This window comes from Microcoleus sp. S13_C5 (assembly GCF_036700845.1).
Classification (GTDB): Bacteria; Cyanobacteriota; Cyanobacteriia; order Cyanobacteriales; family Microcoleaceae; genus Microcoleus.
Window position 1 is genome coordinate 1 of sequence record NZ_JAUBPR010000020.1, and the last position, 84310, is coordinate 84310.

At 45.1% G+C, this 84310-nt stretch carries 69 protein-coding genes and 1 tRNA gene; 34 read left to right on the forward strand and 36 right to left on the reverse strand.

The genetic code is table 11. The features are described 5' to 3' along the window. Window positions 1-280: 280 nt before the first annotated feature. The 4 genes from nth to QUA04_RS08125 form a co-directional block, all read right to left on the reverse strand. Window positions 281-958 carry an endonuclease III gene (gene nth, locus QUA04_RS08110; RefSeq protein ID WP_333255528.1) on the reverse strand — a complete coding sequence of 226 codons (678 nt, stop codon included), beginning with the start codon at window positions 956-958 and terminating at the stop codon, window positions 281-283. Window positions 959-1007: 49 nt separating this feature from the next. Next, window positions 1008-1745 carry a Uma2 family endonuclease gene (locus QUA04_RS08115; protein ID WP_333255530.1) on the reverse strand — a complete coding sequence of 246 codons (738 nt, stop codon included), beginning with the start codon at window positions 1743-1745 and terminating at the stop codon, window positions 1008-1010. Window positions 1746-1947: 202 nt separating this feature from the next. Then, on the reverse strand, window positions 1948-3048 hold the full coding sequence (rseP, locus tag QUA04_RS08120) for an RIP metalloprotease RseP (protein ID WP_333255532.1): 1101 nt from the start codon (window positions 3046-3048) through the stop codon (window positions 1948-1950). Between the two features lie 35 nt (window positions 3049-3083). Then, window positions 3084-3245, reverse strand: a complete 162-nt coding sequence (locus QUA04_RS08125) for a hypothetical protein (RefSeq protein WP_333096380.1) — start codon at window positions 3243-3245, stop codon at window positions 3084-3086. Window positions 3246-3302: 57 nt separating this feature from the next. On the opposite strand from QUA04_RS08125, the gene QUA04_RS08130 reads away from it, so the two are divergent. The 6 genes from QUA04_RS08130 to QUA04_RS08155 all read left to right on the forward strand — a co-directional run bounded on the left by QUA04_RS08130 (window position 3303) and on the right by QUA04_RS08155 (window position 10313). After that, entirely contained in the window at window positions 3303-3980 is a 678-nt protein-coding gene (locus QUA04_RS08130) for an ATP-dependent Zn protease (RefSeq protein ID WP_333255534.1), read from the forward strand. A gap of 118 nt (window positions 3981-4098) precedes the next feature. Further along, on the forward strand, window positions 4099-4653 hold the full coding sequence (locus QUA04_RS08135) for a hypothetical protein (protein WP_333255536.1): 555 nt from the start codon (window positions 4099-4101) through the stop codon (window positions 4651-4653). Window positions 4654-4712: 59 nt separating this feature from the next. Further along, entirely contained in the window at window positions 4713-5270 is a 558-nt protein-coding gene (locus tag QUA04_RS08140) for a Uma2 family endonuclease (protein ID WP_333255538.1), read from the forward strand. 212 nt (window positions 5271-5482) lie between these two features. Continuing rightward, window positions 5483-6913 carry an MFS transporter gene (locus tag QUA04_RS08145; RefSeq protein WP_333255540.1) on the forward strand — a complete coding sequence of 477 codons (1431 nt, stop codon included), beginning with the start codon at window positions 5483-5485 and terminating at the stop codon, window positions 6911-6913. Window positions 6914-7453: 540 nt separating this feature from the next. Continuing rightward, the gene (locus tag QUA04_RS08150; protein WP_333255542.1) at window positions 7454-7627 is read left to right on the forward strand and encodes a hypothetical protein; all 174 of its coding nucleotides are present in this window, start codon (window positions 7454-7456) and stop codon (window positions 7625-7627) included. A gap of 328 nt (window positions 7628-7955) precedes the next feature. Further along, window positions 7956-10313 carry a polysaccharide biosynthesis tyrosine autokinase gene (locus QUA04_RS08155; protein WP_333255544.1) on the forward strand — a complete coding sequence of 786 codons (2358 nt, stop codon included), beginning with the start codon at window positions 7956-7958 and terminating at the stop codon, window positions 10311-10313. A 230-nt stretch (window positions 10314-10543) separates the two neighbouring features. Here the strand turns inward: QUA04_RS08155 and QUA04_RS08160 are convergent, their stop codons facing one another. Next, entirely contained in the window at window positions 10544-13003 is a 2460-nt protein-coding gene (locus tag QUA04_RS08160) for a CBS domain-containing protein (RefSeq protein ID WP_333255546.1), read from the reverse strand. A 269-nt stretch (window positions 13004-13272) separates the two neighbouring features. Here QUA04_RS08160 and QUA04_RS08165 point away from each other — a divergent pair, with 269 nt between their 5' ends. From QUA04_RS08165 to urtE, 19 genes are all read left to right on the forward strand, one after another. After that, window positions 13273-13947 carry a HEAT repeat domain-containing protein gene (locus QUA04_RS08165; RefSeq protein ID WP_333062888.1) on the forward strand — a complete coding sequence of 225 codons (675 nt, stop codon included), beginning with the start codon at window positions 13273-13275 and terminating at the stop codon, window positions 13945-13947. A gap of 177 nt (window positions 13948-14124) precedes the next feature. Then, complete coding sequence (locus QUA04_RS08170) at window positions 14125-14379, forward strand: hypothetical protein (protein WP_333255548.1); 255 nt, start codon at window positions 14125-14127, stop codon at window positions 14377-14379. Window positions 14380-14613: 234 nt separating this feature from the next. Beyond that, window positions 14614-15729, forward strand: a complete 1116-nt coding sequence (locus QUA04_RS08175) for an inorganic phosphate transporter (RefSeq protein ID WP_333255550.1) — start codon at window positions 14614-14616, stop codon at window positions 15727-15729. Between the two features lie 139 nt (window positions 15730-15868). After that, a complete protein-coding gene (locus QUA04_RS08180) occupies window positions 15869-16210 on the forward strand; it encodes a metalloregulator ArsR/SmtB family transcription factor (protein WP_333255552.1) in 342 nt (113 codons plus the stop codon). Between the two features lie 104 nt (window positions 16211-16314). Next, on the forward strand, window positions 16315-17019 hold the full coding sequence (locus QUA04_RS08185) for an MIP/aquaporin family protein (RefSeq protein ID WP_333255554.1): 705 nt from the start codon (window positions 16315-16317) through the stop codon (window positions 17017-17019). Window positions 17020-17026: 7 nt separating this feature from the next. Then, window positions 17027-17686, forward strand: a complete 660-nt coding sequence (gene arsH / locus QUA04_RS08190; protein ID WP_333255556.1) for an arsenical resistance protein ArsH — start codon at window positions 17027-17029, stop codon at window positions 17684-17686. Window positions 17687-17736: 50 nt separating this feature from the next. Then, complete coding sequence (arsC, locus tag QUA04_RS08195; protein ID WP_333255558.1) at window positions 17737-18132, forward strand: arsenate reductase, glutathione/glutaredoxin type; 396 nt, start codon at window positions 17737-17739, stop codon at window positions 18130-18132. A 297-nt stretch (window positions 18133-18429) separates the two neighbouring features. Next, the gene (gene arsS / locus QUA04_RS08200) at window positions 18430-19416 is read left to right on the forward strand and encodes an arsenosugar biosynthesis radical SAM (seleno)protein ArsS (RefSeq protein ID WP_333255560.1); all 987 of its coding nucleotides are present in this window, start codon (window positions 18430-18432) and stop codon (window positions 19414-19416) included. A gap of 99 nt (window positions 19417-19515) precedes the next feature. Next, entirely contained in the window at window positions 19516-20241 is a 726-nt protein-coding gene (locus QUA04_RS08205; protein WP_333255562.1) for a TVP38/TMEM64 family protein, read from the forward strand. 295 nt (window positions 20242-20536) lie between these two features. Then, window positions 20537-23098 (forward strand): ATP-binding protein, encoded by a 2562-nt coding sequence (locus QUA04_RS08210; RefSeq protein WP_333255564.1) that lies wholly within the window; start codon window positions 20537-20539, stop codon window positions 23096-23098. 248 nt (window positions 23099-23346) lie between these two features. Next, the gene (locus tag QUA04_RS08215; protein ID WP_333255566.1) at window positions 23347-24246 is read left to right on the forward strand and encodes a methyltransferase domain-containing protein; all 900 of its coding nucleotides are present in this window, start codon (window positions 23347-23349) and stop codon (window positions 24244-24246) included. A 266-nt stretch (window positions 24247-24512) separates the two neighbouring features. Next, on the forward strand, window positions 24513-25238 hold the full coding sequence (locus QUA04_RS08220) for an HAD family phosphatase (RefSeq protein WP_333255569.1): 726 nt from the start codon (window positions 24513-24515) through the stop codon (window positions 25236-25238). A gap of 120 nt (window positions 25239-25358) precedes the next feature. Beyond that, window positions 25359-25431 (forward strand) — tRNA-Ala (locus QUA04_RS08225). A 526-nt stretch (window positions 25432-25957) separates the two neighbouring features. Then, complete coding sequence (urtA, locus tag QUA04_RS08230; protein WP_333255571.1) at window positions 25958-27280, forward strand: urea ABC transporter substrate-binding protein; 1323 nt, start codon at window positions 25958-25960, stop codon at window positions 27278-27280. A gap of 284 nt (window positions 27281-27564) precedes the next feature. Continuing rightward, a complete protein-coding gene (locus QUA04_RS08235; protein ID WP_333255573.1) occupies window positions 27565-28719 on the forward strand; it encodes an ABC transporter permease subunit in 1155 nt (384 codons plus the stop codon). Between the two features lie 27 nt (window positions 28720-28746). After that, window positions 28747-29889 (forward strand): urea ABC transporter permease subunit UrtC, encoded by a 1143-nt coding sequence (urtC, locus tag QUA04_RS08240; RefSeq protein ID WP_333255575.1) that lies wholly within the window; start codon window positions 28747-28749, stop codon window positions 29887-29889. Window positions 29890-30079: 190 nt separating this feature from the next. Beyond that, complete coding sequence (locus QUA04_RS08245) at window positions 30080-30802, forward strand: TIGR00266 family protein (protein WP_333255577.1); 723 nt, start codon at window positions 30080-30082, stop codon at window positions 30800-30802. 185 nt (window positions 30803-30987) lie between these two features. Further along, a complete protein-coding gene (gene urtD / locus QUA04_RS08250) occupies window positions 30988-31734 on the forward strand; it encodes an urea ABC transporter ATP-binding protein UrtD (protein ID WP_333101927.1) in 747 nt (248 codons plus the stop codon). Between the two features lie 139 nt (window positions 31735-31873). Next, complete coding sequence (gene urtE / locus QUA04_RS08255; protein ID WP_333255580.1) at window positions 31874-32572, forward strand: urea ABC transporter ATP-binding subunit UrtE; 699 nt, start codon at window positions 31874-31876, stop codon at window positions 32570-32572. On the opposite strand, the gene QUA04_RS08260 is transcribed toward urtE, so the two are convergent. Both QUA04_RS08260 and QUA04_RS08265 read right to left on the reverse strand, forming a co-directional pair. Then, entirely contained in the window at window positions 32534-32953 is a 420-nt protein-coding gene (locus QUA04_RS08260) for a hypothetical protein (RefSeq protein WP_333255652.1), read from the reverse strand. The two genes, urtE and QUA04_RS08260, sit on opposite strands and share 39 nt — an antisense overlap. Next, window positions 32886-33611 carry a pentapeptide repeat-containing protein gene (locus tag QUA04_RS08265; RefSeq protein WP_333255582.1) on the reverse strand — a complete coding sequence of 242 codons (726 nt, stop codon included), beginning with the start codon at window positions 33609-33611 and terminating at the stop codon, window positions 32886-32888. Before QUA04_RS08265 ends, QUA04_RS08260 begins: the two co-directional genes overlap by 68 nt. Before the next feature lie 184 nt (window positions 33612-33795). Between QUA04_RS08265 and QUA04_RS08270 the strand changes: the two genes are divergently transcribed. Then, a complete protein-coding gene (locus tag QUA04_RS08270) occupies window positions 33796-34350 on the forward strand; it encodes a hypothetical protein (RefSeq protein WP_333255584.1) in 555 nt (184 codons plus the stop codon). A gap of 60 nt (window positions 34351-34410) precedes the next feature. Here QUA04_RS08270 and QUA04_RS08275 read toward each other — a convergent pair whose 3' ends face one another. The 6 genes from QUA04_RS08275 to QUA04_RS08300 form a co-directional block, all read right to left on the reverse strand. After that, the gene (locus QUA04_RS08275) at window positions 34411-34887 is read right to left on the reverse strand and encodes a chemotaxis protein CheW (RefSeq protein WP_333255586.1); all 477 of its coding nucleotides are present in this window, start codon (window positions 34885-34887) and stop codon (window positions 34411-34413) included. 215 nt (window positions 34888-35102) lie between these two features. Then, window positions 35103-37940 carry a hybrid sensor histidine kinase/response regulator gene (locus QUA04_RS08280; RefSeq protein WP_333255588.1) on the reverse strand — a complete coding sequence of 946 codons (2838 nt, stop codon included), beginning with the start codon at window positions 37938-37940 and terminating at the stop codon, window positions 35103-35105. A gap of 231 nt (window positions 37941-38171) precedes the next feature. Then, window positions 38172-43964, reverse strand: coding sequence for a PAS domain S-box protein (locus tag QUA04_RS08285; protein WP_333255590.1), 5793 nt, complete (start codon window positions 43962-43964; stop codon window positions 38172-38174). A 90-nt stretch (window positions 43965-44054) separates the two neighbouring features. Continuing rightward, the gene (locus tag QUA04_RS08290) at window positions 44055-44558 is read right to left on the reverse strand and encodes a chemotaxis protein CheW (RefSeq protein WP_333048276.1); all 504 of its coding nucleotides are present in this window, start codon (window positions 44556-44558) and stop codon (window positions 44055-44057) included. 256 nt (window positions 44559-44814) lie between these two features. Next, entirely contained in the window at window positions 44815-45180 is a 366-nt protein-coding gene (locus tag QUA04_RS08295) for a response regulator (protein WP_333048274.1), read from the reverse strand. A gap of 547 nt (window positions 45181-45727) precedes the next feature. Then, window positions 45728-45889 (reverse strand): hypothetical protein, encoded by a 162-nt coding sequence (locus tag QUA04_RS08300; RefSeq protein WP_333255592.1) that lies wholly within the window; start codon window positions 45887-45889, stop codon window positions 45728-45730. Window positions 45890-46103: 214 nt separating this feature from the next. On the opposite strand from QUA04_RS08300, the gene QUA04_RS08305 reads away from it, so the two are divergent. Then, window positions 46104-46838: a phosphoadenylyl-sulfate reductase gene (locus tag QUA04_RS08305; protein ID WP_333048272.1), complete on the forward strand. Its 735-nt coding sequence runs from the start codon at window positions 46104-46106 to the stop codon at window positions 46836-46838. A gap of 300 nt (window positions 46839-47138) precedes the next feature. Further along, the gene (locus tag QUA04_RS08310; RefSeq protein WP_333255594.1) at window positions 47139-48116 is read left to right on the forward strand and encodes a class II fructose-bisphosphate aldolase; all 978 of its coding nucleotides are present in this window, start codon (window positions 47139-47141) and stop codon (window positions 48114-48116) included. A 54-nt stretch (window positions 48117-48170) separates the two neighbouring features. Here QUA04_RS08310 and QUA04_RS08315 read toward each other — a convergent pair whose 3' ends face one another. Then, window positions 48171-49031: a Uma2 family endonuclease gene (locus tag QUA04_RS08315; RefSeq protein WP_333255596.1), complete on the reverse strand. Its 861-nt coding sequence runs from the start codon at window positions 49029-49031 to the stop codon at window positions 48171-48173. Between the two features lie 243 nt (window positions 49032-49274). Between QUA04_RS08315 and QUA04_RS08320 the strand changes: the two genes are divergently transcribed. Next, window positions 49275-51485: a Tex family protein gene (locus QUA04_RS08320; RefSeq protein ID WP_333255598.1), complete on the forward strand. Its 2211-nt coding sequence runs from the start codon at window positions 49275-49277 to the stop codon at window positions 51483-51485. A 278-nt stretch (window positions 51486-51763) separates the two neighbouring features. Here the strand turns inward: QUA04_RS08320 and QUA04_RS08325 are convergent, their stop codons facing one another. After that, window positions 51764-52843 carry a PIN/TRAM domain-containing protein gene (locus QUA04_RS08325; RefSeq protein WP_333177929.1) on the reverse strand — a complete coding sequence of 360 codons (1080 nt, stop codon included), beginning with the start codon at window positions 52841-52843 and terminating at the stop codon, window positions 51764-51766. Between the two features lie 375 nt (window positions 52844-53218). Between QUA04_RS08325 and hemW the strand changes: the two genes are divergently transcribed. The 4 genes from hemW (at window position 53219) to QUA04_RS08345 (ending at window position 57287) form a co-directional block, all read left to right on the forward strand. Beyond that, window positions 53219-54586, forward strand: coding sequence for a radical SAM family heme chaperone HemW (hemW, locus tag QUA04_RS08330; RefSeq protein ID WP_333255601.1), 1368 nt, complete (start codon window positions 53219-53221; stop codon window positions 54584-54586). A 226-nt stretch (window positions 54587-54812) separates the two neighbouring features. Continuing rightward, the gene (locus QUA04_RS08335) at window positions 54813-55073 is read left to right on the forward strand and encodes a hypothetical protein (RefSeq protein ID WP_333255603.1); all 261 of its coding nucleotides are present in this window, start codon (window positions 54813-54815) and stop codon (window positions 55071-55073) included. Between the two features lie 113 nt (window positions 55074-55186). Then, complete coding sequence (locus QUA04_RS08340) at window positions 55187-55459, forward strand: DUF1830 domain-containing protein (RefSeq protein WP_333057596.1); 273 nt, start codon at window positions 55187-55189, stop codon at window positions 55457-55459. 262 nt (window positions 55460-55721) lie between these two features. Beyond that, complete coding sequence (locus QUA04_RS08345) at window positions 55722-57287, forward strand: FAD-dependent oxidoreductase (protein ID WP_333255605.1); 1566 nt, start codon at window positions 55722-55724, stop codon at window positions 57285-57287. 358 nt (window positions 57288-57645) lie between these two features. On the opposite strand, the gene QUA04_RS08350 is transcribed toward QUA04_RS08345, so the two are convergent. After that, window positions 57646-58515, reverse strand: a complete 870-nt coding sequence (locus QUA04_RS08350) for a lipid kinase (RefSeq protein WP_333255607.1) — start codon at window positions 58513-58515, stop codon at window positions 57646-57648. 223 nt (window positions 58516-58738) lie between these two features. Between QUA04_RS08350 and QUA04_RS08355 the strand changes: the two genes are divergently transcribed. Then, window positions 58739-60037, forward strand: a complete 1299-nt coding sequence (locus QUA04_RS08355; RefSeq protein WP_333255609.1) for a HEAT repeat domain-containing protein — start codon at window positions 58739-58741, stop codon at window positions 60035-60037. A 129-nt stretch (window positions 60038-60166) separates the two neighbouring features. Here the strand turns inward: QUA04_RS08355 and QUA04_RS08360 are convergent, their stop codons facing one another. From QUA04_RS08360 to QUA04_RS08455, 20 genes are all read right to left on the reverse strand, one after another. Further along, a complete protein-coding gene (locus tag QUA04_RS08360) occupies window positions 60167-61303 on the reverse strand; it encodes a DegT/DnrJ/EryC1/StrS family aminotransferase (RefSeq protein ID WP_333255611.1) in 1137 nt (378 codons plus the stop codon). A gap of 309 nt (window positions 61304-61612) precedes the next feature. Beyond that, on the reverse strand, window positions 61613-62365 hold the full coding sequence (locus QUA04_RS08365) for a class I SAM-dependent methyltransferase (protein WP_333255613.1): 753 nt from the start codon (window positions 62363-62365) through the stop codon (window positions 61613-61615). 48 nt (window positions 62366-62413) lie between these two features. Next, a complete protein-coding gene (locus QUA04_RS08370) occupies window positions 62414-63274 on the reverse strand; it encodes a hypothetical protein (protein ID WP_333255615.1) in 861 nt (286 codons plus the stop codon). Between the two features lie 52 nt (window positions 63275-63326). After that, window positions 63327-64397, reverse strand: coding sequence for a GNAT family N-acetyltransferase (locus QUA04_RS08375; protein WP_333255617.1), 1071 nt, complete (start codon window positions 64395-64397; stop codon window positions 63327-63329). Between the two features lie 7 nt (window positions 64398-64404). Next, on the reverse strand, window positions 64405-65217 hold the full coding sequence (locus QUA04_RS08380; protein ID WP_333255618.1) for a glycosyltransferase family A protein: 813 nt from the start codon (window positions 65215-65217) through the stop codon (window positions 64405-64407). Between the two features lie 351 nt (window positions 65218-65568). Continuing rightward, the gene (locus tag QUA04_RS08385) at window positions 65569-66645 is read right to left on the reverse strand and encodes a GNAT family N-acetyltransferase (protein WP_333255620.1); all 1077 of its coding nucleotides are present in this window, start codon (window positions 66643-66645) and stop codon (window positions 65569-65571) included. Between the two features lie 5 nt (window positions 66646-66650). After that, complete coding sequence (locus tag QUA04_RS08390) at window positions 66651-67523, reverse strand: phytanoyl-CoA dioxygenase family protein (RefSeq protein WP_333255623.1); 873 nt, start codon at window positions 67521-67523, stop codon at window positions 66651-66653. A gap of 17 nt (window positions 67524-67540) precedes the next feature. Continuing rightward, a complete protein-coding gene (locus QUA04_RS08395) occupies window positions 67541-68638 on the reverse strand; it encodes a DegT/DnrJ/EryC1/StrS aminotransferase family protein (RefSeq protein WP_333255625.1) in 1098 nt (365 codons plus the stop codon). Window positions 68639-68651: 13 nt separating this feature from the next. After that, window positions 68652-69305 carry a sugar transferase gene (locus QUA04_RS08400; RefSeq protein ID WP_333255627.1) on the reverse strand — a complete coding sequence of 218 codons (654 nt, stop codon included), beginning with the start codon at window positions 69303-69305 and terminating at the stop codon, window positions 68652-68654. A 260-nt stretch (window positions 69306-69565) separates the two neighbouring features. Further along, entirely contained in the window at window positions 69566-70168 is a 603-nt protein-coding gene (locus QUA04_RS08405; RefSeq protein ID WP_333255629.1) for a hypothetical protein, read from the reverse strand. A 10-nt stretch (window positions 70169-70178) separates the two neighbouring features. After that, window positions 70179-71318, reverse strand: a complete 1140-nt coding sequence (locus QUA04_RS08410; protein ID WP_333255631.1) for a glycosyltransferase family 4 protein — start codon at window positions 71316-71318, stop codon at window positions 70179-70181. After that, window positions 71311-71649 (reverse strand): hypothetical protein, encoded by a 339-nt coding sequence (locus QUA04_RS08415; RefSeq protein ID WP_333255633.1) that lies wholly within the window; start codon window positions 71647-71649, stop codon window positions 71311-71313. The genes QUA04_RS08410 and QUA04_RS08415 overlap by 8 nt, the downstream gene beginning before the upstream one ends. A gap of 42 nt (window positions 71650-71691) precedes the next feature. After that, on the reverse strand, window positions 71692-72879 hold the full coding sequence (locus tag QUA04_RS08420; protein ID WP_333255635.1) for a glycosyltransferase family 4 protein: 1188 nt from the start codon (window positions 72877-72879) through the stop codon (window positions 71692-71694). 21 nt (window positions 72880-72900) lie between these two features. Then, the gene (locus tag QUA04_RS08425) at window positions 72901-74040 is read right to left on the reverse strand and encodes a glycosyltransferase family 4 protein (RefSeq protein ID WP_333255637.1); all 1140 of its coding nucleotides are present in this window, start codon (window positions 74038-74040) and stop codon (window positions 72901-72903) included. A 63-nt stretch (window positions 74041-74103) separates the two neighbouring features. Continuing rightward, entirely contained in the window at window positions 74104-75663 is a 1560-nt protein-coding gene (locus QUA04_RS08430; RefSeq protein WP_333255639.1) for an O-antigen polymerase, read from the reverse strand. Continuing rightward, entirely contained in the window at window positions 75660-76856 is a 1197-nt protein-coding gene (locus QUA04_RS08435; protein ID WP_333255642.1) for a glycosyltransferase family 1 protein, read from the reverse strand. Before QUA04_RS08435 ends, QUA04_RS08430 begins: the two co-directional genes overlap by 4 nt. Before the next feature lie 9 nt (window positions 76857-76865). Continuing rightward, on the reverse strand, window positions 76866-78788 hold the full coding sequence (locus tag QUA04_RS08440; RefSeq protein WP_333255644.1) for a glycosyl hydrolase family 28 protein: 1923 nt from the start codon (window positions 78786-78788) through the stop codon (window positions 76866-76868). After that, on the reverse strand, window positions 78778-79557 hold the full coding sequence (locus tag QUA04_RS08445) for a class I SAM-dependent methyltransferase (protein WP_333255646.1): 780 nt from the start codon (window positions 79555-79557) through the stop codon (window positions 78778-78780). Before QUA04_RS08445 ends, QUA04_RS08440 begins: the two co-directional genes overlap by 11 nt. Before the next feature lie 44 nt (window positions 79558-79601). Beyond that, on the reverse strand, window positions 79602-80918 hold the full coding sequence (locus tag QUA04_RS08450; RefSeq protein ID WP_333255648.1) for an oligosaccharide flippase family protein: 1317 nt from the start codon (window positions 80916-80918) through the stop codon (window positions 79602-79604). 79 nt (window positions 80919-80997) lie between these two features. Continuing rightward, the gene (locus QUA04_RS08455) at window positions 80998-83775 is read right to left on the reverse strand and encodes a polysaccharide biosynthesis protein (protein ID WP_333255650.1); all 2778 of its coding nucleotides are present in this window, start codon (window positions 83773-83775) and stop codon (window positions 80998-81000) included. Window positions 83776-84310: the final 535 nt, after the last annotated feature.

Here is an 84310-nt window from a genome sequence, read left to right on the forward strand (position 1 = left end):
TGGTTATTAAATGGGATCGAAAAATCAAAAATAAAGGCAATGCTATTTTATCCGGTTTAGCTGCGTAGCAGCTTATCTTGTCCTTCCCTATCTGCTTTTTCACGAATTAGTGCCTCTATTTCTGGACTGAGGGAAATCGCAATACTCATATACTTACTTCCTTAGCATTAAGCTGTTGACAATAATTATAGCAAACTCAAAAAACGATCTACCGGTCGAGTTCATTTATAAACTCTTCATTTCAGCAATTGTAATGTGCGTCAGATTCTACACCTTAATGCTAGTTGCTAGCCTCGGCACTGATGCACCCGTGCGTAATATTAGCAGAAGGACACAAATCTGCAAGTTCGCAAATATTGCAAACCGGATTTCTCGCATTACAAACTGCCCTGCCGTGATAAACCAACCGAATCGACCAATTTTCCCAATCCGGCTGCGGCAACAATATCATCAAATCCCGCTCGATCCTTGTAGGATCGGTATGTTCGGTCAATCCCAACCGCTGAGTCAAACGTTTGACGTGAGTGTCTACGGTCACGCCCATATTAATACCAAAAGCGTGGGCGAGAACGACATTAGCCGTTTTGCGGGCAACTCCGGGCAATTCTAGCAGCAGTTCCATCCGCTGCGGCACTTGATTGTTAAATTTATTGACGATCGCCTGACAAGCACCTTTAATATTTTTAGACTTATTGCGGTAGAAACCAGTCGATCGCACAAGACTTTCGAGTTCTTCTATATCAGCATTTGCCAAAGCCACCGCATCGGGAAAACGCTCAAACAAAGCCGGCGTTACCAAATTTACTCGATCGTCCGTACACTGAGCCGAGAGAATCGTCGCCACCAGCAACTGCACGGGAGTTTCGTAGTTGAGAGTGCAAGGAGCTTCTGGATAGAGGCGTTTGAGGCGAATCAGAATTTCGAGCGATCGTTGTTTTAAACTTAACTTTTTAGTCATTAGTCATTAGTCATTAGTCATTAGCCATTAGTCATTAGCCATTAGTGATTTAAAAAATATTGGGGTCGATTCCCATTTCGCGGAGTCGAGCTTCTAAAGCTTCCGAGCGCGCTCTTTCTTGTTCCAGCAAAGTTTCTGCTTGTTCGGCTCTTTGGCGTTCTTGTTCTGCCCTTTGCTGTTCTTGTTGGGCTCTTAATTCTGCTTGCTCTCGCAGTTGAGCGAGTTCCACAAAACTTACAAATGGCGCTCCGTTAGGTCCGAATATTTCTAGTGCGGTTTCTGATAGTTGAAAGCGCACTCCTAGTCGGGGACTTACCCAACAGTCCGCCGATTCTACAGCTTCTAATTCTTGGTCTCGACGCTGCCATATAGTTAAATCCACTTGTTCAGGGTTGTACAAGTAATATTCTTCCACGCCGTAGCGTTCGTAAAATTTGAATTTTTGAATCATCGGAGTTAGACGGTTGCCAGGGGACAAAATTTCAAACACGACTTGCGGCGGAATGTTATCTTCGTTCCACTGTTGGTAAGAACCTCGATATCTTTTCGGTCTGCCAAAGGCTACCATCACATCTGGTGCTTGAGCAAGTTTATTATTTCCTTCTACTGGATACCACAGTAAGTTACCCGCCACAAAAACATCAGCAACACTCGCAAATAAAAGTTCTAAATTTTCTTTAATCCAGACGATTAATCGAAACTGTTCGGTATTATCTGACATGGGTTCTCCGTTGTCATCTGGGTAGACTATTTTTGATTTCTCGGGAGATTGCATTTGTGTTATCATTGCTTTTTTTTCTAAATTTAATTACCGAATATTAGTCATTAGTCAAAAGTATTCTAATGACTAATAACTGTTAATTTTTAACTGTTGACTAATCTTCTTGGTTATTAGTGGCAACCAACAAATAATCAATAATCAATAATCAATAACCAATAACAACCAACTACTGACTACTGACTACTGACTACTGACTACTGACTACTGACTATTGTTGCCGAAGATTGCCCATGAAATCGAACCCAGCCAAATTAGCTGTATCCCGAATAATCAAGAAAATTCCCAAACCCAGCAACAACACCAAACCAGTCTGCATGACATTTTCCTGAATGCGGTTCGGCAGAGGCTTGCCCCGCAGTCCTTCTATTAACAGAAAAGCTAGCTGACCGCCGTCCAAAGCAGGTAAAGGCAAGATATTAATCACAGCCAAATTGACGCTAATTAACACCGCATACTGAAACAAACTCGCAGCATCCGATTTGGCAATCCCTGCACCAATCGCCACAATCGCCACAGGCCCGGACAACTTGTCGGCAGTCTGGCTGAAATTGCTAAGTAACTGCCCGAAACCTTGAACCGTCAGCACCACAATCCGCTCAAATTCTTTGGCGGCCTTGCTAAACGCCTCTACAAATCCGGCCCTCTGCCGCACCACAGTGCCGTTAGAAGTTAGCTGTACGCCAATGCGACCTTTGCCGTCGGGCGACTCTTCAGGAGTTACTGTCACCACAAATTTTTGTTCTTGGCGCTGAATTTCCAACGCTAGGGGTTGGTTGGGATGATTTTGGATTTCTGTGACCAATAATTTGATTGCTTCGCGGGAAGCGCCCAATTCCTTGCCGTCAACAGACAGAACAACGTCGCCCGATCGAATTCCCGCTTGTTTCGCGGCAGAACTGACTTCTGCGGCGACTTCCGGGACTTTAACTCCCGGTAGGTAGTTCATTTCTGCCGCGCCGACAGTACCCAGTTGCACCACCAACAGGAAGTAAGCAAAAATTAAGTTGGCAATTACCCCTGCGCTAATGACGATCGCCCGATCGATCACGGGGCGATTTTTGAGCAAATTCGGGTCATTTGGGGGAATTGTACTGTCGGGATCGTCGTCCGGGAAACCCACAAAACCTCCCAGGGGAAAGGCGCGGAGGGCGTATTCTGTTTCCGGGCCTTGGTACTTCCAGAGGATGGGCCCGAAACCGATGGAGAAGCGGTTGACGTGGATGTGCTGAAGTCTCGCCGCCAGGAAGTGGCCGAGTTCGTGAACGACAATCAAGATACCTAAAACTGCGATCGCTGCCAAAACTGACATGAAGGATTCCACTAACACTTTTACTGGACTTTGATTTATTTTAATATCTTTTTAATATCGGTGGCTTCGGAGGGGCAATTTTCAGTCAAACTGGAAGGTGGTGTTTTTGTCGGAAGTCCCGGCTGCTGCGATCGACCCGACGCTGCCAAACCGATCGCGCGATCGTACCTGAGTTTACCTCTAAAACCCATTCCCATTACCAATTCCCTATTACAAATTACCCATTACCAATTCCCAGTTACCCATTCGCCATTATGAAAGACACTTCTTTGAATATTATCGCTATTTCTATCTTTGCCATCACCGTTTCAATATTGTTGGGGCCTCTATTCAACTTGCCAGAAGCCGTACCTGCGATCGCCACTTTTTGCCTGTTGGGGCTAGCCACCCTAGACAGTTTCCAGTGGCAAGGTCAAGGCGGTACCATTTTATTAGATTGGCTGGGAGGAACTTCCAAACAAAAGCGCGATCGAATCCTTCACCACGAAGCCGGACACTTCCTAGTTGCCCACCTTTTAGGAATTCCAGTAACCAGCTACGCCCTCAACGCTTGGGAAGCATTTAAACAAGGTCAAACAGCCCAAGGCGGCGTCCGATTTGAAGACGAACAATTAGCATCTCAACTCCAAAGTGGCACTCTTTCTGCCCAACTTTTAGACCAATATTGTACCGTGTGGATGGCCGGAATAGTCGCCGAAAAATTTGTTTACGGCAGCGCACAAGGAGGAGCAGAAGACCGTACAAAAATTAGCGCAATTTTAACACAACTGCGCCGTCCCAGTTCCGAGATTCAACTTAAACAAAACTGGGGTTTGCTGCGAGCAAAAAACCTGCTCGAAAGCCACCAATCAGCTTACGAAGCCCTAGTAGCAGCAATGGAAGAAAGAGCAACTGTTGCCGAATGCTGCGACATAATCCAGCAAAATTTATAGGAAAAAGATTACGCACTCTTGCCTTATAAACCCGGTTGCTATGTAGATTTATTATTACTAAAACCCAGATTTTGCGTAGAAACGGGGTTTAAGAGCGTATTATAGGGATTAAAAATTCATGTCAGAACCAAAAAATTTTGCAACAACACTGCAAACAGCGAACCCAAATACAGAAAAATTGTTGTGGCTGTTCGGTTTCCGCATCGACCCCAGCACCGAAACACCAAATCTATATACTCTAATTGTCTATGGAGAACAAGAGCCGCCCTTAGTAGCCGGCGGTCAACTTGTATTTTTTACCCGTCCAGAACTAGCGATTAACGCTCTCCAATTGTGCAATATCGATGTCAGTGAACTGGGAAAGCCACCCACACAAATAGACGCTATTTGCGACATTGCAGAAACGCTGTACTTGCTCGATGCCGAAGATTTTGATGAGTCAGCTACTATCCTCAACTGTTTGAACACGCTTTTCGATTTAGTGAAAGCTACTTTAATACCGATGCCAACTGAATACAAGCGCATACTTTATGATTTTGCAGACCATTTGAATATTGAGGAAGAGTTTGCAAGTTTTTTAGACGCCGAAGATATTCAGCGATCGGAGATTGTCAATGCCATTTTGTGGTGTGTGGGAGCAATTACAACAAAATCTAGATTGTTGACCGAGTAATTTAAGAAAAACTAGAATGTGAATCGATAATAGATAATATCGCCCAAGGAAATTGTGCCATGACTGTAACAGATTTACGCTTGTGGACTGTAGAGGAATATCGCCGCATGACCGAAACAGGCATTCTCAATCCCGATGAACGAGTCGAATTAATTGACGGGCAAATTATTTCAATGAGTGCAAAAAATCCTCCCCACGCAGCAACTAATCTCTGTGCAGCCGACTATCTCAGAAATCTGCTGGCAGGACGTGCTTTAATTCGCATCCAAGACCCGATCGCTCTAAGTTATAATTCAGAACCAGAACCGGATATTGCTGTAGTGCAAATCGACCCTCGGCTGTACCAAGATTTTCATCCCGCACCCGCCAACATTTTCTTATTAGTAGAAATAGCTGATACCACCTTAGAAACAGACCGCAAGCGAAAAGCACCGGCTTACGCTAAGGCGGGAATTACTGATTATTGGATACTTGATGTTAACACGCGGCAAGTTTATGTTTTTCGCGAACCGGGCGAGGCAAATTACCGACAAGAAACAGTATTTAATGAAGATGATATTTTGTCAATGCTGGCATTTCCAGAAATAGAAGTTCAGATTTCGCAACTATTTCCTTAAGTACGGCAGGTTTTACCAAGAATAATTGCCTAAGACCAATCATCTCGTAAACCTGCCCCCACCAACCTATCAATTACCAATTACCCAATTATCAATTACCAAATCTTCAGGGTTGTCCCGATCGCTACAAAAAACTTAGTATTAGGGCGTAGCGTGAGTTATACTCCTACTGGAAAGACTGTGACTACAAAAACATCCCGAAATCAAAGTTTATGAGCAACACTTCCCCGCCTCAACCAGCAGCCAACAATCCCGCAACAAAAAAACTCAGTTTCTCAACAAAATTAGCTTACGGTGCCGGCGACCTCGGCCCGGCAATTACCGCTAATGTTTTGGCATTTTACCTGCTAGTTTTCTTTACCAATGTCGCTGGTTTACCTGCCGGCTTAGCCAGCAATATTTTGGTGATAAGCAAGGTTTGGGATGCGATAAACGACCCGATTGTGGGGGTTTTGAGCGATCGCACTTCTCACCCTTGGGGCCGCCGATATCCTTGGATAATATATGGTGGCATTCCCTTCGGCATATTCTTCTTATTGCAGTGGATTGTACCTAGCACGGATCACACAGTGTTATTTTGGTACTATGTTGGAATCAGCATTTTGTTCAACACCGCCTACACGGCTGTCAATCTTCCCTACACTGCCCTGACTCCAGAACTTACTCAAGACTACAACGAACGCACTAGCCTTAATAGTTTTCGGTTTGCTTTCTCAATTGGCGGCAGCATCTTTTCATTAATCTTAGCTCTAATTATCTTTGCTGTCTTTGAAAAGAACCCGAATCAACAATATTTAGTATTAGGTGCAGTCTGTGCAGTTATCTCTGTCTTGCCTTTGTACTGGTGCGTTTTGGGAACTCGCAAGCACGTCGCAGCCCAACTATTAGAAAACGCCGAACTAGATAATTCTACATCCTTGCCACTGAAAGAACAGTTGCAGATTGCATTTAGCAATCGCCCTTTTTTGTACGTAATTGGAATTTATCTTTTTTCTTGGCTGGGAGTGCAGTTGACTGCTACTATTATTCCCTACTTTGTTGTTAACTGGATGCAACAGCCACAGTACGTTTTTAGCTTGGTTGCGATCGCAGTTCAAGGCACTGCATTAATCATGCTATTTGTTTGGAGTAAAGTCAGCGAGAGATACGGCAAAAAAGCCGTATATTTTATGGGCATGAGTTTGTGGATTATTGCCCAAGCTGGACTGTTTTTCCTCCAACCAGGACAAGTATTGCAAATGTACGTATTAGCAGTCATGGCTGGTGTCGGAGTTTCCACGGCTTATCTAATACCTTGGTCGATGATACCGGATGTGATCGAACTCGATGAACTGCAAACAGGAGAAAGACGCGAAGGCGTTTTCTATTCGTTTATGGTACTGCTGCAAAAAATCGGATTAGCAGTGGGTTTGTGGTTGGTAGGCCAAGCGTTAGAAAGAGCTGGATTTCTATCTACAGTTCCGGGACAGCCGGCACCCGTACAGCCAGATTCTGCACTGTTTGCGATTCGAGTTGCGATCGGGCCGCTGCCCACAATTGCTTTAATTGCTGGCATGATTCTTACATATTTTTATCCTATAACCCGCGAAGTTCATGCAGAAATATTGTTGAAACTTCGAGAAAAAAAAGCACAAAATCAGTAACCCCTAATAACGAGTTGTTGGTAATTAGTAAAATCGAAAAATAACAACTCCCAAGAGAGAATCCGAGCGAGATCAATAGCAATCCTCCCATCCTGTGCGAACTCTTTTTTTTGTTGGACAATGTGTCATCTTCTTATTGCATCGGTTAGTTTCCATAAAAGCCAGTTGCGCGTTTATTGAAAGGATTGCTATAGCTTGCTCGGAGGGCCAATAAAAGCGATCGTTGTAGTAAGAGTCCTGGAACGCAGAAACCTAGTTTTTTTACGAAGATACATAAATCGCGCAGCGCCATCCGCCCCGGTAGAAAAACCCACAAGGCTTGAGTTGTTCGAGATGTCGATCGAGCTTGAGAACACAAATTATTAAATTTTATGTCTGTAGCGCACTATAGAGATGAGTTTGTGATATAATTGCCACGGTTAGTTAATTATATACACTTAATCAGTCATCCAGCTCCTCAAAAAGTTTATAATTATAAAGAAGAAACAGATTTTTCTCGGAAATTGATTTGATTAGTTGCCGTTCCAAAAAATCTGCTGAATGTGGCTAATTATCTCTACATGGGAAATGCAAAACTTTTTAGCCCGTCAGTTAGCGCGTAAGTTAACAAGTGCTTCTGCCGTGGACTCCGAACCGAAAAATGGCATAGAGGACAAACCAATACCAGCGCAAGCGGCGGCTGAGGTGTTACGGTCAATTGTAAAAGTTTGGTAAAGTTATTGAACCCCCTGTCGCGAAGCTGAGCAACACCTGAAAAAGTTGGCTTCGTCGCCCGGAAACCCTAAATACAAGCACAACGTAGCCGACCCAAATGCAGTCTGATATAAATCTCCAGCAGTCGTAAAAGAACTTTTGCCGCCGGCATAGCATAGGGATTTAGTTATTTTTGTATACTATGTGAAAGTAGTGAGAACTATTAGAAGGAAGTGGGCTCGACCAACCAATAATTTCGTGTGATATCCTTAAGCCAATGCTCAAAGTATCAACCCGAAGGCTCGCAGAAGAAAGCTGATTTTACCAACAAAATATCCAAGAGGTCAACATGGAAAGAGAACAGGACGCTCATATCGTACCCATTAGCAGCCAGAGCAGACAGGTGCAGCAATTTTCCGTTGACGAGGGAGAAGAGTTAAGCGCGCAGCCTCAGAAAGGATTGAATCTAAAGCCGTTGTTGAGGACTTTTCAGCGACAAGCCCTAATCATTATTGGGATTATAGGTATAGTAAGCGGTGGAGTTGCTTATCAGCTCAAGGGAGGCAAGAAAACATATCAAGGCGATTTTCGGATGCTAGTGGAACCCGTGACAACGGAGGCAAGAATTGCTGATCCCTCTGCCCTAGCCAATCGCAGCGAGGGGGGGGGAGTGCCTAATCGAGATTTTTTTAGTTTGGATTACGCCACTCAACTTCAAATTCTCCAGAGTCCTCAGATGCTGTCGGCTATTGTTAAACAAGTCCAAAAACGATATCCAGAAGTTACCGAGGAAATTCTTCAAAAAAAATTAGTCGTTTTGCGGGTGGGAGAAAATGAGATGACGATGACTAAAATTTTGGAAGTTCGCTTCATGGGGAGTGATCCTAAATTAGTTGAGTTCGTTTTACAAGAAACTAAAAAGAAATATTTAAAGTACAGTCTTGAGGAACGCAAGACTCGCATTGGTGAAGGTGTTATTTTTATTGAAGACCAGCTTCCGGGACTCAATGAGCGCGTAAACAAGCTGAAATCGCAGTTACAGGTGATACAGGAGCAGCAAAAGATTACCAATCCTCAAGAACAAGGCGTGCAATTAATGGGGCAAGTTCGTACCGTAGAAACTTTAGAGTTAGAAACTCAAAGGCTACTGCAAGAACAAAAAACGCTGTACGCTAACTTGCAAAAACAATTAGATTTTACACCAAATGAAGCTATTGCCGCTTCCGCTTTAAGCGAAGAACCTCAATATAAAGAGTTGCTGACCAAGGTTAAGGAAGTAGAAGGTCAGATTGCTGTAGAAACAGCTCGTTTTAAATCTGCTAACCCTATAGTGGAAGCTTTAGAGCGCAAGCGGGCAAATTTAGTAGCTTTGCTCAACCAGCAAACTGATAGAATTTTGGGGCAAAATTTAGTAGGCCCCCAAGCCAATTCTAAAGTTCAGAATTTTCAAAATTCTATTCGCATAGGCTTGATTAAACAATTGGTTGATACTGCTAACCAAGTTGAAGTCTTAGAAGCTCGCCTTCAGGCAATCAGCCAAACTAAAAAGAATTTAAACAGGCAAGCAACAGAATTCCCCACCATAGCCCGCCGCTACAACGAACTGCAACAGCAATTAGAAGTAGCCGCCCGCACCCGCGATCAACTTTTAAGCCAGCGGGAAACTCTGCGCGTCCAAGCAGCTCAAAGCCAAGTACCTTGGGAAATAATTTCTGAGCCCCGGATACCGCGAGATGCTAAGGGCAACCTGCTTCCAGTTGCATCGAAAGCTAAAAATACATTGATGATGGCAGTTGTTGGGGCGCTAGTTTTGGGTCTGGGATCTGCTATCCTAATTGAAAAGTTCCGCAATATTTTCTACTGTGCTGATGACGTTAAAGATGGGGTTGAAGCCCCTTTATTGGGAGCAATTCCTTTTGACAAAAATGCTAGAAAATTGCAGCCTTCTATTGCTAATGCCTATGCTTATCTTGAAGGAAAAGAGGGTAATAAGAAAAATGCTGCGGAATTTATAGAAGCTTTTGACTCTCTTTATACTAATATCCGCTTTCTTTCTTCACATCGAACGATTAGCTCTTTGGCAATTGGTTCGGCTACAGTTGGCGAAGGCAAATCTACCGTTGCTTTAAACTTAGCTCACGTGGCAGCTCTGGCGGGTCAGCGAGTGCTGTTAGTAGACGCGAATTTGCATTCGCCCAGCCTGCACTTGCTGTTGGAACTGCCTAATGTCAAGGGATTGAGCAACTTGCTCGACAATAAAAACGAACCCAATGAAATTATCCAACGATCGCATCTAGCAGATAATCTTTTTGTATTAACTGCCGGTCTCCCAGGTCCTGGTACTGCCAGACGGCTGGCATCATCTCAGATGCAGTATTTAATGGAAGAACTTCAGGCAAAATTTGACTTAGTTATCTACGATACGCCGCCGCTGGCGGACAGTAAAGATACGAACTTTTTAGCTGCGCGCACCGATGGCATACTGATGGTTGTAGCAATTCAGCAGGTTCCCTTTTCAGTGGTCCAAAAAGTTTTCAGTCAATTAGAAAATTTTGGCATACCATGCTTGGGCACAGTTGCGAATCATGCCCCTAAACGCAAGAAGTATCCAGCATCCAAATCCTCAGTTGTTGAAGATAAAAATGAATATTTGAATTTGGCACCAGCACCGTCTGATATCCGCAAACTAGCTCCTAAAAAAGAGTGACACCCAAAAAAGCTGACACCCAAAAAAAGGACACAAGCCCCCGACAGGAATCATGAAACTCCCAAAATTTTAGACTCTTGTTCAATCTCCCAGATGCGTCTGTGGAGTAAATCGAAAATCTAAAATCGTTCGACTGAGCGCGACTCGACGCTCGCGCTCGGCGAACCTCTTAGGTCGAAGTCTAAAATCTAAAATCTAAAATCTAAAATCTAAAATTGACTGATGGCGGACTAATTTCCATCCGGGTTGGTAGGAAATGTGACGGTAAAATTAGTCCAGCCATTCCGGCTTTCAACCTCAATTTTTCCCTGCAACTGTTCGACAAGTTTTTGAACCAAAGCTAAACCCAAACCTGTGCCTCCTTGTTTCCAAGGATCGGCGTTGGGAACTCGATAAAATTTCTCAAAAATTCGAGGCAATTCCTCTATAGAAATAGACGATTGATTGCTGAGTGTAAATTGGATTTCTGAAGCCACAGCACTTGCTTGTCGCGAATTTGTCCTTTGTCCTCCCTGTTCCCCGTCTCGGTTTTTGCACTCAACTTTCAGAAAAATTTCGCCGTCATTGGCAGTATATTTGCAGGCATTGTTGAGGAGCTCGGCTAAAATTCGTCCCAAACTAGCGCGGTTGGAACTGATCGTGGGGAGGTGGCGATCGCACTCTACTCGCAAATCTTGGTGGCGGTCGTGGGCTCGGGTGTAAAACGGGTCGATAATAGTAGGCAGCCAGACTTCTAAGTTTACTGGTTCGAGGTCGATCGGACAAGTTGCGGCTTCGAGTCGCTGCAAATCTAGCAAAGCATTAATCAAATCTGTTTCTCTAGTACATTCTGTTTCTAAAATTTCTAGATAAATCTGGCGTCGATCTAGTGTGGGAGAAATTCTCAACATATGAATAGCCATTTTTATATTAGCTAAAGGCGTCCGCAGTTCGTGAGAAACGGTGCTGAGAAATTCATCTTTGAGGACGTTTAAATGCTGGAGTTCGTGAACTTTTTGCTGCAATTCGGCGGTGCGTTCTTGGACTTGGCGTTCGAGGTCGGTGTTGAGATTTTGGACTTGCTGATAGAGTTGGGCTTGCTGAATGGCGATCGCGATTTGAGTTGCCAGTTGCAGCAGCAAATCCACTTCCGAAGGTTGCCACTGACGGGATTGGGAACACTGATGAACACACATCATCCCCCACAAATTGCCGTCTTGCAAAATTGGTACAATCAAATAAGCTTTGATTTGCGCTTGCTGGAAGCGGGCATATTTTTCGGCGCTCAAACAGGCTTGGTCGATATCCGGAACCGCATAAATTTCCTGTTCGATCACGGAAGCAGATTCTTGCCAAATATTATCCGGCATGATTTCTCCCAAGATTGAAGGCCAATTTTCGGCAACGGATTCTGCCACTACAATACCGTAATTGCTCGACTCTAAATGCAGGATTGCTACTCGGTCAGCTTGCAAAACTTGGCGGACTTCATCGACGCTGGCGTTGAGAATTTCTTCGAGGTTTAAGGATTGGTGAATCCGCAAGGAAATGTGAGTTAACAGCCGATCGCGCTGCAATTGTTCGTGGAGTTTTGCAGTCCGTTCCCGCACCTGCTGTTCCAGTTTGGCGTTGCGGCTTTGCAACAGTTCCACTTTTTCGGCTTGCAGTTGATAAACCGACTGCTGCAACTGTTTGACAACTCGGTACATTTCGGTGGGGTCGAGGACTCTGAGCAAGCTGGTCTGAGTAATAATTCCCAACAGTTCTCCGCGCCCCCCGCACACGACCAACCGCTGCACTTGTTGCTGCTGCATTTCTTTGTGGGCCGTCCAGAGGGAATCGGAAGGCTGAAGAAATTGCAGGGGAGTTCTCATGACTTTTTGAGCTGGGGTTTGCTCGAAATTTAGTTCGAGAAACTGCGCCTGCACGATGTCGTATTCGGTAATAATTCCCAGGGGTTGGTGAAAGGAATAGTGAAAAATGGAGGTATAGTCATCTTTGGGCTTCTCCATTGTTAATTCTTTGTTTTTTGTGATGACTACGCAACTGACTTGATGCTCAGACATCAGTTCGGTTATACTCTGCAGCGAGGCGGTGTGGGGTGCTGTAATTGGCGTAGTCATCAATTCTGCTACCCGCCGCAATTTGAGAATGTTTGAAGGCTGCAATACTTGGCGAATTCTTTCCCGCGTCAGCACTCCTACCAAGTGGCGAAATTGATTGACGATCGGCAAATAGCGAATCTTGTGCTGGCGAAATAAGGATAAAGCGGTAAACACGTCTTGGTCATCGGATTCTGTGAGGGAGACCGACACCGGGGACATCACTTCGGAAATTGGTATTTTGTGCAGGGGTACTTTGTGCTGGTTGTCTATTGTGCCAGAAGCTATCAGCCTCACTAGGTCGGCGGGAGTTAATATGCCGATTAACAGTCCGCGGCTGGGGTTGTCGGATAAGTTGCCTGTGGTAATAGTCTGCTGGTTCTGCACGACGAACACGCAGCGGGCCCGCACCTTTTCCGGCGCGGATGTTTCGGTTATCGCCCCCCGGTCTGAGGGTACAGGTGTTTTGACTAGGGGACAACTGTTTTGCAACTGACTCATCAGGGCGATCGCCACTGCTAAGGAAGTTTCTGGCCCGGCAGTGAGGGGGTAGCGATCGATCGCTTGTTCTAAGGCTGAGGAGTAAAAAGGCGGGTTGTAAAACGGCATAGTGGATGGCAGGTTGTCAGAGGGCGGCTAACTATCGGGCAAAGCCTTAGGGAACGGCAGAAACACCTCGCCTGTGCTTGGGATTTAAATAATAAACTTTCTCATTGATTATTTCCACGCAATCTGAACTTTAGATTAATCGTCTCACTAATCCGCAATCTTACTCATCTCAAATACGCAGGGCGGTTTTTACTGCCTGCTTTTCCCCTGAGACTCCCCTATAATCAAAATAACCCGAATGTAAAGTTTTACTACAAGATTTACCCATAATGACAACTTTAAGCTTAGAGCAAATTGCAGCCAAGTTAGAAAGTCAAAATTCAGCCGATCGAATGGTGGCTTTGGCCAACTTGCGGAATGTGCCTGCTGCAGAGGCGGTGCCTTTGATTAAAAAGGTGTTAAACGACGAAAGTTTGCAGGTGCGATCGATGGCTGTGTTTGCTCTCGGGGTCAAACCGACAGCAGAGTGCTATCCCATTCTAGTCAAATTGCTAGAAACTGACCCGGATTACGGCATTCGCGCTGACGCTGCGGGTGCTTTGGGCTATCTCGAAGATATCAGAGCTTTTGATGCTTTGGTGCGGGCTTTTTACGAAGATACTCAATGGCTGGTGCGCTTCAGTGCTGCTGTTTCTCTGGGAAATCTCAAAGATCCCCGGGCTCGCGATGTGCTGCTGAAAGCTCTCGACAGCGAGCAAGTGGTGATCCAGCAGGCGGCAATTTCGGCTTTGGGGGAAATTAAAGATATTGGGGCGATCGATCGCATCCTCAATTTTGCTCAGTCGGAAGATTGGCTGATTCGCCAGAGGCTGGCTGAAGCTTTGGGCAATTTGCCGAGTGTTAAGAGCGTTTCGGCTTTGAAATACTTAGAAAAAGATAGTAATTCTCAAGTATCTAAGGCGGCAACAATTTCTCTTGATCGTTTGTCAAAAGCAGAAGCGTGACATAAAACTTTTAGTATGTTGAAAAACCCGGTTTATTCAATAAACCGGGTTAATCCGTATTTTAGCAATCTTAATAAAATTTATAGAGTATTCAGTAAAACCAGAATGTATTATTTAAGCTGCGAGGCTAAATCGCAAGTTAAAATAGTTGTCGATCTCCTTTAACCCACACTAACTATGAATCAAGCGCCCAATCCCTTTAACTCAAATCCCTCCAATCCGCTAGACCCCTTGGATCAAGAAGTTGACGAGCAAGGTGAAGCATTGCCGAGACAGTACCACCCCGCCACTAAAAAAACTCTGCAAAAAGTCTTTCTCATTCTGGTAGTTGTTGGGGTAATCATTGGGGGAATTCTATCTATAGGGGTGATTTCGCTGATGCAGAAGGCGGGACTGACAGATGTGCCGGCAAGGGTACAGAATCCTAAGTGAATGGGTGCGTTGAGCGTACCGGAAGCGATCGCCGAGCCTTAATTTATAATATCGTTCAATATCGTGTCCATGTTGCTGGCGCGAAATTAAGATGCGATCGCTGGCCTTCCAAAGAAATCTTAATATTTTCATTATTTTATTTGATGCAACTGTGTCTATACAATCAAATTCGGTGCTGTCGCGGTCGGGGCCAAAAACAGTTTTAAATAAACCACACTTGTTCTGAGTAAGAGAATGTTACTTATTGCACTATTTCTCGCCACGTTTTTTTTAGCATACTGCAATGGTGCTAATGATAATTTCAAAGGCGTGGCGACACTGTTTGGCAGTCAGACGACGAACTATAAAACAGCAATTGGTTGGGCAACAATCACAACTTTTGCAGGTTCAGTATTTTCTATTTTTTTAGCAGAAACGCTAGTAAAAAGCTTTTCTGGAAAAGGGCTAGTTCCAGACGAGATCGCCAATGCCCCAGATTTTCATTTGGCAGTCGCGATCGCTGCGGGTTTAACCGTTATTCTTGCTACCTTAACTGGATTCCCTATTTCCACAACTCACGGTCTTACAGGTGCGCTTGTCGGTGCAGGTTTAGTAGCAATTGCTACTGAAGTTAATTTTACAGCATTGCAGAAAACTTTTCTAATGCCTTTGTTGCTGAGTCCCATGATTGCGATTCCATTAGCAGCTTTAATTTATGGGCTGTCTCGCTACCTGCGAGTTTATTTGGGAATCCAGAAAGAATGGTGTATTTGCGCTGGTCAAATTCAACAGATTATTCCCATTCCCCAGCCGGATGCAACTAACATACTGAGGTGCATCACGACCGCTGATGTCGCGGTCGATTCTCTCGATAAATGCACGCAAAGGTACCAGGGAAATTTTTTACAAATTCCCAGCCAAAAGTTAGTGGATGTTTGCCATTTTATGAGTGCGGGAATCGTCAGTTTTGCCAGAGGATTGAACGATACTCCGAAAATTGTTTCGCTCATGTTAGTCGGTCAATCCATATCAGTTCAGTGGGGAAGTTTAGCAGTAGCTTTGGGAATGGCGCTCGGCGGTTTATTGAATGCTAAAAAAGTTGCCGAAACAATGAGCAAAAAGCTTACAGTAATGAATACGGGTCAAGGACTTGTGGCAAACTTAGTGACGGGATTTTTAGTTATTGCTGCCAGTCGCTATGGACTTCCAGTTTCTACTACCCATGTTTCGGTAGGTTCAATCTTTGGTGTAGGATTGATTTCAAAAAAAGCTAATGTGCGCGTTTTCTATCAGATTCTACTATCATGGATTTTGACCTTGCCAATTGCTGCTGCAATCAGCGGCTGCGCTTACTGGGCGTTGCATCGGTAAGAGAATTAATCGTTAGTCCTAGAAGAGAAAGAGTTCGCTGTTGATTTGGGATTGTCATCAAAGGATAACCCGATCGAATCTAACGGTAAAAACAAGAAATCGCGCCGGGAGTTTTTGAATAAAATTTTAAGGGTAATTTATGGTTAAAAATTCTCCGATCGCGCCTCCTGTTGCAGATAAATCGATCGCTGCTGGCTTTCACGCTCTTTCCGATCCTTTGCGGCTTCAGATTTTGGAGTTGCTGCGGGAACAGGAGTTGTGCGTGTGCGATTTGTGCGATCGGCTCAACGTCCCCCAGTCTAAACTCTCTTTTCACCTCAAAGCCTTGAAGGATGCAGCTTTAGTCCGCAGTCGCCAAGAAGGTCGCTGGATTTACTACAGCCTCAATTTAGCTCAGTTTGTCGCCCTCGAACAGTACCTCGCCGAATACCGCCGCTTCAGCCAGATCCTGCCGGCGCGCCCTTGTTCTGACGCAGATTAACCCATCAACATTTCTTAATCACTCAAATACTGATATGGCTTGTTTGAGGATTGACATATCAATTTTTATTGATATGATGGGATGGAACAAATTAGTTTAGAGCGATGGATGCGACAGGTCATAGGTTAGCTTGTGCTCAGCCCGATTGCAGGCGAGAAGCGATCGCCGAATTTCTAGGTACATTTATTTTGGTTTTTGCAGGCACCGGTGCGGTGATGGTTAACAAAACTAGCACTGGTTCCGTAACTCATTTAGGCATCAGTTTTGTATTTGGTGCAGTAGTAACTGCGATGATTTACGCCCTAGGACACATCAGCGGCGCACACTTTAATCCAGCCGTAACTTTAGGGTTTTGGGCGAGCGGTTTTTTCCCAAAATACAAAGTTTTGCCTTACGTTTTAGCGCAGTGTGGGGGTGCGATTGCAGCTTCTCAAGTGCTGCTAATTACCCTAGGAAAAGTAGCAAATCTAGGTGCAACTATCCCTCTCAACGGTAACTGGTTGCAGTCTCTAATTTTAGAAGCTGTTTTGACTTTTATCTTAATGTTTGTTATCCTCGGTTCGGGATTAGATAGACGCGCTCACATCGGCTTTGCTGGGATAGCAATTGGGTTAACTGTAGGGTTAGAAGCTGCATTTATGGGGCCGATTACCGGAGCCAGCATGAACCCGGCACGATCGCTCGGCCCGGCTTTAGTTGGCGGCATTTGGGAACACCACTGGGTTTACTGGGTTGCTCCTATTTGGGGGGCACAAATAGCAGTCGCAGTTTATCGGGAAATATCTAACGGATTTCGGGATTTTAAGTGAAAGCATTATGGCAAATTTTACGCACAAACCGAGAATTTTGTTTTTATACGGCTCTTTAAGAGAGCGTTCTTACAGCCGCTTGTTGGCGGAAGAATCTGCTAGAGTTATCGAGGATTTCGGTGCAGAAGTTCAATTTTTTAATCCTCTTGAATTGCCGATTTACGGCAGCGTTCCCGATACTCATCCGAAGGTTCAAGAATTACGGGAATTGAGCCTATGGTCGGAGGGCCAAGTGTGGTCGAGTCCAGAAATGCACGGCAATATTACCGGCATTATGAAAAATCAAATTGACTGGATTCCTTTAAGCATTGGGGCTGTCAGACCGACTCAAGGCCGAACTTTGGCGGTGATGCAAGTTAGTGGCGGTTCGCAATCTTTTAATGCGGTCAATACTTTGAGAATTTTGGGCCGCTGGATGCGGATGTTTACGATTCCGAATCAGTCTTCGGTGGCGAAGGCTTATCAGGAATTTAATGAAGATGGGACGATGAAGGATTCGCCTTATCGCGATCGCGCGATCGACGTGATGGAGGAACTGTACAAGTTTACCTTGCTGTTGCGGGAGCAAGCCGACTATTTGACCGATCGCTACAGCGAACGCAAGGAACAAGCCGCTAAAGAGGCGATCGCCCTAGCAAATCGGGCTCTTGAATTACCGGGCGCTTAGAAACCGCCGAAACCCCCACAACAACCAATAACCAACAATTAACAAACACCATGAAAAAAGTAATGTTTGTTTGCAAAAGAAACTCCTGCCGATCGCAAATGGCAGAAGGATTCGCTAAAACCATCGGAGCCGGCAAGATTGGAGTCACCAGTTCCGGGTTAGAATCAAGCAGAGTTCATCCGACAGCAATTCAAGTCATGTCAGAAATCGGCATTGACATCACCGATCAAACATCCAACCCATTAAACGAATTCAATGCAGAAGACTACGATGCAGTAATTTCTCTGTGTGGCTGCGGCGTCAATTTACCCGAAGCGTGGGTATTGCGAGAAGTGTTTGAAGATTGGCAACTCGACGATCCCGACGGACAACCCATCGAAACTTTTCACCGCGTTCGAGATGAAATTAAAGCACGAGTTGAGAAATTAGTGCACTCTCTAAAGTAATATGAGTGTCAAAATTAGAATTCTTGCCTTGTCGGTTTTAACTCAGCTCTTGCAGTATTGTCAATAAGTCTTTTATGAACAGGCTTTCCGGCCTGTTCCACAACAAAATTCCTCTCCTGTGGAACAGGCCGGAAAGCCTGTTTTCAATAAGGGTGCAAGATGTGAGTTTCAATTAACTTTGTAGCGACGCGTTAAAATTTGGATCGGTCGCATCCAAAAAATTAGTGCTAAATTATGAGAGGCGTTCCCCCGGAACGCCTCTACATTCGTTGCGAGCAGAGACCAAAAGGTTAGCACATGATTCAGACAGCAGTCACGCCTTTCAAAAACAAAATTAACTCAGCTTTAACTAAAAAGCAGATTACAGTTTTACAAATAAATCTCGGCAAACGCTGCAACCTCGCTTGCACTCACTGCCACGTAGAAGCGAGCCCGAAACGAACAGAAGAACTTTCCCCGGAAATTTGCGACCAATTAATTGAAATCATTCGCCGCTTTCCTCAAATTCAAACTGTTGACCTCACCGGCGGTGCTCCCGAAATGCTTGACGGTTTTAAACCGCTAGCGGAAGCTGCCAGGGCGGCAGGTAAAGAGGTAATTGTTCGTTCTAATTTGACGATTTACTTTGAAAAAGGTTTTGAAGATATTCCCGAATATTGCGCGCAGCACCAACTCAGAATTGTGGCGTCGCTTCCCTGCTACCAAGCTGACAATGTGGACAAAATGCGCGGCAACGGTGTTTTTGACAGTTCGATTCGGGCGCTGCAAAAGCTAAATCAGTTGGGATACGGGAAAAACCCAAATTTAACTCTGGATTTGGTGTACAATCCACAAGTGCCGACAACAGACAAGTTTTCGCTAACACCGGAACAAGGCAAGTTAGAGCAAGATTACAAGGTTTATTTAGCAGAACATTTTGGGATTTGTTTTAATCAATTGTTCGCGATTACTAATTTGCCGGTGGGACGGACTAAGTTTCATTTGGAACATAAGAAACTTCACAAGCCTTATCTGGGGTTTTTGGAGGATAATTTTAATCCCGGTACTCTGGAACATTTAATGTGCCGTAACGAATTGTCGATCGACTATTTGGGCAATGTCTACGACTGCGATTTTAACCAGATGGAAAATCTGCCGGCGAAAACTGGCAGCGGCGAAAAGATAACTGCTGCTAAATTGATCGAATCTGGCAGTTTAGATTTGATTCAAGAGGTGCAAACTGCTGCTTATTGTTATGGATGTACGGCAGGTTGCGGTTCTAGCTGCGGCGGTACCTTGATTTAATTGAAGGGAAAAGTTGCGCTTTATTACAGAGTTTTGCAGTGCTAAAGCGCAACTACAAACCTTACGGTGTATGCAATGAATGAGTAGGGAGTTTAGGTAATGAATGATTCGCGATCGCCCGATGAAAATCCGCCAACATCAAACCGGTGGAAGCTGATTTTAGGGATTGGTTTAGCTGTGGCTTTGATTGTGGCGGCAAAGTTTTTTAACTTCCAAGGAATTCTGAAAAATGCCTTGGAGTCGATCGCGAGTCTCGGCCCTTGGGGCCCGGCAGCTTTTATTTTAATTTATATTGTCGCAACGGTTCTATTTATCCCCGGTTCTTTGCTGACTCTCGGTTCTGGCGTTTTGTTCGGAGTCGTTGGCGGTTCGGTTTGTGTTTCCATCGGCTCAGTTTTAGGCGCAACTTGCGCTTTTTTGGTAGGGCGGTATTTAACTCGCGACTGGGTTTCCAAACAGATAGAGGGCAATCAAAAATTTAAGGCGATCGACTCCGCAGTTGCCTCTGAAGGATGGAAAATTGTGCTTTTAACGCGGCTTTCTCCCATTTTTCCGTTTAATTTGCTTAACTATGCTTTTGGAGTCACGCAGGTATCTCTCAAAGACTATTTTTTCGCATCTTGGATCGGCATGATTCCCGGAACAGTCATGTATGTTTATATCGGTTCCCTGGCTGGGAGTTTGGCTGCCCTCGGATCGCAAGGGCGATCGCGCACTGCTGCTGAGTGGGCTCTCTACGGCATTGGTTTGCTAGCAACGATCGCCCTCACCGTTTATGCAACCCGCTTGGCTAAAAAAGCTTTAGACGAAAAAATTTCCCCTTGACACCCCAGCGCACATTAGTAAAATTGTCAAGAGGGTTTTGCCCATACATTAGAATACATTGCTAATTTAAAAAACTCCGTGTTTTCTCTGTGTTATTTACAATTATTTTGTTATACAAACGAGATAGATATTAAAGATATCGTAAACCAGTAACCTCAATTAGGTAAACCGAAGGTCAAAATATAAAGCTGATGCCAAAATAGAAGGCGAGCGTGCGATCGGAATAAGAATTGTTTGCAGTCAGGAATGCAAGTCATACCATTTTAAATTTTAGATTTTAGATTTTAGATTGGGAATGACTGATGACTACCAGGGTTGGGAGCATCGACCTACAGTTGCATTATTTTCTGAAACTGGTCTCACGACTTGGCTGATATTAATTCTGCCGAATGACGACTACCGTTTGATGAATTTGATTCGGAGAGAACATTTGATGATGCAAAACCCAGCAAATCAAGCCGGATCTGTGTCTGCGCCGCCGCCACCAACAAAAAAGCTGCGTTGCTTTTGGGACAACATCAGCAATTCGGCTCAATCGCGGTGGCAGCAAGCGCACAGTCTTTGGCAGCACAGACGGCAGCGCCGCCATTTGCTGACCCTGCTAATTCTGGGTACCACGGCATTAACCATTAGCACAACAGCTTGCATCAGCTATTTTTTTGTGCGCGGGCTAATCCTCGACAATTTAAAGGAAATAGCACTATTAAAACTAGAAAAAGGCACTGACGAAATCGACCGCTGGCTCAGCACTCGCAAAGCAGAAATAGAAACCCTTGCTTACGATCCTACGGTTAGCACTCTCAATTGGAAATTAGTCGAACCCCGGTTACAAGGAGAAATATACAGATTAAAAGAGTATTTCATCCTGTCATTAACTCAACCCGACGGCTCATTAATCAATACTTTAGGCAACCGCGCGAACATCAAAGACCGCCAACACTTTCAAAAAGCAATGGCCGGGCAGCTCAACGTTTCCGACCCGCTGATAGGCCGCAGTACAAAAGTTCCAACGATCATCATTACAGCTCCTATTTGGGCCTTGCCTCCTGCTCCCAATAAAGTAATTGGAGTCCTCGCGGGCGCCATTAAATTAGACCGAGTAGCATCTGTGGCTAACAGCTTGCAGTACGGTTCTGACAGTTATGCTTTTGCGATCAATTCACAAGGAGTGCCAATTGTTCATCCCAACAATAACTTAATCGGAAATATCGACCAGGATGCCCCAAGCTTTTTACATTCAAAAGACCCCGCACTCTCCACAATTGCGCGGCAGATGATCGACCGCCAGACGAACATCGAACTGGTAAAAATAGATAACAAATGGGTGTATGTGGCTTATGCTCCCCTCAATGAAGTTAACTGGTCGATGGCTTTAGTAATTCCCCGCGAAAATATTGAATCCCAACTGCAAGCATTAAATTTACTGACATCGGTCGTCGCCGGACTGCTCGGCCCAGCAATGCTAGCAGCAATATGGCTAATTTATTCCTCCGAAAACAATCGCGCTCAAGCGGAGCGAGAAGCCATGCTCAACCGGATTGCTGGACGCATTCGCGCTTCCCTGGAATTAGACCAAATCGTGCAAAGCACAGTCGAAGAAATAGTAAGTTTGCTGCACCTAGAACGGGCGGCTTTTGGGTGGTACAAACCACAAGAAAAAATGTTACAAATCATATGGGAATGTTGCCCATCAGATTGTTCGACCCCCGCTCAAAAGTTTGAGTCTTACTTTGTCGGAAATTTGTCCATACCGAGTGGCCAATGCGAGCCAATTATTCTTTCGAGGGACACTTGGGCGGAGGGTGCAGATCGAGCGAGCGAAATTAAAGCTAATAGCTATTTAGCCGTTCCTGTCCACACTCAAAACCAGCCGCAGGGTTATTTAATTTGCAGCCACGTTAGTCATTGGCTTTGGAGCAAGGAGGAAATCCAACTCTTAAAAGCTGTAGCAGACCAATTGGCGATCGCAATTACTCAAGCTCACCTTTACAGTCAAACCCAAGACCAAGTAAAACTCCTTAATAGCGCCTTAAATGAACTGAAAAAAACTCAAACTCATTTAGTGCAGAGCGAAAAAATGTCATCTCTCGGTCAAATGGTGGCTGGAATAGCGCACGAAATTAACAACCCCGTTAACTTCATTTCGGCTAATTTGCCTCACACCAGCAAATATACTAAAGATTTATTAGAATTGGTGAGTTTATACAAAGAAGCCTTCCCAGAGGTTCCCCAGAAAATCGCAGATTTTACCGAAGAAATAGAGTTAGAATTTATCGAGGAAGATTTGCCGCATATATTGGATTCTATGAAAATAGGAACCGAACGCATTCGCAGCATAGTTCTTTCTTTGCGTAACTTTTCTCGCCTCGATGAATCTGACAAAAAGCAGGCGGATATTCACGAAGGTATAGAAAATACCTTGCTGTTGCTCTCCAACCGCATTAAAAATAGAATTTATATAGTCAAGAAATACGGAAAAGTGCCTTCAGTCGAGTGCTATCCCTCTCAGCTCAATCAGGTGTTTATGAACTTGCTGAGTAATGCGATCGATGCCTTGAACGAGATCGATCGCCTGGATAAAATTATTACTATTTCCACAGGAGTAGTTCGCGAAAATGGCTGTAAATTTCTGAAAGTGGCGATCGCCGACAACGGCCCCGGCATTCCCGACAGCGTTAAAGACCAAATTTTTAACCCATTTTTTACTACTAAACCGGTGGGTCAAGGTACTGGTTTGGGGTTAGCAATTAGCTACAAAATTGTAGTGGATGGACACGGCGGCAGCATCAAAATTTCTCAGCCTCCGGGCGGAGGCACGGAATTTTTGGTAAAAATTCCTATTAGTAACGGGAAGTAATACGATTTTAGATTTTAGATTTTAGATTTTGAAATACCTGATAAAACCAGCTTTTGAAGCTGGTATATAGTTGCATTTTTTTGAAAAAATGGTATAAGAAGGAAGTGGAAAGGAAGTCCACGGATTTTGTAACGTTGTAACGGAAGTAAGGGATAGAGGGAAGAGAGAAGATGGGATCAACAGTTTTAATTAATGCTAAATTTACGGCCGTTGGCTAAAATTAGAAGAGTTTTTGTTAAAGGTGTTTTATGGCTGTTGGCAAGGATACAATTTTCGAGCGCTTTTTGTCGCCCCTGATTCGACTGGCGATCGACGAAGAAGCACTGAAACGACTCTACGAAGGTATCGATTGGGAAACAGCGGGCGATCGCTACCGACAACCCGACTTAGTTTATCCTGAATATTACACCAGCCAAAACTTTCACGGCATTAAACGCGGCTACCTCAACCCCAGTGCCGCCGTTTCCTACGATCCAATCACGCAATATGTTTTGCCTCCCCACGAAACAGTCGTCAGGCAAGGCTTAATTGACGCTGTGCGGGTGAAACCGCGCCGAATTATCGATTTGGGATGCGGCACCGGTTCGACAACGCTCATGCTCAAGCAGGCTTTTCCCGAAGCGGAAGTTGTCGGGCTGGACTTGTCGCCTTATATGCTGGTAGTTGCCGACATGAAAGCGCAAAAAGCCGGCTTAAATATCCAGTGGTTGCACGGAAATGCCGAAAGCGTTGCTTTTCCCGATGCCAGCTTCGATTTAGTCGCAGCTTCCTTGCTGTTTCACGAGACGCCACCTGCTGTATCGCGGGCAATTTTGCGAGAAAGCTTCCGACTGCTAAAGGTTGGGGGACAAGTGGCAATTTTGGACGGAAACCAAAAAACTTTGCGGCAAACAGAGTGGCTGACTGATATCTTTGAGGAGCCTTATATTAAGTCTTACGCTGCTGGCAGCCTCGATGCTTGGGCGGGGGCGGCTGGATTCGCTGCGGTGCAAACTCACGAACACTGGTGGACGAATCAGGTGACGCAGGGCGTGAAACCTTTGCCGGGGGAAGATTTGGAACAGGCCAAGGTGGCGAGGGGGTGGAATAGGGGCGATCGAACTCCTGATTTTGATGGCGATTTACCAGGCATTCCAGCTCCCGCTTGATTTATTGTTACTAATACCAATTTAAAAAAGTCTTGCTACCATCCTCAATCTTATACCAATTATTAAAAGTCGAAGCGGACGGTAAGGACACGGCAATGCCGTGTCCCTACAGATGCTCGCGTACAATTTATGTGTCACGTTACTTTTAATAATTAGTATAAATTCTTTTTTCCTTCCTCCTTCTTCCCTCTTCCCTCTTCCCTCTTCCTGACATCCGTTACATCCGTTACATAATCCGTTGCCTAACTTCCTTCTTCCCTCTTCTAATGACTCTAAAAGCAGTTTTATTTGATTTTAATGGTGTGATTGTTAATGACGAGCCGATTCACGAGAAAATAATCGATCAATTGATGCTGGATGAAAATCTCCAGCTCAAACGTGGGGAGGTTCGAGAAGTTTGTTTGGGAAGGAGCAATCGCGCTTGCATTACCTCACTGCTCGAGCGCCGGGGACGATTTCTGACAGAAACATACCTCGATCGGCTGCTGCGGCGCAAGGCCGAAGCTTACAAAGCTCAAATAGATACTTTGGAGAAACTGCCGATTTATCCTGGTTTGGCAGAATTTATTGACAAAATTCGGGTTGCCGGACTGAAAATGGCCGTAGTTAGCGGGGCCATGCGATCGGATATAGAATTGGTGTTAGATCGGGCCGGTTTGGCAGCAAACTTTGAGTTAATTGTCGCAGGCGACGACTTGAGGGCGAGCAAACCAGCACCCGACGGCTATCTATTGGCAGTGGAACTTCTCAACCAGAAATATCCCGACTTTAACCTGCAACCGATCGAGTGTTTGGCGATAGAAGATACTTTTGCGGGGATTGAAGCAGCGAAAAAAGCGGGGATTCAGGTTGCGGGTGTGACTCACACTTACCCGTTTCACATGATCCAGCGCCAAGCTAATTGGACGGTGGACTATTTTGCTGATTTAGAGTTGGACAGAGTGGCGGCACTTTGCTCGATCGCCCCCACTGAGCCGGCGGAAAAAACTTGACCTTTTTAGCAGTTACGTGCTAGTGTAAGTGACGGTCTGCGAACGTGAGAGCCAGCAAGACCTGTAAGCCTTTTAGATTCGGCAATCCCGCATCTAAAATGCTAAATTAAAACTCAATCAGGGGAATTAGCTCAGTTGGTAGAGCGCTGCGATCGCACCGCAGAGGCCAGCGGTTCGAGTCCGCTATTCTCCATAAATCAGGGCCATTTCTACAGGTGACGATTGTACTCAAAGCGAAGTGCGATCGTCACCTGTTCTGATACTCGCCTATTTTATGCGATCGACCCGGTTGCTGCCTAAGTTTTAACATCAATAACCTGTGGAGAGCGAGAAACCCGCTTTCTATTTTGTGCGATCGACCCGGTTTATGCCTAACTGGTAGCATTAATAAGATAATTTATGTAAAGAAACCGGGTTTCTAATTACACACTGATTGCTGAAAAGACGTATTTTGGTGTCTAAACACGGTTTCAGAAAAGAATGCAACGGTAGGTAAACTCCAAAGCCTTATGTCATCAGTCAATCTTAAATCTAAAATGGTATCCGCCCAGTTTTTGCAGCAGTAGCCATCAATCCCCAGAAAAGTTTCATTTTGTCAACATATCATAAATTTTGTATCTAAAAATACAACAGTATTCTGAAGCGAGTCTTAATATCAAGTCGCTATGTGTTATTATTCTCAATCATCTGACTCATCTATTCAAGAGTAACAAGAAAAAATGACAAAGCGATTCGATCGGCGGAAATTTCTTTTGTACGGTTCTGCTACCCTCACATCAAGTTTATTTCTAAAAGCTTGTAGAACTCCAACTCCAACAGCAACTCCCGCCGCTTCTCCCACATCAACAGGAACTACACCAGCAGCAGCCGGGGGCGGAAACACGATAAAAGTAGGAATTTTGCATTCCTTGAGCGGCACGATGTCAATCAGCGAAAAAAGCGTTGTCGATGCCGAACAATTAGCGATCGAAGAAATTAATAAAGCTGGTGGCGTCCTCGGAAAACAAATCGAAGCAGTCGTAGAAGATGGCAACTCAGACTGGCCGACTTTTGCCGAAAAAGCCAAAAAATTGATCGACCAAGATAAAGTTGTCACCGTCTTCGGCTGCTGGACTTCCGCCAGTCGCAAAGCAGTATTGCCGGTATTTGAAGAAAAAAATCATATGCTCTGGTATCCCGTACAATACGAGGGTCAAGAGTGTTCCAAAAATATCTTTTACACCGGCGCGGCACCAAACCAACAAATCGAACCAGCAGTTGACTGGCTGCTAGAAAATAAAGGGAAAAAATTCTTCTTAGTCGGGTCTGACTACGTTTTCCCCCGCACGGCAAATACCATTATCAAGGCACAGCTAGCAGCCAAAGGCGGCGAATTAGTTGGGGAAGATTACATTCCTTTGGGCGGGACAGAAGTCACGCCAATTATTACTAAAATTAAGGCAGCTTTGCCAGACGGCGGCGTCATTTTCAATTCCCTCAACGGCGACAGCAACGTAGCATTTTTCAAACAGTTGCAGGGTGCAGGTTTGGGCCCGGACAAATATCCGTCAATGTCGGTCAGTATTGCAGAAGAAGAAGTAAAGGCGATCGGTGTAGAATATCTTAAAGGTCATTACGCCGCCTGGAATTACTTCATGACTGTAGAATCTCCGGCCAATACAAAATTTGTGGAAGCTTTCAAGGCAAAATACGGCAAAGATAGAGTAACAAATGACCCGATGGAAGCAGCTTACATCATGGTTTACCTGTGGAAGCAAGCCGTCGAAAAAGCAGGGACAGCCGACGATTTAGAAAAAGTGCGGGCTGCCGCTTTGGGTCAAACCTTTGACGCGCCGGAGGGCAAAGTTACGATGGAAAACAACCACCACATCTCTAAATTTGTGCGCTTGGGCGAAGTGAGAGAAGACGGTTTGTTTAACATCGCTTATGCTACACCAGAAGCAGTGAAGCCGGTGCCTTGGAATCAATTTGTCGCTGAAACAAAAGGCTTTGCTTGCGATTGGTCAGACCCCGCAAAAGGTGGAAAATTCAAAGCTGGATAAGTAGGTAATACCAATTTCAATACGCTTGGGTTAAGCCCGATCCCCCCTAACCCCCCTTAAGAAGGGGGGGACAAGAGCGTTCTTGCGTCACCCCCTACTCCCCTTAATAAGGGGGAACTGGACTCTTCAAAGTCCCCCTTATTAAGGGGGATTTAGGGGGATCGAGACTCGGCTACAAGCGAAATATACAGAGGGTTTTAGTTCTAAGTTGACACTAATGGGGTAAAACCAGCCCCTAATTATCCGCGAACAAAGTTAACCGACTTGATGCAGGAGTAACAAAAGTGGCGATATTAGATGGTTTATTTAACGGCATTAGCATCGGCGCAGTTTTACTAATTGCCGCCCTGGGATTAGCGATTATTTTCGGGCTGATGGGCGTGATTAATATGGCTCATGGCGAGTTGATGATGCTGGGGGCTTATACAACTTTCGTGGTACAAAATGTCTTCAAAGGTATGGGAGGATTTGCTTTTGAAACCTATATTTTATTTGCAATTCCCCTAGCTTTTTTAGTAGCTGCCTTGGTAGGATTAATTCTTGAACGCGGAGTGATTCGCTATCTTTACGGGCGACCGCTAGAAACTCTGCTGGCAACTTGGGGCGTAAGTTTAATTTTGCAGCAGTTTGTCCGCAGCGTTAGTTGGGTGCTGGTAATTGGGATTGCGGTGTTTTGTTTGCTGTTTTTTGGCGGTTTGCGGGTGCTGAAATCGCGCCTGGATTTCGATCGCATTCGCAACAAAATTATCGCTATAATTTTGCCTTTATCTTTGGGTATTTCCTGGGCGGTGAGCGCCTTTTTAGGGCAAACTTACAAACTGGCCGTAACTCAACCTTGGTTTGGCGCTCAAAATGTGGACGTAACTGCACCGAAATGGTTGCGGGGCGGCATACCGCTGGGCAATTTTCAGTTGCCCTACGCCCGAATTTTTATTATTGTGCTGACAGGAATTTGTTTGGCGGGAATTTACCTATTTTTGCAAAAGTCTGTGTGGGGATTACGGATTAGATCCGTGACGCAAAATCGCAGCATGAGCGCGTGTTTGGGAATTCCTACCGAACAAGTAGACGCCCTGACTTTTGCTTTGGGTTCGGGGCTGGCAGGTGTGGCTGGGTGCGCGATTAGTTTGATTGGTTCGGTAGGGTCAAATACCGGACAAAATTATATAGTCGATACGTTTATGGTGGTGGTTGTGGGCGGTGTCGGCAAGATTGTGGGGAGTGTAGTGGCTGCGATCGCGATCGGCACTGCCAATTACCTGATCGGTTCGGGAACATTAGCATTAATGTTCGCTCCTATCAAGCCTTTAGCTGACTTCTTCACATTTTTCGCCACAAGCAGCATGGCAAAAGTAATGGTATTCGCCTTAATTATGGCTTTTCTGCAAGTGAAGCCGGGAGGGATTTTCCCGCAAAAAGGGCGGACGGTAGAAAATTAAAACTTACAACTGCGAGTGTAGCGAAAAATGCAGAAAACACATCAAAAACCCTGGCTAAAAGAAGCGATAATTGTCAGCGCGATCGCCCTCACATTCATATTGCTGATCCCAGGAATACTCCCCGACGTTCGCCTCAATCAATTAGGGCGATTTTTAGCACTAGCAATTGCCGCCCTCGGCATAGACTTGATTTGGGGATACACAGGTTTGCTTAGTTTAGGGCATGGGGTGTTTTTTGCGATCGGCGGCTACGCTTTCGCCATGCACCTAAAACTGCAAATTCCCCCAACCGCCAGCAGTCAATTGCCAGAATTTATGAACCTCTACGGTGTTACCGAACTTCCCTGGTTTTGGCAACCATTTTATTCATTTCCTTTCTCAGCATTAGCAGTAGTTCTCATCCCCGCCATCTTGGGTGCACTTTTAGGTTATTTAGTATTCCGCAATCGGATTCGAGGGGTTTACTTTTCAATTCTCACCCAAGCAGCAACCATTGTATTTTTCAACTTCTTTAACGGTCAGCAAAAACTGATTAACGGAACCAACGGACTCACCGACTTTAAAACCTTGTTCGGAGCCACAGTTAATGACCGAGATACTCAATATATTTTCTACATTCTCACCATACTATTTCTAGTAGCAACTTACGCCCTCTGCCGATGGCTGACCAGCGGGCGGTTCGGCCGCCTGTTAGTAGCAATTCGCGACGACGAAGTGCGGCTGCGTTTCTCAGGTTACAATCCCACAGGATATAAAGTTTTAGTCTTTGCAATTTCCGCCGGTTTAGCCGGGATTGCAGGCGCATTATTTACCGTACAAACCGGAATCATTTCGCCAAAAGCAATGGATATTGCCTTTTCAATTGAAATGGTAATCTGGGTCGCAGTGGGAGGTCGCGCCACATTATCAGGAGCAATATTGGGAACACTGCTAGTCAACTTTGGCAAAAGTTTCTTGAGCGAACAATTCCCCGAAGTTTGGCTGTTTTTCCAAGGTGCGCTATTCCTCATAGTAGTCACAGTGCTGCCCGACGGCTTAGTCGGATGGCTGCAACATCAAGGTTTCGACCAAATCCGCAGCTTGTTCAGAAGACCGAAGTACGCATCTACTTACCCCAGCCTGGAACAAGACCCCCAAGTACAGCTCGAAAAAGAAGAACTTGAACATTGAGTGCAAAAATATCGTGTAATTTATAAGTAGGCTGACATAAATAAATGTCACCTACAACAGACAAACAAAGCAATCGTAATAGACTTGGCAAACGTTGCGTTTATCCCTGTCTGAGGAAACGTAATATATATGTCCACCTACTTAGATATCCGTAGCAAGTAGCTTCGTTCTTTAACTTAAGAGGCAACATATGGCAGATATTATTGACTACAAAATCTACGGCGACGATTTGCAACTCATCGAGATTGAACTCGACCCCAAAGAAGGCGTCAGGGCTGAAGCTGGAACCATGACATACATGGAAGGCGACATCCAAATGCAAACATCCACAGGCGGCGGCTTATTTCAAGGTTTCAAACGAATGCTGACAGGAGCGGGTTTTTTCATTACCACCTTTGTCAACGCCGGAAATCGTAAGGCCCGCGTCGCTTTTGCCGCCCCCTATCCGGGTAAAGTAATTCCCCTAGATTTAGGCCAACTTGGTGGTAAATTTTTGTGCCAAAAAGACTCATTTCTCTGTGCGGCCAACGGCATTGAAATTGAGGTAGCATTCACCAAACGGCTCGGTGCCGGTTTCTTTGGCGGAGAAGGTTTTATTCTGCAAAAATTGCAGGGTGACGGGCTAGCTTTTGTTCATGCGGGAGGAACAATAGTTGAGAAAAATTTGGGAGTGGGCGAAGTGTTGCGAGTAGACACCGGCTGTTTAGTAGCTTTTGCAGCGAGTGTAGATTACGATATTCAGTTTGTTGGCGGCTTTAGAAATGCTTTATTTGGAGGTGAAGGCTTGTTTTTGGCAAAGATGACTGGGCCTGGTAAAGTATACGTGCAAAGTTTGCCACTCTCGAAGTTAGCTGAACGGATTTTAGCTGCTGCTCCACCTTCTATTTCGAGCAGTTCTAGCAGTTTTACTTGAGAGTAAAATAACCATTTATGTGCTTTTGTAGGGTGCGTCAGCCAGTCGATTTTCCGGCTTACCCAGAGACTGTTAACTGACGCACCTTCTCAGAGAAAATCAGCGCTGTCAGGTGCGTCAGCCAGCAGATTTTTCGGCTTACTCAGAGACTGTTAACTGACGCACCCTACCCGGAGAAATTACCTATGAATGGCAAAGTATTAGAAATAGAAAACTTGACTGTTAGTTTTGATGGTTTTAAAGCCATAAACGGTTTAAATTTCAGCATGGATGCGGGCGAACTGCGAGTTATTATTGGCCCCAATGGTGCGGGGAAAACAACTTTTCTCGATTCAATTACCGGGAAGGTGCAGCCGACAGAGGGCCGGGTGTTATTTAAGGGACAAAATTTACGCAAGTTGTCGGAAGATAGGATTTCGCGCTTGGGAATTGGTCGCAAGTTTCAGACGCCACGAGTTTACTTGAATTTAACGCCACGCGAAAATTTGGAATTGTCTTGCAGTCGCCATAAAAATGTTTTTTCGACTTTGTTCAAGCCTGCTTCGGCTGCTGAAAAACGCACGGTTGCCGGTTTATTAGAAACAATTGGTTTAGTTGCTAAGGCTGATATTTCGGCTGGTTTGCTTTCTCACGGGGAAAAGCAATGGTTGGAAATTGGAATGTTGGTGGCTCAATCTCCTGATTTGTTGTTGGTAGATGAACCTGTGGCGGGTTTGACGGATGAGGAAACGATGTTAACTGGAGAGTTGCTGATTTCGTTGGCGGAAAGTCATTCGGTGTTGGTAATTGAACACGATATGGAGTTTGTGCGGCAAATTGCGCGGCAGGTGACGGTGTTGCATCAGGGTGCGGTTTTGTGTGAGGGGACTATGGATGAGGTGCAAAATGACGATCGGGTAATTGAGGTATATTTGGGCAAACCGGAAGAGTAAGAAGAAGGAAGTTCGGCAACGGATTGTGTAACGGATGTAACGGATGTAACGGATGTAACGGATATCAGGAAGAAGGAAGAAGGCAGAACTTATTTGTTAGTTGCTACTAATTCCCAGGCCCAATTACCAATTAAAAACTATGCTGCAAGTCTCTAATTTGAATGTTTATTACGGCGAAAGTCACATTTTGCGCGATGTCGATTTAAGCGTCATGGCGGGGCAAATGGTTTGCTTGATCGGCCGCAATGGTGTGGGCAAAACTACTATGCTAAAAACGATTATGGGGTTGCTGCAACCGCGCAGTGGCACTATTGCTTTTGGCGGAAAATCTATTGCTTCTAAGTTGACTCACCAGCGGGCTAGATTAGGCATTGGTTATGTGCCTCAAGGGCGTGAAATTATTCCACGTTTGACGGTTAAAGAAAATTTATTGTTAGGTTTGGAAGCGAAACCAACCAAAACCAAAAATCCTGAAGTTCCTGATGAAATTTTTGATTTATTTCCTGTTTTGAAAACTATGCTCGATCGCCTGGGAGGTGATTTGAGCGGGGGACAGCAGCAGCAGTTAGCTATTGCTAGGGCTTTGATGGGTGAGCCGCAGTTGCTGGTTTTGGATGAACCTACGGAAGGGATTCAACCCTCGATTATTTTAGATATTGAAGCTGCTGTGCGCCGTGTGGTTGCGACTAGGGGAATTTCTGTTTTGTTGGTGGAGCAACATTTGCATTTTGTGCGGCAAGCTGACTGGTATTATGCTATGCAGAAAGGCGGAATTGTGGCTTCGGGAAGCACTAGCGAGTTAAGTGATGAGGTGATTCAGAGGTTTTTGGCTGTTTGAGTCAGAAGGAAGTTCGGCAACGGATTCTGTAACGGATGTAACGGATGGAAGGAAGAAGGAAGAGGGAAGAAGGAAGCAGGAAACGAGGCAACGAGCCAGAGCCTCTAGATATTTATTCCCAGGCTCTGCCTGGGAACAAGGAATCAAAAAACTTGTATTCAGTCCCCGTAGGCGGACAAAAGTTTGACAATAAGCGATTTCAATCGCCCAGGAAACGAGGCATTTTCCTTCTTCTTTCTTCCTGATATCCGTTACATCCGTTACATCCGTTACATCCGTTACAGAATCCGTTGCCGAACTTCCTTCTGCTATATTATTGATTTTTCCTGCCGTCGGGCATTGTGGTGCCGGCCATACTTGCTCGATCGATACTAGCGCCATCTATATTAGCATTGCGGAGGTTGGCATCGGAAAGATTGGCATCTCTCAAGTCGGAAAATCGCAGATCTGCACCGTCTAGATTTGTCTTTGTCAAGTTAGCTTTTCTGAGGTTAGCGTTGCTGATTCTCGCTCCTACTAATTCGGCTCCGCTTAAGTTTGTGCGAACTAGATTGGTGTTGACAAAATCTGAGATCTCGAAGCGACTACCGCTGAGGTTGGCATCTGATAAATCTGCTCCTGTAAGGATGGGATTTTTTAAGTTAAGGTTAACTAATTTTACGGCTCGGAGGTCGCAGCGGGAGCAGCTTTGAGTGAGCAGCAACGTTTCGACGTTGGCGTTGATTAGGTCGATTTGTTGCTGGGAGAAATTTTCGGCAAATTCTGGAGAGACGTAGCCGAGCTTTTTGGGGTCGTTTGCTTTTGGTTGGGGTGTTTGGATTTGTTGGGGTGTTTGGATTTGTTGGGGTGTTTGGATTTGTTGGGGTGTTTGTGGTTGGGGTGTTGGGATTGGTTGCGGTGTTGGGATTGGTTGGGGTGTTTGGATTGGTTGGGGTGTTTCGATTTGCCCGATCGCACTTTGTTGCAGCCCCACCTTCGGCAGTTCGAGAGTTGCTGCAAAAATTAGTAGCGCGATCGATAATATTGTGATTTTTTTCATAAATAAATAACAAGAGTGCAAAAATACTATTTACAGTTTATGGGAAGGTGCCCACTGCATCGTCATTCTTCGATAAGTTCCCTGAACTTTATCAACCAGGTACAATTCAGCAAGACTCGCCTCAATTTTACCGACACCATGTACGAAGAACGAATCACGAATCTAAACAGGAGAAAATTATCCTATGTATCGGCGCAAAATCAGCCACAATTGGAAATATCTACTCACGTCTGTCATCAGTTTTATCATCGTTGCAGTCATCCTTTTATCGACAGGGAGGGCATTGGCGCAGGATTCGCCCGAAGCAGTGGTGAATCAGTTTTACCAGTGGTATCTAAAAACTGAATCGGTGACTCGGCAATTCTCGCAGCAAAAAGCCGCGTTCGATCCAGAACTATATACGCAACTGGTGCAAGCTTGGGCCAAGCAACCGGGGCAGGATGCGGAGTTTGTGGATTTTGATGTGTTTTCAGGGACGCAGGTGGGGATGGTTAAAGCGGTGGTGAGATCCGTGAAGCAACCGTGGCAGGATCACACCGCAGAAGTGGATATGGATCTGTATGCAGGGCGCTTGCGAAATGGCCAGATGGTGCAGGTGGGGGACAAGCCGGTGACAGTGAAAGTGCTGATGGAGAAAAAGGAAAATACCGCGTGGCGCATTCGCAATTTGGTCTATGCCCAGGGCAATTGGGATAATCTGCTGTGCATTTTGCGGGGAATTAACCGCGCGGCCCGCTGATGAGGGCGATCGCCGCCATAGGCTAACATACTAAACACTGACTCCGCAGGATTTATATTGCTACATTTCGCTAAATAGATCAAAATTCAGATAAAAAACTTCGGAACCATCAGGTGCGCGAATTAACTTTTCTATTACCGGAGGCAGTTGCTGTTGACGGTACAATTTGGGAATCTCGCAGAAGCTTTCTTCGGTAATTTCCAAAATTTTTGGCATATTAGGAAGGGGAATTCCCAACCTATCGCTTTTATTTAAGGTACAAATAATCAGGTATTTGCATTCAGCAAGGCTCGGACTGCTGGGAAATATTTTGGATAAATTAATTATAGTAATCAGTTCTTCTTGATGTCGCAATAAACTATTACCGTTAGGTAAAATACCGTAGGTATTAAAGTTTTTAACAATGCGCTCCACTCGTTCAATAGGAACAGCATAGTAAATATTTCCTAGTTCAAAGGAAACAAATTTTTTAGGGGAAACTCTAACAGTGGCTTGTTTCTTGGTCCGAAATCTGCGATTGTAATTGGCGTGAGTCATTCGATTTTAGATTTTAGATTTTAGATTTTAGATTTTAGATTTTAGAATTATTTGATTTAAGATAGAAGATTATGTAATTGAAAGTTGAAAATTATTGAATTTTAGTAGGTGAGTCGCTTGCATAGGTTCCCACTATAATTAGCGGGGGCAATTACTTTTTGCCTAAGTTTTGTTTGAGATTAGGAAGTATTTTATGGCAAACTTTAGATTGTGGATTAAATTATCGAGTGGTGGATTAATTTGGGGATAGCTTGTAAAAGTTGGACTTCGCTGTAAGGTTTGGTGAAGTATTGATTTGCGCCTAATTCCATTGCCATTTGCCGATGTTTTGCCCCGCTACGGGATGTCAGCATGGCTACGGGAATCTTAGCAAACCGCTCGGTCGATCTGATCGATCGCAACAATTCAAATCCATCCATCCGGGGCATTTCAATATCCACGATCGCCAAACTGCAATCAAGACCATTTTGCAACTTTTCCAGGGCATCCACACCGTCTTTAGCCTGTACCACCCGGTAGCGAGCACGAGTCAGCGTCAGAGACAGCAACTGGCGAATTGTATAGGAATCATCCACTACCAAAATCTGCGGTGACTGACTCGAACTCGGCGGTATCTCCTGCACTTTACCGGAGACAGCGGCGATCGAACTATTTACCACAGGTTGGCGGACCAAATCATCCACATCCAGAATATTCACCACGCGCCCGTCCCCCAAAATCGTAGTCCCCAAAACGCCACGAGGCTTGGATAGAGGCGGTGGCAAAGGTTTAACCACAATTTCCTGCTGACCGATCAGCCGTTCCACGGCCACCGCCAGCATTCCTTCAGTAGAAGCCAAAACCAGGACAGGAATTTCGTCTTGGGTCAAAGGGTCAGGAGAGGGGGCATCCGGCCCGACGACGCTGTATTCTAGCAAATCTTGCATCCTCACCAAACGAATAAATTCCTCCCGCCACCACAGCATCGGCTGATTGCCAGCAAGGTGAACTTCCGAGGCTTTAATGTGCAGAATTTCCTCGACTGCATCCAGCGGCACCGCTATTTTATTGTGATCGGTCTTCACCATCAAAGCATCAGTAATCGACAGCAGCAGTGGCAGTTTAATGATAAAACTCGTACCTTTTCCCAGGCGAGAGTCTACCTTCACACTTCCCCGCACAGTCCGCAAATTTGTTCGCACCACGTCGAGCCCGACTCCCCGCCCCGAAAGGTCGCTGACCCCTTCTGTAGTGCTGAAACCCGGCCAAAACAGAAAATCGTAGAGTTCGGCAATGGAAAATTCTTGAGCTTGTTCCTCCGTCGCCAAACCCTTTGTGACAACTTTACGGCGAATCATTTCCGGGTCAATGCCTCTGCCGTCATCGGCGACAGTAATAATAGTTTGGCCACCTTGGTGGCGGGCTTCTATTTCTATTTGACCGCTGGCCGGCTTGCCGCTTGCTTTCCGAACTTCGGGCATTTCTATGCCGTGGTCGAAAGCGTTTCTCACTAAGTGTATTAAGGGGTCGCGCAAAGCCTCCAGTAAACTTTCGTCAATTTTGGTATCTCTTCCCACTAGCAGCAGATTGACCTCTTTATCGTATGTGAGGCACATCTCCCGGAGCGCTCTGGGCAAGTGATCGACGGCGCGACTGAAACTCACGACTCGCAACTGCATGACGCGGCTGCGTAGTTGTTCGGTAATCCGGCGCAGTTGGTCGGTACTGCGCTCGAATTTCATGGCTAAGGTGTCTAATTTAGTGGCGGAGTGAGAAATTGCTTGGGCAGTTTCGATGACTTCTGCGGCTGTCGAGTGGAACTCTGTATAACGATCCATCTCTAAGATATCGAAGTGAGCATGGGCCGGAGAGGATTTGCCGTTAGCCATCATTGGGAATTCTGTTTCTGGTGCTGCAAGTTTTCCCAATCCAGAGTTCCCGTTTCCCCCTCTCCACTCTGCAAAGCTCAGTCTGTCGTATTCTTCTCGCAACTGACCGCCGAATTGGTTCAAATCTACGATATTGCGGCGGATGCGCTTGACTTCGCCGCGCAGTTCGGATTCTTGAAGTTCTAAATTTGTACGGTTGATGACTAATTCCCCGACTAGATTCACCAATTCAGTTAAGCGTTCTAAGTCTACCCGGATTGTCGGTCTTTGCGGGTTGGGGACTGGGAGAGTCGAGGAGGGGGAGATTTCGGGGGAAGTGGGAGAGGGGGAGAGTGGGAGAGTGGGAGTGGGGGAGATTTCGGGGGGAGTGGGAGAGGGGGAGAGTGGGAGAGTGGGGGAGATTTCGGGGATGTCGATCGCCCTTCCTTCTAATATTTGTTGGCGTGCGGTTTGCAAGTTTTGGGCGATCGCCCAACCGTCAGATTGCAACCGCTGTAGAGTCAAGTCGGGAGAGTCGATCAAATCTCTGAGGGCTGCGGCGACTTTCCCAAAATCCGGCAATTGCAGCATTCCAGCCAAACCGGAGAGTTGGTAGTAAACCTGATTGAGGGCGGTGACGCTTTTTGCCAAATCTGCCTCGGAAGCTTGGGAAAGCTCGGTTTCTAGGCGATTGAAGAGTGGCGGCACTTGCTGTTCAAAAATCAGTTTCAGGGTTTCCGGGGCGGACGATTGGCTGGCTGCGGGGACTGGTGGCTGTTCTGAGTTGCCGTACTTGGCCTGGAACTGGGCGAAAATTTGGGCGATCGCCTCCAAGTTTTCGGTTTGATCCGGAGTCGTGACATCGGAGTGTTGAACCGATTCGATCGTAATCTTTTTGAGAGCATCCACCCCCTGCAGCAAAACACTCACAGTAGTCGGTTCCAGAGCCGACAAGTCTGTGCGATCGCGCAAAATGACAAAACAGTCCTCCAGCGTGTGAGCCGCCGCCGATACGTTTTGAAAGCCCAACATCGAACCCGCACCTTTAATCGAGTGAGCCGCCCGAAACATTTCTTTAACTGCCGCTTGTCGCTCTTTCAAACCAGCAGCTTCCATCGCCAGCAGATTCGTCTCCATTGACTGGAGAAACTCTTCGCATTCTGCGGTAAAAGCATCTATTAATTCGTTTAAATCGTCATCATTCATATTAGTCTGTTGTCTGTGGTCTGTTGACAGTTAACTGTTAACTGTTGTCTGTTGGCACTTTTTTCTTATATGATGTCCCGTTATTTAACTGTAATTGTTGCCAGTGTGGGTTCACGATAATCTATAAATTCGCATTCAGGATATTTGTCAACCCGCCCCGACAACAACGATAGTTATTAGTGATTCGTATAACCGTCCACAGTCCACAGTCAACAGTCAACAGTCAACTGACTAACTGCGGAAATTCGCCACCGACTTTTGCAATTGGCCCAGAGAACCAGACAGCTCATCCAAAGATGCTTTGACATCCGCACCTTTTTGTGCGGTCGTATTAGCAATCTCGTTGACTTGCTGCATACTGTTAGCAATTCCCTCAGCCGAAACAGTTTGCTTGGCAGATGCGCTAGTAATATTCTGCACCAAAGCATTCATTTCTCGACTAACTTCGATGATGGCATTGAGGTGAGTTTTAGCTTCGCTTGCCAGCTTAGTGCCTTCCACTACCTCCAGCGTCCCGGATTCCATTGCCTTCATCACGCGGCTGATTTCTTCTTGAATTGTACCGACAATTTCGGAGATTTCCTCCGTAGCGCCGGCGGATCTTTCTGCTAATTTCCGCACTTCTTCGGCAACAACAGCAAAGCCTAAACCTTGTTCGCCGGCTCGCGCCGCCTCAATAGTAGCATTCAGAGCTAATAAATTAGTTTGCGAAGCAAGTTGAGAAATCGAAGTTACAATTTTGCCAATTTGCTGCGAAGATTCGCCCAAACGCTTCATCATTTTAGAGGTAGAGGCGATCGTCAACCGGAGCCCGTTAATGCCTTCGACAGCGCGATCGACCGCCATACCGCCGACTTCAGCCGTTTGAGAAGACTGCTGAGCCACTGTTTCCGCCCGCACCGAAACATCTCGCACGTCGCGGATCGAATTCACAATCCGCTCAATTTCGCGCATGATGGCAGATATTTTTGCTGCTTGAATTTCTGCCTGTTGGGTGAGTTGACTGGTATTGTTAATTGACTCGTCGGTGGCACACGTTACCTGTTCGGCTAAAGTTTGAATTCCCGTTACCACTTTCCGCAGAGAACCGATTAAGAAGTTGAAAGAGTCGGCGACAGCACCTAAAACGTCGTTAGTCACTTCCGCCCTGACTGTCAAGTCGCCTTGAGCCGCGCCTTTAATTTCTCCCAACAATTTAAGGACTTGCTGCGTCAGAGAATCAGCTTCAGCTTTACGTTCTGCTGCCAATTTTCCTAGTCGTTCTTCTGCCTCTTTGCGCTCGGTGATGTCAAAGCGAATGGCGATATATTTGACTATTGTGCCGCTGGTATCAAAAATTGGAGAGATCGTCGAATTTACCCAGTAAAACGACCCATCTTTGCGTCGGTTTTTGATTTCCCCTTTCCACACCAAACCGCGAGAAAGTGTCATCCACATTTCTTCAAAAAATGATTTGGGATGGTAGCCGGAATTGACGAGGCGGTGGTTGCGGTGCAGCAGTTCTCCCATGCTATAACCGGAGATTTCAATGAATCCGTCGTTGACGTAGGTAATCATGCCTTGGAGATCAGTTTCGCTGACGATCGCCGATTCGTCGAGAGCATTCTGCCGAGTTTTGAGTTCTTGCAGCAAGCGTTCCTGTGCCTCTGCCAACTGCTGCATTTGCTGCTGGGATGCTCTTTGTTCGGTGACGTTGCGGCAAACGACTACGCCGCCTTTGAGCGCCCCGGTTTCGTCTTTGAGTGGTCGACCGTTAATTTTTACCCACAGGCCCTCTGGCTTGCCTGCGTGGCGGGTAAAAAGGTCTACCTCGTCAACGGCTTCTCCTCGAACCGTGCGCGCTAAAGGTATTTCGGCTGGGGGAAAGGGAGTTACGGTATCGGGCAAGAATAAACCGTATCTTGTTGACCATTCATTGAGAATAGCATCGGTCGCACCCATGCCAAACATATCTTCGGCGGCGGGGTTAAACAAAACAAAATTGCCTTTTTCGTCGGCAGCAATTATGCCGTCGCCAATGCTGTTTATTAGCAGTTGCAAGAGATTGCTTTGCTGGCGAAATTGGTCTTCGGAACTGGCTAATTGGGCTGTTGTTTTTTCCAGTTGCACCATCGCCTGTTTGGTTTCGGTAACGTCGCGAGCAACTGCATACATGAGCTGTTGTTCGGTTACAGGTCGCACTTTCCACGACAGCCATCTGTAGGAACCGTCTTTGCAGCGATACCGATTTTCATAAGACTTTATTTCGGAGCCGCTGGCTACTTTTTCCGCTTGTTCTATGGTTGATTCGCGATCGTCTGGATGGACTAAATCGATATAATAGTTGTCTTCGAGTTCATGCGCCTTGTAGCCGAGTGTCTTTTCCCAAGCGGGATTGATGCGAATGAATTTGCCTTCAAAACCTATAATACAAACCAAGTCTAGGGAAAGGGTAAAAAATCGATCGCGCTCTACTTCTGCTTTTTTGCGATCGGTAATTTCGATCGCCACACCGCCGACACCGATGGGTTTGCCGTCAGATCCGGGCAAAGGAAAGTATGAAGCCAGCCAATCTCGCATGACACCTGGTTGGTTGACGGTTGTGCCCGACACCTCAATGTTTAAAAACGGTTGGTTGGTGGCGAGAATCTGCTCCAACATCGGCTGTAGGGTATCGAGCCTTTCTGGTACAACTTCCCTCACCGTCTTGCCGAGGTGTTCGGCAACTGAGACGCCGGTGGTTGCCGCTAATTGCTCGTTGACTTGCACGAAGCGCAACTGCTCGTCAAAAATACACATTGAGGCCGGGGCGGCTGCGAAAAATGCGTCAAAGCGACTTTGACGCAAAACTAATTCTCGTTCTAGGGCTTTGCGATCGCTGATGTCACGGCCTTCTGGAATTAGCATCAAGACTTTGCCACTGTCGTCTGTGATGGGTTTGATGGAGAAGTCAACGGTAGCCACTGCACCGTTGGCAACTAGCACATCCACTTCGTAACGGACTACCTCGCCGGCTGCGGCGAGGGCGATCGCTTCTTGTATCTGTTGCTGGGTTTGTGGGGAAATCTGCCACCACAGGGTTTCGGCAAACGGAGTGCCTATTATTTCTTCGCTCCGCAGGCCTGCGGCGGCGAGGGCTGTTTGGTTGGCTTCCAAAACGGTGCCGTCCGGTTTGAGCAGACCTATGAATTGGAACGATTGGTCAAAAATGGCTCGGAATAGTCTTTCGCGATCGCGAATCATCTCTTCTGCACGTTTGCGATCGCTGATGTCGCGAGTAACTGTTGCCAACCCGATAGGCTCGCCGGTTTCTGGGTTTTTGACGGTAAATATGGTGAAGTCAACCGGAATGTTTTCGCCGGTTTGAAAGTTCCTCAAGCGGAATTCACCCTGCCAAAAACCGTCTCGCACAGTAGGCGGCAGGATTTCTTGTTGGAAAAACTTAACATCTTCTGCACAGAAGAACTCATAAACACTTTTATTTTTGACTTCTTCAATATTTGGCAATCCTACTAGGTTCATTCCAGCGGGATTCAGGTATGTTGCCTCTCCCTCCAGGGTGGCTGTGCCGATAAAATCTGAGCTGCTTTCTACGATCGAAATCAATCTTTTTTTTTCGATTTCCGCTTGCTTTCGCTCCGTGATATCGTTGTTAGTTTCTAAAATTGCTTTGGGTTTTCCCTGTTCGTCTCGCTGCAAATTCCAGCGGCTGAATACAGTGATTTTGGTATCATAATTGGTGGTGTGAATTAATTCACCTTCCCAATAATCCTGCTCTTCTAACTGTGCCGAGATAGCTGCTAAAGGCTGGGGAAAAATGGTGTGCAATAGAGTATGGGTGAGTTTCCCTAATGCTTCTTTTTTTGTCCAGCCGTACATCCGTTCGGCTCCCTGACTCCAATAATTAATCGTGCCGTCCATATCGCGAACGATCAAGGCGTCGCTGGCGAGGTCGAGCATTTGCAAGTTCTGCTGCAAAGCTTGTTCTACGCGCTTACGTTCTGTAATGTTGCGGGCGATTGTTGACAGAAAGTCAATTTCTCCCTTCTCGGATTTGTGAGCAATAATTACTTGAGAAACTGGTATTTCTTTGCCGTCTAAAGTTTGCCAAATTGTTTCACCGCTCCACGCCCCGTCCCGGCAAGCTGCGGGGATGCCGACGTTCATAATAGTGTCGATACTTTTGGGCGATGTCAGGTCGGAAATGCTGACTCCGGCTAAATCTGCGTCCTCGCTAACTCTCAGCATTTCTCTGGCGGCACGGTTGAGATAAATGGTGCGCTGTTGGGTGTCGGCTATGCCTACCCAGTCTGTTGTGGTTTCTAAAATTGCTTTGAACCGCAATAGTTCTTGTTCAGATTTGCGACGCTGTGTGATGTCGCGCGCGAAGCCGACCATTCCTAAAATATTGCCTTCTGCATCTTTGAGGGGCAATTTCAGCGTGTCAAAGGTGTGTACTTTGCCGTCGGCTAAGGTGTCTAAGTCGTTGGAGTTCGGGGCCAGATGGTCGTCTGCCTGGAAGTTTTGGATTTGGTTCTGGGAATCGGTTTGGGCGTGGAAGCTGCCAAAGATTTGATCGACCGATATGCCGATTTCTGCGTCGTCTTTGCCGATAATTTCTGCTTGAGTTTTGCCGAAGGTGGCTGCAAAACCTGCATTGACTAGGGTGTAGCACGAGTTTCGATCTTTGACGAAGATGCAGTCTGGGGTAGCGTCAATGACAGTCCGCAGCAAGTTTTGGGAACTTTCTGCTTCTGCCAGTGTCTGCCGCAGTTGTTCTTCCATCTGCACGCGCTTGGTGATTTCTGTCATGGCGCAGACAAGGATTTTGCTGCCACAGGCATCTACAAAGGTAGATTTTTTGGCGGAGAAAAGGCGGGTGTTTCCTGCTGTGTCTGTGAGTTTTTTTTGGACTTCGATGCTGGTATTTGTCAATAAAACTAATTCATCTTTTTCTCGATATTTCTCTGCTTCCTCTTTGGGCAAAAAATTGTCGTAGCATTTGCCAATTAGTTCTTCTCTGCTGTAACCCATGTATTGACAAAAGGCATCATTTAATGTTAGCCAGCGGCGCTGTTGGTCTTTGACGTAAATCGGGTCGGGGATGCTGTTGAGGATGTTGTTTAAGAATTGTTCTGAGGCTTTTAATTGCTCTTGGACTGCGGTGCGCTCGCGAATTTGCTGTTCCAATTGTGCGTTAGTTTGCAGGAGCTGCTCGGTTCTTTTATTCACTCGCTGCTCTAGTTCTGCACTTAGCTGCTGCAAGGCGAATTCGGCCTGTTTACGCTTGGTAATCTCCCGACCTTCTGCGAGGATTTGAAATACTTCTCCTGTTGCATTTAACAGCGGCTTCAACGACAAGTCAATTACTGTTACCTGGTTGTTAGCTCCGGTGATTTCGTATTCTTCCCGGACAAAATTACCGACCGAAACTTGTTGAATGTTCGTTTTTAGGCGCTGCTGGTTTGTTGGGGATGATGCCCACCCTGGTGTCAGCCAAAATTTCAGCCCCTGCACTTCTGATACTGGGAAATTGCCCAATTTTAGGGCTGTCTGATTGGCTTCGATCAGAGTACCGTCTGCCTCCAATAATGCGATCGCTTGAAAAGCTTGGTCGAAGATTGCGTGAAATCGCTGGGTAGTTTCGCTCAGCGCTTGTTCGGTTTCTTTTTTAGCGTTAAGGATGCGGGTGGCACCTACTAAGAAGCCGTAGCGGTTGGAAAAACTTAAAAAAGCGATCGCCGCAATTACAGTGATCCAATCGAACACAGTTTGCACCACCGGAGAGTGCGGCAGTCCTATGTATTCGGCGGCGTGACCGCTGTGGCCGAAAGCGCAAGTCCAAAATATGCCTGCTGTGACTGTGGCGAAGATGTCGAACCCGAATTGACGGTTTCGCCACATAGCTAAGCTGATTAGCCAAGCAATGGCAAAGTAACATCCAGAAATGATGACATTAGCAGCCCCAGCTACCAGCGATGGGGACAAGTCAGGCAATGTCAGGGTGAAAGTTGTTGCGATCCAGGTAAAGAGAAGTTTGATCATAAAATTAAGGATTGGCAAATCGGATGCGGGCGATCGTTAGTTAAATTTATAGATGCAAAGCCGTTGCAGACTTATGTGTATGCTGGATTTTTACCAGCGTTCGGAATGGGCGATCGCTTCTACATCGACAATCATTAGCAAGCGTCCTTGGGAATTGTACAGACCTTTTAAAAAAGGAGCTAGGTCGGGACTGACATCTAGGGCTGAGACAATGCGATCGGGATTGAGAGGTAAAACTCCTTCGACGCGGGAGACGGCTAATCCCAGGCTGATTCTCGACAACAATCTCACGTCTCGTGGATCGGGCGCTTCTACAACTAAGATGCGACTGTTTGGGTGGTAGATGTCAACCGACTCAATACCGACGAACAGTCCGAAGTCTGCTGCTGCTAAGATTTCGCCCCGCAAGTTGGTTAATCCCAGCAAAAATGGCAGGGTGTTAGGAACCAGGGAAATCGGTTGTTCCTTGAGGGAAAGGACTTCCCGCACTGCCTCTAAGTCTATGGCGAACAGACTGTCTCCTTGACCGAACAGGAGAAATTGCTTTGTTATACTTGTCTGATTCTCCCCAGCCGGGGGAGCCGTTATTTTCATGGCTTATTTTTAGTTTATAGTGTAGCTTACAAATTATAATTTTGCTTTGACCCTAAAGCCGATCGCCGATCTAGTTTTTCTGCATCAGTTTGGGTGCGTCAAATCTTTCTGTTAAATAAATCGCCCGTTGGCAAATAAGCAGGTTGCTATCATTAAACATAAACTTTTATGGAAGTCAAAAACCCAGTTTATTAAAAAAAACGGGGTTTATCGGTATAATATTTTTTGGAAAGCTACCGATCACTTTATTTTCGGATTACGCGGAAAGTAGACGCTGCACTATGTGCACGAGTTGCTGAGGTTCAAAGGGTTTGCTAACGTAAGCGTCCGCGCCTAAATCCGTTCCCCAAGCTTTATCGATCTCGGTGTTTTTATGAGTACAAAATACTACGGGCAATTTGGCAGTTGCGCGATCGCCCCGCAATTCTCTGATCACTTCAAACCCGTTCATTCGTGGCATCACTACATCTAAAACGACCAAAGCCGGAGGGGTTTTGCGGATCATGGCGATCGCTTCTTCGCCGTCGCCTGCCCGGATCACGTCCAGTCCGGCATCTTGAAGAATGCGACAGATGATTTCTAGTTCGCTCTTAACGTCGTCCACTACTAAAATTTTTGACATAATTCCACACTTCCTTGCTCTTATTGACGAGGGACTACGTTTATTCAGAAGCGGCCGCGACTGGTGACGGTGAGACTAGACCGCTTTGCTAACAAATTAATGTACTTCCAGATACAATATAGCCGATCCTATGGCTGAAGGTTAGCTGTCAGAGATAAAAAGCGATAAAAATTTACTTGGCTAACGGAATCACCCTGAATAAATTAATCGGCAATTAGTAATTAATCATTGGTAATTCGCGGTTTGGAAACCAACAGGTCTTAGTAGAAGGAGCGAGGGGAAGACCAAAGCCGGATTTTCTATGATATTGTTTTAGCTTTATTCCCACTCACCTAGTTTAAAGCAGTGCCTAAAGAAGTCGCTATTTTTTAAATTAGCGCTAGTGATAGCATTTTAAAAGTAGTTATAGCAGTCTTATTACGGGTGTTAAGGTGATTCATTTAGAAAAAAAAAACAGCAGAAGTTCGCTTAGTAAGCGCTATTATTTTATTAATGAGACAAGTCAAAATTGAGGATAGTAACAAGGACATTTAAATAATTTTATGGTCTAGGATTTATAATTGGGGGGCAAATTCAATGGATCGCCCGGCAGTCCCATTTTACCCAGTAGAGGAGTGTTGGGTTCATCAAAACTAATACCAGCAGGCGATCGCCATCCTTGAACTTGATTGGGAACCCAGCAGCAAAGACTGCTGCAAGAAGCGGTCAATCGATTTTAGATTTTAGATTTTAGAATAGAAGAAAGCGCTCTCACTGATAAATCCGGGGACGGGTGATAAGCAGTCCGAGCTTTTTTCTCGCTTCACGGATGAATCCGGGGGCCTCGGACGACATTGCTTGAGTGTCAAATTAGTCGGTGAGGGAGAGACGGCGATCGGCTATAATAAAGGGCTAGAGGAAAAGAACACCGAAAACCCGAAAATATGGTTGCCATCCAAAGAAATCTCAACATTGCCGCGCTCGAAGCAGAATACAGTCAAAAAACACCGCGAGACATTCTCAAATTTGCCCTAGAAAATTTTGACAATATCTCCATTTCTTTCAGCGGGGCTGAAGATGTAGTTCTGATCGATATGGCGTCAAAAATTACTAAAAACTTCCGCGTTTTCACCCTAGACACCGGACGATTGCACTCAGAAACCTATCAGTTTTTGGATGAAGTCAGAAAACATTACGGCATTAAATTAGAAGTAATGTTTCCCGATGCAGCAGAAGTACAAGCCCTAGTAGAAGAAAAGGGATTGTTTAGTTTTTATCAAGACGGTCACAAAGAATGCTGTGGCGTGCGGAAAGTCAAGCCGCTGCGCCGCAAACTGAATACTCTCGATGCTTGGATTACCGGTCAGCGGAAAGACCAAAGTCCCAGTACCCGCAACGGTATTCCGGTCATTGAATTTGACAGTGCATTCTCAACTCCCGACCATGAATTAATTAAATTTAACCCCTTAGCAAACTGGTCTTCGGCAGAGGTTTGGGAATACATTCGCGCTTTGGAGGTGCCTTATAACAAGTTGCACGAACGCGGTTTTGTAAGCATTGGTTGCGAACCTTGTACGAAGCCGGTATTGCCGAACCAACACGAACGCGAAGGTCGCTGGTGGTGGGAAGAAGCGACCGTAAAAGAGTGCGGTTTGCACGCTGGTAACGCCCAAAAATAGTAAATCACTTAAGGAGTTTGGTGCGCTAGGCGCACCAAACAAATAGTAGGGTGCGCTAGGCGCACCTTACCCAACCCAAGAATAAATGCACTTCACATAAATCGTAGCCGAAGAATTCGCAATTAAAATAAACACAAATTAAGCTGAGTTTCTCGTTGAACTTTGAGATAATGATCGACATTCAGAATAAATTCTAGTCGAAGAATTCGCAATTAAAATAAACACCAATTACGCTGAGCTTGCCCTTGAACTTTGATAGAATGATCAACATTCAGAAAAGTTTTTAAAGCAGGTACTATTATGCTCGTCTCCACTCGCGAATTGCTGAACACTGCCCGGAGGAAGGCTTATGCGATCGGCGCTTTTAACGTCTACAACCTAGAAGGAGTAAAAGCCGTCATCAATGCGGCCGAAGCGCTGGACAGTCCTGCGATACTGCAACTTCATCCCAGCGCCCTCCTATACGGAAAATCGCCTTTAGTCGCGCTGTGCATCAAAGCAGCCCGCACATCTTTAGTGCCGATCGCAGTACACTTAGATCACGGCACCTCAGAAAAAGACATTCACATCGGTCTAGCCGCCGGCATTAAATCAGTTATGGCAGACGGTTCTCCTTTGCCCTACGAACAAAACTTAATATTTACCCGGGAAATGACTAAATTATCCCACGCTAACGGTGCGGCAGTTGAAGCCGAAATCGGCAGAATTAGTGGCAGGGAAGAAGGTTTGACAATCGATGAGAAAGCCGCAAGGATGACCGATCCAGTAGCAGCAGTAGAGTTTATTAAAGAAACTAAGGTAGATTTTTTAGCCGTAACGATTGGTAACGTTCACGGCAAATATTTAAGCCAACCAAAACTCGATTTTCCGCGTCTGGCAAAAATCCGGGCTGCTGTTTCAGTGCCGTTAGTGATGCACGGTTCTAGCGGTTTGCCGGACTCAATGATTCATCAATGTATTGAATTCGGAGTATCTAAATTTAATGTGAATACGGAAGTTCGCGAAGCTTATATGGACGTGTTAAAAAGTAACATTTCTGAGCCCCATCCGGATTTGTTGGAAATAATGGAAAAAGCTATCGAGGCCATGCAATCGGTCATTGCTGACAAACTGCAACTTTTCGGTTCTTTCGGTAAAGCTTATTTGCATCAATCTCCCTACGCGGATGACTTAACCGCAAAGAGTACCAGCAACAAACAAACAAGCCGCAACCAATCAAGTTTTGATCAAATGTTAAAGCCTGTACGTAGTGAGGCTTTCAGTCTTATGGTGAAGTAAAAAAAACTAAAGTCCTGACTGCGAACCATTTTTTAGTCAGGACTTCAGTCCTCTCTAACCGTTTAAAAATCGATCGGGATCTATGCCAGATTCCCGCAGTCGCCGAATTAAAGACTGCAATTGAGCTTCCGCTTGTTGAGCCCTAGATTCCGCTGACTCGGCCCGCTGCCGTTGCTGTTCCGCTTCAGTCAGAATCCAATTGCCATCAACATCATACCAGCGCAACCACAGTCGATCGATTCCCTGAAACTCTCCTTGCCACAAACCCAAGCCCAAACTTAGGTCAGGAATCCACACTCGCGACTCGGGCAATTCTAATTCTTGATAGTGTCCGCCCTTCAATTCAAACACTCGCAATTTGTTAGTATAGCGGCTGAAAACGGCATAAACAGGAACCCGCAAAATTTGCTCGTAAACCTCCCATTTTCTCGGCGGTTCCTCCTTCGTCTCGACCTCCAAAACTTGCCCGTTACCCGCAGTGTTTCCCGACTGAGGTGGCAACTTTTCCTCATCGGTATTGTCGCCTAAATCTTCTTTTTCTGTTCCCGGCGAAAGCAGTTCTACAATTACAAAAGGATTCACGCCTTCCTGCCAAGTAACGTAACTCATCCGCAGTTCGGATCGATCGTAAAGTCGGGGAACTCCCACAACTCCAAACCAATCCGGCCGCTTGTGCCACAGAGTGTGATGCACGTCATAATAAAGGTTCATGTCGGTGCCGCTAAATACCTCAGAAGCCGGGTAATTCCGAGGTCGAAACGTCAGGCTCAACAACTGCGGCTGTAAATCGTGAAATTCGTCAGGCAAACCAGGTTCCTCCGGGTCTTCGCTGGGTAAATCGTACATCGTCGGCAGCGTTTCTCTGGGCGATCGCGGCGGATCGGTTTGCGGCACAGGATATTTAAAAGGCAACATATAATATTGAGAAATGACTGCATTTATGCTAACATCACGGGAACATCCCAATGATGCTTTGACAGGAGTGCAAGCCGAAGAGCTAGAAGCGAGATATATCGGCTTTGCTGTGCGGGACGATCGCACTCCTAGAAAGCGATTTTAATAAAAATGGGATGATTCCCTTTTCTTCGTCTCTTCTGTGAAGTTAATCTAAAATCTAAAATCTAAAATCTAAAATCGACTGATCCGAACTTCTGCACTATGATCGACATTCCTCAACTGATTGCTCAAGAACTTTCCATTAATCTGTCTCAAGTCAATAATGCTCTGGAACTTTTCGCCGAGGGAGCAACTATTCCGTTTATTGCCCGCTACCGAAAAGAACGCACGGATTTGCTGAATGAAATTCAGTTGCGGGATATCTCCGATCGCTTCACCTATTTGACGGAAATTGAAGAGCGCAAAAAGTCGATTTTAGAGACGATTAGCTCTCAGGGAAAACTCACAGAAGAACTGCAAGCGAAAATCGGATCGTGTTTGCAAAAAAATGAACTAGAAGACCTTTATTTGCCTTACAAACCAAAGCGGCGGACGCGAGCGACAATTGCGAGGGAAAAAGGTTTGGAACCGCTGGCAAATTTTATCAAAAGTCTGAACTTACCGACGGCTAAACCAGCAGAATTGGAGGCGGAAGCAGCTAAATACATTTCGGAAGAAAAGGGAGTTAAAACAGCAGAAGAAGCTCTCAAAGGTGCTGCGGATATTTTGGCGGAAGCGGTTTCGGAAAAAGCCGAATTGCGGGCTTATTTGCGAGATTTTTTAATGAAAACAGGAGTCTTTGTCTCGAAAATTAAAGATGATTTCCCGGAAGGAAGCACTAAATTTGAAATGTACCGCAATTATCAAGTTGCAGCGAGAAACGTTCAATCCCACAATATGTTAGCGCTGTTTCGCGGGGAAACGGAAGGAGTCTTGGATTTGGAACTGGCGTTTGATGAATCTGCGGTGATGGCTTATTTGGAAGCTCAGGAAATTAGAACTAGGATACCGGAAGTTAAAGAGTTTTATCGATCGACTTTGAAGGATGCCTTCAACCGACTGATGAAGGCTTCGTTAATTACAGAAGTGCGATCGCACAACAAAGCCATCGCTGATATCGAGTCGATCGCCACTTTTGAAACCAACCTCCGCGAGTTGCTGCTGTCAGCGCCGGCGGGAATGAAACCCACATTGGCGATCGATCCGGGATTTCGCACGGGGTGCAAAGTTTCCGCCCTCGATGAAACCGGGCAATTTTTAGAATATCAAGCAATTTTCCCCCACCAAGCGGCCGCTCAGCGACAGCAAGCTGGTAAAATTGTCAAGCATTTAATTGAAAAATATAAAATTGAATTAATCGCGATCGGCAACGGTACAGCTTCCCGCGAAACAGACGAATTTGTTTCGGAAGTTTTGGCAGAAATGGACAGGAAACCGATTAAAGTCATGGTGAATGAATCCGGTGCATCGATTTATTCAGCAAGCGAGGTGGCGATCGCCGAATTTCCCGACCTCGACATCACCGTCCGCGGCGCAGTCAGCATCGGACGGCGCCTGCAAGACCCCCTCGCCGAACTCGTGAAAATCGACCCGAAATCAATAGGAGTGGGTCAATACCAGCACGATGTTGACCAAAAACTGCTCAAAAAGAAACTCGACGAAACAGTCGAAAGCTGCGTTAATTATGTCGGAGTTGACTTAAACACAGCCTCCAAAGAACTGCTGACATTTGTGTCAGGAATGACGGCAACAGTTGCCAAAAATATCGTTAATTACCGCAACGAAAACGGCGCATTTAAAAATCGCCGCCAACTCCTGAAAGTTCCCAAACTCGGGCCAAAAGCTTTTGAACAAGCAGCCGGGTTTCTCCGCATTCGCGGCGGCGAAAACCCCCTGGACAATACCGCAGTTCATCCCGAAAGTTATCCTGTAGTAGAGGCGATCGCCAAGGATTTAGACTTGCCGCTGACTCAAATAACACAAATATCGGAAAAAATCAAGACTGTAAACATCAAGAAATATGTCACAGAAAAAGTCGGTGAACCCACACTCCGAGACATTATTTCCGAACTAGAAAAACCGGGAAGAGACCCGCGCGCCGAGTTTAAATATGCCACTTTCCAAGCAGGAATCAAAGAAATCTCCGATTTGCAAGTTGGGATGGAACTAGAAGGTATAATCACGAATGTAGCTAACTTTGGAGCCTTTGTTGATGTGGGAGTGCACCAAGATGGTTTGGTTCACGTTTCTCAATTAGCCGATCGCTTCGTAGATGACCCCAAACAGATTGTTAAAGTCGGACAAGTTGTGAAAGTGCGGGTTTTGGAGGTGAATGAGAAGTTAAAGCGGGTTAGTTTGACAATGAAGCTGCAAGAAAAACCGCAACCGCAAAATGGCAATAGCGCCAGGCTTCCGGCCCCGCGCCGACGTTAAAACTGTGGGGGAAAGCTGAAAAAGGGCGATCGAACCGCGAAGACCCGAAGGAAGAGAAAAGAAGAACAAGCTGGTAATTGCTATTTTTTCTTGCTAGCTTTCCAAGTGCCGCCGTAGAAGTAAAAAGGATTGTTTTTACTTACCGATTCCCAACATTTAAGACACAAAAAAAACCACTGCCCAGACTCGTCATACCGTGCGCGGTAGAGAGTCGGGGCAGATTGGGAACAGCGATCGCAATATTTGATTCTGATTGCCCTGGCCATTGTTACTCTGTTTCAAACAATAACAGACTCTTGAGGGCGGGCGAATATCATGCGGCCGGCGCTGGTTTGCAGGGCGCTGGTGACTACGACTCGGGCTTCGCCGCCGACATAGCTGCTTCCTGCTTCTACGACAACCATTGTGCCGTCATCTAAGTAACCGATTCCTTGAGAGGGTTCTTTGCCTTCTTTGCGGATTTTTAGTTCGATCGTATCTCCCGGCAAATAAGTCGGCCGCACCGCATGAGTCAAATCGTTGATATTCAAAACCGGTAGTTTTTGGACGGTAGCTACTTTCGATAAGTTGTAATCGTTGGTGAGCAAAATGCCGTCGATATCCAAAGCGAACCGGACTAATTTAGCATCGACTGTGGCAATATCTTCGTAGTCAGCCGAGTGAATTTGAATGCGTTCTGGATATGTTTCTTTGATGCGGTTGAGTACATCTAAGCCGCGGCGCCCGCGCACTCGCTTTTGATCGTTGGCGGAATCAGCTATCAGTTGCAGTTCTTGGAGTATGAATTGCGGGATAATAATTTGACCTTCGAGGAAACCTGTTTCTAGCAGGTTTTCAATCCGGCCGTCAATAATGCAGCTAGTATCGACAACTTTGGCAGAGGCTGGTTTGAAAGTACCTTCGGCTACCAACACCGTGTCAAAGCTTTTGGGGTTGATCAGCCGCAAGAAAGCGCGGCCGTGGGTGTCGGTCAAACTGACGCCTGTGAAGCCAAACATGACGCTTCCCAAGACGGCGACTAGAGGTTTGATGAAGCCGAACTCGCGGGGAATTGGCAGCAGGAATAGCGGAGCCAGCATTAAGTTTGCTACTAGCAGTCCGATGATTAAGCCGATCGCCCGCGTCAGCAGCATCTCCACTGGCATATCGCGGACTTGTTTTTCCAAGCGTCGATAGGTTGTTTGAGCCACTAAGCCCATCACGAAGCCGATTAATGCTCCAAACGAGCCTAGTACAGAACTTAAACCTTGTATATTTGTAACTTGCTCCAGCAGCTCGGTCGGCAGGAGTTCGACTCCGTAATAGCCGATGCCTCCGCCTGCGATTATGAATGAGATTATTATGATTGCGTCTAGCATTAGTTCTAGGTTAATGAATTTATTCACATTATATCTTTGCAGTGCTGATACTTGTTTTCATGCTGTGGTCGGATATCGCTATATTTACTCAGGGATTTTCATAAACTTATATTTCGCGGTTGTACCCTTTGGGGGATGTGCCAGGGAGTCGCTCGGAATTTACCATACCCCGCAGAAAGCAAGCACGAAGTGCGAATAGACCGCCGTGTGGGCTGTTCGGGAATTTTGGCAGCTCACAATCTGTACGACGTTAAATTAAAAGAGCCGAGCGTTCGCAGCGCTTTTTTGGTAAGAAAATGTCATAATATACATAATTATTCATGATTGTTTAATTAAAACTTTAGATTTGAAGTGGCGCTTTCGGCTTGAAATGTAATGAACCCTACCACAGATTATTTAACATTTGAATTAAAAAAAAGTGTGCAAGGGACAAATTCCGGCATTCCCAGTTCGGCTTACCTGCACATACCTTTTTGTCGCCGCCGCTGTTACTACTGCGATTTTCCGGTTTTTGTGGTGGGCGATCGCAAAAATGGTGATAATTCCGGCACAATAGTCCAATACGTTGCCGTACTGTGTCAAGAAATTCAAGCAACTAAAAATTTAGGCGCATCTCTGAAAACAGTTTTTTTTGGTGGTGGCACGCCTTCGCTGCTTTCTGTGAGTCAGTTGAGCAATATTTTAGAGACTCTCGACAGCAAATTTGGGATTGCTGCTGAGGCGGAAATTTCTATCGAAATAGACCCGGGTACGTTTACTTTAGAACAGTTGCGGGGATATGCAGCGGCGGGAGTAAATCGAGTGAGTTTGGGAGTGCAAGCTTTTCAGGATGAATTGCTGCAAGCTTGCGGGCGATCGCACTCTGTCGCTGATATTTTTGAAGCAGTAGAAATAGTGCGCTCGGCTGGTATTGTCAATTTCAGTTTAGACCTAATTTCGGGACTGCCGCACCAAACTTTAGAAAACTGGGAAGCTTCCCTGAAATCGGCGGTGGAAATTTCCCCGACTCACCTGTCGAGTTACGACTTAATTGTTGAGCAGGGAACTGCTTTCGGGCGATACTTTGAAGCAGGCGCGCAGCCGCTACCAGCAGATGAAACCGCTGCTCAAATGTACCGTTTAGCGCAGGAAATTCTGACCGGCGCTGGATACGAACATTACGAAATTTCTAATTACGCTCGATCTGGCTATCAGTGCCGCCACAACCGCGTTTATTGGGAAAACCGCCCTTATTACGGCTTGGGAATGGGGGCGGCGAGTTACGTGGAAGGCCGGAGGTTGACTAGACCTCGCAAAACTCAAGAATATTATCAGTGGGTGCGATCGATGTCTGGCCTCAATTCCCCAGCTACTCCTCAAATTGGGGGGGAAACCCAGCCTGATATTTACCCAGCAATTGAGCAAAATTTTCAAGTTTCAGAAAATGACATTTTGTTAGAAACGCTGATGCTAGGTTTGCGTTTAGCAGAAGGAGTTAGCCTGTCGGCGCTGACTCAAAAGTTTACTCAGCAAACGGTTGATAAAATTTGGCATTGTTTGCAGCCCTACTGGCGACAAGGATGGGTGGAAATTATGACGGAGGATAGGGCGATTCCCTACGGGATAGCTCCGCTTCACGCAACTTTAGGGGAGGGCGCGAAACTGCCACTGTCGGGAAATTTGAGGTTAAGCGATCCCGAAGGTTTTTTATTTTCTAATACAATTTTAGCCGATTTGTTCAGCAAGTTAGGCGAAAATAATTAGCTCTGTCTGAGGAAGTATACCCCCAGGCAAGCGCGAGCTTTGCTAAAGCCGGGGCCGCCAATGGGATGGCAGAAAATTAAATTGCTCCCTAGCTTGATCATCTCAAAATTAATATATTTTCTATTGATCCCTAAACAAAACTTAAAGGCGAACTAAGCCTTGAGATAGAGGCCACGACTGCACTCCAGCCGTCATACTTAAAACTGAACATTTAAAAAGTAATTTAATGAACACTTTAACTATCGATCGCAACCAAACCCAAAAGCAGCCCTGCCTTGTAATTACCGAGCGCGGTTGCAATCCGGCTTCCAAGTGTAATTTTTGCGGTCACTACCAACAGGCAAGAGGTTCAGTTGGTCACTGTCAATTGTTGAACGCACCTGTTAAGGGAGGATGGAAATCTTGCACTTTAGCAATGCCGGCTTTTGCACCTTCTTGGGAATACGTGGAAGGCGCTGATGTTTCCCCGGCGAAATTTATTAATTAACCCAAAAAATGTAAAAAAAATGTATAAAAATATGTGTTTTAACTGGTACTATGCTATAGTAAGTCTAGGGCCGTCGCAGATCGCTCGCACAATTGCACAAACCAGTTAAAAAGATGAATTTGACACTAAATCAGGTAATTTCCGAAGGTCATACGCGCATTTTGTGTTGGTACCTTAATAATACTAGCAAAGTGCAAATCGCTCGAATTACAAATATTCCTAATTGGTATTTTGAGCGGACAGTGTTTCCGGGGGAACGTTTTTTGTTTGAAGCGCTGCCGGAAGCTCAGTTAGAAGTTTGCAGGAGTGCGGATACGGGTGGTATAGTGTGCGAGCGAATTTTGTGCGATCGGCTGCGAGTTGAAGAGTTAAGCACGGCTGATTGAAGATAATTCCCCAGACTTACCAACGAGAGGTAGAAACCCGGTTTTTTTTCAGAAACCGGGTTTCTCTGTATGATGATAAAAACTTAGTTGCCTTACGCAATCGCGACATCAAAAACCCGGTTTCTTCGTATACTTCTGGTTCCTAGTCGCAAAATTTGTAGAAACCTGGTTTATAACCCTAATGCGTCAGCCATAAAACTGTCGGAAATTTTAATCTAAGCTAAATTATAAAAAATCCACCACTCTTCAATCCTAAAACCCGATGCCCCTCACCGAACAAATCCTCTCCCAACTGCCAGGAGACGCCCTCGGAGGCCTGAGAAAAGTCGATCGACTCTGGGAAAACCTCAAACAAAACACCGCACCAACACCCCAAGCAGTCAAACACAGCCAACAACCCCTCGAAACCCTCGACTTCGACATAGTTATCGGCGGCGGAACCCTAGGAATATTAATCGGTACAGCCTTAGCCGTGCGGGGTTGGCGAGTAGCCCTGCTTGAACGCGGCACCCTGCGCGGACGCGAGCAAGAATGGAACATTTCTCGCAAAGAATTAGACGCATTCTTAGAACTAAATCTGCTATCTGCTCAAGAGATAGAAAAGGCCATAGCTACCGAATACAACCCAGCCCGCATCAGCTTTGCCAACACCCCAGACATTTGGGTGCGCGACGTACTCAACATCGGCATAGACCCAGTTTACCTCCTAGAAACCCTCAAGCAGCGATTCATCCAAGCTGGAGGAAAGCTATTTGAAAATACACCATTTAAAACAGCAACAATTCACCCAAATGGAGTCTTGGTAGAATCGGCAAATACCGATACACAACCTGCTACAAATTTATTTAAAACCCGATTATTATTAGACGCCATGGGACATTTTTCGCCCATTGTCCGCCAAGCAAGACAAGGCAAAAAACCCGACGCCGTATGTTTAGTAGTCGGCAGTTGCGCTCAAGGATACCCCAAAAACGACACTGGCGACATATTTGCATCCTTCACCCCAATGCAAAATCAGTGCCAATATTTTTGGGAAGCATTTCCAGCCAGAGACGGCCGCACCACCTACTTATTTACCTACATAGACGCCGACACAGAAAGATTCAGTTTAGAAACATTATTTGAAGAGTATTTGCGCTTGCTTCCCCAATATCAAAACGTCGAACTCGAACAGTTAAAATTCCAAAGAGCACTTTACGGATTCTTCCCCTGCTATCGTCAAAGTCCTCTAAAAACGCCTTGGGATCGCATACTCCCAGTCGGAGACAGCAGCGGTAGCCAATCTCCCCTCAGCTTCGGCGGTTTCGGCGCAATGGTGCGCCACCTCAAACGCTTGACTCTAGGAATTGACGAAGCTTTGACAAGCGACAGTCTCAGCAAAAAGGCCCTCGCACTTTTGCAACCCTACCAGCCGAGTCTATCAGTTACCTGGTTGTTTCAGCGTTCGATGAGTGCTGCGATTAATCAAAAAATAGACCCCAATCAAATCAATCAACTTTTGGCTGCCGTATTTCAGGTAATGGAAGAGTTGGGAGAACCGGTACTGAAACCGTTTCTTCAAGATATCGTGCTGTTTCCGGCTTTGTCCCAAACCCTGTTTAAAACAGCAATTAGCCATCCCGGATTAGTTATGAAAATCATCCCGCAGGTTGGAATAGCTAATTTGCTCGATTGGATGGTTCATTATGTGAATTTAGGAATTTATACCGGATTGCAGCCTTTGGGTAAAGCCGTAGAACCGCAGGTGAAAAAATTAGCGCCAGACCAGCAATACTATTTTCACCGATTAGTTGAAGCGTGGCAATATGGCGCTGGAGGCGATTATTAAGTGATTAGCCCTCTTCTGTCACTTTCGGCAGAAAATAATCCGGGATGCTTAAAGCATAAAACTTTTATCAAAAATCTTGATGTCCGCCATTCTGTTAGAAAATAAACGCTCAAATCCCCGCTCTATCTACAGTTAAAATTTGGCTCTCACTTTTATTTTCCCAGAGTGACAGAAGAGGGTTAGTTGTGGCACGGGCATCTTGCCCGTGGCTAATATATGAACAGGCTTTCTGGCCGGTTCCACAACACAATATAATTTATTCATTTATTAATTAATTGTGGCACGGGCATCTTGCCCGTGGCTAATATATGAACAGGCTTTCTGGCTGGTTCCACAACATAATTATATTAGTTGTGAGTCATAAAGGAGCTATAACTGCTAAAGCTTGCGGAATCACTCGGAATTTGGCAGGTGTGTAAGTGGTTATTTCACCGTCGGTATTAATCGGACGGCGTTTGCTAGTATTAACCTCAAATTCTTGAGCGTACAACGCGCGAACGTTAGGCCAACTTGTATGATTCCCTTGCCTCATAGCCGGCAGCAAAGCAATGATTTCCCACCAGTCTTTTGTTTCCAAACTATACAAATCCAGTCGCCTGTCGTCGATTGTGGCATCCTCGGCAACTGTCATACCGCCACCGTAATAGCGGCCGTTGCCAATGGCAATTTGAATAGTTTTTACATTAAAAGATTGGTTGTTTATCTTAATTTCTGCTCTGAAGGGTCGCGCTGACAAAATTGTCTGCAAAGCAGTAAAAGCATAAGCTAAAACTCCCCAGCGCTGCTTTACGTCTTTAGTCAGCCGCTGGGTAATTTCCACGCTTAGTCCCAAACTCGCAACATTAAAAAAATGTTGGCCGTTAACCCAACCTAAGTCTATTAGCCGAACTTTACCGCTGGCAATTACTTGACAAGCTGCTGATAAATCTGTAGGAATTCCCATAGTGCGGGCTAGGTCGTTAGCCGTTCCCATCGGCAAAATACCCAAGGGTAACTTGGTGTCTATCAAACCTTCTATGGCAGCGTTGAGAGTGCCGTCGCCACCGCCGATTATTACTAATTCAACTCGATTTTGGTAGCGGCGAATTGTGTGGGGAAGTTCGTGGCCGTGATCCGTAGATTCTACAATTAACTCAAAACCCAGCGCTTCTAATTCTACAGTGGCTTGAGATAATAGCTTTTGCCCTTTTCGGGAGTGCTGGTTTACTAAAAGTAGAGCTTTCTTCATTTGTTGATTTTTAATGGGCAATATTGAGTGTTTTTAATTACCAAAAGTATACCTTGATGGCTTAACTGGATCAAATGAATGCTTGATTTCGATTTTACCAATTATGCTGGATTGACAAAAATGTCAAAAAATGGATAATTTTAACAAAAGATTGCTAAAAAGTATCTTGCGTTCTCCGCTAGCTGCCCTCTACCTAGCTCCTTAAAGAAGTAAAACTAAAATTATGTCTAATTTTTTAGAAGAAGCGCAAGTCGCTGCCGATCGCCAAAACTGGTCGGGGCTAGTCGAATGCTTGCAGCAAGTGACAGCCAAGGCCGGCAAGCCGCAGGAACAAGACATTTTAGAGCAAGCTGTCAGTTTAGCAATAGAAGCCTTAGAATGGGGCGATTTTCAAGACCGCTGGGAAATTGCTAAAGTATTCCCCAATCTGGGAAATGGCGCGATCGCACCTTTAATTGCCGTGCTCGAAGACGAAGACGCAGACACGGAACCCCGGTGGTTCGCCGCCCGCATTCTCGGAAAGTTCGATCGTCCAGAAGTGATTCAAGCTTTAGTAAAATTAGTCAAAAATTCCGACGAAGAATTGAGCCAAATCGCTGCCGAAACCCTAGGGAATTTGGGTCAAACAGCCATAGAATCCCTAGCAAATCTCTTGCAGCAAAAAGACTCGCGACAGTTTGCAACAACAGCACTCGCCCAAATTCGGCGCACCGAAACCATCGCACCGCTGTTGAGCGTAGTCGGAGACTCCCAAGTTGCGGTTCGGGCAGCCGCAATCGAGGCCCTGAGCAGCTTTCACGACTCCCGAATCCCGCCGGTACTGGTAGCAGCGCTCAAAGATCCGGCGACAGCAGTCAGAAAAGAAGCCGTGCGAGCTCTTGGCGCGCGCGCCTATTTAGATGCAGAACTAGATTTAGTTAACTTGCTCAAACCTTTGCTTTCGGACATTCGATTAGAAGTTTGTCAGCAAGCGGCGAGCGCGATCGGGCGAGTGAAAACTGATGCAGCAGCGGCTGCTTTATTTGAATTGCTGCGATCGCCCACAAATCAGGTTGAATTGCAAATCGAAACAGTGCGCGCCCTAAGCTGGATGGAAACTGCAACCGCTTTAGCATATTTGCATCAGACATTAATGGCGCAATTTACTAACATAAGTTCTACTGTTTATCAAGAGATAGTCACTGTTTTAGGGCGAGTAGAAAAGCCGGAATTAAAAGCTGCTGCTGCTAAAATTATGATTGATTTGCTGGAAACCGGTCATCCGGCCGTGCAGGAGGCAGTTAGCAAAAAATCTTTAGCTTTAGGTTTAGGAAAATTAGGAGATATGAGAGGGCTAGATGCTCTGATTTCAATGTTGGGCGACGCAGATAGCAGCGTCAGGCTACACTGCATAGCAGCGCTCAAACAGCTAGGTGCTGCCGAGGCGAGGCAGAAATTAGAAAACTTAGTCAAACAAGAGAGTCTCGAACCAAGATTGAAACAAGGAATTGCGATCGCCCTGCAAGAATGGCAAGAAAATTAATCAAAAGACAGAATACCCAAATGCCCAACTTCTTGAAGAAGTCGGGTATCTAATAGCGATCGCATCTTTCTTCTTCCTGCCTCCGTTACATCCGTTACAAAATCCGTTGCCGAACTTCCTTCGGCTATATTATCGATGTTCTTTGTGAATTTGGGCGATCGCACTTGTCACCCGCTCTAAATCTTCATCAGTTAAATTAGAGCCAGAAGGCAAGCAAAGTCCGTACTCAAATAACTCTTGGGCCACCGCACCTTCAATACATTCGCAATCAGCAAATACTGGCTGTAAATGTAAAGGTTTCCAAACCGGACGAGCTTCTATTTTCTCTTGAGCCAGTGCTAAACGAACTTGTTCTCTATCTGCACCGAAAGCGGCAGGATCGATTGTTAAACAAGTCAGCCAGCGAGTAGATTTTCCAAAAGCAGCTTCCGGCATAAATTCAATTCCCGGCAAGTTTCCTAAAGCTTGTTTGTAAAAGTCAAAATTCCGTCGTCTCGCTTCAACTCGCTCTTCCAAAACCCGTAGTTGACCGCGACCAATTCCCGCCAAAACATTGCTGAGACGATAATTGTAGCCAATTTCTGAATGTTGGTAATGAGGAGCGGGATCGCGGGCTTGTGTCGCCAAAAAACGAGCTTTTTCTACAATTTTTTGGTCATCGGAAACTAACATTCCGCCGCCGGAAGTGGTGATAATTTTATTGCCGTTGAATGAGAAAATGCCGATTTTACCAAAGCTTCCAGGCGATCGGCTTTTATAGCTAGCCCCTAGAGATTCGGCCGCATCTTCTATTAGCGGAATTTCATACGCATTGCAAGCTTCTAGAATTGGGTCGATATCGCAACTTTGACCGTAGAGGTGTACGATCACAACAGCTTTGGGTAATTTACCAATTTTTGCTCGTTTGTCAAGTGCTTCTCGGAACAAATCGGGGTTGAGATTCCAAGAAGTGCGATCGCTATCAATAAAAACAGGTTTTGCGCCAAGATAAGTAATCGGGCTAGCAGTTGCAATAAAAGTCAGAGTGGAGCAAAAAACCTCATCTCCCGAACCCACACCAATCAATTGTAAAGCCAAATGCAAAGCTGCGGTACCGGAACTAACAGCCGCTGCGTGTTTAGCGCCAACTACTTCGCAGAATTCTTGCTCGAAAGCGTCTACATGGGGGCCAACAGGGGCGATCCAGTTGGTATCAAAGGCTTCTTTGACGAACTCCTGTTCCAGTGAACCCATGTGAGGTGTTGAAAGGAGAATTTGTTTTTTCATCTTATCTTCAGTTTCTTTCAGATTAGGCAATAAAATAAACCAGGGGTTGAATCCCCTGGCCCATAGCTTAAGTCCTTTTTAAAGAACTATCAAAAATCTTTATTCAGTTTTAATAAACGAACTGCTACCCGATCCCACTGCTAGGTTTGCGATCGTCGTCAAGCACACCTGTGAATTCTGCTGGGGATGTAATATAGCCTTCTTGGTTAATTCCGTCTCTTTTCACGACTTTCAATACTGTCAAAAACAGAATTTTTAATTAAAACCACGTTTTATGAAGCTTTGTTGATACCATAATTTGTTTGGTCATCATTTTTTGCAGACAAAATAGATGGCCCCTTTAATGGGTTGCTCGCTCATTGCTGCGAGGGAATCGCACATTATTCCTTGGATAATCTGCTCCCGAGAAGCAATAGCAGCCACCTTAAAGCCTACTTCTGTTAAATCCTGGTAAGCCTCCTGAAGCTTGTACCTATACAAGTAGGGACTACTGTCCAAAAATATAGCGCCGCCACCTGTTTTTAATGGAGTATATTGCACAGAGCGACTCGATCCAATCAACTTCCTGATGAGATACAAATACATCAGATATAACTGGTACATAACTCCTCCCGTTCTCGTCTCAAAACTGATGAACGAAAATATAGCTGTACCTCCAACTCTGAGAATGCGGTAAGCCTCCTTCACAGCCTTGACCCTGCCGGTCTCATCATCTATTGAGGAAATAAGTTGCTGCAAATAGAGTATCTGATCGAAACTAGAGTCTTCGTAGTTTAAGCAGGTTGCATCTTGGACTTCAAAACAAATACTGCCACTCGTGTCTCTTTGTTTAGCTCTTTCGATAAATGCCGGCACGAAATCATAGCCATAAAGAGAGGTAAAACCCAAATTTTTCATTTCTCCTAAGATTCTTCCACCCCCTGTTCCAGCTTCCAGCGTTTTTAATCCAGGATATAAATACTTTTGGATGACATAGTTTTCGTCCGGATATAGACCAGTTCTCTCTGACCATTCATCAAATCCTTCAGTGCTGTAAAATTCCTTAGACTTGACTACTGGCATAAAACTTTTACCTCTTTTTTAGTTAAAAAAACAACCGCAGGCACAGTGTTATTCGCGTCCGGTTAAGCGATAATATTTATGCGGGTATCGCGATCGGATGAATTGCCCTATCATTTCATTCATCTCTATCTTGGTAGGAATATGTTTGGCTGGGAAGCCCATGCCCTCCTTAAACACACACAGTGCTGAGTCTTCTCGCGAATGCAGACCGTAGACAACTTCATGGATACTGCCAGAACGGCGACAAGCCTGTACAAATTCAAAAGCCAGTCCAATGCCAATATAGCTTGAAAATGCCTCGGTCGCAATCTTAACATCCTGAATGTACGCAGTCCCGCTGACGGCGTATCCACTAATATAGCCGCCTAGCTTACCGTCAAGTAGACCTGCTAGAAACAACTGATACGCGACATTAGAATCAGCAGAGAGACTTGCTAGATAGTCCTCTTTTGAGGGCAATTTTGCATAAGCTGTTCGCTGGTTTGAGGAGAAAATAACTTCATATCCCTGCTCTTGCAACAGTGCTAAACCAGTTAACTGTACAATCCTAGACCGCTTGTAGCATCTTCGCAAATGATTTCTGCGATTCGATCCTAAACTCTGCAAATCGTAGTCGGCAACATTGGTCAATAAGTGTATAGGTATTGACCCGTTTGCTACTACGCTATCATCCTCGCACAGTGCAGTTCGGAATCCCCAGGACAATACAGTTGGAGACGTTGCTTGTTGAGCACTTAAGCGAGCCATCCAATGCAATGGCTCGTAAAAGCCAAAAGCAGTTTCTCGCCAGTAGCGATCGCGGTGGCAAATAACCTTCGTTCCTTGGGAACGCTGCCAGTTGGCTAATTCTGCTTCTGTCATTACAGGCACCACTGCTTCAGAAACATCTCGCGTTTGTTCTTCGCTCATTTAGATCGAATTGATAGAGGACTAATTGAAAATCGACAGCAATAACCCTAAATTAGGAAGAACGGTAGGCAGGAAAGAAATCTGTATTTAGGAGTTTTTCAGCCTCCTTATTTAAAGACTTAGCCCGCAATTTAACCAGATGGCGATATTTTTCTTCATCTATAATTAAGCGCAGCGTCAGAAAGGTGTGCCTCTGGTTAGAAAAACCCACTTTAAAATGATATAGACTATCTTTGGCACCTCCCACACCACCACCTAGATGCAAAAATGCGTTGCCTCTTTCTTTAGCCCAGAAGCGAATATAATCGAACATCAACTTGCTGGGTGCTTGTTTAAAAAACTCCTTGCTGGTTCCTCCCAAGTGATATTGAATTATTCCACAACACTCGGTAAATATTCCACAACAAGTGACTTGCCCCTCTAATTCTACCCTACACAAGTGGACTTTTTCACCTAATCTATATAAATGCGAAAAGTATTCCTCATCAAAATAGTACGATCGCCCAGCCCCTACCCGATCCATTGTTTCATGGTAAATTGAAATAAACTCGCTGATATACTCCTGAAATGGAACCATTTTTGCTGTCATCCCAGAGCGCTTTAACTTATTAATACTGGTGCGGTACTCTCGTCTAGTTTGAATCCATATTTCCGCTTCGGAGAGTTTCAAATTAACAGATACAGTTTCTCCATTTACGTGGCAATTATCAGGAGAGAGAAATTTTTGGAAGCCGCTGTTAAGTATGGGATGCAGCCGAAAGAATGCCGAACACACCTTCTTGGCAAGCAATGCAGAGATTAACTGATTGATTGCCAAATCTAAAAACTCTTTCGTACTAGCTGCCTTCTCACTCAACAGAATTCCCGGATAACCATAAGGGGAGACAGCATCAAAAACTTGTTTTATGGTTAAGCTTTGGTCAAATATGTCATTACACTGACGCAACAAATAAGGCAGAAAAAATATTTTGTCATCTTCCGCTATCAAAATAGCTTCTGCTCGGGCGTTGTTCCTAATAGACTCTAAATATAGATATTCAGGTAAATGATAAATATCGTGGCGAAGTTTTTGCAGAGTCTCTAACCACAAAGAGTCTGATAAACCAATTACTTGAATCTTCATTTAGTTGCTAATTGCTTCCACCACAAGGATACAAACCAAATTCATCAGCGATCGGCTTACTCAAAAATACCAATCTATACTTAAAAATCTTTTTAATGAGAGAGCCAATACCTTGCATCAAATTTGTCTTGAGAATCTGTGACGTTATTTGTTTGTTGGCTAAAATATTTTCACCATTTTCAATGGTGTAAACAGCTCCCACAAAGGGTAAAGGTTGGATATTGGCACCCGGTAACACATTAAAGGTACAATCATACCAATCAGGATTTTCAAAAACCAGCTTATGCAAAGCATACTTAATAATCACCGAGCTGCCACAGGTCTGATTAAAAGTTTTAGTGTTCATGTAAAGAATTTTACTTTTTTCTCGATAGATGTATCCTTTTCTGAACGCCCAACCATCACCATCCTGATGTTTATCGACATACTCAGCGAGGTGTTTACTGACACAATCATCACAATCTACCACCATAATATGTGAAGGCTGAAATTGTTGACTAAAGTCTATTCCCGTTAAAATCTTTCGGGATTTGTCTGCATTTTTCATGGCAATTTCTTTGCTATGGAAAGCATATTCATAACCCTTCAGCCGTTCTTGTTCGGTTTCCTTGTAAATAGGTACTGGAAAATCAACCTCAACATAGTAAAGATGAGGATGTTGAAACTGAATATTCGGTCTCTCGTTACAAACCACAACAACTCGGAAATTAGGTGATGTTTGGTTACAAGCAGACTTAACGCATCGTTCAACTAATTTAGAGAGGATTTCCCATGAATTAGTAATTTCTTTACTCTTGACCGGCATAATAAAGACAAGCATGAATATTTCCTCGTATTTCAGTGTTTTAGACTTTGTTAAAACAATTTTCCTGAGTCTATCAAGCATCATTTGATAGCTCGACGCTCACCTCATCTCGCACTTGGCACTCGTTGTCTTGAAGTTAATTTTTTCACAAAAATAGGCAACATAGTGTTATTATAAACGCCTAAAAAGAAGCTGTCAAGGTTACGAGCTATAAATTTTTATCTAAATTCAATATCGTTGATTGCTCAAAACTCTTACCCCAAGGATTTTGGGCATTTTTTGATAAAAATTAGCACCCTAAGTACGCAATACCCGAATTTGTTTGAGCATGACTTCTAACCAGGCTTATTTACTACGAGCTTGCTGTTATGGTAAAGCACGATAGGCAGGGAAAAACCCTGAATTGAGCAGTGTTGCAGAATCCGTCTCCAAAGCGCTTGCCCGCAATTCAACGAGATGATAATATGTTTCTTCATCTGTAATCAGACGCATTGTAAAAAAAAGATGCCTTTGTTCAGAAAACCCCGACTTGAATATATAGAGACTATCTTGATTCGATCCTCCTACGCCACCTCCCATGTGAAAAAACTCATTGCCTCGTTCTTGAGACCAGTATCTGCCGTAATCAAATACTAAACTAAAAGGAGACTCGCTCAAAAACTCGGTTTTGCTTCCACCGAGGTGAGCCTGAACTATCCCACCGCATTCCAGAAACAAGCAAGCACTGGCAATTTGATCTTCTTTTTCTACAAGGCATAAATGAAGGCCATCGCCTAATTTTGATAAATCTTCAAAATAACTGCGTCCAAAATAATAAGATTGACTGGCTTCAACGCGGCCCATAGTCTCTTCATAAATGGCCAGAAATTCATTGATATATTCTAAATAAGGGACTATTCTTGTCGTCAACCCCAATCGCTTGCACTTATTAATGGTACTTTTATGACCTTTTCTAGTACGCGATTTAATTTGAGCAGCAGAAAGTTTTAAATCAACGGATACTGTGATGCCATTGTCAGTGACTGTACCGGGTTTAAATATTTGATTTATGTTGTCGTTGAGGATGGGATGAAGCCGAAAAAAAGCGGAACATATATTCTTGCTCCTGAACACCCGCTTCAACTCTTCGATCGCCGAATCTGGAAACCCAGGCGTGCTAGCTGCTGCCTCACTTAATAAAATTCCGGGATACCCGTAGGGGGAAACCGCATCAAAAATTCCCTGTGCGGTTGATTTTGTGGGAAGTATATCATCGCATTGACGCAGCAAATAAGGCAGGAAAAAAATCTTTGCGCCATCAACCATCAAAAAAGCTTCAGGAGTTGTCTTAGTTCTTTTTGCTTCGATCCGGAAATATTCAGGCAAGTGATAGGTATCGTGGCGCACTTTTTGCAATGTTTCCTGCCACAAGGGGTTTAATAAATCAATAATTTGAACGTTCATTTGTCTTACTCCGACCACACAATGGGAAATATTGCCGGATCGCTGAAATCAGGATTGCCGTTGGGCAATTTACGGCACAAAAGTTCGTTAGGAATGTGAACTTCTTCTCCTTTTTGGTTCCAAAAAGGCCTATATTGGTTGGCTTCGTCCTGTAGGTGGATTGCCATTGCCAAGCGGAAGACATTGCTGGTGTTGGGGTAGCTGCCGTGAATTGTCCAACAGTGATGAAAGCTGATTTGACCTTTCTTTAAAATCATTGGCAATTTCAGGACTTTTCGTCCTTCTCGGTGAAATTTATCTTCAATTTCTTCAAGGTTTGGGTTGTTGAAGGAGCGCATATTTCCGAGTCCAGGCCACTTGTTGCTACCATCGAAAACGGCGATCGGCCCCAGAGACTCATCGCAGTCTTGGAAAGGTATCCAAGCAGTAAGTAAGTTGTCGGAGGTACAGGTAGACCAGTAAGCGCGATCGACGTGCCAGCCGATGGTGGTTTTGGTGCTTTTGGGTGGTTTACAGATGATTTGGTCGTCTAGAATGCGAATTTGTTTGGTTCTGGCGAGTCGTGCGGCGATCGCGCCAATAATTGGCTGAAGGGCAAATTTTCGCAGCAGCTTGCTTTGCAAGGAAATGAATTCGTTATTGCGCGTAACGTCCCCATCTTCCGGCTTCCAGTTGCAGTATCCGCCACTGAGGGGAAGTACCGCATCTCGTTCTCCCCGGTAGAACTTTTCGCAGCCAAGGATTCCCTCTTCAATCATTTCATCGGGGATGACTTTTTTTGATATGTACCAGCCGTGTTCTTCGTAAAAAGCAACATCTTCTTCTGTGGGTAAAAGAGCTATCTGTTCTGCGGTCAGATGTTGGGTAAAAATCGCCATTTTTGATTTACTCCTGACTAATAACTAGCGCTTGGTTGCAGTTGGGAAAATTCAGCAAATTTTGCTGCTACTTGCTCAATATCGTTGTAGGAGTAACGATGATCTGTGGGAACAGTCAGCAGGCGATTTGATAAATCGAAGGCCTTCGGATCGTTACCAGATAATTTCTCTGGCGGTTGAGGCCAATGAACAGGAGCGAAAATGTTTTTACTTATCAAAAATCGGCGCAGTTCTTCCCTAATTTGATGATTTTTACAGAGTAAGATGCTATTAAAGGGAACCGAACCGGAAGACCAATTTGTAAATAGAGGTTGGTAACTTTCCTGTTGATTTTTTAATAGCATATCTAAAAAATCTTTAACGTTGGTTGCCCGCTGTTGCCTCATTTTGGAAATTTTTAAACTTAAGAGTATGTTATTTGTGAGGGTGGAAATAGACCGATCGCCATCATTGATTAGATGCTCCTCTCCTTCCATTTGCAGGATTCGATAGCTATCTTTGGAAATATCCGCACCCATCAAATACGCTCGCTTTAGCAGCATAGCGGTGAGTTTTTGGGCGGCTGCCGATGATTCCGGTTTAGAAGGTCGAGGCAGTTCCATTTTTTGCCCAGACCAAATCATCGCTCCGTCTGGAATCGGCAGTGTTTTACGCAGCGATGCCATTGCGTAATGAGCGGTAGTTTGCTGCGCCCAAAGTGAGAAAGGATCGTGGCTGTGGTCTTCAATTAAGATAATATCTTGATTTTGAGTCAGCCAATTTTGCCAAGATTTTCCTTCTTTCACGCCAAACAAATTAACTGCCAATACTAAATCACCCGGTAAGGGGCCAAGGGAGTTAAAATCTGGGATTGGTTCGGTGGGTAAATCGCGATACCAACACAGCTCGAAAACTTTACTGATTTTGGCTGCAAGTTCCATGCAGTAATATGTCGGTAAATGCAGCCTTAATCGACGTTCGCCATCGCCTTTCAAAAAACGCTCAATAGCCAATAGAATGCCCGTAGCTGTTGAAAAGAGTTCGTATTTTTCGGGGAATAAATTTTCCGATGATGATGGTGTCAAGGCATCATCCGACCAATCAAATTCTGAGCCTACTTCCCATCTTGCTATCATTGATTTTAATGCCTCATTCATTACCTTTAAACTCTTCACCCGTAGCCTGGCCTGCTTGACTAATTTCTTTTTGTCCCAAGACTTTCCCGACTGTTAGGAAAAGTATTTTTAAATCTAATGACAGACTCCAATTATCGACATACCAAACATCGAGCCTGAATTTCTCGGGCCAATTTCCATCTAGAAGTCGGCGACCATTTACCTGGGCCCAACCGGTGATTCCGGGCATAACATCGTGGCGGCGTGCTTGTTCTGGACTGTAGCGTTCTAGATATCGTACTAATAAGGGGCGAGGCCCAACAAAGCTCATGTCGCCTTTGAGAACGTTCAATAGTTGAGGGAGTTCATCCAGACTTGTTTTGCGAAGAAATTGACCGAGGGGTATGAGACGCTGTTCGTCGGGCAGCAAATTGCCATCAGCGTCGCAATCGCTTGTCATAGTGCGAAACTTGTAGAAATTGAAAACGCGACCGTTTTTACCGGGACGGGGCTGGCAGAAAAAGATTGGCCCGCCCATGCGGATGTAAATGGCGATCGCGATAATTAATATCGCGGGAGAGAGAATTAAAAGGGCGATCGCAGCCACTAATCTATCTAATACTGCCTTGACCTGTCTGCTGTATTTATTACTGCTGAAACTCTTGGTAGACGCAACTTCTGAATTCATGAGCACCATCCTGTTCATTGACTATTGAAAATTTTGGGAATTTCCATGAACTTCACTCTCTTTGTTGGATAAAAAAGATAGGACTACCCGATGTGATCCAAATCGATATAGCTATCAGTGCCATTGGTACTGATAGAATTATTCAACCTAAGAGCGCAACTGTTAAGTCAAAAAAACGTTTGCAGATTTCCCAGTACATAGTGCAATCCTCCCTGAAAATCTTGCATTTGAAATAACATAAGTATCCACAACCTAATAATTTATTGCATCATTTCTGCTGCAACAGGATTCAGATTTCCCCCCAATGCTAGGAAAGAGTTCCCATAGTGTGTTAATTCCATCAGCAAAGGCAAAGGGTCGTGCCAGCGAAAGTCATCGTATGTGCGCGGGCGATCGCCAAACAGTATCCGTCCCGCCGAACCCAGGGGAGCCAGACCTTTTCCTGTGCGGAATTCAGCTACACCTGCTATAATCTCACCTATCGACAAACTGGCAACTGATTGTAACAAATGTTTAAAACAATCCGAATCTGGGTCACCTTTCGTTAACATAGTTACCAGCCCTCTGGGAAAATTAAACCCATTCTGCACAGCCAGATTCAGTGCTCTCCAAAAGCCGGGATTCATCTCAATAAGATAGGCACCAGAAAGCTGAGAATCGACAATAAAGTCAAAATGTCCAATCCCTTTCCAGTTCAGTGCTTTTGCCATCTTTTGAGTATAGTCGTGCAGCAGCGGAAGTTCGCACGGTTCGCGCAGTACGCTGGTGCCAAATCCTGCTTCTTTTTCAAATCCAGCGCGGCAGAGGCTTTCTGCGACGATGTAAGCTGTGCGACACCATCTATAAGTAATTAAAATTCGCATTATATTCCTGTCAGATTGGTACAGCTTCGGCATACAGTTCTTCGTGCATTTTTATGATTTGCTGCAAATCGCAAGCAGCCATGCGCTCGCGTCCCCGTTTGCCCATTTCTCGCACCTCTTCAGGACGATCCAACATCCAAGCCATTGCCTTAGCAAATCCGTCTATATCCCCCACCTCAAAGAGAAGGCCACAGCCGGATTCTAACAATTCTTGAGTCCCGCGAATCTTAGTAGCGATCGCCGGAATTTCCAGCGACAAAGATTCCATAATACTTCTAGGCAATCCCTCCTGTTCCGAAGCCAGCAGCGTCGCCACAGAAGCTCGCATTAAAGTCGGAATGTCTCGGCGGTTTCCGAGAAAATGTACCTGATTTTTCACATCCAAATCCGATGCCAATTGGTGCATTTGGGCCAGCATCGGGCCGTCTCCAGCAAAAGCCAAATGAACATTAGATCGAGCCAGTTTAGCAAATGCCTTTAAGACATCCTGCGGGTGCTTGCGGGGAATGAATTCCATCGCGGATAGAAACAGTTGATTTTCCCCGTTTAGCCCCATTTCGTGACGCACTTGCTCGACATCAGCTTCAGAAACAGCATCGGGACTGTAGCGATCGAGATCCACTCCAATTCCCGGCATATAGCGGACTTTTTCAGGGGGAAGAATTTCGTAGCGTTTTGCTGCTGATTCATCCTCGCGATTAATCGTAACTAAATAATCAGTCCAAGGTCCAGCGAGCTTTTCCAAATTCAGAAAAACAGCATTCTTTAACGGTTTACCTAGAGGATGGAAATGAAAGCCGTGAGCCGTATATATTACCTGAAATTTACGCTGCTTTTTCAAATCTTTGAGGGCGTATCTAGCAACAAAAGCAGCGACCGGCGTATGTACATGAATTATGTCATATTGTTCTGTTTTTACAACCTCTCGAATCACTCGCGGAGCAACTAAAAAATTTCTGGGATCTAGAGGATTGCGCGACCATTCTACATCCCAGACGCGATCGAAGGCTTGCAAACATTCAGCATTGTCTGAAATTCCGCAAGCCATTGCATCCACTCGCCAACCCGCAGCGCGGAAGCGATCGGCAAAAGGCAGTAAAAAAGCGCGGATAGTTGCTGGAATAGTAGTGACAATTAGAAGACTATTCATGCTTGCTACTCTCAGTTGAAGTAATGGGTTTAGCTTCAGCGCTCAGGATCGATCCTTTTCCCAAAAGCGATCCAGCCAATCCCAGCATCTTCACCGTCAAATTAGGTGCATAAGGTACGACAGAAGTTCCCATGTAGGAGGTAGAAATCCAGGTGGGAGTTAAATAGAAACAGCGGTAAAGCTCCTTTTCAGGTCTAGCTAAATCCCTGCGGTCTACCCAAGTAAAGGTACATTCCCGGCAGCGCCAGACCTTAAAAAAAGCTCCAAATTGCCCACGTTCTCGGATATTATTATATTTGCACAAAGTAAAATTTGTTGTTGCGATAGCCATAAAAACTACACCTCATTACACCTGACAAAAATCGAGTTTACCCTAGTTTTTTTGCTTCAACCAAGTTTCAGTCATCTCTCGCACGTAGCGGTAAAATTCATTCCGCTGTTCGCGGAGCACTTCATCTGTGTATTCTTTGGCTTTTTCCAAATTGCGAGCCGACATCCGAGTCATGCGCTCCGGGTCAGTCACTACCTCGCGAATTTTAGTTGCCAAAGCTGTTACATTGCCGGGGAAAACCATATCTTCCGGGGGTAACAGTTCCGGGATGCCTCCTACTGTAGAGCCAATACAAGGCAATGCCCGTGCCATTGCTTCCACCATCGCTTTGGGCAAGCCTTCTTGGTGGGATGGCAGGACAAAAAGATCTGCCAAATCTAACTGCTGGCATACAGCTTCGCTGGTGGGTAACAAGCCTTGGAAACTAACTCGCTGCCCCAAACCCAATGTTGCACATCGCGCTTCCAGTTCTGCCCGATACTGTCCGTCCCCTACTACAATCAACTTGATGTCCAATCCCTCTTGCACGCAGACAGCAATAGCTTCAATCAGCACGTCGGGTGCTTTATATAGTTGAGCCAAAGAGCCTACAAAAATCAGGGTACAAGTGCCCGCCTCACGTCGCGGACGAGGTTTAGAAACCACTGCCTCATCGGGAAGCTGTACGTCTGATATGCCCACCGAAAAGTTGGGGCAAGGATACCGTCGCTGGAGAGCTTTTTTTGTGACATAAGCCGCCGCCACCGCCCCAGCACACTCCTGCTTAAGTACGCGGGGGAACCACCAGCGGAAGAGGGGGCGCAAGGGGTGTCTGACAGAGCCTAGTGCAAAGCTGTCGTAAGGATCACCAACAACTTCAACACCATAGGGTCTTCCCGATGGTAATGAATGCAAGACTTCTGTGCCAATAGTACAGGGTATGCGTAACAGTATCGCTTCAGCATCAAGGGCTACCCCGTTTACAGCTTTTCTGATATTCGCGTAATTTTTGATAAACTCCCAAGGACCTATGAAATAGGGAACTGGCACCGCCTTAATTCCCGGTCCAGAAACCAAATTCCATCCCGCTGGCGGTTCAGAGTGAAATTTAGCCCGCGTCATTAGATGCACCTCATCAAATACCTCTAAATACCGGGCCCACAAGTAATAGCGCAGTGAGGCATTGGGAGTCCACAAGTTTCCATCGCTGGTAATAGCAAAGCGGGCGCTAGCTGTAACTAATACTTTCATTTTCGGTTCCTCAAAATTAATTTAGGTGAAAGAGTTGTAAATATCTAGTAATCTTTTGGCACTTACCTCTGTTGAGTAGTTGTCCTCGATCCAAGTACGTCCTGAATTTTTCATCTGCTGAGCGTAGGAAAAATCCTTGATGAGCGCGATCGCAGATGCAGCCATACCTTCGATATCTCCTACTTCTTTCAAGAACCCTGTTTCACCATCTCGCACTGCTTCTGTCAGTCCGGGAATCCTCGATCCTATAACCGGAAGACCGCTAGCATTTGCTTCTAGTGCCACCATCGGGAACCCTTCATGAATTGAGGGGAATAAAAAGATATCGCACTTGCTCATTAACGATGGTACGTCATCTCGCGCGCCCAGCAAACGAACGGCATGAGAAAGACCGCGTTGACTTATAGACTTTTCAATCATTTGTTGCAGAGGACCTGTTCCTACTAAAAGCAATTTTGCAGTGGGGACTTGTTCTAAAATTCGCTGAAAAACTGACAACAATCCCAGGTGATTTTTCTGTTCGATCAAACGTCCTACGTGCAGGATGATGGGCGTATCCGCCTCCCAGCCAAAACTTTTACGCAACTGGGCAGACTCTTCATCGGTTGCTAATTCAGGTATATTGACACCGTAGTACAAAATCCTAGAGCGTGTTTGCAGTTTTTTACCATCAGGATCGAGACTGTTAATTACACCCTGAGAACAACCCGTTACCAGCTCCGAATTACGGAGTGCATAACCAATACTAATAACCGAGTAAACTGAGCGCATTTGTCGGATGATAGGAAGCCGCGTAAACGAGGTTTGGGCCCCAAAGTGAGTGTTGTGAAATGAAGTAATCACTGGAATTTGCACTTGATGAGCCACCCATACAGGAAAACCGCTATAAGCCTCTAAATGGTTATGAAGTATATCGTATTTCCCCTCTTTCAGAGTACGTTGCAATTTCGCAGCGAAACCAACATGAGCCGGACCTAACGGACAAGAAATCACTTTAGCACCCGCTTGCTCTGCAAGGCTAGCAAGTGGGCCTATATCCGTTCCTTTGCAACAGACATCCATCTGGTATTTACCTCTAGGGATTTCTCGCAGCATAGAGATTAACCAAGTTTCAATTCCCCCTCTATTCAAACTTGTGATTAAATGAAGAACCCTTATCATAATTCCGACTCCTCTAACCGATTACAACTTATAAAAATCGTGAAAACTATCATTTTCGCTATTCTAATCTTGGAATTTAGAATGAATATTGGGAGCCAAGTACTGTTGAGTATCTGGTGATGAAAACCTGCTTTTATCTTCACAATCGATAACTTTTATTTTAGAGCTGCTCCAAAGCACTAAAACTGGAAATCCAGCATTCTTAAAGAGAAAGAATATATCGTTATCAAGGTCGCTGACCAGAACTATAAAACAAAAATTGACCATCATGGGCAACAATACTAACCGGATATCTGAAGAGTCCCATGTCACCAGGCAACGTTTAACGCGCCCTACAATAATGCCCAAAACAATAAAAGTAAACGGAACTGGCAGGGGACCAAAGTTGAGCATTGTTTCGCCGGCAAGTCCGTAAACCTTAGATGCAACCCATTTCCCAGGCTCTTGAGGATTGTAAGAACCCATACCAGACATGACATTAGTTCCTTCCATAGATTTGTTAGGCGGTTTATTCGGTAAAATAGCTCCCGGTATTAGGATAGTAGTTGCAGCAAAATAAGTTCTGCCCCACGCATATTCATAATCACTATTGTAACGAACTATGCGGTATAGCACGAAGGCTTGAACATCACTCCGTCCCAAGTCTCCCAACAGTAAACCTTTCCAACTTCTACCTGACTTTTCTTCTGCAGCAGAACGATCTTCTAAAGCGTTTTGAAAGCCGTCTATACCCCCCCCCTTAAAAAATCCATAAAAATACATAAAAAATACCAAAAGAACCAAGCCAACAGCAATTTCTTTTTTAGAAACTTTTCGCAACCAGAAATGAATGATACCTAACGCCCAAAAAAGTGCCCATATAGTGTTAGCACGACTGCCACGAAGTCCTCCAAAAAACATTTGCAGAACAAAAAATACGATTAAAACTCCTATCAATACCGGCAAAGTTCGCAGTCGTTTGTACTTTTGAGCATAGACGGCAAACCCAATTAATGCCAAAATAGGAAAGCTTTCTGAGACTAGGAATAATATGCCCATACCTTGGAATTGGTTTGACTCTGTATCATTAGATGTGGCAGCATTGATGTAGGCCATCACGCCACCAAATTTTTGGTAAGTAAATACCTGTAGCACAGCAGAAATCAATAGGGCGATACTAATAAATAGTGGAAACCGTTTCGGGTCAATTGTCCTAATTTTTTTCCGATTTAACTGATGCTTGTTGGGTAGGGAGGCACGACTTCGCGAAAGGCGATATATGCAAATACCAAAAAAATTTAAGAGGGCCATATACCCTAGCCAAGGCCGCCAGTCGGAAGGAGGAGTATACCAAGGTTCTACCCAAGCATCCCACCTAACGTGGAGAAGAGGAGCTAAGAAAAAGAAATGGAAACCAAGTAAACCAAGAATGCCAACTGGATCGAAGATGTTCAAGCGCCCCCTAAACCAATCAACAGCATCAATACCAATTAAAATTCCACTTAATGTAACAGGAATGACAAACCAGTGGAAAAACTGCTCCGACCTAGGCAGAAATTCTGCTAGGATTAAGATGGAGAGAAAAAATGAAATGAAACAACTATTTTTGTATGCAGCTTGGCGACGGAATATTGGCTCGATCATACAACAATATCCTCCCTAGTAAATTGAGATTGATAAATACTTTCTAACTGCTTTACAGATGTCTCAATATTAAATGGGCTAGTTTCCACCTGCGCCAAGGCATCAGACTGAGTAATAGTCGAACGCATTTCTCGCTGCTGTAAAACAACTCGAACCCACTCTGAAACTGGTTGTGATAGGGATATTCGTTGCACCAGAGGCTTGATCACATCTGCCTCCTCTGGAACAACATTGGAAAAGATACAGGGTAGCCCCGCTGCTTGTGCTTCAATTAATACTAAGCCTAGTCCTTCGTGAAGGGATGGAAATAGAAACACATCCATAACACCTCGCATTAGCTGGGGTACATCAGGTCGGACACCTGCAAAGATGACGTGATCGCTCAAACCTAGCTGCAACACTTTTTGCTCAATGTTGGGTCGGAGTGAACCTTCACCCACTAGCAGCAGTCGCATTTTTGGTTCGTGCTTGGCAACTTCCGCGGCGATTTCTAAGAGAAATACATGGTTTTTTTGCTCTACAAATCTGCCAACGTGACCAATCACAAAGGCATCACTGGGGATACCCAATTCACTCCGCAGGGGAACGGGATCGATGCGATCGCGGAGTGGATTCAGATTAATGCCATAGAAAAGGATTTGCCAGCGCGGATCGCTTTGCCAATCTAAACCAAAAAGGTTTGCTGCTGCTTTGTTGCTGCATCCCAAACCAAGGGAAGCATAGTGGGAAATCCACCTTTTTGTCAAAGTTAGATACCCGCGTCGATACCATGCTGCTCGATACTCAACTGCGGAGGTATCATTATGGCTGTGGGCAATACAGATGCCTACACCTAGCTGCTTTGCTAAACGGAGAACGTAACCGCTAAAGTGATGGACGTGACTGTGAACGATGTCGTATGGCCCGTATTCCTTGAGGATGCGCCGGAAATTAGCTGCATAAGTCCAGAGTTTGCTGATATGAAGGCAGGGGATAATTTTACTGCCGCTCGCGCGAATTTCGTCATCGTAAGCGCACGGTTTTGTCGTGTGAACCAGGAAGTCCATCTGGAAGCGATCGCGATCGATGTGTCGCAAAATGTGCATGAGCCAGGTTTCGATTCCACCTCGATCCATTGCTCCTACGACATGGAGAATTCTGATTGAATTTCGATCGATTTGGTTAATATACGGATAATTGCTCACTTTAGTCATTCACTTTAATTAATTGCGAAAGTTGCGAATGTTTACTGCTGCATGGAAATCCTGGTCCAGCATATAATCAGTGCTATTTGGCAGGTTCTCAAGAGATAGAAAAACAGTCTTGAGTCCTTTTTGCTGATTTTTCGGCTTGGGAAGAATAGCGATCGCAGCCTCGGAAGCACCTGCTGGAATTGTCACCGCCTCAGGAATAGTTTGGTAATCTGTTCCATTTTTAGCTGTTCCTCGAATCGTGTAATTCACCGTTAATTCTTTACTCGTGTCACCTGTGCGAGTGACGCGAAATAGTCCGGTTTCGCCCCGTGCAGATGCATACAACTTTATCACGGAAATGTTAACAATGGTAGGATTGCTGCTGGTAAACTTCAAATCAACATATTGATTTGCAATGTCAAAATTGGCATCTTTTGAATTAACAGTCAATTTACCTCCAATATACAAATTGTCAAAGATTACATTGCTGATGTTGCGCTGCGAATCATAGCCCTCAAAAACAGAACTTGTGCCGCCTCGGTCGTCTGCTTTTAGATTATAGACATAGACATTTCTGATGTAACCCAAATTATTAGGAGAGGAAGTGGCTTCCCATGAAGCTACCAGAATCCGCCACTGAAACAGAGCCGCTGAACCCCAGCCTTTTGGGGCATCCAGAATCTCTTCAACCCTAATATTCTTGAAGTATATATTTTCAAAATTCGCGCCTGTTACAGGCCAGAAACCTGACAGTTCATCTGCATACACTACATCTATATTCTCGTAAGTAATATTGCGGACGAAATCTTGTGCTAAGCTTGTACCTATTTTGAAACCGCCACCTGCATAAAATACAGAATTTACGACATTAATATTTTCATTGTCTTTGATATAACTCTTTTTGTCACCACCGTGAGATGTAGCATCATCTGTACCTAGATAAAGAATATTTTCAACCGTTATGTTTCTTGATGACCAAAAATCAAAGCCATCTGTATTGATAAAATCTTTGGGATCGGCCAAGATTTTTACGTTGTATATTTGCCAATTTTCTAAATGTGACATCCAGACATTGGCTACACACGGATCTAGGATGATAATATCCTGAACCAGCACATTATTACTCTTCTCTCCCAAAATTAAACTGTACCATCCTCCGCGAGGACGCCAGTAAGAGCCATTGCCTTTTATAGCTCCGCGTCCCATGATTTTTACATTGTTGACGTTTTCCATAGATATTAACCCCTGCCCGTAGGAAGGGTTAATTTCTTTGGTTGCTTCCAGCACAGCACCTCCCGCTAAATATATGGTCATATTGCTCTTGAGATTGAGCTGTTTAATTTTGTAGATGCCAGGAGGGAAATAAAGCACGCCAAGTTTTGCTGAAACGTCGTTTATGGCTTGTTGAATAATTGTTGTCGCATCGCTTTTACCTGTGCGGTCAACACCGTAGTCTATGATATTTTTCACATTGGGCTGACCGAGCTCCGGCGGGCTATCTTCCAAAGGATCTGCGAAAATAAACAATTTTTCCTCTAACGCATTTACTTGATGGAGGATCATTTTTCTGGGTACGGCGAGCGAAAAAGAAATTTTATTGTCGGTGTTTGTTGATTTGAGATTGTACCGCTTCGGACTCAAAGTATATTTTTTAATATTTTCTTTAGCGGTAATCTCAATATTAGCTATCCCTGCAAAAGTGAAGTGCACGTAACTCAACGAGTTGTATTTTTCTGCCACTATAGGCTGACCATTTACTGTTACTGAATATGTACTGCTTGGTTGGGATAATTTTGATATGGGGTATGTGATGAGTATATTGTCATTGCTGGTAATAGACCAAGTATTAACCGCCAAGATAAGTGGCACTGCTAAGCAGATAAGCACTAGCAAACTGCCAATACTTTTGAGTCGAACCCAGCTATCATAAATTAATATTTTGCTAGTTTTCATCAGGCAAAAAAGCGAAATCTTGCAAAAAAATACCAACTTTACGCAAAAATCGGTAAAGATTGTAAAAAAAAGGATAATTTAGGAATTGTGCAGCTCGTTCTTTTCTAGCGCTACGATTGTTATACTGGCTTGGTAAATGTTTGTCTTTTACTGCTTGAATATCTAATACATAGGCTGGCTTATCCTGCAAAACCCAGTATCCAGGGTAAAGAAATAAAGATGGAAGAGGAGCGGAAACATCGGCCCACTTATGAAAATCAACCTTGCCTGAAAATGGAGTAAACAAGCTTTGAATTTTTGTAATTTCTCCCAGGATAAAATTTTTAGTTCCGTGAAAATGAATGGGTACGTTCATTAGCACTCGGCCCTGTGACTTGCAGACACGAAAACACTGGTAAAGTCCCCATTGAAGTGAACAGCCATACTCGCCCCAATGTTCCATTGTTTGATTTCCAATCACTAGATCGAAGTATTCATCGGGAAAAGATAAATCTGCTAAATTTTCAATTCTAGTGGCAGCCGTTTTTTTGCCAAAATATTCTGGATCAGTATCTATTCCTTCGTAATCTGCCCCTACGTTTTGGCAATATTTTTTGATAAGATCCCACGAACCGCAGCCAATATCTAAAACGCGCATACCAGGCTCAATTAAACTGAGATAGTCTTCGACAATGGGAATCATGCAAGCTCCTAATGGCGGTGGCGGGATTTCTCTACCTAGGATCTCGCTAGCTTTTGTATATGCAGAACATTGGTTATTTACTAACATCCGACACTCTGAACATTTAGGCATAACTTTCTACTTCTTATTTTTTAGCTCCGAACAACGTGTAACTTGTGCAGTGCATGAATGAGAACTCCGACAGTGATACTAACTTGAACGATCGCCCCAACGATCAGCGCGATCGCCGCCCCTCGGACTCCCTGCGTTGGAATTAACCAGAAACAAGCGATCGCAGAACTCCCAGTTACCAAAACAAACAAAGGCATTTGCACCCGAAAGTATCTAGCCGCCGTCATCCCGTAACCCAAAAAGGAAGAAACGTAACCTATACCCGCAGCCACCATCAGCCACGCGAACAAATCTGCCCGCTCAGCATATTCCGGTTTATAGAGTAAAGTTAGGATTTCCCGGCCGGCAACAACAGCGACAAAAACGCCTCCGGCACCTAACATCAAGCCAACCCCCACCAGCTTGAGCAAAAGTGTGCGGAAAGCGGTGCTATTTCCAGCGGCATAATATTTTGCCAGACGCGGACTAGCCGATTCCGCTAGCGCACTCACAACCATACTCCCAACCACCATCAGGTAAGACATGGCAGCGAAAATGCCCAGTTCGCGTTCGCCCAAATACCGCTCGATAAAGTATCGAGGAATATTAGTATTCAGCGAAATCAACATCATCACAAAACCCAGAGGTAAAGCCAGCCAAACTAACTTGCTCAAAGTTTTTCGGTGCCAGCGCGGGTACAAGGGATTGTGGCTGTTTGCAGGTTGAGCATCGGCAACTAATAAATCTGCTTCCTCTTTCGGATGCGAAGAACTATTTAAAATTAATCTACCATTGCGAATCTCCCAGCCGAATAGGACTAAACCCCACGCAACTGCTAATCCGATCGCTCCCCCTACAACACTCCCAGTCAGAGAAACTCCGATGCCTAAAAGTAACAGCGATAACGGGCCTTTAATCATTAGGGCGATCGCTATTCGATCCATCCGTTCGTGTTGTTGAATCAGTCCGTAAAACACGTCGCTGATCGACTCAAATGCTTTCGCCAGTGCGATCGCCAAAATCACCAGCGAAGTCTCCCACCGATATCCAGCTTTGAGCGTAATTCCCGCAATTATCAAGAGTGCTAACCCCGTTCCAATTAACCTCAGACCCAGATAATCGCTAAAAACATACTCCCCTTTCGCATCTGTCGCTTGGATACCTCGCAGTTGCAGATTAGTAAACATGATAACAGGGGCTGTCACCGCCAAACCCAAGGTAAATTGACCAACCATTTCAGGACTGCCCAATTTAGCAAGCAACACCAACATCCCCCACTGGGAAGCCGCATAAACGAGATTGCCAGTGAAAGTCCAGGAAAAATTACGGCGTAATGTTAGGGGTTTCAACTGTTGCATGAGTAGCTAATTACCTGCTTGCTAATTGGTTAATTCTCACTCGTGTATTCCCATTTCAAACTTATTCACAAATGCCCCATTAATTATTAACAGCCATAGCTCTCATCAATTTCCCTACCGCGGCGCATTCTACAGGCTGCGAGAAAAAGTATCCCTGTCCGTAGACGCACTTCAGAGCTTTGAGTTCAGCTATTTGCCATCTCGTTTCTACTCCTGTGGCAATCATACCCATACCTAAATCCTGAGTTATGGCAATAATTTTCTGGAGAATTTCTAAGTTCGGGTTGCTAGCATCCAGACCGCTGACTAAAGAGCAATCTAGCTTCAAACTGTCGAATTTCCCATACTTCAGCCGCGTCAATTGGTAGAGGTGAGTTAATGATACATCACTGAGACCGCAGTGGTCTATTTGTACTTGCAACCCTAAAGTTTTAAGTTTGAGAAAAACAGACCCCGACAACTCGGAATTTTCCGTCACAACATATTCAGGAATTTCTAACCTCAAACTAGAAGCATCGAGATTTGTTTCTTTCAATATTTTGGCAATCGTCTCGATTAAGTCAGCTTGGAAAAACTGTTTGCTAGTCAGATTCACGCTGACTGTTAGGGGAGTATTAACGCGAAATTGCGAGTGCCAAATCCGCATCTGGCTGCAAGCTTGCCGCAGCACCCACTCGCCAATAGGAACAATTAAGCCCGTTTCTTCTGCGGCTGGTAGGAATTCGTCAGGCCAAAGCAAACCTCGAGTCGGGTGCTGCCAGCGCAACAGCGCTTCAAAAGCACTTATCTGATTAGTTTCCAGGCAGACGATCGGCTGATAGTAAATCCGAAAATCCTCATTGGCAAGAGCCACCCGCAAATCATTCTCCAACTTAACTGATGCTGCATTGCTAATCTTTGCCGGAGCGGTTGTTTCTTTGGCTGTATTGGCGTGCAAATTGGCGGTTGAATACCCTGGTACATACTCAGGCACTAGCTGCTGTAGCATTGAGACAATTAAATTCGTATCATTGCGATCGCCCGCTTGACAAAGGGCTTCTACTTCCTGGTCAATATTTTCTTTCACTAGGCGGCTGGCATTGCCGAGACTCAGAATTTTTTCGTGTTTAGTGCGGTTGTATTTCTCGCCCGGAATAAACAGTTCTTCAAACAATTTTTCTCCCGGTCGCAGCCCTGTAAACGTGATTTCTATGTCTTTGCCCACTTCATATCCTGAGAGCCGAATCAAATCTTTTGCTAAATCAAAAATTCTGACTGGTTCCCCCATCTCAAGCATGAATACTTCCCCGCCACTGCCGATGACTGCCGCCTGCAAAACCAGTTGAACAGCCTCGGGAATTGTCATGAAATAGCGAGTGATATCTGGATGGGTAATTGTGATCGGCCCGCCCTCAGCAATTTGTCGCTTGAAAGTAGGTACGACACTACCCCGGCTGCCAAGAACATTACCGAAACGAACCACTACAAACGGGTTTTCACTTGTTTTGGCTGCTTGCAGCACCAGCATTTCGGCGACTCTTTTGCTAGCTCCCATAATGCTAGTTGGATTCACCGCTTTGTCGGTGGAAATCATCACAAATTGTTCGACATTGTATTTCAATGCCAGATCCAGCAGATTTTTCGTCCCCCGCACATTGTTAGTAATCGCTTCCGGCGGGTTTAATTCCATCATGGGTACGTGTTTGTGAGCGGCCGCATGAAAAATGATGTCTGGTTTCACTGTTAGAAAAACGTACTCTAAGCGATCGCGAAAGCGAAGATCGGCCATAAAGGCTGTCACGCGAGTAATATCTGTTTGGGTTTGGCTGTTTTTTTTAAGTTCGGACAGGAGTTTTCCTAATTCTTGTTGAATGTTGAATACAGAATTTTCTCCGTGTCCGACGATGATGATTTCCGCAGGAGCGCACTTTAATATTTGCCGACAAAGTTCGCTGCCGATGGAGCCGCCGGCACCGGTAATTAGAACTTTTTTGCCTCCAATCAATCCCAAGACTTTTTGGATATCGGTTTGGATGGGGGCGCGGCGGAGCAAGTCCTCAATCTGTACTTCTCTGAGGCTACCTAAACTGACACGACCGTTAATGATTTCATTGAGGCCGGGGAGGGTGCTGGTTGGAATTCCAATTGACTGGCAAATTTCTACGATTTCCCTAATCTCTTTTCCCGGAGCTGAGGGGATGGCAATCATAACTTTGCCGATATTTAGCGATCGAACTACTTCCGGAATGTTACAGCGATTGCCGACTACAGTCAGTTTGCGAATCTGCTTGCTGATTTTTTTGGGGTCGTCGTCTATGAAAGCGATTGGATCGAGTCCTACCTCTGGGCTCCTCTGCATCGTTTGCATCAGAGATGTGCCTGCACTGCCCGCACCGACTATCAGGATGCGATCGCGTTGCTGAACTTTCCACGGTTTTTGGTGCCATCTTTCCAGGGCTGGAATGCTGAAACGAATGGCCGCCACTAACAAAAAGCTGATGATAGCGTCTAGTAGCGGCAGCGAGCGTGGCAGATTTGCGATCTGGGAATTATTTAGCTGGTAGAGTTGTTGGAACAATATAATTTCCACTGCTAGGGATATACCTATCAGCATCATTATTTGTGTCATTTCTTCCAGACCCGCATACTGCCAGTAACGCTTGTAGAAGCCACCGGCATAAAATACTGCTAGTTTGACTGCTACAAATAATACTGTAACTACCCCTAGACTGTTTAGATAGGGAGCCAGAGTCAATGTATCATCTAAACGAATTGCCAAGGCCAGTAATGGTGCGCTCGCAAAACAAATTGCATCGATTATCAAAAAATGACGGGTTCTTAATCCCACCAACACTTTGCTGATTTTTTTGATCATCATATTCATCACACCCTATTAGACAAAAACTTTACCGCAACTAGATCGAGTACCTAATGCTGAGGTATTTTTTATACCACCCTGTCCCCTGAAATTAATCAACCTTTTAATCGTCGGGCGTCACTCAAGTGATATTCTCATTAAGGAGAGATTATCAAGAATATGTCCTGTATCTTAATTTCCTTTTGGAGATTATTTTTTTTCAGATAAATTTTTATATGCCAGCTTATTGCTGGGTTTATCTTCTCCTACTCTTGGTTCCATCGCCATAATAGTTTACAAATATTTACTTATTTCTTACCAAAATATATTTCTTTAGGTGGATGGCCAATATATGTGTTACAACCATGACAGTGCTTGACTGAAGTGATACAATGGATATCCTCAATAAAGAGTTGATATCATGTCCGGTCGATCAACCATGATATAATCAGGAGGAACACCACCCCCATCAAATAAAGAATGCCAAAACGAATTACGATCGCACCTCATCTGAGTCCAGAAGAGCTACAAGCTCGTTTCCGTCAAGCTAAAACAA

Excerpts from the sequence above, each read along its gene's own strand:
- nth (WP_333255528.1), bottom strand. The coding sequence starts at position 958 with ATGACTAAAAAGTTAAGTTTAAAACAACGATCGCTCGAAATTCTGATT.
- QUA04_RS08115 (WP_333255530.1), bottom strand. The coding sequence starts at position 1,745 with ATGATAACACAAATGCAATCTCCCGAGAAATCAAAAATAGTCTACCCA.
- rseP (WP_333255532.1), bottom strand. The coding sequence starts at position 3,048 with ATGTCAGTTTTGGCAGCGATCGCAGTTTTAGGTATCTTGATTGTCGTT.
- QUA04_RS08125 (WP_333096380.1), bottom strand. The coding sequence starts at position 3,245 with ATGGGAATGGGTTTTAGAGGTAAACTCAGGTACGATCGCGCGATCGGT.
- QUA04_RS08130 (WP_333255534.1), top strand. The coding sequence starts at position 3,303 with ATGAAAGACACTTCTTTGAATATTATCGCTATTTCTATCTTTGCCATC.
- QUA04_RS08135 (WP_333255536.1), top strand. The coding sequence starts at position 4,099 with ATGTCAGAACCAAAAAATTTTGCAACAACACTGCAAACAGCGAACCCA.
- QUA04_RS08140 (WP_333255538.1), top strand. The coding sequence starts at position 4,713 with ATGACTGTAACAGATTTACGCTTGTGGACTGTAGAGGAATATCGCCGC.
- QUA04_RS08145 (WP_333255540.1), top strand. The coding sequence starts at position 5,483 with ATGAGCAACACTTCCCCGCCTCAACCAGCAGCCAACAATCCCGCAACA.
- QUA04_RS08150 (WP_333255542.1), top strand. The coding sequence starts at position 7,454 with ATGTGGCTAATTATCTCTACATGGGAAATGCAAAACTTTTTAGCCCGT.
- QUA04_RS08155 (WP_333255544.1), top strand. The coding sequence starts at position 7,956 with ATGGAAAGAGAACAGGACGCTCATATCGTACCCATTAGCAGCCAGAGC.
- QUA04_RS08160 (WP_333255546.1), bottom strand. The coding sequence starts at position 13,003 with ATGCCGTTTTACAACCCGCCTTTTTACTCCTCAGCCTTAGAACAAGCG.
- QUA04_RS08165 (WP_333062888.1), top strand. The coding sequence starts at position 13,273 with ATGACAACTTTAAGCTTAGAGCAAATTGCAGCCAAGTTAGAAAGTCAA.
- QUA04_RS08170 (WP_333255548.1), top strand. The coding sequence starts at position 14,125 with ATGAATCAAGCGCCCAATCCCTTTAACTCAAATCCCTCCAATCCGCTA.
- QUA04_RS08175 (WP_333255550.1), top strand. The coding sequence starts at position 14,614 with ATGTTACTTATTGCACTATTTCTCGCCACGTTTTTTTTAGCATACTGC.
- QUA04_RS08180 (WP_333255552.1), top strand. The coding sequence starts at position 15,869 with ATGGTTAAAAATTCTCCGATCGCGCCTCCTGTTGCAGATAAATCGATC.
- QUA04_RS08185 (WP_333255554.1), top strand. The coding sequence starts at position 16,315 with ATGGATGCGACAGGTCATAGGTTAGCTTGTGCTCAGCCCGATTGCAGG.
- arsH (WP_333255556.1), top strand. The coding sequence starts at position 17,027 with ATGGCAAATTTTACGCACAAACCGAGAATTTTGTTTTTATACGGCTCT.
- arsC (WP_333255558.1), top strand. The coding sequence starts at position 17,737 with ATGAAAAAAGTAATGTTTGTTTGCAAAAGAAACTCCTGCCGATCGCAA.
- arsS (WP_333255560.1), top strand. The coding sequence starts at position 18,430 with ATGATTCAGACAGCAGTCACGCCTTTCAAAAACAAAATTAACTCAGCT.
- QUA04_RS08205 (WP_333255562.1), top strand. The coding sequence starts at position 19,516 with ATGAATGATTCGCGATCGCCCGATGAAAATCCGCCAACATCAAACCGG.
- QUA04_RS08210 (WP_333255564.1), top strand. The coding sequence starts at position 20,537 with ATGACTGATGACTACCAGGGTTGGGAGCATCGACCTACAGTTGCATTA.
- QUA04_RS08215 (WP_333255566.1), top strand. The coding sequence starts at position 23,347 with ATGGCTGTTGGCAAGGATACAATTTTCGAGCGCTTTTTGTCGCCCCTG.
- QUA04_RS08220 (WP_333255569.1), top strand. The coding sequence starts at position 24,513 with ATGACTCTAAAAGCAGTTTTATTTGATTTTAATGGTGTGATTGTTAAT.
- urtA (WP_333255571.1), top strand. The coding sequence starts at position 25,958 with ATGACAAAGCGATTCGATCGGCGGAAATTTCTTTTGTACGGTTCTGCT.
- urtC (WP_333255575.1), top strand. The coding sequence starts at position 28,747 with ATGCAGAAAACACATCAAAAACCCTGGCTAAAAGAAGCGATAATTGTC.
- QUA04_RS08245 (WP_333255577.1), top strand. The coding sequence starts at position 30,080 with ATGGCAGATATTATTGACTACAAAATCTACGGCGACGATTTGCAACTC.
- urtD (WP_333101927.1), top strand. The coding sequence starts at position 30,988 with ATGAATGGCAAAGTATTAGAAATAGAAAACTTGACTGTTAGTTTTGAT.
- urtE (WP_333255580.1), top strand. The coding sequence starts at position 31,874 with ATGCTGCAAGTCTCTAATTTGAATGTTTATTACGGCGAAAGTCACATT.
- QUA04_RS08260 (WP_333255652.1), bottom strand. The coding sequence starts at position 32,953 with ATGGCGCTAGTATCGATCGAGCAAGTATGGCCGGCACCACAATGCCCG.
- QUA04_RS08265 (WP_333255582.1), bottom strand. The coding sequence starts at position 33,611 with ATGAAAAAAATCACAATATTATCGATCGCGCTACTAATTTTTGCAGCA.
- QUA04_RS08270 (WP_333255584.1), top strand. The coding sequence starts at position 33,796 with ATGTATCGGCGCAAAATCAGCCACAATTGGAAATATCTACTCACGTCT.
- QUA04_RS08275 (WP_333255586.1), bottom strand. The coding sequence starts at position 34,887 with ATGACTCACGCCAATTACAATCGCAGATTTCGGACCAAGAAACAAGCC.
- QUA04_RS08280 (WP_333255588.1), bottom strand. The coding sequence starts at position 37,940 with ATGAATGATGACGATTTAAACGAATTAATAGATGCTTTTACCGCAGAA.
- QUA04_RS08285 (WP_333255590.1), bottom strand. The coding sequence starts at position 43,964 with ATGATCAAACTTCTCTTTACCTGGATCGCAACAACTTTCACCCTGACA.
- QUA04_RS08290 (WP_333048276.1), bottom strand. The coding sequence starts at position 44,558 with ATGAAAATAACGGCTCCCCCGGCTGGGGAGAATCAGACAAGTATAACA.
- QUA04_RS08295 (WP_333048274.1), bottom strand. The coding sequence starts at position 45,180 with ATGTCAAAAATTTTAGTAGTGGACGACGTTAAGAGCGAACTAGAAATC.
- QUA04_RS08305 (WP_333048272.1), top strand. The coding sequence starts at position 46,104 with ATGGTTGCCATCCAAAGAAATCTCAACATTGCCGCGCTCGAAGCAGAA.
- QUA04_RS08310 (WP_333255594.1), top strand. The coding sequence starts at position 47,139 with ATGCTCGTCTCCACTCGCGAATTGCTGAACACTGCCCGGAGGAAGGCT.
- QUA04_RS08315 (WP_333255596.1), bottom strand. The coding sequence starts at position 49,031 with ATGTTGCCTTTTAAATATCCTGTGCCGCAAACCGATCCGCCGCGATCG.
- QUA04_RS08320 (WP_333255598.1), top strand. The coding sequence starts at position 49,275 with ATGATCGACATTCCTCAACTGATTGCTCAAGAACTTTCCATTAATCTG.
- QUA04_RS08325 (WP_333177929.1), bottom strand. The coding sequence starts at position 52,843 with ATGCTAGACGCAATCATAATAATCTCATTCATAATCGCAGGCGGAGGC.
- hemW (WP_333255601.1), top strand. The coding sequence starts at position 53,219 with ATGAACCCTACCACAGATTATTTAACATTTGAATTAAAAAAAAGTGTG.
- QUA04_RS08335 (WP_333255603.1), top strand. The coding sequence starts at position 54,813 with ATGAACACTTTAACTATCGATCGCAACCAAACCCAAAAGCAGCCCTGC.
- QUA04_RS08340 (WP_333057596.1), top strand. The coding sequence starts at position 55,187 with ATGAATTTGACACTAAATCAGGTAATTTCCGAAGGTCATACGCGCATT.
- QUA04_RS08345 (WP_333255605.1), top strand. The coding sequence starts at position 55,722 with ATGCCCCTCACCGAACAAATCCTCTCCCAACTGCCAGGAGACGCCCTC.
- QUA04_RS08350 (WP_333255607.1), bottom strand. The coding sequence starts at position 58,515 with ATGAAGAAAGCTCTACTTTTAGTAAACCAGCACTCCCGAAAAGGGCAA.
- QUA04_RS08355 (WP_333255609.1), top strand. The coding sequence starts at position 58,739 with ATGTCTAATTTTTTAGAAGAAGCGCAAGTCGCTGCCGATCGCCAAAAC.
- QUA04_RS08360 (WP_333255611.1), bottom strand. The coding sequence starts at position 61,303 with ATGAAAAAACAAATTCTCCTTTCAACACCTCACATGGGTTCACTGGAA.
- QUA04_RS08365 (WP_333255613.1), bottom strand. The coding sequence starts at position 62,365 with ATGCCAGTAGTCAAGTCTAAGGAATTTTACAGCACTGAAGGATTTGAT.
- QUA04_RS08370 (WP_333255615.1), bottom strand. The coding sequence starts at position 63,274 with ATGAGCGAAGAACAAACGCGAGATGTTTCTGAAGCAGTGGTGCCTGTA.
- QUA04_RS08375 (WP_333255617.1), bottom strand. The coding sequence starts at position 64,397 with ATGAAGATTCAAGTAATTGGTTTATCAGACTCTTTGTGGTTAGAGACT.
- QUA04_RS08380 (WP_333255618.1), bottom strand. The coding sequence starts at position 65,217 with ATGCTTGTCTTTATTATGCCGGTCAAGAGTAAAGAAATTACTAATTCA.
- QUA04_RS08385 (WP_333255620.1), bottom strand. The coding sequence starts at position 66,645 with ATGAACGTTCAAATTATTGATTTATTAAACCCCTTGTGGCAGGAAACA.
- QUA04_RS08390 (WP_333255623.1), bottom strand. The coding sequence starts at position 67,523 with ATGGCGATTTTTACCCAACATCTGACCGCAGAACAGATAGCTCTTTTA.
- QUA04_RS08395 (WP_333255625.1), bottom strand. The coding sequence starts at position 68,638 with ATGATAGCAAGATGGGAAGTAGGCTCAGAATTTGATTGGTCGGATGAT.
- QUA04_RS08400 (WP_333255627.1), bottom strand. The coding sequence starts at position 69,305 with ATGAATTCAGAAGTTGCGTCTACCAAGAGTTTCAGCAGTAATAAATAC.
- QUA04_RS08405 (WP_333255629.1), bottom strand. The coding sequence starts at position 70,168 with ATGCGAATTTTAATTACTTATAGATGGTGTCGCACAGCTTACATCGTC.
- QUA04_RS08410 (WP_333255631.1), bottom strand. The coding sequence starts at position 71,318 with ATGAATAGTCTTCTAATTGTCACTACTATTCCAGCAACTATCCGCGCT.
- QUA04_RS08415 (WP_333255633.1), bottom strand. The coding sequence starts at position 71,649 with ATGGCTATCGCAACAACAAATTTTACTTTGTGCAAATATAATAATATC.
- QUA04_RS08420 (WP_333255635.1), bottom strand. The coding sequence starts at position 72,879 with ATGAAAGTATTAGTTACAGCTAGCGCCCGCTTTGCTATTACCAGCGAT.
- QUA04_RS08425 (WP_333255637.1), bottom strand. The coding sequence starts at position 74,040 with ATGATAAGGGTTCTTCATTTAATCACAAGTTTGAATAGAGGGGGAATT.
- QUA04_RS08430 (WP_333255639.1), bottom strand. The coding sequence starts at position 75,663 with ATGATCGAGCCAATATTCCGTCGCCAAGCTGCATACAAAAATAGTTGT.
- QUA04_RS08435 (WP_333255642.1), bottom strand. The coding sequence starts at position 76,856 with ATGACTAAAGTGAGCAATTATCCGTATATTAACCAAATCGATCGAAAT.
- QUA04_RS08440 (WP_333255644.1), bottom strand. The coding sequence starts at position 78,788 with ATGAAAACTAGCAAAATATTAATTTATGATAGCTGGGTTCGACTCAAA.
- QUA04_RS08445 (WP_333255646.1), bottom strand. The coding sequence starts at position 79,557 with ATGTTAGTAAATAACCAATGTTCTGCATATACAAAAGCTAGCGAGATC.
- QUA04_RS08450 (WP_333255648.1), bottom strand. The coding sequence starts at position 80,918 with ATGCAACAGTTGAAACCCCTAACATTACGCCGTAATTTTTCCTGGACT.
- QUA04_RS08455 (WP_333255650.1), bottom strand. The coding sequence starts at position 83,775 with ATGATGATCAAAAAAATCAGCAAAGTGTTGGTGGGATTAAGAACCCGT.